General features: G+C 64.7%; 88 protein-coding genes, 3 tRNA genes and 1 pseudogene (1 of these 92 cut by a window edge). 45 read left to right on the top strand and 47 right to left on the bottom strand.

Annotated elements, in window-relative coordinates; genetic code table 11:
• Positions 1-629, bottom strand: partial view of a GH1 family beta-glucosidase gene (locus ACQR1E_RS01470; protein ID WP_315711917.1) — the 5' portion only. The gene continues 832 nt to the left of window position 1, outside the view; the window shows 629 of its 1,461 coding nt (coding positions 1-629); it begins with the start codon at positions 627-629; its stop codon lies off the left edge, out of view.
• Positions 630-907: 278 nt separating this feature from the next.
• Between ACQR1E_RS01470 and nthA the strand changes: the two genes are divergently transcribed.
• The 4 genes from nthA (at position 908) to ACQR1E_RS01450 (ending at position 3,542) form a co-directional block, all read left to right on the top strand.
• Positions 908-1,543 carry a nitrile hydratase subunit alpha gene (nthA, locus tag ACQR1E_RS01465; RefSeq protein WP_316187120.1) on the top strand — a complete coding sequence of 212 codons (636 nt, stop codon included), beginning with the start codon at positions 908-910 and terminating at the stop codon, positions 1,541-1,543.
• Positions 1,543-2,205 carry a nitrile hydratase subunit beta gene (gene nthB, locus ACQR1E_RS01460; RefSeq protein WP_316187121.1) on the top strand — a complete coding sequence of 221 codons (663 nt, stop codon included), beginning with the start codon at positions 1,543-1,545 and terminating at the stop codon, positions 2,203-2,205. Before nthA ends, nthB begins: the two co-directional genes overlap by 1 nt.
• A complete protein-coding gene (locus tag ACQR1E_RS01455) occupies positions 2,202-2,588 on the top strand; it encodes a nitrile hydratase accessory protein (RefSeq protein WP_434896568.1) in 387 nt (128 codons plus the stop codon). The genes nthB and ACQR1E_RS01455 overlap by 4 nt, the downstream gene beginning before the upstream one ends.
• A gap of 183 nt (positions 2,589-2,771) precedes the next feature.
• Positions 2,772-3,542 (top strand): hypothetical protein, encoded by a 771-nt coding sequence (locus ACQR1E_RS01450; protein WP_316172032.1) that lies wholly within the window; start codon positions 2,772-2,774, stop codon positions 3,540-3,542.
• Between the two features lie 52 nt (positions 3,543-3,594).
• On the opposite strand, the gene queC is transcribed toward ACQR1E_RS01450, so the two are convergent.
• A complete protein-coding gene (gene queC, locus ACQR1E_RS01445; protein WP_434896567.1) occupies positions 3,595-4,311 on the bottom strand; it encodes a 7-cyano-7-deazaguanine synthase QueC in 717 nt (238 codons plus the stop codon).
• Positions 4,312-4,445: 134 nt separating this feature from the next.
• On the opposite strand from queC, the gene mazG reads away from it, so the two are divergent.
• Complete coding sequence (gene mazG / locus ACQR1E_RS01440; RefSeq protein WP_315751542.1) at positions 4,446-5,264, top strand: nucleoside triphosphate pyrophosphohydrolase; 819 nt, start codon at positions 4,446-4,448, stop codon at positions 5,262-5,264.
• 23 nt (positions 5,265-5,287) lie between these two features.
• Here mazG and ACQR1E_RS01435 read toward each other — a convergent pair whose 3' ends face one another.
• Positions 5,288-6,190, bottom strand: coding sequence for a LysR family transcriptional regulator (locus tag ACQR1E_RS01435; RefSeq protein ID WP_315711905.1), 903 nt, complete (start codon positions 6,188-6,190; stop codon positions 5,288-5,290).
• Positions 6,191-6,319: 129 nt separating this feature from the next.
• On the opposite strand from ACQR1E_RS01435, the gene ACQR1E_RS01430 reads away from it, so the two are divergent.
• The 3 genes from ACQR1E_RS01430 to ACQR1E_RS01420 are packed head-to-tail and all read left to right on the top strand — an operon-like array spanning position 6,320 to position 11,152.
• Positions 6,320-7,693, top strand: a complete 1,374-nt coding sequence (locus ACQR1E_RS01430; protein ID WP_434896566.1) for an MFS transporter — start codon at positions 6,320-6,322, stop codon at positions 7,691-7,693.
• A gap of 23 nt (positions 7,694-7,716) precedes the next feature.
• Positions 7,717-9,402: an FAD-dependent oxidoreductase gene (locus ACQR1E_RS01425; RefSeq protein ID WP_434896565.1), complete on the top strand. Its 1,686-nt coding sequence runs from the start codon at positions 7,717-7,719 to the stop codon at positions 9,400-9,402.
• Between the two features lie 16 nt (positions 9,403-9,418).
• On the top strand, positions 9,419-11,152 hold the full coding sequence (locus ACQR1E_RS01420) for a thiamine pyrophosphate-requiring protein (RefSeq protein WP_316235154.1): 1,734 nt from the start codon (positions 9,419-9,421) through the stop codon (positions 11,150-11,152).
• A 370-nt stretch (positions 11,153-11,522) separates the two neighbouring features.
• Here ACQR1E_RS01420 and ACQR1E_RS01415 read toward each other — a convergent pair whose 3' ends face one another.
• From ACQR1E_RS01415 to dusB, 8 genes are all read right to left on the bottom strand, one after another.
• Positions 11,523-13,190 carry an HNH endonuclease signature motif containing protein gene (locus tag ACQR1E_RS01415; RefSeq protein ID WP_434896564.1) on the bottom strand — a complete coding sequence of 556 codons (1,668 nt, stop codon included), beginning with the start codon at positions 13,188-13,190 and terminating at the stop codon, positions 11,523-11,525.
• 473 nt (positions 13,191-13,663) lie between these two features.
• Positions 13,664-15,043, bottom strand: a complete 1,380-nt coding sequence (gene hflX, locus ACQR1E_RS01410; protein WP_315711897.1) for a GTPase HflX — start codon at positions 15,041-15,043, stop codon at positions 13,664-13,666.
• 27 nt (positions 15,044-15,070) lie between these two features.
• Positions 15,071-15,319, bottom strand: a complete 249-nt coding sequence (gene hfq, locus ACQR1E_RS01405; RefSeq protein WP_006613906.1) for an RNA chaperone Hfq — start codon at positions 15,317-15,319, stop codon at positions 15,071-15,073.
• 269 nt (positions 15,320-15,588) lie between these two features.
• Positions 15,589-16,959, bottom strand: coding sequence for a sigma-54-dependent transcriptional regulator (locus tag ACQR1E_RS01400; RefSeq protein WP_315711893.1), 1,371 nt, complete (start codon positions 16,957-16,959; stop codon positions 15,589-15,591).
• Between the two features lie 17 nt (positions 16,960-16,976).
• On the bottom strand, positions 16,977-19,322 hold the full coding sequence (locus ACQR1E_RS01395; RefSeq protein WP_315711891.1) for a sensor histidine kinase NtrY-like: 2,346 nt from the start codon (positions 19,320-19,322) through the stop codon (positions 16,977-16,979).
• A gap of 175 nt (positions 19,323-19,497) precedes the next feature.
• Positions 19,498-20,940, bottom strand: coding sequence for a nitrogen regulation protein NR(I) (gene ntrC, locus ACQR1E_RS01390; RefSeq protein ID WP_315711890.1), 1,443 nt, complete (start codon positions 20,938-20,940; stop codon positions 19,498-19,500).
• 9 nt (positions 20,941-20,949) lie between these two features.
• Positions 20,950-22,137 carry a two-component system sensor histidine kinase NtrB gene (locus ACQR1E_RS01385; protein ID WP_315751120.1) on the bottom strand — a complete coding sequence of 396 codons (1,188 nt, stop codon included), beginning with the start codon at positions 22,135-22,137 and terminating at the stop codon, positions 20,950-20,952.
• Entirely contained in the window at positions 22,134-23,087 is a 954-nt protein-coding gene (dusB, locus tag ACQR1E_RS01380) for a tRNA dihydrouridine synthase DusB (RefSeq protein ID WP_316175428.1), read from the bottom strand. The genes ACQR1E_RS01385 and dusB overlap by 4 nt, the downstream gene beginning before the upstream one ends.
• A gap of 450 nt (positions 23,088-23,537) precedes the next feature.
• On the opposite strand from dusB, the gene ACQR1E_RS01375 reads away from it, so the two are divergent.
• The 4 genes from ACQR1E_RS01375 (at position 23,538) to ACQR1E_RS01360 (ending at position 26,941) form a co-directional block, all read left to right on the top strand.
• Positions 23,538-24,719, top strand: coding sequence for a bifunctional 2-C-methyl-D-erythritol 4-phosphate cytidylyltransferase/2-C-methyl-D-erythritol 2,4-cyclodiphosphate synthase (locus tag ACQR1E_RS01375; RefSeq protein ID WP_315827594.1), 1,182 nt, complete (start codon positions 23,538-23,540; stop codon positions 24,717-24,719).
• Between the two features lie 66 nt (positions 24,720-24,785).
• Positions 24,786-25,397 carry a CinA family protein gene (locus ACQR1E_RS01370; RefSeq protein ID WP_315711887.1) on the top strand — a complete coding sequence of 204 codons (612 nt, stop codon included), beginning with the start codon at positions 24,786-24,788 and terminating at the stop codon, positions 25,395-25,397.
• The gene (locus ACQR1E_RS01365) at positions 25,398-25,730 is read left to right on the top strand and encodes a hypothetical protein (protein WP_316175395.1); all 333 of its coding nucleotides are present in this window, start codon (positions 25,398-25,400) and stop codon (positions 25,728-25,730) included.
• 479 nt (positions 25,731-26,209) lie between these two features.
• Complete coding sequence (locus ACQR1E_RS01360) at positions 26,210-26,941, top strand: alpha/beta hydrolase family protein (protein WP_410052696.1); 732 nt, start codon at positions 26,210-26,212, stop codon at positions 26,939-26,941.
• Positions 26,942-26,977: 36 nt separating this feature from the next.
• Here the strand turns inward: ACQR1E_RS01360 and ACQR1E_RS01355 are convergent, their stop codons facing one another.
• Both ACQR1E_RS01355 and ACQR1E_RS01350 read right to left on the bottom strand, forming a co-directional pair.
• Positions 26,978-27,325 (bottom strand): DUF1127 domain-containing protein, encoded by a 348-nt coding sequence (locus ACQR1E_RS01355; RefSeq protein WP_316194192.1) that lies wholly within the window; start codon positions 27,323-27,325, stop codon positions 26,978-26,980.
• 248 nt (positions 27,326-27,573) lie between these two features.
• The gene (locus tag ACQR1E_RS01350) at positions 27,574-28,131 is read right to left on the bottom strand and encodes an HD domain-containing protein (RefSeq protein ID WP_316194193.1); all 558 of its coding nucleotides are present in this window, start codon (positions 28,129-28,131) and stop codon (positions 27,574-27,576) included.
• A gap of 860 nt (positions 28,132-28,991) precedes the next feature.
• On the opposite strand from ACQR1E_RS01350, the gene ACQR1E_RS01345 reads away from it, so the two are divergent.
• Positions 28,992-30,254: a methyl-accepting chemotaxis protein gene (locus ACQR1E_RS01345; protein ID WP_315711879.1), complete on the top strand. Its 1,263-nt coding sequence runs from the start codon at positions 28,992-28,994 to the stop codon at positions 30,252-30,254.
• Between the two features lie 374 nt (positions 30,255-30,628).
• On the opposite strand, the gene ACQR1E_RS01340 is transcribed toward ACQR1E_RS01345, so the two are convergent.
• A complete protein-coding gene (locus ACQR1E_RS01340) occupies positions 30,629-31,102 on the bottom strand; it encodes a type II toxin-antitoxin system RatA family toxin (protein WP_316175387.1) in 474 nt (157 codons plus the stop codon).
• Positions 31,103-31,112: 10 nt separating this feature from the next.
• A complete protein-coding gene (gene lipA, locus ACQR1E_RS01335) occupies positions 31,113-32,072 on the bottom strand; it encodes a lipoyl synthase (protein ID WP_315751113.1) in 960 nt (319 codons plus the stop codon).
• A gap of 135 nt (positions 32,073-32,207) precedes the next feature.
• Between lipA and ACQR1E_RS01330 the strand changes: the two genes are divergently transcribed.
• Positions 32,208-32,831 carry a DNA-3-methyladenine glycosylase gene (locus ACQR1E_RS01330; RefSeq protein ID WP_434841057.1) on the top strand — a complete coding sequence of 208 codons (624 nt, stop codon included), beginning with the start codon at positions 32,208-32,210 and terminating at the stop codon, positions 32,829-32,831.
• 108 nt (positions 32,832-32,939) lie between these two features.
• Here the strand turns inward: ACQR1E_RS01330 and ACQR1E_RS01325 are convergent, their stop codons facing one another.
• The 5 genes from ACQR1E_RS01325 to ACQR1E_RS01305 all read right to left on the bottom strand — a co-directional run bounded on the left by ACQR1E_RS01325 (position 32,940) and on the right by ACQR1E_RS01305 (position 39,887).
• Positions 32,940-35,804, bottom strand: a complete 2,865-nt coding sequence (locus ACQR1E_RS01325; RefSeq protein WP_434841058.1) for a valine--tRNA ligase — start codon at positions 35,802-35,804, stop codon at positions 32,940-32,942.
• A 307-nt stretch (positions 35,805-36,111) separates the two neighbouring features.
• The gene (locus tag ACQR1E_RS01320; RefSeq protein WP_315711874.1) at positions 36,112-36,855 is read right to left on the bottom strand and encodes a PopZ family protein; all 744 of its coding nucleotides are present in this window, start codon (positions 36,853-36,855) and stop codon (positions 36,112-36,114) included.
• Positions 36,856-37,234: 379 nt separating this feature from the next.
• Positions 37,235-38,620 carry a TolC family outer membrane protein gene (locus ACQR1E_RS01315; protein WP_315711873.1) on the bottom strand — a complete coding sequence of 462 codons (1,386 nt, stop codon included), beginning with the start codon at positions 38,618-38,620 and terminating at the stop codon, positions 37,235-37,237.
• 282 nt (positions 38,621-38,902) lie between these two features.
• The gene (locus ACQR1E_RS01310) at positions 38,903-39,568 is read right to left on the bottom strand and encodes a protein-L-isoaspartate O-methyltransferase family protein (protein WP_316170217.1); all 666 of its coding nucleotides are present in this window, start codon (positions 39,566-39,568) and stop codon (positions 38,903-38,905) included.
• A gap of 133 nt (positions 39,569-39,701) precedes the next feature.
• Complete coding sequence (locus tag ACQR1E_RS01305; protein WP_316168012.1) at positions 39,702-39,887, bottom strand: hypothetical protein; 186 nt, start codon at positions 39,885-39,887, stop codon at positions 39,702-39,704.
• Positions 39,888-40,144: 257 nt separating this feature from the next.
• On the opposite strand from ACQR1E_RS01305, the gene ACQR1E_RS01300 reads away from it, so the two are divergent.
• The 6 genes from ACQR1E_RS01300 (at position 40,145) to ACQR1E_RS01275 (ending at position 43,377) form a co-directional block, all read left to right on the top strand.
• Positions 40,145-40,219: transfer RNA gene (locus ACQR1E_RS01300), tRNA-Asn, on the top strand.
• A 166-nt stretch (positions 40,220-40,385) separates the two neighbouring features.
• The gene (locus ACQR1E_RS01295; protein WP_316203372.1) at positions 40,386-40,889 is read left to right on the top strand and encodes an NUDIX domain-containing protein; all 504 of its coding nucleotides are present in this window, start codon (positions 40,386-40,388) and stop codon (positions 40,887-40,889) included.
• A 15-nt stretch (positions 40,890-40,904) separates the two neighbouring features.
• Positions 40,905-41,750, top strand: a complete 846-nt coding sequence (locus ACQR1E_RS01290; protein WP_434896563.1) for an EamA family transporter — start codon at positions 40,905-40,907, stop codon at positions 41,748-41,750.
• A gap of 229 nt (positions 41,751-41,979) precedes the next feature.
• Positions 41,980-42,444 (top strand): response regulator, encoded by a 465-nt coding sequence (locus ACQR1E_RS01285; RefSeq protein WP_434896562.1) that lies wholly within the window; start codon positions 41,980-41,982, stop codon positions 42,442-42,444.
• Positions 42,422-42,826, top strand: a complete 405-nt coding sequence (locus ACQR1E_RS01280; protein WP_316203370.1) for a response regulator — start codon at positions 42,422-42,424, stop codon at positions 42,824-42,826. The genes ACQR1E_RS01285 and ACQR1E_RS01280 overlap by 23 nt, the downstream gene beginning before the upstream one ends.
• Positions 42,827-43,197: 371 nt before the next feature.
• Positions 43,198-43,377: a hypothetical protein gene (locus ACQR1E_RS01275; RefSeq protein WP_315711867.1), complete on the top strand. Its 180-nt coding sequence runs from the start codon at positions 43,198-43,200 to the stop codon at positions 43,375-43,377.
• Positions 43,378-43,497: 120 nt separating this feature from the next.
• On the opposite strand, the gene ACQR1E_RS01270 is transcribed toward ACQR1E_RS01275, so the two are convergent.
• On the bottom strand, positions 43,498-45,240 hold the full coding sequence (locus ACQR1E_RS01270) for a methanol/ethanol family PQQ-dependent dehydrogenase (protein WP_434896561.1): 1,743 nt from the start codon (positions 45,238-45,240) through the stop codon (positions 43,498-43,500).
• A 91-nt stretch (positions 45,241-45,331) separates the two neighbouring features.
• Positions 45,332-45,907: a ubiquinol-cytochrome c reductase iron-sulfur subunit gene (locus ACQR1E_RS01265; RefSeq protein WP_434896560.1), complete on the bottom strand. Its 576-nt coding sequence runs from the start codon at positions 45,905-45,907 to the stop codon at positions 45,332-45,334.
• A 453-nt stretch (positions 45,908-46,360) separates the two neighbouring features.
• Between ACQR1E_RS01265 and ACQR1E_RS01260 the strand changes: the two genes are divergently transcribed.
• Positions 46,361-46,434, top strand: a tRNA-Cys gene (locus tag ACQR1E_RS01260).
• Positions 46,435-46,484: 50 nt separating this feature from the next.
• On the opposite strand, the gene ACQR1E_RS01255 is transcribed toward ACQR1E_RS01260, so the two are convergent.
• The 6 genes from ACQR1E_RS01255 to ACQR1E_RS01230 are packed head-to-tail and all read right to left on the bottom strand — an operon-like array spanning position 46,485 to position 56,595.
• On the bottom strand, positions 46,485-46,658 hold the full coding sequence (locus ACQR1E_RS01255) for a hypothetical protein (RefSeq protein WP_315797447.1): 174 nt from the start codon (positions 46,656-46,658) through the stop codon (positions 46,485-46,487).
• A 50-nt stretch (positions 46,659-46,708) separates the two neighbouring features.
• Complete coding sequence (locus tag ACQR1E_RS01250; RefSeq protein ID WP_434896559.1) at positions 46,709-47,446, bottom strand: tRNA-uridine aminocarboxypropyltransferase; 738 nt, start codon at positions 47,444-47,446, stop codon at positions 46,709-46,711.
• 39 nt (positions 47,447-47,485) lie between these two features.
• The gene (locus ACQR1E_RS01245) at positions 47,486-50,590 is read right to left on the bottom strand and encodes an efflux RND transporter permease subunit (protein ID WP_434896558.1); all 3,105 of its coding nucleotides are present in this window, start codon (positions 50,588-50,590) and stop codon (positions 47,486-47,488) included.
• The gene (locus tag ACQR1E_RS01240; RefSeq protein ID WP_316202359.1) at positions 50,590-53,718 is read right to left on the bottom strand and encodes an efflux RND transporter permease subunit; all 3,129 of its coding nucleotides are present in this window, start codon (positions 53,716-53,718) and stop codon (positions 50,590-50,592) included. The genes ACQR1E_RS01245 and ACQR1E_RS01240 overlap by 1 nt, the downstream gene beginning before the upstream one ends.
• 29 nt (positions 53,719-53,747) lie before the next feature.
• Complete coding sequence (locus ACQR1E_RS01235; RefSeq protein ID WP_434896557.1) at positions 53,748-55,151, bottom strand: efflux RND transporter periplasmic adaptor subunit; 1,404 nt, start codon at positions 55,149-55,151, stop codon at positions 53,748-53,750.
• Positions 55,141-56,595, bottom strand: coding sequence for an efflux transporter outer membrane subunit (locus ACQR1E_RS01230; RefSeq protein WP_315712618.1), 1,455 nt, complete (start codon positions 56,593-56,595; stop codon positions 55,141-55,143). The genes ACQR1E_RS01235 and ACQR1E_RS01230 overlap by 11 nt, the downstream gene beginning before the upstream one ends.
• A 367-nt stretch (positions 56,596-56,962) precedes the next feature.
• Between ACQR1E_RS01230 and ACQR1E_RS01225 the strand changes: the two genes are divergently transcribed.
• The 4 genes from ACQR1E_RS01225 (at position 56,963) to ACQR1E_RS01210 (ending at position 61,586) form a co-directional block, all read left to right on the top strand.
• Positions 56,963-58,276, top strand: a complete 1,314-nt coding sequence (locus tag ACQR1E_RS01225) for an NAD(P)/FAD-dependent oxidoreductase (protein WP_315711856.1) — start codon at positions 56,963-56,965, stop codon at positions 58,274-58,276.
• Positions 58,277-58,283: 7 nt separating this feature from the next.
• The gene (locus ACQR1E_RS01220; protein ID WP_316170209.1) at positions 58,284-59,129 is read left to right on the top strand and encodes a DUF1365 domain-containing protein; all 846 of its coding nucleotides are present in this window, start codon (positions 58,284-58,286) and stop codon (positions 59,127-59,129) included.
• 108 nt (positions 59,130-59,237) lie between these two features.
• Entirely contained in the window at positions 59,238-60,470 is a 1,233-nt protein-coding gene (locus tag ACQR1E_RS01215; RefSeq protein WP_316170331.1) for a cyclopropane-fatty-acyl-phospholipid synthase family protein, read from the top strand.
• 81 nt (positions 60,471-60,551) lie between these two features.
• Positions 60,552-61,586, top strand: coding sequence for a cysteine synthase A (locus tag ACQR1E_RS01210; protein WP_315751100.1), 1,035 nt, complete (start codon positions 60,552-60,554; stop codon positions 61,584-61,586).
• A 71-nt stretch (positions 61,587-61,657) separates the two neighbouring features.
• Here ACQR1E_RS01210 and ACQR1E_RS01205 read toward each other — a convergent pair whose 3' ends face one another.
• From ACQR1E_RS01205 to ACQR1E_RS01190, 4 genes are read right to left on the bottom strand one after another with little or no spacing between them, the layout of a single operon-like run.
• Positions 61,658-62,401, bottom strand: coding sequence for an amino acid ABC transporter ATP-binding protein (locus ACQR1E_RS01205; protein ID WP_315711850.1), 744 nt, complete (start codon positions 62,399-62,401; stop codon positions 61,658-61,660).
• Positions 62,402-62,423: 22 nt separating this feature from the next.
• Positions 62,424-63,944 (bottom strand): amino acid ABC transporter permease, encoded by a 1,521-nt coding sequence (locus ACQR1E_RS01200; protein WP_315711848.1) that lies wholly within the window; start codon positions 63,942-63,944, stop codon positions 62,424-62,426.
• The gene (locus ACQR1E_RS01195) at positions 63,941-65,146 is read right to left on the bottom strand and encodes an amino acid ABC transporter permease (protein WP_315751097.1); all 1,206 of its coding nucleotides are present in this window, start codon (positions 65,144-65,146) and stop codon (positions 63,941-63,943) included. The genes ACQR1E_RS01200 and ACQR1E_RS01195 overlap by 4 nt, the downstream gene beginning before the upstream one ends.
• Positions 65,147-65,174: 28 nt before the next feature.
• Positions 65,175-66,191, bottom strand: coding sequence for an amino acid ABC transporter substrate-binding protein (locus tag ACQR1E_RS01190; protein WP_315711846.1), 1,017 nt, complete (start codon positions 66,189-66,191; stop codon positions 65,175-65,177).
• 316 nt (positions 66,192-66,507) lie between these two features.
• On the opposite strand from ACQR1E_RS01190, the gene metC reads away from it, so the two are divergent.
• Complete coding sequence (gene metC / locus ACQR1E_RS01185) at positions 66,508-67,701, top strand: cystathionine beta-lyase (protein ID WP_434896556.1); 1,194 nt, start codon at positions 66,508-66,510, stop codon at positions 67,699-67,701.
• 119 nt (positions 67,702-67,820) lie between these two features.
• Complete coding sequence (locus ACQR1E_RS01180) at positions 67,821-69,518, top strand: Na/Pi cotransporter family protein (RefSeq protein WP_316170207.1); 1,698 nt, start codon at positions 67,821-67,823, stop codon at positions 69,516-69,518.
• Positions 69,519-69,582: 64 nt separating this feature from the next.
• Here ACQR1E_RS01180 and ACQR1E_RS01175 read toward each other — a convergent pair whose 3' ends face one another.
• The 6 genes from ACQR1E_RS01175 to ACQR1E_RS01150 all read right to left on the bottom strand — a co-directional run bounded on the left by ACQR1E_RS01175 (position 69,583) and on the right by ACQR1E_RS01150 (position 80,779).
• Positions 69,583-69,921 (bottom strand): lipid-A-disaccharide synthase N-terminal domain-containing protein, encoded by a 339-nt coding sequence (locus ACQR1E_RS01175; RefSeq protein WP_172109779.1) that lies wholly within the window; start codon positions 69,919-69,921, stop codon positions 69,583-69,585.
• Entirely contained in the window at positions 69,921-70,658 is a 738-nt protein-coding gene (locus ACQR1E_RS01170) for a glycosyltransferase family 2 protein (protein WP_315711843.1), read from the bottom strand. Before ACQR1E_RS01170 ends, ACQR1E_RS01175 begins: the two co-directional genes overlap by 1 nt.
• Positions 70,659-70,751: 93 nt before the next feature.
• Positions 70,752-71,543 (bottom strand): phosphatase PAP2 family protein, encoded by a 792-nt coding sequence (locus tag ACQR1E_RS01165; RefSeq protein ID WP_315751095.1) that lies wholly within the window; start codon positions 71,541-71,543, stop codon positions 70,752-70,754.
• A complete protein-coding gene (locus ACQR1E_RS01160) occupies positions 71,544-73,286 on the bottom strand; it encodes an ArnT family glycosyltransferase (protein ID WP_316202364.1) in 1,743 nt (580 codons plus the stop codon). It abuts the gene before it with no gap.
• Positions 73,287-73,337: 51 nt separating this feature from the next.
• A complete protein-coding gene (gene pbpC / locus ACQR1E_RS01155) occupies positions 73,338-75,566 on the bottom strand; it encodes a penicillin-binding protein 1C (RefSeq protein ID WP_434896555.1) in 2,229 nt (742 codons plus the stop codon).
• Complete coding sequence (locus ACQR1E_RS01150; protein WP_434896554.1) at positions 75,563-80,779, bottom strand: alpha-2-macroglobulin family protein; 5,217 nt, start codon at positions 80,777-80,779, stop codon at positions 75,563-75,565. Before ACQR1E_RS01150 ends, pbpC begins: the two co-directional genes overlap by 4 nt.
• Before the next feature lie 474 nt (positions 80,780-81,253).
• Here ACQR1E_RS01150 and ACQR1E_RS01145 point away from each other — a divergent pair.
• The 3 genes and pseudogenes from ACQR1E_RS01145 (at position 81,254) to ACQR1E_RS01135 (ending at position 82,760) form a co-directional block, all read left to right on the top strand.
• Positions 81,254-81,330: transfer RNA gene (locus tag ACQR1E_RS01145), tRNA-Arg, on the top strand.
• 131 nt (positions 81,331-81,461) lie between these two features.
• Positions 81,462-82,196, top strand: a pseudogene (locus ACQR1E_RS01140) (FkbM family methyltransferase); the annotation flags it as partial.
• Positions 82,197-82,598: 402 nt separating this feature from the next.
• The gene (locus ACQR1E_RS01135; protein ID WP_316172794.1) at positions 82,599-82,760 is read left to right on the top strand and encodes a hypothetical protein; all 162 of its coding nucleotides are present in this window, start codon (positions 82,599-82,601) and stop codon (positions 82,758-82,760) included.
• A gap of 83 nt (positions 82,761-82,843) precedes the next feature.
• Here ACQR1E_RS01135 and ACQR1E_RS01130 read toward each other — a convergent pair whose 3' ends face one another.
• The 3 genes from ACQR1E_RS01130 to ACQR1E_RS01120 all read right to left on the bottom strand — a co-directional run bounded on the left by ACQR1E_RS01130 (position 82,844) and on the right by ACQR1E_RS01120 (position 85,835).
• Entirely contained in the window at positions 82,844-83,056 is a 213-nt protein-coding gene (locus ACQR1E_RS01130) for a hypothetical protein (RefSeq protein ID WP_315711835.1), read from the bottom strand.
• Positions 83,057-83,176: 120 nt separating this feature from the next.
• A complete protein-coding gene (locus ACQR1E_RS01125; RefSeq protein ID WP_315827573.1) occupies positions 83,177-83,650 on the bottom strand; it encodes a hypothetical protein in 474 nt (157 codons plus the stop codon).
• A 148-nt stretch (positions 83,651-83,798) separates the two neighbouring features.
• Complete coding sequence (locus ACQR1E_RS01120) at positions 83,799-85,835, bottom strand: acyltransferase family protein (protein WP_434896553.1); 2,037 nt, start codon at positions 85,833-85,835, stop codon at positions 83,799-83,801.
• 1,138 nt (positions 85,836-86,973) lie between these two features.
• Here ACQR1E_RS01120 and ACQR1E_RS01115 point away from each other — a divergent pair.
• Both ACQR1E_RS01115 and ACQR1E_RS01110 read left to right on the top strand, forming a co-directional pair.
• On the top strand, positions 86,974-87,129 hold the full coding sequence (locus tag ACQR1E_RS01115; protein ID WP_315738062.1) for a hypothetical protein: 156 nt from the start codon (positions 86,974-86,976) through the stop codon (positions 87,127-87,129).
• Between the two features lie 265 nt (positions 87,130-87,394).
• Positions 87,395-87,670 (top strand): hypothetical protein, encoded by a 276-nt coding sequence (locus ACQR1E_RS01110; protein WP_315751081.1) that lies wholly within the window; start codon positions 87,395-87,397, stop codon positions 87,668-87,670.
• Between the two features lie 84 nt (positions 87,671-87,754).
• Here ACQR1E_RS01110 and ACQR1E_RS01105 read toward each other — a convergent pair whose 3' ends face one another.
• The gene (locus tag ACQR1E_RS01105; RefSeq protein ID WP_315711829.1) at positions 87,755-88,123 is read right to left on the bottom strand and encodes a PRC-barrel domain-containing protein; all 369 of its coding nucleotides are present in this window, start codon (positions 88,121-88,123) and stop codon (positions 87,755-87,757) included.
• Between the two features lie 467 nt (positions 88,124-88,590).
• On the opposite strand from ACQR1E_RS01105, the gene ACQR1E_RS01100 reads away from it, so the two are divergent.
• Complete coding sequence (locus tag ACQR1E_RS01100) at positions 88,591-89,604, top strand: SDR family oxidoreductase (RefSeq protein ID WP_316203342.1); 1,014 nt, start codon at positions 88,591-88,593, stop codon at positions 89,602-89,604.
• A gap of 171 nt (positions 89,605-89,775) precedes the next feature.
• Here the strand turns inward: ACQR1E_RS01100 and ACQR1E_RS01095 are convergent, their stop codons facing one another.
• A complete protein-coding gene (locus ACQR1E_RS01095; protein WP_315711826.1) occupies positions 89,776-89,967 on the bottom strand; it encodes a hypothetical protein in 192 nt (63 codons plus the stop codon).
• Positions 89,968-90,642: 675 nt separating this feature from the next.
• On the opposite strand from ACQR1E_RS01095, the gene ACQR1E_RS01090 reads away from it, so the two are divergent.
• Both ACQR1E_RS01090 and ACQR1E_RS01085 read left to right on the top strand, forming a co-directional pair.
• Positions 90,643-96,903, top strand: coding sequence for a HAMP domain-containing protein (locus ACQR1E_RS01090; protein WP_316165453.1), 6,261 nt, complete (start codon positions 90,643-90,645; stop codon positions 96,901-96,903).
• A 13-nt stretch (positions 96,904-96,916) separates the two neighbouring features.
• Entirely contained in the window at positions 96,917-98,410 is a 1,494-nt protein-coding gene (locus ACQR1E_RS01085) for an HWE histidine kinase domain-containing protein (protein WP_315712612.1), read from the top strand.
• Between the two features lie 14 nt (positions 98,411-98,424).
• On the opposite strand, the gene ACQR1E_RS01080 is transcribed toward ACQR1E_RS01085, so the two are convergent.
• Positions 98,425-100,707, bottom strand: coding sequence for an FdhF/YdeP family oxidoreductase (locus ACQR1E_RS01080; RefSeq protein ID WP_315711825.1), 2,283 nt, complete (start codon positions 100,705-100,707; stop codon positions 98,425-98,427).
• A gap of 285 nt (positions 100,708-100,992) precedes the next feature.
• Positions 100,993-101,553 (bottom strand): type 1 glutamine amidotransferase domain-containing protein, encoded by a 561-nt coding sequence (locus tag ACQR1E_RS01075; protein ID WP_315711823.1) that lies wholly within the window; start codon positions 101,551-101,553, stop codon positions 100,993-100,995.
• Here ACQR1E_RS01075 and ACQR1E_RS01070 point away from each other — a divergent pair.
• From ACQR1E_RS01070 to ACQR1E_RS01060, 3 genes are all read left to right on the top strand, one after another.
• Positions 101,543-102,076, top strand: coding sequence for a hypothetical protein (locus tag ACQR1E_RS01070; RefSeq protein WP_434841144.1), 534 nt, complete (start codon positions 101,543-101,545; stop codon positions 102,074-102,076). The genes ACQR1E_RS01075 and ACQR1E_RS01070 overlap by 11 nt on opposite strands.
• A gap of 440 nt (positions 102,077-102,516) precedes the next feature.
• Positions 102,517-102,708: a DUF3072 domain-containing protein gene (locus ACQR1E_RS01065; protein WP_315751073.1), complete on the top strand. Its 192-nt coding sequence runs from the start codon at positions 102,517-102,519 to the stop codon at positions 102,706-102,708.
• Between the two features lie 130 nt (positions 102,709-102,838).
• Positions 102,839-103,126, top strand: a complete 288-nt coding sequence (locus ACQR1E_RS01060; protein ID WP_315711818.1) for a hypothetical protein — start codon at positions 102,839-102,841, stop codon at positions 103,124-103,126.
• Positions 103,127-103,140: 14 nt separating this feature from the next.
• On the opposite strand, the gene ACQR1E_RS01055 is transcribed toward ACQR1E_RS01060, so the two are convergent.
• A complete protein-coding gene (locus tag ACQR1E_RS01055; protein WP_434896552.1) occupies positions 103,141-104,508 on the bottom strand; it encodes a glycoside hydrolase family 3 N-terminal domain-containing protein in 1,368 nt (455 codons plus the stop codon).
• 214 nt (positions 104,509-104,722) lie between these two features.
• Between ACQR1E_RS01055 and ACQR1E_RS01050 the strand changes: the two genes are divergently transcribed.
• From ACQR1E_RS01050 to ACQR1E_RS01020, 7 genes are all read left to right on the top strand, one after another.
• A complete protein-coding gene (locus ACQR1E_RS01050) occupies positions 104,723-106,201 on the top strand; it encodes a DUF4153 domain-containing protein (RefSeq protein WP_434896551.1) in 1,479 nt (492 codons plus the stop codon).
• 23 nt (positions 106,202-106,224) lie between these two features.
• Entirely contained in the window at positions 106,225-106,926 is a 702-nt protein-coding gene (locus ACQR1E_RS01045) for a response regulator transcription factor (protein ID WP_315711815.1), read from the top strand.
• On the top strand, positions 106,923-108,524 hold the full coding sequence (locus ACQR1E_RS01040; protein ID WP_434896550.1) for a HAMP domain-containing sensor histidine kinase: 1,602 nt from the start codon (positions 106,923-106,925) through the stop codon (positions 108,522-108,524). The genes ACQR1E_RS01045 and ACQR1E_RS01040 overlap by 4 nt, the downstream gene beginning before the upstream one ends.
• A 285-nt stretch (positions 108,525-108,809) precedes the next feature.
• Positions 108,810-110,426 carry an ABC transporter substrate-binding protein gene (locus tag ACQR1E_RS01035; RefSeq protein WP_434896549.1) on the top strand — a complete coding sequence of 539 codons (1,617 nt, stop codon included), beginning with the start codon at positions 108,810-108,812 and terminating at the stop codon, positions 110,424-110,426.
• Positions 110,427-110,450: 24 nt separating this feature from the next.
• On the top strand, positions 110,451-111,428 hold the full coding sequence (locus ACQR1E_RS01030) for an ABC transporter permease (RefSeq protein WP_315711812.1): 978 nt from the start codon (positions 110,451-110,453) through the stop codon (positions 111,426-111,428).
• A 2-nt stretch (positions 111,429-111,430) separates the two neighbouring features.
• Positions 111,431-112,261: an ABC transporter permease gene (locus ACQR1E_RS01025; protein ID WP_315711810.1), complete on the top strand. Its 831-nt coding sequence runs from the start codon at positions 111,431-111,433 to the stop codon at positions 112,259-112,261.
• The gene (locus ACQR1E_RS01020; RefSeq protein ID WP_315711809.1) at positions 112,258-113,886 is read left to right on the top strand and encodes an ABC transporter ATP-binding protein; all 1,629 of its coding nucleotides are present in this window, start codon (positions 112,258-112,260) and stop codon (positions 113,884-113,886) included. The genes ACQR1E_RS01025 and ACQR1E_RS01020 overlap by 4 nt, the downstream gene beginning before the upstream one ends.
• On the opposite strand, the gene ACQR1E_RS01015 is transcribed toward ACQR1E_RS01020, so the two are convergent.
• A complete protein-coding gene (locus ACQR1E_RS01015) occupies positions 113,883-115,193 on the bottom strand; it encodes an NAD(P)/FAD-dependent oxidoreductase (protein ID WP_434896548.1) in 1,311 nt (436 codons plus the stop codon). The two genes, ACQR1E_RS01020 and ACQR1E_RS01015, sit on opposite strands and share 4 nt — an antisense overlap.
• Positions 115,194-115,343: the final 150 nt, after the last annotated feature.

The following is a 115,343-nucleotide window of genomic DNA, read 5'->3' as shown; positions in this document are numbered from 1 at the left end:
CCGAACGGAACGAAGCGGCCGCATTCGTTGATGGTGAAGATGGTCTTCACACGGTCGCCGAGATGCTCGGCGACGTAGCCCGCATAGTGCGCAAAGGCCCTGGCCGTGTCGACCGAGAGCCAGCCGCCGACCCGGTCCTGCAGCGCCTGCGGCAGATCCCAATGATACAGCGTTGCGTACGGCGTGATGCCGTTGGCCAGGAGCTCGTCGACGAGGCGGTTGTAGAAGTCGAGGCCCTTCGGATTGGGAGTCAGCCCCCCGTCGGGAAACAGCCGGGGCCAGGCGATCGAGAACCGATAGGCCCGGCAGCCGAGCTCCTTGATCAGCCGCACGTCGTCCTTGTAGCGGTTGTAGTGATCGCAGGCGACGTCGCCGGTGCTGCCGTCCTCGATGTTGCCCTGCAAATGCGTGAACACGTCCCAGATCGACGGCCCACGGCCATCGGCCGTGGCCCCGCCCTCGATCTGGTACGACGACGTCGCCGTCCCCCACACGAAATCGGCGGGAAACCGCCGCCCGGCATCCTCCTTCACCGCGCCCTCCTCCGCTTGCGCCGGGCCATTGGCCGCCCCGAGGGCGGCCAGCCCGGCCAGCTTTGCAAGATCACGGCGGGAGACGTCGTTCGGCATTGATGAACCTCAAACCTCTGTTGCTATCGTGCCCGATCGGGACGGCGAAAGCATTACGAACCATATCTGCGCTCCGATTTGAACAGCCCGAGGTGGCGGCAAGGGAGCGGCCTCGATCACATCTGCGTCCGGAATCGGCGCGTCAAAGACCGACGGCGCCGCGCTCGGCATTGTGACCGCCGCACGGCTGCGGCGGCGTTGAAACGCGACTGCTCGCACCGTCGGTTTGTAACGTCCTCGGCTCGACAGCGGTGCCGGATTACGCCTATGGTTGTGCCATGACGGATCACGACCACCATCACGACCATCCGCACGATCACTCGGACCTGTCCGAGACCGATCTGCGGGTCCGCGCGCTCGAAAGCATCTTGACCGAGAAGGGATATATCGATCCCGCTGCGCTCGACGTGCTCATCGAGACCTATGAGAGCAAGGTCGGTCCCCGCAACGGCGCCCAGGTCGTGGCGCGTGCCTGGACCGACCCGGCCTATCGGGCACGCCTTCTTGCCGACGCCACGCCGGCGATCGGCGAGCTCGGCTATGCCGGCCGCCAGGGCGAGCACATCGTGGCGGTCGAGAACACGCCGGATCTGCACAACATGGTCGTGTGCACGCTGTGCTCCTGTTATCCGTGGCCCGTGCTCGGCCTGCCGCCGGTCTGGTACAAGGCGGCGCCCTATCGCGCCAAGGCGGTGAAGGATCCGCGCGGCGTCCTAAAGGATTTCGGCTTCGACTTGCCGCCGACGACGAAGATCCGGGTGTGGGATTCGACGGCCGAGGTCCGCTATTTCGTGCTGCCGATGCGTCCCGCGGGGACCGACGGCTGGAGCGCGGAGCGGCTCGCCGAGCTCGTCACGCGCGACAGTATGATCGGCACCGGCCTGCCGAAGCAACCGAACGAGGTAGGCCGCTGATGGATGGTGCGCATGACATGGGCGGCGTCGCCGGCTTCGGTCCGGTCCGCCCCGAGCCGAACGAGCCGGTGTTTCACGCCGAATGGGAGCGCCGCGCGTTCGCCATGACGCTGGCGATGGCGCCCCCCGGCGGCTGGAACATCGACATGTCGCGGTTCGCGCGCGAGAACCGTCCGCCGGACGACTACCTCGGCATGAGCTACTACCAGATCTGGCTCGCGGGCCTGGAACGGCTGATGCAGGAGCGGCATCTGGTCGACGCCGATGAGATCGCCGCCGGCAAGGTGCTGCATCCGGCCAAGCCCGTCGCCAAGATCCTCACTGCAGATGCCGTCGCGCCGACACTGCGTCGCGGTGGCCCGACCGAACGCGTGGCGACGCAGCCGGCGCTGTTCGCCGTCGGCGACAGTGTACGGGCCAAGGACATCCATCCGTCGACGCACACGCGGCTGCCGCGCTACGTGCGGGGCCATCTCGGCCGCGTCGCGGCGGTCAGAGGCATGCACGTGTTTCCGGACAGCAACGCCCATGGCGGCGGCGAAGATCCGCAATGGCTCTACACGGTGGCGTTCAGCGGTGCCGAGCTGTGGGCCGATGCGCCCGATCCGCTGCTGGAGGTTACGGTCGACGCTTTCGAGCCCTATCTGGAGCCAGCCCGATGACACCCGACCGTGAGGCGGCGGTCGCGGCGACGCGCGCCCTGCCCGGCATTCCCGTCGATGACAGCGGGCCCGTATTTCGCGAGCCGTGGGAAGCGCACGCCTTCGCGATGGCCGTCACGCTGCACGCCCGCGGGCTGTTCACCTGGCCCGAATGGGCCGCCGCGCTCGCCCAGGAGATTTCACGCGCGCAAGCGGCCGGCGACGCCGATTGCGGCGATACGTATTATCGACACTGGCTGGCGACGCTCGAACGTCTGGTCGCCGAGAAGGGCGTCACCTCCGCCGATGCGCTCGTGCGCTACCGCGACGCCTGGGATCACGCGGCCGATCGCACCCCACATGGCAAGCCCATCGAGCTCCGGCCCGAGGATTTTGCCGGCTGAGCGTTTCGCAAGGGTCGCGAGGATGCTTAATGCCCGGTGAGCGGGCGATCCTGCTTTTGATGGTGCGGTCTTAACGGCCGGCTATTCATGCCGCGAACAGCCGTATTCGTTCGAAATTGAACATTCATCAGTGCGTCCGTAGCGTCCCGCATCTTCTTTGCCGAAGTTGAGGGGACGTTGAAAATGCCCGCGCCAGAGTTCGCCACCATCGTCGACACGCTCGCCGGCGTGCGTCAGGACTATCACGAGAAGCTCAAATCGATTCCGCAATACGAGGCCTTCCTGCTGATCGAGAGCTCGACCGAGAAGGCCGCCGGAGCCCTGCACGGCACCGAAGCGTCGGGCTCCTCCATCGCCACCGACGTGATCGACTCGCTGCAATATGCGCGCAACCGGTTCGAGCAGCACATGGCCTCGATCCCGGAATATCGCGTGCTGGTGGCGATCGACCGCGTGATCAAGGAGATCTCGCAGCATCTCGGCCTCGCGCCGCATGATGATGCGCCGGCCACAGAGAGCCTTGCCGCGGCCGCCGAACAGCCTGCCGAAGCCGCCGAGGCGGTGGCCAGCGCTGCGAGCGCCGACACGGATGCTCCCGCCGAAGAGGCCGTCGACCCGGCGCCGGAGCAGGCAGAAATGGCCGAGGACGAACCGGCCGCAGCGGAGCCGGTCGAGGCCGAGGCCCCGACCCTGCGTATCGTCGACAAGCCGGTGAAGTCGCCGTCGATCGTGCCCGCCGATCACGACGGTGCCGCCCACGACGACGACATCGTGGTGCTGAACGCGCCTGCCTGGGAGAAGAGCGGCAAGGACGCCAATCACGACATCACCGCGCGCCTCGTCGCGCAGGCGGCCTCCGCCGCAGCCAGTGAGGCCGATGACGGCCACGACCTCGCCGATGCGGATCTCGTCATCGTCAGCCAGCGTGAGCCGTCGGACAACGAAGCCGCCTGAGCGCTCGCCTGTCGCGCAACTCTCCGCGGGGCCCGAAGGCCCCGCTTCCGATTCAGGATGGCCCGCCCGCCGCGATGTATTCGCGCCATCCTTTGGCGCGCAGCTCGCAGGCGGGACACTGTCCGCAGCCGTGCCCCCAATCGTGCCGCGCGCCGCGCTCGCCGAGATAACAGGTGTGCGACCGGTCGCGGATCAGGTCCACGAGCCCGGTGCCGCCGAGATCATGCGCCAACTGCCAGGTCGCGGCCTTCGACAGCCACATCAGCGGCGTGTGCAGCTCGAACGCGCGCGCCATGCCCAGGCTCAGCGCGCTCTGCAGCGCCTTGATGGTCTCGTCGCGGCAGTCCGGATAGCCCGAATAGTCCGTCTCGCACATGCCGCCGACGATGTGGCGGATGCCGCGGCGATAGGCGAGCGCCGCCGCAAAGGTCAGGAACACCAGATTGCGGCCCGGCACGAAGGTGTTGGGCAGGCCGTCAGCGCCCATCTCGATCGCGACGTCGCGCGTCAGCGCCGTCTCGGAGATCGCAGCCAGCGTTGGAATGTCCAGCGTGTGGCTGTCACCGAGCTTGGCCGCCCAGTCGGGACGCAGGCGCGCGATGCCCTCGACCAGCCGGTCGCGGCAGGCGAGCTCGATCGCATGGCGCTGGCCGTAGGCGAATCCGATCGTCTCGACGCGCGCGAAGCGGTCGAGCGCCCAGGCCAGGCACGTCGTGGAATCCTGCCCGCCCGAGAACAGCACCAGGGCTGTCATGTCCTGCTCACTCATGGCCCCCCGCTTAGCATCATCGACGGGTCGGGCCAACCCGCGGAGCGATCCCGCGTAATCGCCCTTTTTGCTGGGAGCCGCGCGCGGCTTGGGGCATACAGGACACGATCGAACGATGCTGTCAGGACCTGCCCATGATCCCCTCCCGCGACATCTCACGCCTGATCGAGATCATGGCGGCGCTGCGCACGCCGGTCACCGGCTGCCCGTGGGATATCGAGCAGACGTTCCGGACCATCGCGCCCTACACCATCGAGGAAGCCTATGAGGTGGCCGATGCGATCACGCGCGACGATCTCGACGATCTGCGCGAGGAGCTCGGCGATCTCCTGCTGCAGGTGGTCTATCACGCCCGCATCGCCGAAGAACAAGGCGCGTTTGCATTCGGCGACGTCGTCGAGGGCATCACGAAGAAGATGATCCGCCGCCATCCGCATGTGTTCCCGGACAAGGACGGCAACGTCACCCAGCCCACCAAAGGCACATGGGACCGCATCAAGGCCGAGGAGAAGGCCGAGCGCGCCGCGCGGCGGCCGCCCGAGGCGCAGACGGGCAAGTCCTCGCTGCTGTCAGGCATCAAGGCCGGACAGCCTGCGCTGGTCCGCGCGATGGAGCTGCAGCGCAAGGCCGCGACCGTCGGTTTCGACTGGAACGATCCGCGCGCGGTGTTGCAGAAGATCCGCGAGGAAGCCGACGAGATCGAGGCCGCGCTCGACAACAAGGATGCGACCGAGCTGACCGAGGAGACCGGCGATCTCCTGTTCGCGCTGGTCAATCTTGCCCGCCATGCCGAGGTGGATCCGGAGACCGCGTTGCGGGGCACCAACGCCAAGTTCGAGCGCCGTTTTGCGCACATCGAACAGGCGCTGACGGCCAAGGGCCGTACACTCGAACAAGCGTCGCTCGACGAGATGGACGAATTGTGGAACGAGGCGAAGCGACTGGAGAAGTAGCGTCCCCGTCTTCGAAGCCGTGATCAGCCGCCCTTCCGCGACAGCACGGCCTTTGCGATCTCGACGAAGCGCTGCGCGGCCGGCGACAATCCAAAGTCGGCGCGGCTCAGCAGCGAGACATGCCGATGGATCGTCGGCTGCGACAGCGGGATCGCGGCAAGCGTCGGAAATTGTGCCTTCGGCAGCATGTGCGCGGGCAGGATGCTGATGCCGGCGCCCTCCGCCGTGAGCGCCAGCGCGGTCGTGATCAGCGACACCTCCCACGCCGGCTTCAGCGCCCGCCCCGTCTGCGCCAGCGCTTCGTCGATCTGACGGCGGATGCGCGTGCCGTGACGCATCGTGATCAGATCGGAGCTCATGATGCCGTCCCAGGTCAGACGGCGGTGCTTCTCGAACCGGCCGTCCTTGATGCCGATCGCCGAGAGCGGACTTTGCATCAGTGTATCGATCCTGACCTCCGGCACGCCGTCGTCCTCGACGCTGCCGAGGCCGAACTCCGCGTGCCCGGCCATCACGATCGCGAGGAGTTCGTCGGGCGCGACATCACGCAGATCGATCCTCACCTCGGGATGGCGCGATCGAAACGTCGCAAACACGCGTGGAAGCAGCGCCGACGCGACGCCCGCTGAGACCGCGATGGAAATTCGGCCGGCCTTGATCTCGGCAAGGTCGCGCATCCGCTGCGACAGCCCCTGCGTCCCCGCCAGGATGCGTTCCGCGGCGGTGATCGCCTCACGGCAGGCCGCCGTCGGGTGCAGCGCCCGCGTCGTGCGATCGAACAGCTTGAGCTGAAAGTTCTCCTCGATCTGCCGGATCAGCAGGCTGATCGCCGACTGCGTGACGCGCAGCTCGGCGGCCGCCCTGGTGATGCTGCCGAGCCGATACACCAGGACCAGGGCCTCCAATTGCCGCAAGGTCGGGGGCATTAGCTTTCCTCATGAATGAATGAGAATTTTGTGGCTAATCGAAAGAGTTTGATCATGCAACATATTTGCAAACAGCCGGCGGCTGCTGCGAAGCGCGCCAGGCAACAACAAGCACATGGGGAGGGACATTTGACGCAAGCGATCAATCTCACGCGCTACGTCGACGAGCGGCCGCTGTCGGGCTTCCAGATCAGGGTGATCTGCCTGTGCGCGCTGGTCGTCGGGCTCGACGGCTTCGATGCCCAGGCGCTCGGCTTCGTCGCCCCTGCCCTCAGCAAGGACCTGCATCTGGCGCCGGGCGCGTTGGGGCCCGTGTTCGGTGCGTCCCTGTTCGGCGTGATGATCGGCTCGCTGGTGTTCGGCGCGCTGGCCGACTATCTCGGGCGCAAATGGCTCGTCGTCGCCGGGGTTCTCGTGTTCGCGCTTGGATCGCTGGCGACCACCCAGGCCACCAGCGTATCCGACCTCGTCATCATTCGGTTCCTCACCGGCCTCGGGCTCGGCGGCGTCCTGCCCAACACGATCGCTCTGACCGGCGAATATTCGCCGCAGCGTCGCAGGACCCTGTTGATCATGCTGATGTTCATGACGGTGTCGCTCGGATCGGCGATCGGCGGAGCGGTCGCGGCGAAGCTCATCACCGCCTATGGCTGGCAGATCATCTTTCTCATCGGCGGCATTCTGCCGCTCATCCTCTGTCCGGTTCTCATTATCTGGCTGCCGGAATCGCTCTCGCTGCTGGCTCTCGACCACAACAAGAATGTTCGCGTGCGCGCGCTGCTGAGCCGGATCGATCCGTCGGACCGCCTCCCCGCCGACGCGCGCTTTACGATCATCGAGGAGAGCGGCAAGGGCTTCCTGCTGCCGCAGTTGTTCACCAAGCGGCGCCTGCTCCCGACCCTGCTGCTGTGGGTGATGTTCTTCATGAACATGATGGACATCTATTTCCTCAACAGCTGGCTGCCGACGCTCACACATGGTGTCGGGCTTGACGTCCAGGCGGCGATCGCCGTCGGCATCGCCTTCCAGCTCGGCGGCATGCTTGGCACCGTCGGGCTCGGCCTGCTGATCGAAAAGTTCGGCTTCGATCGCGTCCTGTTCGCGACCTACGTTGCCGGCTTCCTCTCGATCATCACCATCGGTATCGCGGGAGCCTCGTTGCCGATTCTCGTGCCGGCCGTCTTCATTGCCGGCGTCGCGGTGATCGGCGGACAGATCGGCTGCAACGCCTACGCGGCGCGCATCTATCCGACCTACATCCGCGGCACCGGCATCGGCTGGGCACTGGGCATCGGCCGCTTCGGCTCGATCCTCGGCGTCACGATCGGCGGGTTGATGCTCGCAGCGAAATGGGACGTGTCCTCGCTGTTTCAGGCCAGCGCGGTGCCGCAACTGTTCTCGGCACTGGTGATCCTTGGCCTTGCCGTCCTCGGCATGCGCGGCAGTCTTCCGACCGCCGACGGCACGCAGCGGGATGCGCTTTCGACAGCCGAGCGTGCCTAGGTTCAGAGCAGAAGAGAACTGACATGAAGACGATTCAAACCCAGGTGCTCATCGTGGGCGCCGGTCCGGTCGGACTGACCGCCGCCATGGATCTCGCCTCGCGCGGCATCGAGGTCGTGGTCGCGGAGATCAGGCGCGCCGGAGAGCCGCCCAACGTAAAATGCAACCACGTCTCCGCGCGCTCGATGGAGGTGTTCCGCCGCCTTGGCATCGTCCAACAAGTGCGCGAAGGCGGCCTGCCGGCCGACTTTCCCAACGACTGCGCCTATCGCACCACGGTCGTCGGCCGCGAGCTGACGCGCATCCCGATTCCGTCCCGCAAGGACCGCTATACGGCGACCGGTGGGCCCGACACCGATTGGCCGACGCCCGAGCCGCCCCATCGCATCAACCAGATCTATCTCGAGCCCATCCTGTTCGCTTGCGCCGAGGCGCAACGCGGCATCACGATCCTGAACCGCGTCGAGGTCGATCGGTTCGACCAGGATGAAAACGGCGTGATCGCGCGGGCACGCGATCTCGACGCCGGCCGAGACATCACCATTTCGGCCGATTATCTGATTGGCTGCGACGGTGGCCGCTCCGCGGTGCGCAAGCTGATCGGCGCGCGGCTCAGCGGCACCGATGTCGTGCAGCGGGTGCAGTCGACCTACATCCATGCCCCTGCGCTGAAGGACCTGATCACCCAGAAGCCGGCCTGGATGACGATGTCGCTCAACCCGCGGCGCTGCGGCACCACCGTCTCCATCGACGGCCGCGACAACTGGCTGATCCACAACCACCTCGCGGCCGAGGAAGTCGAATTCGACAGTGTCGATCGCGATTGGGCGTTGCGCACCATTCTCGGTGTCGACGACCGTTTCGAGTACGAGGTCATCAGCAAGGAGGACTGGATCGGACGCCGCCTGGTGGCGGATCGCTTTCGCGATCGCCGTGCCTTCATCTGTGGCGATGCGGCGCATCTGTGGATTCCCTATGCGGGCTACGGCATGAATGCCGGGATCGCCGATGCGGTCGACCTGTGCTGGATGCTCGCCGGCGTGCTGCACGGCTGGGCTGCCCCTGCCCTGCTGGACGCCTATGAGGCGGAGCGGCAGCCGATCACCGAGCAGGTGTCGCACTTCGCGATGAACCATGCGCTCGCCGTGATGAGCCAGCGACGCAGCGTGCCTGCCGAAGTCGAAATGGACGGCCCCGTGGGCGATGAGGCGCGCCGCAAGGTGGGACAGGCGGCCTACGACCTCAACGTGCAGCAATATTGCTGCTCCGGCCTGAACTTCGGCTACTACTACGACCGGTCACCGGCCATTTCGTACGATGGCGAGACGCCGCCGCCCTACGGCATGGGCCATTTCACCGCGTCGACCGTGCCGGGCGCACGCTCCCCGCATGTGTGGCTCGCCGATGGCCGCTCGCTGCTCGACGCGCTCGGCCCGGCCTATACGCTGGTCCGGTTCGATCCAACCATCAATGCCGAGGCGCTGGTCGCGGCCGCAGCCCGCCAGGGCGCTCCCTTGACGCTCGTCGACGTCGACCGGGCCAAGGCCGGCTACGACTTCGCTGACAGCCTGCTCGTGGTGCGACCGGATTCGCACATCGCCTGGCGCGGCGCGGCCGCACCTCAGGAGCCCGACGATCTGTTGGACCGCCTGCGCGGCCTCACAATCCAGGCTGAGGCCGTGCGCCGTGACAATGCCGTCGTCGCCTGATCCTCGCCAGCGCGCCATGACACGCCACACCACCGCGCACTACTTCCTCGAGGCGCTCGTCGAGAGCGGCATCGACTACATCTTTGCCAATCTCGGCACCGATCATGTCTCGCTGATCGAGGAACTTGCACGCTGGGACAGCGAAGGTCGACGGCACCCCGAGGTGATCCTGTGCCCCCACGAGGTGGTCGCGGTGCACATGGCGATGGGCCATGCGAGCGCGACCGGCCGCGGTCAGGCCGTGTTCGTCCACGTCGATGCCGGCACGGCGAACGCGTGCATGGGCATTCAGAACGCCTTTCGCTACCGGCTGCCGGTGCTGCTGTTCGCTGGGCGGGCTCCGTTCGCGCTGCATGGCGAGCTGCCGGGAGGACGTGACACCTACGTCCACTTCGTGCAGGAGAGCTTCGATCAGGGCAGCGTCGTGCGGCCCTATGTCAAATGGGAATACACGCTGCCGTCGGGCGTCGTCGTCAAGGAGGCGGTGGCCCGCGCTGCCGCGTTCATGCACAGCGATCCGCCCGGCCCGGTCTACATGATGCTGCCGCGAGAAACCCTTGCCGAGACCTGGGACGAACAGGCGATGCCGGCCTACCCGGCCGCGCGCTATGGCAGCGTCAAAGCGGGAGGCATCGAGCCGGAACGCGCGAAGGCGATCGCGGACGCGCTGATGAAGGCGGACAATCCGATCGCACTGACCGCTTATCTCGGACGCACCGCCGAGGCCGTCTCTGTGCTGGAGCGGCTGGCGCTGGTCTGCGGAATCCGGGTCGCCGAGTTCAATCCCATCACGATGAACATCTGCCAGGACTCCCCTTGCTTTGCTGGCGCCGACCCTGCCGCGCTTATTGCTGGCGCCGATCTCGGACTGCTCATCGACATCGACGTCCCCTTCATTCCGCAGATGCTGAAGGCGGCCGATCGGCTGCGCTGGATTCAGATCGACATCGACGCCCTGAAGGCGGACATCCCGATGTGGGGATTTGCCACCGACCTCCGCATTCAGGGCGATTCGGCCGTCATTCTTCGGCAGGTCCTGGAGATCATCGTTGCCCGTGGCGACGACGCCTATCTCACGAGAGTGCGCGACCGGATCGCGAGCTGGCAGCCGGCACGCGAGGCCGCGCAGGCGAAACGGATATCTGCAGCTGCACAGAAGGGCCGGATCGGAGCGATCAACCCGGCCTATTTGTTTGCGCGGTTGCAGGCGCTGCTGTTGGAGGACGACATCGTCCTCAACGAGGCGGTCCGCAACGCGCCAATCCTGCAACAGCAGCTTCGCCGCACCAAGCCGATGACCTATGTGGGCCTGGCCGGCGGCGGCCTCGGCTTCAGCGGCGGCATGGCGCTCGGACTCAAGCTAGCCAATCCGTCACGCCGCGTCGTGCAGGTCGTCGGCGACGGCGCCTACCATTTCGCTGCGCCGGATTCCGTCTACGCCGTAGCGCAGCAGTATCAGCTGCCAATCCTGACCGTGATCCTCGACAACAACGGATGGCAGGCGGTGAAGGCATCGGTTCAGCGCGTCTATCCGGACGGCGTGGCACAGCAGACCGACTCATTTCTTTCCCGGCTCTGCACCGGCCGTCAGGACGAGCAGCGTCGTCTTGCCGACATCGCCTGCGCATTCGGCGCCCATGGCGAGCGGGTCGACGATCCCGAGGCGCTCGATGCAGCCATCGAACGCTGCATCGCAGCCGTCGATGGCGGTCGCGCCACGGTGCTGCACGTCGACATCACGCCGCTTTAGTTCGATCGAGCGCGACCAAATGGCGCGGCCTGATTCGGCGCGACGGTCAGTTGTGCAGAGATGTAGACGACCAGTGCGGCCTACCCACAGCAGCAAACAACAATCCGCTCCGCCACGACATCACGTTTGACGCTATCAGCGCGTACCGCTCCTTCTGCGCGGTACCTGTGACGATTGGCGAGAAGCCCAGCGGGATCGAGGCCACGCTTCTTGACAGTCGAGCGGTGCCAACGACGATCTACAACACCTCCTTGCCTACATCGAACTCGTCCCTGCAGACGAGGCCACTCTGGACGCTGTCTTGCCTGAAGGTGTCGACAGCTGTGGAACGACACGGAGAAAGCAACTTGGACACGAGGTACAAAATGCATCATGCCGAGCTTCGAGACAGACCAGGTGACTCTTCCAATCTGGCTAGGGATGCTTCTAGATCAGCGATTGCGCTCCCATATCGCGCGCTTGCCACGCTCCGGGCCCTAAGCAGGTGCGCCCGTGCTTCCTCCAGACGCTTCACGTGCAAGCAGGCCCGCACACGTGCAGCATGTATCGGAAACCTATGCCCTCCATAGCGACTGGCGCGTTCGAAAAACCGCATTGCGAGATCCAGATCAGATCTACAACGAGCAGTCAAAGTGCCTAGCATCGTCCAGAACTCTGCTTCATCGACACCGAAGAGCACGTCGTGGCCGAACGCGTCTTGTCCAAAAAAGCGCCGCCGCGCATCCGTCAAGATGTTCGCGAGTTGGTTCGGAGCTTCGAGATCAGCCTCAAACTTGGATAACAGATTAATATCGAACCACTTTTCATCCACAATGGACCTGCAAGCAATCCAAGCCTTGAAATTGTGGGCATGATCGAATCCCTGACGCAATGCCTCCGAAAGAAACGAGAGTGCATCATTCACAATGGTCAATCCTCTGCTTCGATCTTGCGAATATGCAGCAGTCGAAGCCTCGCCTATGACGTGTGCCACACGGCTCAACGCAGGACGAAATCCGAAATCGATGCCCGTCCAAAATGCGTCTATCGACTTGGTATATTGAAATGTTTGTCGATAGAAGATTGGACGATATTTCGCAGCCGCGCCGTACTCTAAAAGCTCGGGGCTTTCTAAGGTTTGGCCTATAGCGGCTATTCGTTCATCGTACTCCGCGATCGACCTCAGGGGGAGCAATCTTGCTTTCGAGTATTCCACGAGCAAAGACTGCAGCAACGCCGACGAGGATCTAACGAGAGAAAGGCTGCGTTTCGCGCAGCGTTCAGCTTCGCTGAACGAGCGTTCTTGATGTGATTGAAGTCGCTGCAAGCGACCTCGCCACCTGACCACGGATGACTTTACAATTAAACTATAAGCCAATGCGTCACGGTCGTCAGCTGAACTACTAACGGAATCGAGCTTGTCGTTCAGCGACTTCGCCAGCGTTAGCTTTCTCTGTGCATCGAATACACCGTATTCATCCCTTAAGAAAAGCAGCATAAGCGAAACCGCGACGGGCACTTTTCGCGGGTCTACTATCGTTTTCAGTATAGCGATGCTCGCCTGCAGCCCCTTCTCCCATCGAGACGAGGAATAGTCGTTCTCCAACAACGTAGTTTTGAGCTCAAGTCGCGCCAGCTCCACCCATTGCACGGCAGTTTCAACCAAGGGATTGAGCGCAATGTCGCCCAGGACACGCTCTGCCTGCCGGAGAAGACTGCGCCCCTCTTTTGGTCCACTCAGGGTCGCCTCATTCATCAGGTCATATATTCGACCGACCCTGACATCTTGCGCCAACTCGTGGTGGTCGAACCTAAATGGACTACTCTGAAACAAGTCGTCCACGAATCTGGCGACGTGACGAGCCTTGTTAATGACCATCTGGAAAAGAATCGCCGGCGGGTATTCGCTCGGCTTCTCTTGATCGATCAGGTGATGGTGCTTTCGGCAAAGCAGCATCAAGTTGTTCTCAGAATCGAGATCGACGTGCGGAAACGACGCCTTGAATTCGGATCGACTACCCTCATTCACCGGCAGGATGTGACAGAGCTCGCCGATCATCTCGATGTGCCCATTGGACCATCTTGCTGCGATTTCCCCACAAGCCCCGTACTCACAGCGGCCAATCGATCTCATAAAGATCGAGGTTCGGACACTCTGTCGGATTTTTTCTCTTGAGGCCATACGCGCAACCCGCATGTCGCTCGACAAAATAATCTGATTTAGACGAAAGGCGCTTCTGAACGGCGTGGTTGTTGGCAGCTCTTGATACAAGGCAATATTGAGAATTAACACGTTTTAGTTGTAAGTTTTCTATGTGTAAAGTCATCTGCGTCTATGAGCGGAGATGGCTGTGAGAGCCGTTCAATCGGCTGCATCCGTTTGATTCTGCTGCGCGATGATGCTGATGTGGCTTACTAGGCGACCGCCGGAGACGCTCAAAGAATATAGAGAATAAGCGCTCAAATCAGCTGATTTGGATGATTGCCGCTCGATCGCGGGGCAATCGATAGTGGTCGGGTACCTTTACTGTTTCACGCCACCCGCGGCACGCCGTGATAGCGCTCGACCACGATGTCGCGCTTGGTGGCGTCGACGCGCACGGTCATGTCGTAGCGGCCTTCGTTCAGCTCCTTGGCCAGCACCTCGGCGTTGCGATGCAGCCAGGAGATGCCGGCGCCGTCGGCCGCGTCGATGGTGAGATCGAGCGTGGTCCGCGCCGCCGCGAGACGGTCCTCGATCGTCTGCAGGAGCGCGTCGACGCCGTCCCCGGTCTGGGCCGAGACCAGCAGGCATGGCCGCTCCGGCGGCCGACGCCCGGCGATGTTGGCGAGGTTCTCGCGCGCTGCCTGGTCGAGACGATCGATCTTGTTCCAGACCTCGATGATGGTGTCGGTGGCCTCGGGATCGATGCCGAGCTGGCTGAGCACCAGCTCGACATCGTGCTGCTGCGCCTCGGCATCCTCGTGCGACATGTCGCGGACGTGCAGGATCACGTCGGCCTCCAGCACCTCCTCGAGCGTGGCGCGGAAGGCGGCGACGAGCTGCGTCGGCAGGTTGGAGATGAAGCCCACGGTGTCCGACAGCATCGCCTTGCCGCCATGCGGCAGCGTGATCGCGCGCAAGGTCGGGTCAAGCGTCGCGAACAGCATGTCGGCGGCCTGGACGTCGGCGCGCGTCAGGCGATTGAACAGCGTCGACTTGCCGGCATTGGTGTAGCCGACCAGCGCCACGACGCGATACGGCACGCGCTGGCGTCCGGCGCGATGCAGCCGCCGCGTCGCCTGGACCTTCTTCAACTCGTTCTCGAGCCGCGTGATGCGGTCGCCGATCAGGCGGCGGTCGGCCTCGATCTGGGTCTCGCCGGGACCGCCCATGAAGCCGAAGCCGCCGCGCTGGCGTTCGAGATGGGTCCAAGACCGCACCAGACGGCTGCGCTGATAGTTGAGATGCGCGAGCTCAACCTGCAGCGCGCCCTCCTTCGTCTTGGCGCGGCGGCCGAAGATCTCCAGGATCAAGCCGGTGCGGTCGAGCACCTTGGTGTTCCAGGCCTTCTCAAGGTTTCGCTGCTGGATCGGCGACAGCGCGCAATCCATCACCACCAGCTCGACGCCATGGCCGGCGATCACACCCGCAATCTCTTCGACCTTGCCCTTGCCGAGATAGGTCGCAGGGCGGATTTGCCCGATCGGCGCGAGAATGGCCTCGGCCACCGTCAGGTCGATGGCCCGCGCGAGGCCCGCCGCCTCGTCGATCCGTGCCTCGAAATCACGCATGTCGGATTGGCCTGCTTGCGCGCCATCGTCGCCGCGGCGCGCTCGCAAGTAGGGGCCGACCACGATGACGAGCCCGGTCCCCTTATTGTCATCCGGCCTCGACAGGCCGATGGTCCCTTCGCGATCGCGGGGTTCCAATCAGGTCACTCTCACGTCAGGTCACACTCACGCAGACGCGTCCTCGCCGCCTTCGAACAACTGGATCGGCGCGCCCGGCATGATGGTGGAGATCGCATGCTTGTAGACGAGCTGCGAGTGACCGTCGCGCCGGAGCAGCAGGCAGAAATTGTCGAACCATGTGACAATACCCTGCAGTTTCACGCCATTGACCAGGAAGATCGTGAGCGGCGTCTTGGTCTTGCGGACATGGTTGAGAAAGGTGTCTTGTAGGTTTTGTGCGCGGTCGGCCGCCATTGTTGTTATCTCGCAGTCTTGTGCTTTTTCTTATTGAACCTTCGATGACCCGATCGCAGGCCCCGGATTCATCGAGGTGACCCATGGTCCATTGAGATCCCCCTCGAGGGACCATGGGATGCCGGATTAGAAGACAGGCGAGCATATTAGGCAAGCCGCTTGCAAGGAGGCCGGTTCCAAAAGAACCGGATTCATCCGTAAAATTCCGGAAATGGACGAATTTTCCAATGTAAATTCGTCCAGTCGGCAAGTTTGGCCGAGCTGGAGCCTCAGCCGACGCCGAGCGCCTTCAGCTTGCGATGCAGGGCGGACCGCTCCATGCCCACGAACTCGGCCGTGCGCGAGATGTTGCCGGAGAAGCGGCTGATCTGGGCGATGAGATAGTCGCGCTCGAACACCTCGCGTGCCTCGCGCAACGGCAGTCCCATGATGTGCTCGCCATTGTTGCTGGTCGGCATCGCCGGCACCATCGATCCCACATCCGGCGGCAGCATGTCGGCGGTGATGATCACCTCCGGTCCGCCGGCGGCCAGAATCATGACCCGCTCGACGTTGTTGCGAAGCTGACGGACGTTGCCGGGCCACACATGCGACTGCAGCACGGCCATGGCGTCCTGGCCGATCTGCCGCTTCGGCAGGCCGGTCGTGGCCGAAATCTGCTCCATGAAATAGTCGATCAGCTCCGGAATGTCCTCGCGGCGCTCCGACAGTGGCGGAACCCGGATCGGCACCACCGACAGACGGTGATAGAGGTCCTCGCGGAAACGCCCGGCGGCAATCTCCTCCTCGAGATTCCGTGCGGTCGAGGAGATGATGCGCACGTCGACGTGCACCTTGGTGGTGCCGCCGGCGCGCTGGAACGTCTGGTCGACCAGCACGCGCAGGATCTTGTTCTGCGTCTCGCGCGGCATGTCGGCGATCTCGTCGACGAACAGCGTGCCGCCGTGGGCCTCTTCGAGCGCGCCGGTCTTGCGCGCCTGCTCGCCATTGGACTGCTCGATGCCGAACAGCTCCTCCTCCATCCGCTCCGGCGTGATCGCGGCGGCGTTGATGACGACGAACGGGCCCTCGGAGCGCGGCGACTGAGCGTGCAGCGAACGCGCGGCGAGCTCCTTGCCCGAGCCGGGAGGGCCGACGATCAGGATGCGGCTGTTGGCCTTGGCGGCGCGCTCGATGGTCTGGCGCAACTGGTTCATCGATGGCGAGCGGCCGGTCATGCTGCTCGCGGTCGGCGCCAGCTGCTTGAGCTCGCGAACCTCGCGCTTCAGCCGGGAATTCTCCAGCGCACGCGTGGCAACCAGAATCAGCCGGTCGGACTTGAACGGCTTCTCGATGAAGTCATAGGCGCCGCGCTTGATCGCGGCGACCGCCGTTTCGATGTTGCCGTGGCCGGAGATCATCACGACCGGCAGGTCGGGATGGTCCTTCTTGATCTGCTCGAGGAGCTGCAGACCGTCGAGCTTGGAGCCCTGCAGCCAGATGTCCAGGAACACCAGGTTGGGACGGCGGCTCGTGATCTCCGCGAGCGCCGAATCGCTGTCGCGCGCGGTTCGCGTCGTGAAGCCTTCGTCATCCAGGATGCCGGCGACCAGCTCCCGGATATCGGCTTCATCGTCGACAATCAGAATATCACTCGCCATGGGTCACGCCTGTCTCGTCAGCTGCCGGTTGCGGCTTGGATTTTTGGTTCATCATTGGTCGTTTGAACCGTGTCAGCGGTTTCGCCGCCAACCTCGGTCTTCTGCGCATTGTCAGACGCCGCCGCCTGCTCCTTCGCGCCCGTCTTCGCGGCCTGGCCGGAGACGGCAAAGCGCAGCCGCATCCAGGCGCCGCGCTGGCCGGGACGGAAATCGGACGCGTCCTTCAGCTCGAGCTTGCCGCCATGGTCTTCCAGCACGCGGCCGACGATCGCGAGCCCGAGGCCGGTGCCCTTGGCGCGCGTCGTGACATAGGGCTCGAGCAGCCGCTGCCGCGCCACCTTCGGCAGGCCGATGCCATTGTCGATGACGTCGATCAGCACGTCCTCGCCCTCGCGCGAGGCGACCACGTCGATACGGCCCTTGCCGAGCTCCGCCTCTGGCACCACCTCGATCGCCTCGGTGGCGTTCTTGATGATGTTGGTCAGCGCCTGCGAGATCAGGCGGCGATCGAACTGCGCGCGCAAGGGGTCCTGCTTGATCTCGGTCTCGATGTCGATCTCGGGATGCGCGACCTTCATCAGGAACACGGCCTGCCGCACGGTGTCGGCGACGTCCTCGCCTTCCATCACCGGCTTCGGCATCCGCGCGAACCGCGAGAACTCGTCGACCATTCGCCTGATGTCGTCGACCTGCCGCACGATCGTCTCGGTACATTGCTCAAATATCGCCTTGTCCTCGGTGATGACCTTGCCGAATTTGCGGCGAATTCGCTCTGCGGACAGTTGAATTGGCGTCAGCGGATTCTTGATCTCATGCGCGATGCGCCGCGCGACGTCGCCCCAGGCCGAGGTGCGCTGCGCCGACACCAGCTCGGTGATGTCGTCGAGCGTGATGATGTAGCTGTCGCGCGCCTGGTTGGTCTGCTCGGCGGTGACGCGCACCGACAGATTGCGCTCGTGGCCGTCGCGCTGGATCGTGATCTGACCCTGCACCAGCCGCTGCTTGCCCTCGCGCGCCGTCTTCATCATGTCGTCGAGCTCGGGCAGCACGTCGGAGAGCGGATGATCGAGCACCTCCTGCTCGGCATGTCCGATCAGCTTCTCGGCCGAGCGGTTGAGGATGCCGACGCTGCCAGAGGCATCGACGCCGATGATGCCGGCGGAGGCCGACGACAGTACCGCCTCGATGAAGCGGCGCCGGCTGTCGATCAATTCGCTGGCGCTGACCAGCTCGTCGCGCTGCGTGCGCAGCTCCTGCGTCATCTTGTTGAAGGTCTGGCCGAGCTGGGCGAGATCGCCCTCCGAGCGATGCACCGGGACCTGGACGTTGAGATCGCCGGTCGACACGGTGTTGGCGGCATTCATCAATTGCCGGATCGGCGCCACCAGCCAGTTGGCGAAGTTCAGCCCGATCAGCACCGAGGCCATCAGGATGGTCAGCGCGATCACCGCGAACATCAGCGCGAAGGCGATCTGGATGCCGAAGCGGCGCGCCTCGACCTGGGCGTATTCGGCGACCGACAGCTCGGTCTGCTTGAGCTGCTCGACGACCTGCGGATCGAGCGGACGCGCGACGTAGAGGAAGGTGTCGTTGAATGCGCGCAGCCGGATCACCGCGGCGACGTAGTTCGACTCCGGCAGGACCGCGATCTCGGGCTCCTCCTCCCGGACATTGTTGAGGAACTCCGGCGCCGGCGGCGAATAGGCCAGTTGCACCCCGCCGGTCTCGGCCCAGACGATCGGGTTGGTGTTCTTGTCGATGATCATCGCGCCCGGCAGGTTGCGCGACGCGGCGCTGGTGGTGAGCAGCTCGCGGAAGCTGGCGCGGTCCTGGTCGAACAGCGGCCTGGCGCGTGCGATGTCGGTGGCCATGCCGATGATGTCGCCGCGGATGAACTGCGCGTGCTCCTGCATGTAGGCGCGCGCGATGGTCAGCGAGTTCTGGATCGCGACTTTCGCTGGTCCGGAGAACAGCCGGTCGAGGCCGCGATCGATGGTGACGTTGGCCGCCACGGCGACCAGCACCGCCGGCAGGACCGCGATCACCGAGAACAGGCTGACGATCTGGACGTGCAGCCGTGCCGCCGCCCGGCCGCGCCGGCGGGCCTGCACCACCTGCCAGACCTCGCGGATGATGATCCCGACCAGGACCAGGATCGTTCCGGCGTCGATCAGGTAGAAGGTCTTGACCACGTCGGTCGTGGGCTCGACCGGGGTCAGCCCAACCAGCACGATGAAGGTGAGGAAGGCCGACAGCAGCGCCAGCGCCACCGCCACCGGCGCCAGCCAGGTGCGCCAGGTCCAGCGCCGGCCCTCGGTGGACGACGCATCGAAGGGGGTGGCCGATGTCTCTGCGCTGGTCATTCCGGCAAGGTGGGTGATGCTGAACGCGGCACGTCCGGGAATCGGACTGATGCATTCCTACCACGCTGTTGCCAAATTGCGACAAATCCGCGGCGCCGGAGCGCGTCGCGGATTTGTCTACATTAATTCTCACCTGAGGCGGGTCCGAGCCCGCTGGAGAGGTATCAAATAACCGTCAAGCGCCGCTGCGGTACACTTGAATGTCGAGGTCGCGGATCTTCTTGCGCAGCGTGTTGCGATTGAGGCCGAGCAGATCGGCGGCGCGGATCTGGTTGCCGCGCGTCGCCGCCAGCGCTGCCGTCAGCAGCGGAATCTCGATCTCCTTGAGGATGCGGTGGTACAGCCCCGGCGGCGGCACGCCGTTGGGAAATCCCTGGAAGTGCGAGGACAGATAGGCCTCCACGGCACCGCCCAGATTGTCGATCGAGGTCGGCGTGTTCGAGCCGGTGGTCACCGCCGGCGGCGCCAGCTCGCCATCGATGACTGACGCCGTGATGACGTCCTGCGGATACAGCGCGGCCAAACGCCGGGCGAGATTCTCCAGCTCGCGGACATTGCCCGGCCAGCGGTGCTGCTTGAGCCGCTCCAGCGCCGCGGCATCGAGCTTCTTCGGCGGCAGCCCGTCCTTCTCGGCCAGCGCGAAGAAATGGCGGACGAGATCCGGCAGGTCCTCGATGCGCTCGCGCAGCGGCGGCAGCCGCAGGGGCACGACGTTGAGGCGGAAGAACAGATCTTCCCGGAAAAGCCCCTGCTGGATCAGGATGCGCAGGTCCTTGTTGGAGGCGGCGACGATGCGCACATCGGTCTTGATCGGGGTGCGGCCGCCGACGGTGGTGTACTCGCCCTGCTGCAGCACGCGCAGCAGCCGCGTCTGCGCCTCCATCGGCATGTCGCCGATCTCGTCCAGGAACAGCGTGCCGCCCTCGGCCTGCTCGAAACGGCCGGAGGCGCGGGTGTTGGCACCGGTGAAGGCGCCGCGCTCGTGCCCGAACAGTTCCGATTCGATCAGGTCGCGCGGGATCGCCGCCATGTTGACCGCAACGAACGGGCCGTTGCGGCGCTTGCCGTAATCGTGCAGCGCGCGCGCCACCAGCTCCTTGCCGGTGCCGCTCTCGCCCGAGATCATCACCGTGAGATCGGTCTGCATCAGCCGCGCCAGCACGCGGTAGATGTCCTGCATCGCCGGCGAGCGGCCGACCAGCGGGATCGATTCGAACTCGCCGTCGTCGGGCTGGCTCGCCGCACGCTCCTTCGGCTCGGCCAAGGCACGGCCGACGATCGCGATCAGCTCCTTCAGGTCGAACGGCTTCGGCAGATACTCATAGGCGCCGCGCTCCGACGCCTTGATGGCGGTCATGAAGGTGTTCTGCGCGCTCATCACGATGACCGGCAGGTTCGGCCGCATCTTCTTGATCCGCGGCAGCAGGTCGAACGCGTTCTCGTCCGGCATCACCACGTCGGTGATGACGAGATCGCCCTCGCCCTGGCTCACCCAGCGCCACAGCGTCGCGGCATTGCCGGTCAGCCGCACCTCATAGCCGGCGCGTGACAGCGCCTGGTTCAGGACCGTGCGGATGGCCGTATCGTCGTCGGCAACGAGAATGCTACCTGCAGGCATAGGTGGTCCTCAATTTGATCCCTGTGAGGCATGCAACGGCGTCCCCGAAACGTCATCGCCATGGCTGTGATTTGGGCTTTGGTCTGGTTGTTTGGTTGCGCTGTACATCGGCATCAGCACCCGGAAGGTCGTCTTGCGCGGCTGCGACTCGCACTCGATGATCCCGCCATGGTCGCCGACGATCTTCGCGACCAATGCAAGTCCGAGGCCGCTTCCGGTCGGCTTCGTGGTCACGAACGGATCGAACAGATTGGGCATCAGGTCTTCCGGCACGCCGGGGCCGTTGTCCCTGACGCAGAACTCCAGCGGCAGCGACACCCGCGACTTCTTGCCGGGCACCGACAGGCGCACGCCCGGGCGGAACGCCGTGGTGAGCTGGATTTCCGCATCCGAGCCGAGATCGACGACCGCTTCCGCGGCATTCTTGACCAGGTTCAGGAACACCTGGATCAGTTGATCCTGGTTGGCGAGCACCGGCGGCAGCGACGGATCGTAGTCCTCGACGAAGCGGATGTTGCGGGCAAAGCCGGACTGCGCCAGCCGCTTCACGTGATCGAGCACGGAATGGATGTTCACGGGCCCGCGCGCCACCGGGCGGTCGTCGCCGAACACCTCCATGCGGTCGACCAACGTGACGATGCGGTCGGCCTCGTCGCAGATCAGCCGGGTCAGCATGCGGTCCTCGGAGGAGGCCTGCTGCTCCAGGAGCTGCGCGGCGCCGCGGATGCCCGACAGCGGGTTCTTGATCTCGTGCGCGAGCATCGCGGCCAGTGCGATCACCGAGCGCGCGGCGCTGCGATGGGTGAGCTGGCGGTCCATCTTGTCGGCGATGGTGCGCTCCTGCAGCATCACCACGATATGGCCGGGCCGCTCCGGCAGCGGCGCGACGTGCAGGTCGACGAGCCGATCGGCGCCGGTGCGCGGCGTCCCCAGATCGACCTTGTACTCGTTGACCGGCGCGCTGGTGGTGCGGACCTGATCGATCAGCGCCAGCAGCGGAGAGCCGAACGGCACCAGCTTCTTCAGCGACTGCCGCTGCAGAAACTGGGTGGAGGAATCGAAGAACGATTCCGCCGCCATGTTGGCGTCCATGATCATGCCGTCCGGGCCGATGACGAGGACCGGATTCGGCAGGGCGTTGAGGATGGCGTCGCCATCCGAGGGAAGTCGCTTGCGCTGTTCTGCGGCTGAGCTCATGCGGCTGCACTCCAGGCAAAATCGTCGAAGGCCTCACGCAGCGCCCGATGCACCAAGGACGGCTGCTCGGACGTCAGGATACGGTCGCGCCAGGCCTTCAGTTTTTCGGCCGGCGCTTGCGCGTGCTGGGCGGCGACGTCGAGCCCCCAACTGAGATGCTTGCGGGCGTGGCGCAGGCCGACACGCGCGCCATAGTGACGGCAGATCTCGTCATAGAGCGCGGTGAGAAGACTGAGCTGCTGCGCCAGCTCCGGCGCGCCCTCTTCCGCACCGCCCTCGAGTCGGCGGCCGATCTGGCCGGGCAGCCAGGGCTGGCCTTGCGCGCCGCGCCCGATCATCACGGCATCGGCGCCGGAGGCGTCGAGCGCCTCGCGCGCGTCCTCATAGCTGGTGATGTCGCCGTTGACGACGACCGGCAGATCGACGGCGTCCTTCACGGCGCGCACCGCGCTCCAGTCGGCTTCGCCCTTGTAGAACTGCTGCCGCGTACGGCCGTGCACGGTGATCAACTGCACGCCCGCGGCCTGCGCGCGGCGCGCCAGCTCCGGCGCATTCAGGCTGCGCTCGTCCCAGCCGAGCCGCATCTTCAGGGTCACGGGCACATCGACGGCCTCGACCGTCGCCTCGATCAAGGTCAGCGCATGATCGAGATCGCGCATCAGGGCCGAGCCGGACTGGCCGCCGGTCACGTGCCGTGCCGGGCAGCCCATGTTGATGTCGATGATCTCGGCGCCGCCATCCTCGGCGACCTTCGCGCCCTCGGCCATCCAATGCGCCTCGCAGCCGGCGAGCTGCACCACATGCGGCCCGACGCCGCTCGCCTCGCAGCGCAACCGGGATATCCACCGCCCGCGCACGAGATCGTCGCTCGCAGTCATCTCGGACACCACCAGCCCGGCGCCGAGCTCGGCCGCGAGTCGGCGGAACGGCGCGTCGGTGATCCCCGACATCGGCGCGAGAATGGCCCGGTTGGCGAGCGAAACGTCGCCTATCTTCAAGGCTTTGGCTTGTGTATTGGCCGGACCGGTCACGAACGACTCTTAAAGCTCTTTGGACGCATCATCGCGTCTGCGCTGCACTCTCAAGCACAAATCTTGTGCAGTCAAGCGTCATGCCTACACTTTAGCCAAGACGATCGGCATTTCAAGTGCAGTGCAGCAAAATATGCTTGTTCGGCAGTCATGGTAAACCCGTGAGCCGCCGGATTTTTGCATGGCTCGGCAAGGTGCTCGCAGGCGGCAGGTGCGACCGCCCCCCTCAACGCGCCAGCGGATCCCGGCGCTTGTGTCGCGATCGCAGGTGCCGTTCATGCGACGTGTGATCCTGCTCGCTTAACATCTTCTGCAGATGTAAGAAGCCGCGAACCCCATCATCCTCATCAGCATCGATACCCTGTTCCCATGACGACTTCTCAGCGGACTGCAGCCATTCTCGTCGCGGCCGGACGTGGCCTGCGCGCCGGCGCCGGCGGTCCGAAGCAATATCGCATGATCGGCGGCCGCACGGTCATCCATCGCGCGCTCGCCGCCTTCGCCGATCACCCCGAGGTGGCGGTGGTCCAGCCGGTGGTGAACCCCGACGACATCGACATCTTCAACGCAGCCGTCTTCGGCCTGCGCCACGAGGCCCCAGCGCATGGCGGTGCGACGCGACAGGCCTCGGTGCTCGCGGGCCTGGAAGCGCTGGCGCCGCACAAGCCCGACATCGTGCTGATCCACGATGCCGCGCGTCCGTTCGTCACGCCCGCCGTGATCTCGCGCGCGATTCGAGCGGCCGGCAAGACCGGCGCGGCGATTCCCGTGGTGCCGGTCACCGACACCATCAAGGAAGTCGGCACGGGCGGCGACATCACCGCGACACCGGAGCGCGCGAAGCTGCGCATCGCCCAGACGCCGCAGACCTTCAAGTTCGACACGATCCTGGAGGCACACCGCCGCGCCGCGCGCGACGGCCTCACCGAGTTCACAGATGATGCGGCGATCGCCGAATGGGCGGGATTGACCGTCGCGACCTTTGAGGGCGATGTTGCCAACATGAAGCTCACCACACCGGAAGATTTCGTGCGCGAGGAAGCGCGCCTTGCCGCGCAGCTCGGCGACATCCGGACCGGCACCGGCTACGACGTCCACGCCTTCGGCGAAGGCGACCATGTCTGGCTGTGCGGCCTGCGCGTGCCGCATAGCAAGGGGTTCCTTGCCCACTCCGACGGCGACGTCGGTCTGCACGCTCTGGTTGATGCAATTTTGGGCGCCCTGGCCGATGGCGACATCGGCTCGCACTTCCCACCCTCCGACATGAAGTGGAAAGGCGCCGCATCCGACCAGTTCTTGAAATACGCCATCGAGCGCGTGACCGCGCGCGGCGGCCGCGTTGCCAATCTCGAGGTCACGATGATCTGCGAGCGCCCGAAGATCGGCCCGCTGCGCGACCAGATGCGCGCCCGCATCGCCGAGATCACCGGCGTCGACATCTCGCGCATCGCGGTCAAGGCCACCACCAGCGAGCGGCTCGGCTTCACCGGCCGCGAGGAAGGCATCGCAGCGACGGCGAGCGCGACGATCCGTCTGCCGTGGAGCGCCTAGAGGCGCACCACCCTGTCACCGCTCATGGAGCTTTCGATCTGACGGTCGGATGAGGACAACGCAGCCATGGCCAGCGAACGTCAAATCGGCTCTACCAGCGCGCTGGCCCGCTCGCTGCTCGACCTCTGCCGGTCGCGCAAGCTGATGATCGCGACCGCCGAGTCCTGCACCGGCGGCCTGGTCGCCGCGGCCCTGACCGACATCCCCGGCTCCTCCGACGTCATCGACCGCGGCTTCGTCACCTACTCGAACGAGGCCAAGCGCGCGATGCTCGGCGTCGAGGCTTCGACGCTGCAGACCTTCGGCGCCGTCTCCAAGGAGACCGCGATCCAGATGGCGGTCGGCGCCCTGGAACGCGCCGACGTCGATCTCGCGGTGGCCATCACCGGCATCGCCGGCCCCGGCGGCGCCACCCCCGGCAAGCCGGTCGGCCTGGTCCATTTCGCCGTCGCCGCCCGCGACGGCCGCATCACCCACCGCGAACACCGCTTCGGCGCCATCGGCCGCAGCACCGTGCGCACGCGCTCGGTGCTGGAAGCCCTGCGCCTGCTGATGGAGCTGGCGCGGCCACAGGTCGCTGCCAAGCCGAAACGCGCGGCAGCGACGCGACTACGTCCGCGCGTGGCCCGCACGCCGCGGCTGCATCCGGTCAAGCGGCCGAGGCGGCCCCGGACGTAGTTGGAAGTGACGCGCGCGGCTCTCGCCGCATCGTCATCGCGGGCGCAGCGACGCGATCCAGTTTTACCGACCTGCATCGTCGAGCTGGTGCTCCTGACGGATCGATCGCGAACCGAACCGCGGCTGGAATTGCGCTTCATCGGCGCGGTCGAGGTCAGGATCGGACACCTGGACCGCATGGACGGCTTCCGTCTGGACGTCAGGGACATCGGTCATTGGCAGCGGGAGAGAATACGCTTCGAGGTGGTCGATGACGAATCGCAGTTGCTATCTCTGCAATGTGTCGATTTTGAATTCCTCCTGATCGGTTACGCTGAAGGCACGATCAATTGAGCATCGAAAGTGCGCCTCGCAATGTTGATAAACGGAGAGTTGCCGCACGATCTCGAAAGCGTGATTTAACAATGTTGTCATGAATCAAGCTTGCGCTGGCGTTGAACCGTCAAGGACATCGCGACGACGGACGCGAAGCGCTCCTGACAGCATGACAAGCTCGCTAGACCATCGCGCACCGCGAACTTGATCGACCCCCCCCCGCGAGAGCGCGCCGAGCTACATGTCAGGAGGAGATCATATTGCTAGACCGCACATTCGCTGCCCTCTCGTTCGTCCTCCTACTCCTGACCTCCTCCGCCCAAGCCGCTGGCTTGCAGCTCTTGGAGGTCGATCACGGATTCCACGGCATCATCTGGACGCCTTGCGCCGCAGACGCCGGTAGCGTGCCGGTTGGAAGCCTCGCGATCCCAGGGCTGGAGACACTGCCCGGGGTAAAGAATTGTCCAATCAATGGCACGAAGCTGCCATTGGTCGTCATGTCCCACGGTCGCGGCGGCTGGATCGGTGGAAACCACGATGTTGCGGAAGCGCTGGCGGACGCGGGATTCATCGTCGCGGCGATCAACCATCCCGGCGACAGTGTCGGTGACCTGGCGCAGCGCGACAGCCTGTCGGTCTGGCTCTCACGGCCGCAGGACATGATGCATCTGATCGATTTCATGTTGAACGATTGGACAAGCAGAGCCGCGATTGATCCGGGCCGGATCGGCTTCTTCGGCTTTTCGCGCGGTGGCTACACCGGAACCGTTCTCGCCGGCGTCGACCCGGACTTTCAAAGGGTGGCGCACTACTGCACGCAACAGAACCCGTTCTGCGAGCAGGTCCGCAATGGCGAGTTTCCCAGAAGCTGGCCGCACGACGAGAGGATCAAGGCGGCCGTGCTGGCCGACGCCGCCCACACGGTCGGATTCACGCGAGCAAATCTCGCGAGCATCAAGATTCCCCTCCAGGTCTGGCGCTCGGAACTCGGCGGCAACGGGGTCGATCCGGAAGGGACCGCCCGCGTAACCGCGAGCCTTCCCGGCACGCCCGAGGTCCACACCGTGCCCGCCGCGCATTTTGCTTTCCTCGCGCCGTGCTCCGCAGAGCTCGCGGCCGCCGTCCCGCGCATCTGTGCTGATACGCCTGCGGATTTCGACCGCGCGGCGTTTCACCGAGAGTTTGACGCCCAGGTCGTCAGGTTCTTCTCCGAGAAGCTGGGCAAGTAGGATCCGTGGCAGAACCTGCGTTCCGCCGCGTCGCTCTCAAGCGCGCCAGAACGGGCGCCGGCACAGCCGCCGCGCCTCGTCGCGTGTCAGGCCGTAGTCCTGCAGCACCTCGTCGGCGATCCGCGGCAACTCCCGGGCAAAGCGGCGGCGCTCGCGCCAGCGCTCCCACCGGAGCCGCAACCATGACGCGGGCTTGAGGTCGGCGCAGCTTTGATGGGGAGCCGGTGGCGCCAAGTAGTAGATCTTGGCGCCCGGCCTGGGCGAGATGGGATGGCGCGACAAGGGATCACGACCGAGCGCGCAGAGCCCCGGCGATCGCGAGGCGCCGCGGAGCATACGCTCCTCGATGGCGATGACCCTCGGATCGTCGGTCGTGCTCAGCATGGCGGGCTCCCCTTCAAATGAAGAACCTGCCGGCAACAAAAAAGCCGCCAGGTCCCTGGCGGCTGTTCGGATCAAATGCTGCAAATCGTCAGATTGTGCGTGATCCTCCCGCCGCCCGCGAGCTACGGTGCGTGATGCGACCAAAACGATGGGTGGCGACGGTGATCATGGCAGGCTCTATAGCCGATCCATCTGAGGTTGTCATCCATCGAATGGATGCGAGGCCGAGCGGCCTCCCCCAAATTTGCTCAGGACGGAAAAGCAGCGACGGTCCGCGCAAGTTGCCGCGCCAACGGTCCAGGCAGAGCCTCATCGAAAATCCGGCTCAGCGTGCGGTAATACCAGATCGTCCCATCCCTTCCACCGGTGAAGCGTTGCCACACGACGTCGCCCACCTCATCAAGGTCGCTCGCGATCGCTTCCGCGTTGTCAACCTTGTCAGCGAGCGAGACCAGCAGCGATGACGCCGGCTTGAGCGGCAGCCGGGCGAGATAGGCTTCCTTCCGCGGGCGCCATTCGGGCTTCGGATCGACCCAGGAATCCGTGCAGTCCGCGATGATCCCGGCGACGCCATCGCCAAAACGCCGGCGGATCTCATCCAGCGTGGCCTGCCCGCCCTGGTCCTCGGCGGCGTCATGCAACAGCCCCGCGATAGCCTGCACCTCGCTGCCGCCCGCCGACAGCACGCGGCTGGAGACGCTCAGCAGATGCGCGACGTAGGGTACGTTGCTGCCCTTTCTCAATTGGGTCCGGTGCAGCCTTGTCGCATAGACGAGCGCTTCGTCGTAGAGATGAGAGAGTGACATTGCTTGCTTTCTTCTCTGGCTGACGCAGGGTCAGACCGATGGTTCGTCGTTGGTCATTATCGGCATTGTTCCAATCATTGGGCACCACGTCGAGCATCATCCTAGCCGCCCCGTCGGGCAAATCAGCTGGCGTGCGCAACAGCGGAGAGCCCGTTTCCGGTGCCTTGCTGCGATCGAAGCGCATCGCGAGGGCGTGCGCCAAGACACTGATTTCCTCAATCCGTTCAATGTCCGACTCACTGTCCAGTCCTACCGACGAAAATATTGCCGTTTCTATTTTACAGAACTCGTGTTTCCCTCCCCTCATCCCGCCTCGACACGAGGGGCGTATCGCGATCGTCACGACACGCGAGGTGGGAAGGCGATGGCCGCCGGGGGCCGCAGCGCGTCTTGGACGTGCGGACGAACGGCTCTTGGCGGACGTGAAGTCGCAGCGTCCTGACACCCCGAAGCTGGTGTCACGCCGGTGGAGATGATGATCCGCCGGTCACGGGGGCAAGACAGCCGGTCCCCGGGGAGACTGCGTATAAGCGTGAAGACCGTCGCGCGGGGAATGCCGGGATGTCTCGGCTGCACCTGTGGTACCTGCCGCCTGCATTTTTTTCCGCAGGCGGGCCATGGGGGCGGCGAGCTCCCGGCATTCCCTGCGCCCTCGTGATCTGAGAGGGTTCGTTGACAGCCAGAGCCCGGGCGCGGTGGCGCCGCGGAGGTTGCGGCTGCTCGTCCGCTGGATGCCATCCCTCACCAGCCGGATCGCGATCGCCGACGATTATCGCTCGCGCCGCCACGGCTAAAGGTTTTGGTTAATTTTGTCCTGCTACGTCTCGCGCATTCTTCTCTGACAGTGGATTCGGGACCCCATGGCTTTCTTCTCCGGCAAGTCGGCTGATCGCACGCATAACCTCCTGATGACGGAGCTGTTCGAACGTCATCGCGACGCCATCCTGGTGATGTCGGACGGCAAGATCATCGCCTGCAACGAGACCGCGGTCCGATTCGGCGGCTTCCGCAGCAAGCAGGACCTGCTGTCGCGTTCGCCGGCGACCATGGCGCCGGAGTTCCAGCCCGATGGCAAGCGCTCCGCCGACGTGGTGCGCGAGATGGATGCCAAGGCGAGGCGCGAGGGCCACGCGACGTTCGAGTGGACCACCAAGCGCGCCGACGGCAGCCCGGCGCTGGTCCAGATCACGCTGGTGCCGACCCAGGTCGAGGGCCAGACCTACGTCATGAGCTTCCGCCGCGATCTCTCCGACCTCGTCGCCGCTCGCGAGGAGAAGAAGCGCGCGCTCGACCGGATCGCCAAGGATTTCGAGACCTCGGTCGGCGCCATCGCCAATGCGATCTCCGGCGCCTCGCGCGAGGTCGAGACCACGGCGGCCTCGCTGACGACGACCGCGGATCAGGCCGCGCAACGCGTGGCGCTGGTGGCGTCGGCGTCGAACTCCGCCTCGTCCAACGTGCAGTCGGTGGCCGGCGCCACCGAGGAGCTGTCGACCTCGGTCAGCGAGATCAACCGTCAGGTTGCGACCTCCTCGACCATCGCCGCCGAGGCGGTCGAGGCGTCCTCGCGCACCAACGATCTCGTCAACAGCCTGGCGGACGCCGCGGCCAAGATCGGCGCGGTCACCGACATGATCAACGCGATCGCGAGCCAGACTAACCTGCTGGCGCTGAACGCGACGATCGAGGCGGCACGCGCCGGCGATGCCGGCCGCGGCTTCGCCGTCGTGGCCTCGGAGGTGAAGAGCCTGTCGAGCCAGACCGCCAAGGCGACCGACGAGATCAGCGCGCACATCAGCGCGATGCAGCGCGCCACCAGCGACACCGTGGCTGCGATCCAGGGCATCGGCGGCACCATCGGCCAGATCAGCGAGATCGCCAAGACCATTGCGACCGCGGTCGACCAGCAGGGCCACGCGACGCAGGAGATCGCCCGCTCGGTCAGCCAGGCCGCCAGCGGCACCCGCGAGGTCGCCACCAACATCGGCTCGGTCAGCCAGACGGTGGAATCGGCCGGCGGCGCAGCGCGGCAGATGCTGGGTGCAGCTGGCCAGCTCGCCAAGCACGCCGACGAGCTGCGCGGCAAGGTGAAGGACTTTTTGACCGCCGTGCAGGCGGCGTAGGTTTCGGTCGCGGCTCGACGTGTCCGCGATCAGAACGGCTCCGCGGCGATGTCGCGGAGCAGCTGTTTGAAGCGTGGATAGGATTTTGAAGCCAAGTTGCGCTGGCCACGGCTTCGTGGGTGCAACTTGCTGTGAGTTGGCAGGCCGCCAGCCTCACCCTCCGCTGTCATCCCGGGCAAGCCGCAGCGGCGCAACGCGCCGCGGAGGCGCCGACCCGGGATCCATACGCCGCAGCAGATGTGGTGAGACGAGCTCGGAGTTACCTGCCTGCCGCCACAAGCAGTCCTGTGGTTATGGATCCCCGCTTTCGCGGGGATGACGACGGAGGGTGAGGCGCCCTCTATCGTCTACCACTGGAAGACATGGAGAAAGACTTACGTCGACGACACCGCTGGCTTGCGGCCGTAGATCGCATCGGCGCGCTTTTCGAACGCCGCCGACATGCGCGCGAAGATGGTGTCGAACATCGAGCCCATCAGCATCGCCAGCATACGGCTCTTGAACTCATAGGCGATGAAGAACGTCACCTCGCAGGCGCCCTGCTCGCGCGGCTCGAAGCTCCAGCGGTTTTCCAGGCTGGAGAACGGCCCGCTGACATACTCGACCAGGATGTTGCGCTTGGCCCGATCCAGCGTAACCCGGCTGGTGAAGGTCTCCTTCACGAGCTTGAACGACACCGTCATGTCGGCGACGACGACCTCGATACCGTCAGGCTTCTGGCTGTGCTGGCGCACCACCAGCTTCTCGCACAGCGGCACGAACTCCGGATAGCGCTCGACATCGGCGACGAGGTCGAACATCTGCTCGGCCGTGTGCGGCACGCGCCGCTTGTTGGAAAATCTCGGCATCTCGTCTCGATCAGCGCGCCATGGCTTCGCGCGCGGCCTTCAGCTTGGCGAAATCCTCGCCGGCGTGGTGCGAGGAGCGCGTGAGCGGGCTCGCCGACACCATCAGGAAACCCTTGGTGTAGGCGACGGTCTCATAGCCGGAGAACTCCTCCGGCGTGACGAAGCGCATCACGGCGTGGTGCTTCCTCGTCGGCTGCAGATACTGCCCGATGGTGAGGAAATCGACCTCGGCCGAGCGGAGGTCGTCCATCACCTGCAGCACCTCGTGGCGCTCCTCGCCGAGGCCAACCATGATGCCGGACTTGGTGAAGATGGTGGGGTCGATCTCCTTGACCCGCTGCAGCAGCCGGATCGAGTGGAAGTAGCGCGCGCCGGGCCGAACCGAGAGGTAGCGCGATGGCACGGTCTCGAGATTGTGGTTGAAGACGTCGGGCTTGGCGGCGACGACCTGCTCCAGCGCGCCGTCCTTGCGCAGGAAGTCGGGCGTCAGCACCTCGATCGTGGTGGTCGGACATTTCGCGCGGATGGCGCGGATGGTCGCGGCGATATGGCCGGCTCCGCCGTCGGCGAGATCGTCGCGGTCGACCGAGGTGACGACGACATGGGCGAGGCCGAGCTTGAAGGTCGCCTCCGCGACGTGCTCCGGCTCGCCGGCGTCGAGCGCCTCGGGCAGGCCGGTCTTGACGTTGCAGAAGGCGCAGGCCCGCGTGCAGGTGTCGCCCATGATCATGAAGGTGGCGTGCTTCTTGTCCCAGCACTCGCCGATATTCGGGCAGCCGGCCTCCTCGCATACGGTGACGAGGCCGTTCTCGCGCACGATGTTGCGGGTATCGGCGTAGCCGCGGGTGGTCGGCGCCTTGACGCGGATCCAGGCAGGCTTCGCCGGCGAGATCGAGTCCGGCCGGTTCGCCTTCTCGGGGTGGCGGGGGCGCAGCGGCGTGTTCGCGTTGATGTCGACGATGGTGACCATGGGATTCGCACAAACCTCTGTTGCGCCCTAGCTATTCCGTGCCGCGGCGCGCCGCAACCGGCTGGCCGAGGATACCAGGGCATGGCAGATATGGGCAGCGCGGAACAGCGCTCAGCACGGCGGATTTCCTTGAGAATGGCGCAAAAACCGGCAAAAGCCCCCGGGGTTTCACGGCCCCGGCGCAATGCTGCGGCCAAGCGGCTGACGCGGGCGTTCTTCGCCCGCGAGGTGCTCGCGGTGGCGCCGGAGCTGATCGGGGCGACCTTTCTGGTCGACGGCATCGGCGGGACCATCGTCGAGGTCGAGGCCTATCACCACACCGACCCGGCGGCGCATTCGTTCCGGGGCCCGACGCCGCGCAACCAGGTGATGTTCGGCCCGCCCGGTTTCGCCTACGTCTACCGCTCCTACGGCATCCACTGGTGCATGAACTTCGTCTGCGAGGTGGAGGGCTCGGCGAGCGCGGTCCTGATCCGGGCGATCGAGCCGACCTTCGGGATCGACGAGATGCGGCGGCGGCGCGGGCTGGAGGATGTCAGGGCACTATGCTCGGGGCCGGGCAAGCTGACCGAGGCGATGGGGATCACGATCGCCCATAATGGCCTGGCGCTGGATGCTGCACCGATCGAGCTGTTCGCCCGAGCGGGCGATGTCGATATCGTCACCGGCGTCCGCATCGGCATCACCAAGGCGGTCGAGCTGCCGTGGCGCTTCGGGCTCAAGGGCTCCCGGTTCGTGAGCAAGCGGTTTCCGCGCTAAGCCGCTGGCCGTCATTCCGGGATGGTCCGAAGCACCAGACCCGGAATCTCGAGATTCCAGGTTCGATGCTTCGCATCGCCCCGGAATGACGAAGGAGAGAGGACGACGTCACGCGCCCTGCAGCCGCGACAACGCGTCCTGGAGCTTGGCCTTGCGGGCCAGCGCCGCCTCGCGCTTCTCCTTCTCCTCCTCGACCAGTTCCTCGGGCGCGTTGGCGACGAACTTCTCGTTGCCGAGCTTCTTGTCGACGCGCTCGATATCGGCCTCGGCCTTGGCGATTTCCTTTCCAAGGCGGGTGCGCTCGGCGGCGAGATCGACGACGCCCTTGAGCGGCAGCGCGGCGACCTCGCCGCGCACGACGAGCTGGGCGGAGCCTTCGGGCGCCGTATCGGCGAAGGAGATGTCGGAGAGACGCGCAAGGCGCTTGATGACCTCGCTCCAGCGCGGTGCGCGCTCCCTCGTCTCGGCGGAGGCACCGACGAGCGCGAGCGGCATCAGAGTCGCCGGCGGGATGTTCATCTCGGCGCGGACCGAGCGGATGGACGTGACGAGATCGACCACCCAGCCGATCTCGGCCTCGGCCGCCTCGTCCTTGAAGCTGGCGGCGTCGAACGAGACCAGCAGCGGCGGCACCAGAGGGTCGCCGAAGCTGGCGGCCGACAGCGCGGCGATCTCGGCGACCGTCGGCCTGTCGGTGCGGTGCGGCCAGGGTGACAGGGTCAGCAGACCGTCGCGCTTGGCGGTCGACTCCCACAGCGCCTCGGTGATGAAAGGCATGAAGGGATGCAGGAGCTTGAGGATCTCGTCGCGCGCCCAGGCCACCATCGCGCGGGTCTCGGCCTTGGCAGGGCCGTCCTCGCCGAGCAGGGTCGGCTTGGAGAGCTCGACATACCAGTCGCAATAGACGTCCCAGACGAAGCGGTAGATCGCATTGGCCGCGTCGTTGAAGCGATACGCCTCCAGCGCCTCGGTGACCTCCCGCGTGGCGGCGGCCGCCTCATGGGCGATCCAGCGGTTCAGCGTCTCCTTGGCGGAGCCCGGATCGAAGCCGTCCGGCACGGTGCAACCGTTCATCTCGGCGAAGCGGCTGGCGTTCCAGAGCTTGTTGGCGAACTTGCGGTAGCCGTCGACGCGCTGGGTCGACAGCTTGATGTCGCGACCTTGCGCGGCCATCGCGGCCAGCGTGAAGCGCAGCGCGTCGGCGCCGTGCTCGTCGATCAGCGCCAGGGGATCGATGACGTTGCCTTTCGACTTCGACATCTTGGCGCCCTTCTCGTCGCGGACGAGCGCATGGATGTAGACCGTCGAGAACGGCACTTCCTTCATGAAGTGCAGGCCCATCATCATCATGCGGGCGACCCAGAAGAAGATGATGTCGAAGCCGGTGACCAGCACGTTGGTCGGATAGTAGCGCTTCACCTCGGGCGTGGCGTCCGGCCAGCCGAGCGTCGAGAACGGCCACAGCGCCGAGGAGAACCAGGTGTCGAGCACGTCCTCGTCACGCGTGATGAAGCCTTCGCGCTTGTTGCGGTCGAGCGCCATCTCGCGGCCCTGCTCGGCCGTGATGACCTCCTGCTCGACGTAGTAGCCGATCGCGTGGCCGACGGCCTCCTCCTCGGTCTCGGCGACGAACACCTTGCCGTCAGGGCCGTACCACGCGGGAATCTGGTGACCCCACCACAGCTGGCGAGAGATGCACCAGGGCTGGATGTTCTCCATCCAGTCGAAATAGGTCTTCTCCCAATTGCGTGGCACGAACGTCGTCGCGCCCGACCTGACGGCCGCGATCGCCGGCTGCGCCAGGGTCTTGGCGTCGACATACCACTGGTCGGTCAGATATGGCTCGATCACGACACCGGAGCGGTCGCCATGCGGCACCATGTGCGTGTTCGGCTCGACGCGCTCGAGGAAGCCGAAGGACTCCAGCCGCTCCAGGATCTTCTTGCGCGCAGCGAAGCGCTCGATGCCGTGGAACTCCCTGGCAAACTCCTCGGAGCCCTCGGGAAGGCCGCGCAGATAGTCCTCGTTGTCGACCAGGGCGATGCAGCCTTCGCGATCGAGGATGCTGATCTGCGGCAGGCCATGGCGGCGGCCGACCTCGAAGTCGTTGAAGTCGTGCGCCGGCGTGATCTTGACCGCGCCGGTGCCCTTCTCCGGATCGGAATAGGTGTCGGCAACGATCGGGATCTCACGCCCGACCAGCGGCAGGATCACGCGCTTGCCGACGAGGTGCTGATAGCGCTCGTCGTCCGGATGCACCGCGACCGCGCTGTCGCCGAGCATGGTCTCGGGACGCGTGGTCGCGACCACGATGAAACTCGTGGGATCCTCGGGGCTGAACGTCGTCCCCTCGATCGGATAGCGCAGGTACCAGAGATTGCCCTTGACCTCGATCTGCTGGACTTCGAGATCGGAGATCGCGGTCAGCAGCTTCGGGTCCCAGTTGACCAGCCGCTTGTCCTTGTAGATCAGGCCCGCACGGTGCAACTCGACGAACACCTTCACGACGGCCTTGGACAGACCCTCGTCCATGGTGAAGCGCTCGCGACCCCAGTCGCAGGAGGCGCCGAGGCGTTTGAGCTGGTTGATGATGGTGCCGCCGCTCTCGTCCTTCCACTGCCAGACGCGCGCGAGGAACTTTTCGCGGCCCATCTCGCGGCGGCCGGGCTGCTGGCGCTCCATCAGCTGACGCTCGACCACCATCTGGGTCGCGATGCCGGCATGGTCGGTGCCCGGCTGCCACAGCACGTCGCGGCCCCGCATGCGCTCGAACCGGCACAGGATGTCCTGCAGCGTGTTGTTGAGCGCGTGCCCCATGTGCAGCGAGCCGGTGACGTTCGGCGGCGGGATCACGATGGTGAAGGGATCCGCATTGCGCCGGTCGGGGCGACCGGCGGAGAACGCGCGGGCATCCTCCCAGACCAGGGACATGCGACCTTCGAGATCGGTGGGCTGATAATTCTTATCGATCATGGCATTTCCAGCGGCGCGGGGCCGGCTGTCCAATTCGGGATGTCGCGGAACTCGTCCGGGCCTTTTGTGACATGACCTGAAAAAGCTCGCGCAAGCTGTTGGTGCTTGGGCTGTTTTCGGACTGATGTCCGACCGCGGACCGCGCTCCTCGAAGAGCCCTCTCGATCCGTCCGGCAGGGATCAGCTTGACAGGGCTAGAAAGCCGCCGCGGCGCGCCAAGTCAACAGCAGCGGCGAACATTGACGGAAAGGGCCTACCGCGCCGCGGCTCACTCCAGAATGGGACGCGAGATCGTGCCGTCTCGGCGTCAGCGGCCGCGTGAGACGCGCTCGATCTCGGCCTTGACGATGCGCTCCACCAGGGCCGGAAGATTGTCATCCAGCCACGATTTCAGCATCGGACGCAGCATTTCCTTGACGAGGTCCTCGAGCGTCCGGGCGTTGTTGCTCAGCACCGTGTTGGCCAGCGCGTTGAACGCCGATTCGACGGCGTTCACCGTCGATGGGGCCAGGATCGGCTGCTTCGGCGTGACCTGCTCGAACGCGGACTCGAAGCTGGCAGCCTTCTGATTGAGCCGCCCGGCCTCGATGAACTCGATATCGTCCCGTGGATCCACCTTTCGGAAGGATGCCGCCGCGGGGGCTGGCGCTGGAGCGGGAGTCGGTGGGGCCACTGCCATGTCGTCCGTCAACTCGAGTACTTCAGGTTCGGGCTCGGGCTCTGCCGGCCGGACCTCTGCGACCGGAGTCGTTTCATCCAAACCCGCCAGCAATGCGTCAATGTCATCCTGGTTGTTGCTTGCGGAAGCCGCCGGCGGCGCGGGAGGCGGAGGTGCGGGCTTGGCGGGAGCCGCAGCAGCGATCTTCGAAGGTGGGATGTCGTTCATTACCGGCTTCGCAGCCGGGGCCGCCGGCTTCTCGGCCTTGACCGGCTCCGGCGCGGCGGCCTTGTCTGCCGCCGGCGGCTTACCCTCGTCGTCGGCAATGATACGCCGGATCGACGCCAGAATCTCCTCCATGGAGGGTTCTTGGACCTTCGCAGGCTGCGTCATTTCCGACTCCAAATCAGCAACGCTGCCGCACGAACCGGCTCAGCGCAAAAGTCCCGGGCGCCGGATCCAAGTGGCTTGGAGTTCTCAACGGGCATGCCAACTCGTCTCCGGACAAGGCCTGATCGATGCAAAACAACAGAACGATACTGCCCATGTCGGAGTCTATTCTTGGAAGAACTTCCGACGCAGTCCGAATCGTTCGGCGGCCATTTTGAGGCTATGTCATGGCAACAAATGAATGCAAGCAACGCCGGCCGCGAACCCGGTGGAGCACGGAGGTCGCCTGTCAAGCGTCGCCCATTCGTCACAACCACAGCATGTGCCACAAAAAAATCCCCCGGCCAAGGACCGAGGGATCAGGGGCGATATTAAGAATGTACTAATGACCATCCGGCGTCCGCACACCCGCCCAGTTATCCCGGACCTGCTGGTAGTGCACGCTGGGATCGTAGGTGGTGGTCGGCAGGTTCAGCACCTGCGGTGACAGCCGCCCCACGGTCTGAAGCACCGTATAGGAGGCCACCACGCGGTCATGCTGGGCGTTCACCAGCGAATTCCGCGCGTTGACCAGCGCCTGCTGAGCGTTGAGGACATCCAGCGTGGTCCGCTGGCCCGCCTTGGCTTCCTCGCGCACGCCGTTCAAGGCGATCTCGGAGGCCGCCACCTGGGCCTGCGCCGACTGCACCTGAGCCTTGCCCGCGAGCAGCTTGCCCCAGGCAGATACCACGTCGGAGCGAGCCTGATCACGCGTCTGCTCCAGGACCAGACGCTGCTGCGCCAGCGACTCCTTGGACTGCCGGATCAGCGCGTATTCCGCCCCTCCATTGTAGATCGGGACGTTCACCGAGGCGACAGCCGACGCGCTGAACCCACGATAGGATTGCAGGCTCGACTCATAGCCCTGCTGCGCCTGAGCCTGGACGTTTACGGTCGGCAGCAGAGCACCCTCGTTGATCCTGACCTGCAGATACTGGACGTCGATGCCGTACATCGCCGAGGTTACGTTCGGGTTTTCCGTCAGAGCCGTTTCGACCGACTGCTGGAGGGTCGCCGGCAAGTAACGGTCGACAGGAGAGCCCGGCGCCAAGTTCTGGGGATCGTTGCCGATGATTCGGCGGAAGTTCGAGCGGGTCGCCGTTAGTTGGGCCTCTGCTGTGAGCTGCTGCGTGCGGCCGGCGGCGAGCTGAGCCTCGGATTGCGCGACGTCGGTGCGGGTGACCTCGCCGACGTTGAACCGATCGCGGGTCTGCTTGAGCGTCTGCTCCAGCACCCGCGTGTTGCTGCGCTGGACCTCGACGATCGCCGCATCGCGCAGATAGTCCATATAGATCGTGGCCGCCGCTAGCAGCACCTGCTGCTCAAGAATGCGGAGAGCCTCGCGTTGCGCCGAGACGTTCGCCTCGGCCTTGCGCACGCCGTTTGCCGTCTGCTGACCGTTATACAGATTCTGGTTGACCGTCAGGCCGACGCTTCGCGGCCTCTGCACGCCGTTCACGGCCGGCGTCGCGGGTGCCGCTTGCAAATCCGTATACTGAATGCCCGCCGTCGCATTCAGACTGACCTTCGGCCGATACCCCGAGAGTGCCTGCGGAACGCCTTCGTCGACCGCACGAGCCTGGGCCCGCGACGCGTTCAGTTGCGGGTTGTTCTGATAGGCACGCACCAGCGCAGCCTCGATCGTGTCGGCCAGCGCAGGCGTCGGGCCTGCACAAGCCATCACGAGGACCACAGCCGCCGCTGCGGTGACGAGCTTCACCCCAAACATCCCTGTTCCATTCATTTGTTACCGGCTCGAACGCCAGAGCCGGGCCGTAACCTGTTGAAGAGACTCCCGCGCACCTCGCACCTTATTCCCCATGCAAGCGCAACGGAACCACCCAAGCCTGGAACCCGTATCGAAAACTGTCAACGTGCAGCATCCAGGCCACACTTCTGATTTAAAACAGAATTTTGCCCGCCCGCGGCCGCGAAGACGACGCACCAAGCCGTGCTGCGCGACGGGCGGCTCGGCAATTCAGAGGGGTCGCTAAGGACCTCGTCGGACGACTTAAAAAACGAACTCGGGGACCCGCTCGAGACCGGAAATGACCGGCGCCGCAGCATCGAACAGAACCCTGCTGCCGATATCACCATGCGATCGCGTAAAGATCATGGCGCGGGCGGGACGCGCGGTGGCGAAGACGCCGACCAGGCGGCCGCCCTCCTTCAATTGACGGCAAAGACCGTCCACAGCGACCTCGGTCGCTCCATTGAGGAGAATCACGTCGAAGCGGCCGTCCGCCGGATCACCCTCCGCGGCCGGCGCGACTCGAATCGTAACCGGGCAGCCATCGACGGCGGCAAGCAGCTGCTTGGCGCGCCCTTCAATGGCAGAATCGACTTCAGTCGCCGTCACGCTGCCCGCCAGTCGGGCCGCGAGCGCGGCGAGATAGCCCGTCGCGCATCCAACCACCAGCACGCTGTCGGTCGGCTTGATCTCGGCAGCCTGCAGCAGTTTTCCCGTCAACATCGGCTTGATCAGATACCGCTTGGCCGAGGCGGATTCGGAGACGTCGAGATCCAAGTCGAGATAGGCCAGCGCCTGCCGATCTGTGGGAACGTAGGCTTCCCGCGGCACGGTCAACAACGCATCCAGCACGCGGTGATCGGTGACGTCGTTGGTCCGGACCTGACCATCGACCATTTTCTGGCGCGCCGTCGCGAATGAAGACATGAGCAGACCTGCAAGCAAAGCGGATGGACCGCGGACGATCTGCGCAATCTTTTGGTACAAGGCCCTGGAAAAGGCAACATGCGGGTTTCAACGGAGCCGCAGGGACGCCGCCTGTGAGTGAGCCGACCGCCGGCTACTCGATCACCACGGCCAGTCGCCCGAGCAACTGCACGATCTCGTCAATATGTTCGGAATCACCGCGCGTCATCATGTCGGCCAACCGCGTGAGACATTCGTCATCGCTGAGACGCTCGACCTGATCGGGAATCAACGAGGGCGCGGAGACTGCTTCAGCGAATGGGACGACGGTGTTTGGCATCTACGACACTCCATGACCGCGGGCACTGGCCGGTTCCACCAAACTATCGGGGCCGGTTTGCTCCCTTCCAAGTGAATTTCCTGTCATCGAACTGTGGGCGACCGCTGCCCAGCAAGCGTTCAAAATCAATCTAACCATCTGAAATTTCGGTATTTTATTCCTGAGCCCGCAATCGTCGCAAAGATGCGATTTCGTTCTATGCAAGGCGAAACGGCTTTGTTATACGCAGCCGCATTCGCGAACATTGCTTCGCCTGTTCCTCGGTAGCTCAGCGGTAGAGCATTCGACTGTTAATCGAATGGTCGCTGGTTCGAATCCAGCCCGGGGAGCCATTCTGGCCATGCCGAATGGTTCTATGTATCCTTCCAATCCCTCTCTCTTGTGACGCGGGACATCCGCCGATTGGCCGCGAACGTTCGCCGATCTTCGCTGTCTTGCCTTGACCGCGCATGGAGCGTCGGGCAAGCGGGGCGCATCTCTTGCAAGTGACGACCAGCGATGCCGATTTCCGATCATCTGAGAGCCGTCCGCAGCAAGATCGGCCATGATCTTTTGGCGACCACGGCGGTTTCCATCTCCGTGTTCGACGACCAGGGCCGCATTCTGCTCGGGCGCGACGCGGAGACGGGCCTCTGGACGTTGCCCGGCGGCGCCATCGATCCGAATGAGCACCCGGCCGACGCGGCCACCCGCGAATGCTTCGAGGAGACCGGGCTCGTGGTCCGGCCGAATCGCCTGCTCGGGGTGTTCGGCGGCCCGGAGTTCCTCATCCGCTATCCCAACGGTGATCTGACCTACTATACGGTCATCGCCTTCGAGGCCGTCATCGAAGGCGGCGTGCTTGCGCCCGATGGCGAGGAGATCGCGAGTCTCCGATTCGTCGATCGTGGGGAATGGGACCAGCTCCCGGTGTCGCCATCGAGCCGGATCATCTCGCGGCAGGCGCTCCAGCACGACCCCACCCCCTACTTCGCTGCCGCGAGCTGGCGGCCCGAAAGCTGAACCGGACTCGAGTCGTTGGATCCTGTCGCCGCAATTCTCATGCTGATGGCCGGTCTGCTTCACGCGAGCTGGCACGCCATCGTCAAGACCGGCAGCGGCCTCTCCCTCCTGGCTGGCATGGGTCTGGTAAGCAGCGCCCTGATCCTACCCTTCCTGTTTCTCGTTCCCGTTCCGGCGGTCTCGACCTGGCCGCTCATCGTGGCCTCGCTGGTCTTGCACGCGGGCTACAAGGCGAGCCTCGCAATGGCCTACCGTTCGGCCGAGCTTGGACGCGGCTACCCGATCGCGCGTGGCACCGTTCCGCTGTTCGCAACGCTATTTGCCTCGCTGGGTCTGCAGCAACTGCCACGGAGCGGGCAGTTGATCGGAATTGCCATAATCGTCCTCGGCATCACCGGCCTGGCGCGCGACCGCATCCACGGTCCGATCGACCGCCGCGCGTTCTGGGCCGCCGTCTGCGCCGCCGCACTGGTCGCCGGCTATTCGGTGGTCGATGCGGCAGGCACCCGGCAGACCGAAGGCTGGGCTTCGTTCACGGTCTGGATGATCGTGCTCGACAGTGTCGTGTTCTTTCTCGTCGCGATGATGCTGCGAGGACCTGCGCTGGTGTTGGAGATCCGAGACGCCTGGATTCCGGTGCTGATAGCAGGCCCCCTGGGACTGACGTCATTTGTGGTATTCCTTTGGGCCTTGAGCCGCAATCCGATCGCCAATGTGGTCGCGTTTCGCGAATGCAGCGTCCTGTTTGCGACGCTGATCGGCGTGCTGTTCCTGAAGGAGCGTGCAACGCCGCGACGGCTCTGCTGCGCAGCGCTGATCGCAGTGGGGCTGGTCACGGTCGCCCTGCTCAAGCCGGACTGAGATTCTTCAAACAACCGGAGCCATCACCCCCGGAAATCATAGTTCCATCTTCATCGCATGATGCACAACAGAAGGCCGGCCTGCGGCCCGGACAGGGAAGTTCCGTAAAACCGCTGGTTGCAGAATCGCGATAACTAATTCAGTGTTAACTACTTTGCCATTTTCGAGCCTCAGCCTATTGTCCTTGTAGCGTGAGCGTCCTTCAGTCCTGCTGATACTGAGGTGGCCCATGCCTACTGTCCTCATTATTGACGATGATTGTGCCACGCGCGCTGCGCTGGAAACATTATTGAAGAAGAAGCGGTTCTGCGTGTTTCTCGCGCCGGACGGTCCGACCGGCATTCGATTGATCGGCAGCGTGTCCTTCGATGCCGTCGTGATCGACATGTTCATGCCGGGCATGGACGGCATCGCAACCATTCGCGAGCTCATCAAGCTCGATCCCACGGTCCCGTTCATCGCGATCTCCGGTTACGCGTTCACCGACAAGAAACTGGGTGCTCCAGACTTCCTCGGTATGGCAATCAAGCTCGGAGCGACGGCAGCATTGCAGAAGCCGTTCGACATCCTCGATCTGCTCGAAGCGGTCGATCGTGCGATCGAGGTGCGCCAACGACTTCTGAGCGAGGCGCGGCACGGCGCTCCTCATCCACGTCTGTCAGGAAGGGCTCATAATGAACATCCTGGTCGTTGATGACGAAGTCGGCGTTTGCTGTGTCATCCAGCACCTTCTGGTTCGCGAGGGCTACACGGTCACTGCCGTCACCGACGGTCGGCTGGCCATGGATGCCCTGTCCCGCGATGATTTCGCCGCGGCTCTGATCGATCTCAACTTGGCCGACATGGACGGCAACGACGTCATCCGGGCTGCACGGGCGGCCCGGCCCATGATGCCCATCGTGATGATGTCGGGCATGGTGCTGGAATCAGGACGCGGGACGCCTGATTTGCTCGGCCCCTCGCCCAGAGTGGTCGGCCTTCATCGTTTGGCGAAACCGTTCAAGCCGAAAGACCTGTCGCAGCTGATGCGCGACATTCTGGCGCAGGACACCGAGCTTCTCGCCGTCGCGGTTTGACCGCCAGCGATTCTGCCGCTTGCGTCGAGCCGGACGTTTGAGCGGGTCGTCTCTTCGGCCTTTGCCAGCGAGGCAGCCTGCGACTCGGGGCAGGCGTTGTGGATCTCTTGCTCCCGGTCGGCTACGGGCCGCCGGATCGTGATCGCTGCACGGCATCACCTGCCGCGCGGGCAGACGGGTCACGGACGACGCGAAGCCTTGGGATGTGAGCCCGTTCACATTGGAACAACGCGGACCGCGGTATCTTTTGGAACGAAGGCACCGCTAACCAATTGGGTCCGTCGTGCCCGATCGTTAGAATTTGAACGATCCGCTCAATTTGAACAAAGTGGAATTTTGCCATCGTGGCTCGCAGTTTGTGCGAGGGCGAGATGAGCGAAGCCGAATACGAGTTGTTGATGGACGTTGTGAGAACCGCTATTGCGCCCGAGACCGAGACCGATTCCATGGCCCGCTTGTTCTCAATTCTGCATTTCCCCACGGCGGCCAACGACAACCAGGGCGCCTGGCCGCTGATCCCGTTTCCGGACGGCTGGTTCGCGGCCTGCTGACGCGCGATCTTCTGTCGTCATGCAAGCCAAGGGATCGGCACGCCGTTGCCGGAACGCCGCCGCGGTCTTCATTTTCTGCGATGGCGACGGCCGAGGCCGCCGCCCTTCAGATCACCGGCGCTACTTCTTGACTGCGAATACCCAGACGACGCCGCCTTGCGGGACGTTGTCCTCCAGACCGATGTTGCCTTTCGAGAGCGCATCCTGGATGCGCTGCGCATCGACGCCCCAGCCGGACTGCACGGCGATGTACTGCGTGCCATCCACCTCATAGGCGACGGGCATGCCCATGATGCCCGAGTTCGTCTTCTGCTCCCACAGCAGCTCGCCGGTCTTGGCATGGAACGCCCGGAACATCCGGTCGTTGGTGCCGCCGACCAGAACGAGATCGCCCGCCGTCGCGGTCACCGACCCGAACAGCTGGGATTTCGGGAAATTGTGCGACCACACCTTCTTGCCAGTCGCCGGATCCCACGCCTGCAGCTCGCCGAAATGATCGGCGCCGGGCCGCACCGACAGCCCGATGTCCTCCGCCTTCGTGCCGAGCCATAGCTGACCGGGAACGAGCGGCAGCTTCTCGCCGGTGAAGCCGCCGCAGAAGTTCTCGTTGGCCGGCACATAGACGAAGCGCGTCTTCTGGCTGTAGGCGGCCGACGGCCAGTCCTTGCCACCCCATAGAGACGGACAGAAATCGACGCGCTTGCCGAGCGTCGGCTTGTGCGCGGGATCGACGATCGGCCGTCCCGTCTCGGGCTCGATTCCCTTCCAGACATCGGTGTGGACGAAGTTCCAGCCGTTGACGTAGTTGATTCGCTCCGGCGTGCGCTCGAGCACCCAGAAGATGGCGTCGCGTCCGGGATGGATCAGGCTCTTGAAGCTGCGGCCGTCCCGCTGCAGGTCGACCAGCATCGGTGCATCGACCTCGTCCCAGTCCCACGAGTCGTTCTGGTGATACTGGAAATGCGTCTTGATCTTTCCGGTCGCAGGATCCAGGGCGATCACCGAGCTGGTGTAGAGATTGTCGCCGGGGTGCAGGCCCCCCGGCCACGGCGCGGCGTTGCCGACGCCCCAATACACCGTCTTGGTGTCCTTGTCGTAGGTGCCGGTCATCCAGGCAGACCCGCCGCCATTCTTCCAGTCGTCGCCGCTCCACGTGTCATGCCCGGGCTCGCCTTCGGCAGGAATAGTGAAGGTGCGCCAAAGCTCCTTGCCGTCCTCGGCGTCATAAGCGGCAACATAGCCGCGGACGCCGAACTCGCCGCCGGATCCGCCGACCATCACCTTGCCGTCGACGATGAGCGGCATCAGCGTGAGATATTGTCCCTTCCTGTAGTCCTGGACCTTCTTGTCCCACAGCACCTTGCCGGTCTTGGCGTCGAGCGCGACCAGATGATCGTCCGTCGTGGCGAGGTAGAGCTTGTCCTGCCACAGGCCGACGCCGCGATTGGTCGGATGCAGCTGGAACAAATCCTCGGGGAGCTCGCGCTTGTAGCGCCAGTACTGGTCGCCGGTCTTGGCATTCAGCGCGATCACCTGCCCCATCGGCGTCGTGATGAACATGACGCCGTTGTTGACCAGCGGCGGCGCCTCGTGCCCCTCGACCACGCCGGTGGCAAAGGTCCAGACCGGCACCATGTCCTTGACGTTCGTGGTGTTGATCTGGTCGAGCGGACTATACCCCTGGCCATCATAGGTCCGGCGATAGAGCATCCAGTTGCCTGGCTCGGGATCTTCGAGCCGCGTGGGCGTGACAGGACTGTAGTTGTCGATCGGGCCGGCCACGGCTGCCGGTGCGGCGAGACACGTGAACGCCACGGTGCTCGATAGCAGCCATTGCTTGATCGCGGTGGACGTGATGGACATGGACAAACCTCCCCTGCTTCGTTTTTCGATTCACTTGTTGTCGTGACGGGTGTCGAGACGATGCGAGTTCCGATAGGCACATGGGATCTCATCAGCCCTGTTGGCCACCTACCTTTCCAATGAAGGGCGCAGCGATCATGAGCGCGCCGTCCTTGATCACGAGGGGAAGCGCGGCGAGCCGCCGGGGCGCGGGGCCGAACACGACCTGCGCCCCGCGCCTCGGGTCGTACTCGGAATTGTGGCACATGCATTTGAAGACATCGTCGTTGCCCTCGGTCGCCTTGATCCAGGCCGTGACCGGGCATCCCGCATGCGAACAGATGGCCGAATAGGCGACGATGCCTTCGGCCGCACGCTGACGCGTGTCTTCGTCGAGTTCGTTTGGATCGAGCCTGACGAGCAGCACCTCGTTCAATCGCGACCCGTCACGCACGATCGCATTCGCTGGATCCTTCGGCCACCCATGAACCGGTGGCTCGCCAATCTTCAAGTCATCAGGCGTGATCGTCTGCCCTTCGCGTTCCCCTTCCGAGAACACGATCAGGTCGCCTTTTTGCGGCCGCTTCTCCTTGCGCGGATCGTCGTCATCGGCCGCCGCGCGGGCAACCGTTGTGCATGCGGCAAGCGTGCCGAAAACCACCGAGCGGCGTGTCGGGTGATCATCCATGACAGATCTTTGCGTGTGAAGTTGTGTGCGAGTCGCGGGCGTGCTGTTCTAGAGAGCTCGGCTCCCCGCAACGCACCCTGACATAGAACAATTAGAACTACACAACCTGACGAAATCAAGGCGCGTTGCGCGATTTCGCCGCGATGTCTTCAACTATCGTCGCTGCTGCGCGCCATTGCCGGTGCAGCAGTTCGGCGAAAGCTCCTAGCGATCGGGAGCGACGGTGTCGCCAGCTCCGTCTGGAATTGCGACCACGCGAGTTGTGGACCAGGGTTCGCGATGAGGGCGGCGCGACAATCCCTCTCTGCGCTGCCGTGCCCGATGCGACCAGTTCGAAACGCGGCTGGGCGGATCGAAATTCCAGCTGGCCGAAGGCCCGGATCGACGGCGTCGGCCTTCGCGACGAGAGTGGTTGCCTAACCGAGAGATTGGCTATATTGCTCCGCCCACAGGGGCCACGTGGCGGAGTGGTTACGCAGCGGTCTGCAAAACCGTTTACACCAGTTCAATTCTGGTCGTGGCCTCCACTCAATCAAAATCAAGCGGTTGGACTACCCATTGGGACCGCGAACCGGCGCTAGATGGGCAGATCGTCGATGCCGCCGGGATAGCTGACCTGCGCGCGCGGCCAAGTCAGAATTGCCCCTCGTTCACCGGCCGAGACGCCCGTCCGATCCGAGCCGGATCTGCCGGCCAGCCGGGGCGCGTAGTCCCGGAACTGCACCACATTGGACTTTTCTGCTTCCTGCATGGCTCTCATCCTCGTTCCATGCTGCAATGCAAGAAGCGTACCCCCGGTTCCTAAACCCGCCGTTTACGGTTGCGCCAATCCGGCTTGCGGGCCTTTGGGCGGGGCGTGAGCTCCGGCTGCGCTTTTTCCACCTCCCGATACCGCGTCAGCATGCGCTCGAAGCTCGCGTCGAGGGTCGTGGCGATCTCCGGACGCCGTTCCAGCGCGGCCATCAGCATCCCGGCAGCCTCGATGGTCGACAGCCCGTCGCGGCGCGGTTCGCGGCGCAGCCGGCCGTAGCGCGACGGCTGTCGCGGCCCGAGGATCACGCGCTGGCATTTCAGCATCCACGGATTGCGCCACCACAGCGCTTTGGCCTGGCTCCAGGTGCCGTCGAGCAGGATCACGCCCTCGATCGACTTGAGGATGGCGCGCTGGTTGTCGGCCACCTCACCCTTGCGGGTCACCGCGACCACCTCGCTCTCGGGGTCTAGCTCGGCCGCCTTCGCCGAGCCGAGATAGAGAATGGCCCAGCGCGCGGGATCGGCTACCGGCCGTCCCAGTGCCTTGGCGAGGCTCGGCCAGGATAGCCCGACCTTGACCACCGCGTTCTTGAAATGCAGGGCGGCGAGCCGCGCGGTGCCGAGCGCGCGATCCTGCTCCTGCGGATGCTGCAGGATCAGGAGCCCCAGCCGGCTCTCCAGCGGTGTGACGCTGTCGCAGATGCACAGCGGCAGCGGCTTCTGGCAACGCGGGCAATCGGACGGCGCCTCGGTGGCGAGCGGCGGATGGTCGTGTGGTTCTGGCATGCGGCGGCTATACGCGCCCGCGGACAGCGCCACAACGGCTCATTCAGCGGGCGCGGCGAGCGGCTCCGGCGACGAGCGGCGGCGCAGCCGGTCGATCAGCAGGTAGATCACCGGCGTGGTGTAGAGGGTTAGGATCTGCGACACCAGCAGCCCACCGATGATGGTGATGCCGAGCGGGCGGCGCAGCTCGGTACCCGGACCGGTCGCGATCACCAGCGGCAGGCCGGCGAACAGCGCGGCGAGGGTCGTCATCAGGATCGGGCGAAAGCGCACCCGGCAGGCCTCGAAGATCGCATCGGCCGATGACATGCCGCGCTGGCGCTCGGCCTCGAGCGCGAAATCGACGAGCATGATGCCGTTCTTCTTGACAATGCCGATCAACAGGATGATGCCGACGAAGGCGATCACGGTCAGCGGTGTATTGGTGACCTGCAAAGCGAGCAGCGCGCCGAGCCCGGCCGACGGCAGGGTCGAAATGATGGTCAGCGGATGCGCCAGGCTCTCATAGAGCACGCCGAGCACGATATACATCGCGGCCAGGGCGAACAGGATCAAGAGCGGCTGGCGGCCGCTGCTCTTGTTGAAGTCCCCGGCATTGCCGTCGAAACTGCCGCGGATGCCCTCCGGCATGTGCAGCTCGTCGACGGCGCGCTGGATGTTGGCGGTCGCGGTCTGCAAGGGCACGTCCGGCAGCAGGTTGAACGACACGGTGGTCGAAGGGAACGATTGTGAATGATACACCGCCAGCGGTGACAGGCCGCGCTCGGCCTTGACCAGCGCCGACAACGGCACCTGCGCGTCCCCTGCCCCGGCCACATAGATGCGGTCGAGATGGGAGGGATCGGTCTGGAATTTCGGGTCGATCTCCAGCACGACCATGTACTGGTTGCGCTGGCTGTAGACGATCGAGATCTGGCGTTGCGCGAAGGCGTTGTTGAGCGCGTTGTCGATGTCCTGGACGCGGACGCCGAGGCTCGCCGCCTTTTGTCGGTCGATCCGCAGCGCGAGCTGCAGGCCACCGGGATCGCGGTCGCTGGAAATGTCGGTGATGCCGTCGACCGTCTCCAGGCGCTTGGCGACGATCGGCGCCCATTTCTGCAGAAGGTCGAGATCGGGGCTGCTCAACGTGTACTGGTAGTCGGAATCGCTCTGACGGCCGCCGGTGCGCACGTCCTGCGCGGCGAACATGAAGAGCCGAATGCCGGGGACCGTCGCGAGGCTCCGCCTGAGGCGGTTGATCACGAGCTCAGTGGAGACGCCCTCGCGCTCCGCCGGGGGCTTGAGATTGATGAACATGGTACCGCGGTTGGACGTCGCGCCACCCGGCCCGCCGCCGCCCCCGATCGTCGAGCCGATCCCGGCCACGGCGGGATCGGCCATCACGATGTCGGCGAGCCGCTGCTGCAGGCCCAGCATGGACTGGAACGAAATGTCGGCCGAGGCGCGCGTCGCACCGATGACGAAGCCGGAATCGTCGGTCGGGAAATAGCCCTTGGGCACCTTGATGTAGAGCGTCACCGTGAGCGCGATGGTGGCGAAGAACACGATCAGGGTGAGAAACGGATAAACCAGCACGCCGCGCAGCGTCCAGGCATAGAAGCGGACCATGCCGGACAGCGCGCCTTCGACGATACGGTCGAACCAGGTGGCACGATCGGACAGCGTCTCCTTGATGTAATGCGCGCAGATCATCGGCGTCACCGTCAGCGACACCAACGTCGACACGACGATTGCGAAGGTCAGCGTCAGCGAGAACTCACGCAGGAGACGGCCAACGACGCCGTCCATGAAGATCAAGGGCACGAAGGCTGCAATCAAGGAAAGGCTGATCGACAACACGGTAAAGCCGATCTGGCGGGCGCCATCGAGCGCGGCGCGCATCGGCGACAGGCCATGCTCGAGATTGCGGTACATGTTCTCGATCATGACGATGGCGTCGTCGACGACGAAGCCGACGGAGATCGCGAGCGCCATCAGTGACAGATTGTCGATCGAGAAGCCTGCGAGCCACATCGCCGCGCAGGTACCGGCGAGCGCCAGCGGCACCGAGACGCCGGCCGCGACCGTCGGCACCAGGCGGCGAAGGAACAGGAATACGACGACCATCACCAGCACGGCGGTCGCGAGCAAGGTCCACTGCATGTCGTCGACCGAGGCGCGAATGGTCCCGGTGCGGTCGACCAGAGTGGAGATCTCGATGCCCGCCGGCAGCCATTGCTTGAGCTCCGGGATCAGCGCCTTCACACGGTCGACCGTCTCGATCACGTTGGCATCGCCCTGCTTGGCGATCTGGATCAGCACCGCTGGCTGCTTGTTGAACCAGGCGATCGAACGCACGTTGCGTACGGAATCCTCGACGTCGGCGACATCCGACAGCCGCACGAAGCTGCCATTGCTGCTCTTGATCAGGATGTCGCGGAATTCGGCCGCGCTGCGCATCTGCCGGTTGATGGCGATGGTCTCGCTCTGGCGGCCGCCCTCGAAGATGCCGACAGGCCCGATCGGATTGGCATTGATGATCGCCGTCCGGACATCGTCGGTCGAAATGCCGGCATTGGCGAGCGAGACCGGATTGAGCGCGATGCGCACGGCGGGTTGATCGGCGCCGCTGACAGTGACGTTACCGACGCCGGGCACCTGGAACAGCCGCTGCGCCAGCACGGTGTCGGCGACGTCGTACATCGCGCTCGTCGTCATCGTCTTCGAGGTCAGGGCGAGAACGAATACGGGAGCCGCGGCCGTGTTCGCCTTGCGGAACCGCGGCAGCGCCGGAAGGTCGCTCGGAAGGTCCGACAGCGAGGCATTGATGGCTGCCTGCACGTCGCGCGCGGCCTTGTCGATGTCGCGGCCGATCGAGAACTGGATCTGGATGTTGGTGGTGCCGAGCGAGCTCGTCGAGGTGATCTGGTTGACGCCCGCGATCTCGCCGAGTCGTCGCTCCAGCGGCGCCGCGACCGTCCCCGCCATGACGGACGGGTCCGCACCCGGGCGCGACGCGCTGACGAAGATCGCCGGGAAGTCGACGTTCGGCACCGGTGCGACGGGAAGGAAGATATAGGCGACGATCCCGACCAGGAACAGGCCGATCGAGAGCAGCGTGGTGCCGACCGGCCGGCGGATGAACGGCTCGGAGATCGAGGCCATCACTGGATGCCTTCGGTCGCACCTGCGATCGGCGGCGACGGCAGGTCCGGCGCCGACGGCAGCGCGCGCTCGAAGCGACGATTGATGCGGTCGAGCGCGAGATAGATGACCGGCGTCGTGTACAACGTCAGCAATTGGCTGAGCAGCAGGCCGCCGATGATGGAGATGCCGAGCGGAAAGCGCAGCTCCGAGCCGGTGCCGCTCTCGATCGCCAGCGGGAGCGCGCCGAACAGAGCGGCCAGGGTCGTCATCATGATCGGGCGGAAGCGCAGGAGACACGCCTGCACGATGGCGTCGTAGGGGGTGCGGTTCTCGTGACGCTCCGCCTCGAGCGCGAAGTCGATCATCATGATCGCGTTCTTCTTGACGATGCCCATCAAGAGGATGATGCCGATCAGGCCGATCACCGAGAGATCCTGGCCGAACAGCATCAGGGCCAGGATGGCGCCGACGCCGGCGGATGGCAGCGTCGAGAGGATCGTGATCGGATGGATGTAGCTCTCATAGAGCACGCCGAGCACGATGTAGATCGTAACCACAGCCGCGAGCAGCAACCAGGGCTGGCCGGCCAGCGACTTGGCGAACTCGGCGGCATCGCCCGAATAGACGCCGATGATGCTGCCGGGCATGCCGATGCGGTTCTCGGTCGCATGAAGCGCGTCGACCGCCTCGCTGAGCGCCGCGCCGGGCGCGAGGTTGAAGCTCAGCGACACCGCCGGAAACTGCGCCTGATGCGAGATCGCCAGCGGCGCCGTGGTGCGCTTGAGGCTTGCCACCGCCGAGAGCGGCACTTGGCCGCCAGCGCCGGGCAGATAGAGCTTCGACAGGACCGACGGGTCGCGCTGATACATCGGCAGCGCCTCCAGCACCACGCGGTACTGGTTGGCCTGGCCGTAGATCGTCGAGATCTGCCGCTGCGCGAAGGCGTCATTGAGCGTGTCGGTGACGCCCTGCAGGCTGACGCCGAGCTGGCCGGCGCGCTGGCGGTCGATGGTCAGCTCCGCGCGCAGGCCGCCCTCCTGGGCTTCGGAGGAGACGTCGCGGAATAGAGGGTCGCGGCGCATTTCTCCGACAAGCTGCCTCGCCCATTTCGACACCTCGGCGGCATCGGCACCGGTCAGCGTGTACTGGTACTGCGAGCGGCTCGCCTGGGTCGAGATCTGCACGTCCTGGACCGGCTGGAAGTACACGGTCATGCCGGGCACGCCCGAGGTCTTCTGCTTCAGCCGGTCGATCACCTCGGCGACCCCGTCCTGCCGCTCGCCAAGTGGCTTCAAGGTCATGACGAGACGGCCGACATTGGTGGTCGGATTGACCGATCCGGCGCCGATCACCGAGACGACGCCGACGACGTCGGGGTCAGCCTGGATCGCGGCGGCGACGTCCGCCTGGCGCTTCTTCATTTCGGCGAACGACACGTCAGGGCCGGCTTCGGTCACCGCCGTGATCGAGCCGGTATCCTGCAGCGGCAGGAAGCCCTTGGGCGCGACGACGTAGAGCGCCAAGGTCGCCGCCAAGGTCGCGAAGGTCACGACGAGCGTCTCGGTCTGGCGGTCGAGCACCCAGAGCAGGCTGCGGTGATAGACCGCCACCGTGCGGTCGATGAAGCGGCTGATGGCGTTCAGCCCCGGCAGCACCCATTCCTCGCTGGCATGCTTCAACAGCCGCGAGCACATCATCGGCGTCAGGGTCAGCGAGACCACCGCCGACGTCACGACTGCGATCGTCAAGGTCAACGCGAACTCGCGGAACATGCGACCGACAAGCCCGGACATGAACAGCAGCGGAATGAACACCGCGATCAGCGACACGGTCAGCGAGATCACGGTGAAGCCGATCTCGCGCGCGCCGCGCAGCGAGGCGTTCATCGCGCTCTCGCCATTTTCCATGTGGCGCACGATGTTCTCGATCATCACGATGGCGTCGTCGACGACGAAGCCGGTGCCGATGGTGAGTGCCATCAGCGAGAGATTGTCGAGACTGAAACCGGCGAAGTACATCACGCCGAAGCTCGTGATCAGCGACAGCGGCAGCGCGACGCCGGCGATGATCGTGGCACGCAGCGAGCGCAGAAACAGCAGCACAACCAGCGTCACCAGCACCACGCTGAGCACCAGCGTGAACTGCACGTCGTGCACGGAGGCGCGGATTGTCACGGTGCGATCGCTGACGATGGCGAGCTTCACGCCGGCGGGAAGCGTGCGCTGCAGCTTCGGGATCTCGGCACGGATCTGCTTGACGACCTCGATGACGTTGGCACCCGGCTGGCGCTGGATGTCGAGGATGACCGCAGGGACACCCTGGTACCAGCCGCCGGTCCGATCGTTCTCCAGACCATCGATAATCGTTGCGACATCGCCGATCGTGACCGGCGAGCCGTTGCGGTAGGCGATGATGATCGGCTTGTAGGCGTCGGCGGCTCCGATCTGGTCGTTGGCCGTGATCAGATAGGCCTGCTGGGCACCGTCGAGCGATCCCTTGGGACCGGAGACGTTGGCGCCTGCGATGGCGGCGCGCAGGTCCTCCATCGAGATGCCATAGGCGGCGAGCCGCGCCAGGTCGGCCTGCACGCGCACCGCGGGCTTGAGTCCGCCGAGCACGGAGACGCGGCCGACGCCGGAGACCTGGCTCAGCCGCTGCGCCAGGATCGTGTCGGCCATGTCGCTCATCGCGCGCAAAGAGATCGTGTCCGAGGTCAGCGCGAGCGTCATGACCGGTGCGTCGGCCGGATTGACCTTGGCGTAGGTCGGCGGATAGGGCAGCGACTTCGGCAAGACGCCGGCGGCGGCATTGATCGCCGCCTGGACGTCCTGCGTGGCGCCATCGATGTCGCGTCCGAGATCGAACTGCAGCGAGATCTGGCTGACGCCGAACGAGCTCGTCGAGTTCATCGCCGAGAGCGACGGGATCTGGCCAAGCTGGCGCTCCAGCGGCGCCGTGATCAGCGAGGCGATCACATCGGGGCTGGCGCCCGGCAGTTGCGTCGTCACCTGGACGGTCGGGAAGTCGACCTGCGGCAGCGCCGAGACCGGCAGCGCGAGATAGCCGAGCAGGCCGCCGATCAGCAGCGCGACGCCGAGCAGCGAGGTCGCGATAGGACGGCGGATGAAGGGTTCGGAGACGCTCATCGCGACTGCTCGTCACTCTTGCGGTCGCGTCATGGCTGCGCCTTCGCGCCGCGACCTGCTTCACTCCCTCCCTGGGGCGCTGCACCGGCATCGGTCTGGCCCGCGGCCTGAGGCCTGCGACGCGGCTCGCCGTCCTTCGGCGCGCCGTCAGGCGGAGCTCCGCCCTCCTTGGCCTGGTCCTTGCCTTGATCCTTTGCTTGCGGATTGCGGCCGCGTTTGCGTGGCGCCAGATCGGCCTGCGGCGTCTGCTCGGCGCGCCCGACCACCACTTTGACGCCCTCGGCGAGGTTGGCAAAGCCTGTCGTCACCACACGGTCCGAGGGGCTCAAGCCGCTCGCGATCACGGCCTCGCTCTCATTCTGCTGCACGACCGCCACCGGATGCGCAGAGACGATGTCGCCCTCGCCGATCACGTAGCTGAACGTACCTGCCGGCCCGCGCTGCACGGCCGACGTCGGCACCGTGATCGCCTGCGACAGGGTCTCGACCTTGAGGCGGACATTGACGAACTGTCCCGGCCAGAGCTGAAATCTGCCGTTGGGGAATTCTGCTTTCAGCTTCAGCGTGCCCGTCGTCTGATCGACCTGGTTGTCGATGCCCCGCAACGTGCCGGTGTCAATGACGGTGACGCCGTCATTGCCGAACACGTCGACGGCGAGCGGTCCCTTGGCGGCGGCCGCATTGACGCGCATGATCTGCTGCTGGGGCAGGCTGAACTGAACCGCAATCGGCTGCAGCTGCGTGATGACGACGAGGCCGGTCGCGTCAGAGGCATGAACGATGTTGCCCTGGTCGACCTGGCGCAGGCCGGCGCGGCCGGAGAGCGGCGCCACGATCTTGGTGTAGCTCAAGGTCGTCGCCGCATTGTCGATCGCGGCCTGATCCGCCTTGATCAGCGCCTGCTGCTGCGCCACCACCGCGCGCTGCGTGTCGGCCTGCTGCTTGGAGCCGGCATTGCTGGCGGCGAGCTGCTCGTAGCGGGCGAGGTCGAGCTTCTGGTTGGCGAGTTGCGCCTCGTCCTGCGCCTTCTTGGCAACGGCCTGATCGTACTGCGCCTGATAGATCGCCGGATCGATCTCCGCGAGCACGTCGCCCTTCTTGACGTCCTGCCCTTCGACGAAATTGACCGCGATCAGCTTGCCGTCGACCTGCGAGCGCACCGTGACCGTGTTCAGCGCGCGCACCGCGCCGACGCCGTCGAGATAGACCGGCACGTCCTTGATGGCAGGCGAGGCAGCCAGGACCGGAACGGGAAGGTCGGGCCGCGCGAAGCGGTTATTGGCCTGCTGCTTCTGCTGCATCGCCGACCAGCCGATATAGCCGAGGCCGCCGAGGATCAGCAGCGTGATCGCGATCGACACCAGTCGCCGTGCCACGCTGGACCGCGCGCGCTTCACTGCCGCTGCTCCCTTCTCGTCCGGTTTAAAGAGCATCGGCCGACTTCTCCATGCGCGGCTCCCAGCCGCCGCCGAGCGCCTGGTAGAGGCTCACAAACGCCTGCAGGCGCGCCAGTTGCGCCTGCGATAGCGCGTCCTCGGCCTGGAACAGCGTCAATTGCGTATTCAAGACGGTCACGATGTCGGCAGTTCCCGCGCGCAACTGCTGCTCTGACAATTCGAACGCACGCCGCGAGGCGGCGACGACCTGGCGCTGCAATTGCAGTCGGATCGTGGTCTGCTTGATCGAGAACAGCGCATTGTCGACGTCGGTGAAGGCCTGGATCACGGTCTTGCGGTAGGTCTGCAGCAGTTCATCCTGCCGCGCCTTGGCGTTCTCGAAGTTGCCCAGAATCCGGCCGCCGTCGAAGATCGGCTGGGTCAGGCTGCCGGCGAGGCTGAAGAACGCCGCATGCGGCTGAAACAGCGACACCAGTGCCGCGCTCTGGTAGCCGCCGTTGCCCGTGAGCTGGATGCTCGGAAAGAACTGCGCCCGCGCGCTGCCGACATTGGCCGTTGCCGATGCCAATTGGGCCTCCTGCCGGCGGATGTCCGGACGCTGCGTCAGGATCTCCGACGGCAGACCAGGCGTGACCCGCGGAGTCCTGATCTGATCGAGCGAGCCGCCAATGACCCGAATGCCTTCGGGCGATCGCGCGACCAGCACGGCCAGGGCATTGACGTTCTGATCGAGCGTCTGGCGCAGCGGCGGCACCGCCGCCTTCTGATTGGCGAGCACGCTCTCCTGCTGCGCGACGTCGAGATCATTGCCGGTGCCAGCCTTCTGCCGCTCGCGGATGGCATCGAGCACACGCGTGGCGCTGGCGATGTTGCGCTCAGCCGTCCGAATCCGATCCTGCGCGGCCAGCACCTGGAAATAGGCATTGGCGACGGTGGCGAGCGTCGTCAACTGCGTGACGTCGCGGTCGAAGCGGTTGGCTACCGCGGTTTCCTCGGCCGCCTGCAGCGCGTCGCGATTCTGGCCGAAGAAGTCGAGCTGGTAGCTCGCAGAGAGCGAGGCTTGGTAATTGACGACCTCGCGGCCGCCATTGGTGAGCCCGCTGGAGCTCGACCCGGACGTGCGCGAATAGGTCTCCTGCCCCGTGCTCGACAGGCTTGGCAGCAGCGCCGCGCCGGCCTGCCGCGCCAGCGCATCGGCCTGCCGGAACCTTGCCACAGCAGCGGCAATGTCGAGGTTGACGCTCTGCGCCTCCTCCATCAGCTGGGTTAGCTCGCGTGATCCGAAGCCGCGCCACCAATCCAGCGGCGGCGGCGCCGCCATATCGGAACCGGACGCCGCCTTGTAGCGCTGGGGCAAGTCGAGGGCCGGATCGGGAATATCCTGGGTCAGCAGGCAGCCGGCCGAGTTCGCCGCCAATCCGATCGCCGCCAGCCAGTGGACAAATCGCCGCAGGGTAGCCGGCACACGGCGCTCCCGCATCCCGGCGACGATCCGCGGGTCAGCGGACGCGCGGCAAGGCTCGTCGACGGCGATCGGCACGATGGACACTGGCGTGATGCTTCCCTGTAGTCTTGGGAATCATTCTAGCCGCAGCCCACGGCGGCGGACAGCCCTGCAGCCCCCCCGTCGCCCCAGCAGCGATGGTGCCGATAAAGTCCACCGAATCGACGAATCTCCCGTAAATCAGCGGAGTTTCGTGAAGGCAGAGCCACGGGCCCCCGGCTGCCGCCTTACCAAGATTTCATCTGTCGAATGCCGTTTTGGCCGGGGTGTGACGCGGCGAGCGCGCCCGTGAAACCCTTTGGCTGGGACTCCGTAACTTGCACGTGAACTTCAGGGGGCATTCATGCGAGTTGCGGTGGTCGGAACGGGTATTGCGGGTAACGCCGCGGCCTGGTCCTTGGCGAAACGTTATCCGATCACCGTCTACGAGCGCGATCTCCGTCCGGGCGGCCACAGCCATACCGTGACGATCGACTATGACGGCGCTCCGGTCTCGGTCGACATCGGCTTCATCGTCTACAACGAGCTGAACTATCCTGAGCTCACCGCCTTGTTCGACCATCTGGGGGTCGAGACGGTCGACAGCAGCATGAGCTTTGCCGTCACCGCGGATGCCGGCCGCTTCGAATGGAAAGGTGGCGGAAACACCTGGCTCGACACCGCCAAGGGGCTGTTCGCGCAGCCGAGCAATCTGCTGTCGACATCCTATCTCTGGATGCTCAGGGACATCCTGACCTTCAACGAGCAGAGTACAGCCGACTTCAAGGCCGGCCGCCTGCATGGCCTTACGCTCGGGGATTATTTCCGGCGCAACCATTTCGCTCCGCGACTGCTCACCGACTATCTGGCGCCGATGGGGGCCGCGATCTGGTCAGCCCCGGCGTCCGAGATGCTGGACTTTCCGGCCGAGAACTTCGTTGCGTTCTTCAGCAACCACAGGTTGCTGCAATATGACCGTCCCGTCTGGCGCACCGTCAAGGGCGGCAGCCGGCGCTATGTGGAGAAACTGACGTCGAGCTTCCGCAACCAGATCAGGCTCGGCAGCGCCGTGACCAGCATCGAACGCACCGCCCACGGCGTCGTCGTTCAAGACAGCAGCGGGCGTCGGGACACCTACGATCATGTGGTGATTGCCGCACACAGCGACCAGGCCTTGTCGATGCTCACCGACGCGGACGAGCGGGAGCGCGGCATCCTCGGTGCGATCAAATATTCGCCCAACACGATCTATCTGCACCGTGACAGCAGGCTGATGCCGAAGCGCCGCCGCGCCTGGGCCTCGTGGAATTTCCTGCGCTGGCAGCGTGAGGGCGTTCCCATGAACGACGTCGCCGTCACCTATTGGATGAACAACCTGCAGGACATCGACGACGCCAAGCCGCTGTTCGTCAGCCTCAACCCACCCTTCGCTCCGGCCCCGGAGCTGACCTTTGGCAAATATATCTGTGAGCATCCACAATATACGGCTGCGGCCTTTGCGGCGCAGAAGCGCCTGGCAGCGATTCAGGGGCAGCGCCATACTTGGTTCTGCGGGGCCTGGACCGGCTACGGCTTCCATGAGGACGGGCTGCGCTCGGGTCTCGCCGTGGCGGAGGCGCTCGGCGCGAGCGTGCCATGGCGCGGGTTTCCCACCGAGCTCGCCGAGGCTGCGGAATAGGCGCGATATGGACATGGATCACTCGGGACAGGATGACCGAACGGAAGCGGCCGCGCTCTATGTCGGAGAGGTCATGCATGCCCGCATGCGGCCCACCACGCACCGCTTCCGGTATCGCGTGATGAGCCTGCTGATCGATCTCGGCCGGCTCGACCAGGCGGACCGGCAGGCCTCGCTGTTCGGGGTCAATCGGCGAGCGCTCTACAGCTTCCACGAGGCCGACCACGGTCCGCGCGACGGCTCGTCGCTGCTGGCCTATGCGCAGACCTGCGCGGCGGATCAGGGGATCGATCTCGGCGGCGGACGCGTGCTGTTGCTGTGCTATCCGCGGCTGCTCGGCTACGTGTTCAATCCGCTGTCGGTCTATTTCTGCTATCGCAGCGACGGCACCCTGGCGCTGATGATCTACGAGGTCCGCAACACCTTCGGCGAGATCAAGCCCTATGTGCTGCCGGTCAGATCCAATGAGCTGTCCGCGGCAGGACTGCGCCAGACGCAGGACAAGACCTTCTACGTCTCGCCGTTCATCGACATGGCGATGCGCTACCATTTCCGGGTCATGCCGCCGGGCGACAAGGTCAAGTTGCGGATTCTGGAAACTGGCCCCGACGGGCCCCTGCTCGCTGCAACCTTCTCTGGCCGCCGTCGCGGGCTGACGTCTGGCTCCCTGCTCGCAGCCTTCGTCTCGCTCCCGCTGGTGACTGTCAAAATCTTCGCCGCGATCCATTGGGAGGCACTGCGGCTGTGGGCCAAAGGCGTCCGCCTCGTCCCGCGTGGCGAAATCAGTGCAAGCCCTGGAACCAATACCGGCTTGGCGGGGAACGGCAGCCACGCTTATATGTCACGACGCTGACCGGAAACGGCCGGCTCGCTCTGCGTCCGTGATCCCTGCCCGCACAGGTGCCGCACCGGCCAGCCGACGGGGACGTGGGCTGGAGCCGTTTGCGTGAGTGGACCTGCCATGCCGGACGTCATCCCAGTCACCCCTGATACCATCGACAAGGTGCTTGCCGATCTTCCCCGCCTGCCCCGCCTTGCCCTCGGCTTCGGCTCGCGGTTGCGAAAAGGCACGCTCGACGTGACCCTGCCGGACGGACGGGTGATCCGGCTCGGCGGCGTTGAGCCCGGGCCGGCCGCCGCAATGATCCTGGCCAATTACGGCTTCGCATCGCGTCTTCTCAATGGCGGCGACATCGGCATCGCCGAGGCCTATCTGAACGGCGACTGGGATACGCCGGACCTGACGCAGTTTCTCTATCTGTTCTGCGTCAACCAGCACCTGCTGCAGTCGATGCTGGAAGACAAGCCGCTGATCCGGTTTGCCCAGCTGGTCCGGCACTGGTTCAACCGCAACACCAAGCGTCAGGCGAAGCGCAACATCTATGCCCATTACGACATCGGGAATTCGTTTTACTCGGCCTGGCTGGATCCGAGCATGACCTATTCCTCGGCCTTGTTCGAGGAGCACACCACCGACCTCAGTGCCGCGCAGACCAACAAGTACAAGCGGCTGGCCGAGGCGATCGATCTCAAGCCCGGGCAGAAGCTGCTCGAGATCGGCTGCGGCTGGGGCGGCTTTGCCGAATATGCCGCCAAGACGTTCGGCGCCAAGGTCGTTGGGTTGACGATCAGTCAACAGCAGCGCGACTTCGCGCAGCGCCGCATCCAGGAGGCCGGGCTCGCCGAGAAGGTCGAAATCCGCCTGCAGGATTACCGGGACGAGCGTGACCACTACGATCGCATCGCCTCGATCGAGATGATCGAGGCGGTCGGCGAACAATTCTGGCCAAAATATTTCTCGCAACTGCGAGACCGCCTGCTGCCGGGCGGACTGGCCGGTGTCCAGGCAATCACCATCCAGGACAGCCTGTTCCAGCACTACCGCCGCGAGGTCGACTTCATCCAGCGCTACGTCTTTCCCGGCGGCATGTTGCCGACACCGCAGATTCTGAAGTCGCTCGGCGACCGCTTTGGCATACCCGTCATCCGCGAGCGGATCTTCGGGGAAGATTATGCCAGGACGCTTGCGATCTGGCGAAATAACTTCCGAGAGGCTTGGCCGGACCTCACGCCCTCCGGATTCGACGAGCGCTTCAGGCGGCTCTGGGAATATTATCTGTCCTACTGCGAAGCAGGTTTCCTCTCCGGGAATATCGATGTTCGCCAGGTCGTCTTTGCGAAATCGGGGGGCTGATCCAGCCGGCTTACGCTCCCCTGGATATCAGGCTAGGGTCCTCTTAAGTGTGCTCGAGGAAACTCCTACGGTATCTGCAAAATGACCATTCATAACGACGTCGTCGCGGCGATCGGCAACACACCGCTGATCAAGCTCAAGCGCGCCTCGGAGGCGACGGGCTGCACCATTCTCGGCAAGGCCGAGTTCATGAACCCGGGCCAGTCGGTCAAGGACCGCGCCGGCAAGTGGATGATCCTGGAGGCCGAGAGGCGTGGCGATCTCAAGCCCGGCGGCCTCGTGGTGGAGGCCACGGCCGGCAACACCGGCATCGGTCTGGCCGTGGTCGCCAGCGCGCGTGGCTATCGCACGCTGATCGTGATTCCGGAGACGCAGAGCCAGGAAAAGAAGGACATGCTGCGGCTGTGCGGCGCGGAGCTGGTCGAGGTGCCGGCGTTGCCGTTCAGCAATCCCAACAACTATCAGCACGTCGGCCGCAGGCTCGCCGACGAACTGCGCATGACCGAGCCCAACGGCGTGCTGTTCGCCGACCAGTGGAACAACCTCGACAACGCCAAGGCGCATTATGAGTCCACGGGACCCGAGATCTGGGAGCAGACCGACGGCAAGGTCGACGGCTTCATCTGCGCGGTCGGCACCGGCGGCACGATCGCCGGCACGAGCCGCTATTTGAAGGACAGGAACAAGGACATTGTCACCGCCTGTGCCGACCCGCACGGCTTCGCGATGTACGAATGGTTCAAGAACGGGGTCGTCAAATCGACGCCCGGCGATTCCATCACCGAAGGCATCGGCATCGGTCGTGTGACGCCCGTGATCGAGACCGCCAAGGTCGACGACGCGTTCCTGGTGTCCGACGAGGACGCCGTCAACACGATCTACGACCTCGTGCAGCATGAAGGCCTGTGCCTGGGCGGCTCGACCGGCGTCAACGTCGCTGGCGCGGTGCAACTCGCCAGGAAGCTCGGCCCCGGCCACACCATCGTGACCATCCTGTGCGACTCCGGTGCGCGCTATCAGTCGAAGCTGTACAATCCGGAGTTCATGCGTTCGAAGAACCTGCCGGTGCCGGCCTGGCTGGAGCGGCGCAGCGGGATCAAGCCGCCTTTCGTTTGAGGGCGAGTAGCGAGTAGCGAGTAGAATTTCTCGCCCTATTCGCTATTCGCAAGTCCCGATTCGCTTCCTCATCAATGCCGCAGGATCTGGCTCAGGAACAGCTTGCTGCGCGCATGCTGCGGGTTGGCGAAGAATTCCTGCGGCGTGTTCGATTCGATGATCTGGCCGGCGTCCATGAACACGACGCGGTTGGCGACCTCGCGTGCAAAGCCCATCTCGTGGGTCACGACCAGCATGGTCATGCCCTCCTTGGCGAGATCGACCATGGTGTCGAGCACCTCCTTCACCATCTCGGGATCGAGCGCCGAGGTCGGCTCGTCGAACAGCATGACCTTCGGGTTCATCGCCAACGCGCGCGCGATGGCAACGCGCTGCTGCTGACCGCCCGACATCTGGCCCGGATATTTCTGCGCCTGATGCGGGATCTTGACCCGCTCCAGGAACTTCATCGCAGTCGCCTCGGCTTCCTTCTGCGGGATGTTGCGCACCCAGATCGGAGCCAGGGTGCAGTTCTCCAGCACGGTCAGATGCGGAAACAGGTTGAAGCTCTGGAACACCATGCCGACCTCACGGCGGACTTCGTCCACCCGCTTGAGATTCGGACCCAGATCGATGCCGTCGACATTGATCTCGCCCTCCTGGAATTCCTCCAGCGCGTTGATGCAGCGGATCAAGGTCGACTTGCCCGAGCCCGAGGGCCCGCAGATCACGATGCGCTCACCCTTTCCGACGGAGAGGTTGATGTCGCGCAGGACGTGGAATTCGCCGTACCATTTGTTGAGGGCGGAAATGCTGACGATCGAATTTGCAGTCATGGATCTCTCGACGATATCTGGGTCAATGGCGCCGGTGCGCGTTGAGGCGGCGCTCGACCAGCATGGAGTAGCGTGACATGCCGAAACAGAAGGCGAAGTAGATCATTCCTGTGAAGGCAAAGCCGGTGAAAGCCGTGGTCGGTGTCGCCCAGACCGGATCGGCCAACGAAGCCTTGAGGCTGCCGAGCAAGTCGAACAGCGCCACGATCGAGACCAGCGAGGTATCCTTGAACAGCGAGATGAAGCTGTTGACGATACCGGGGATGACGTGGCGCAGCGCCTGCGGCAGCACGATGAAGCTCGTCGTCTTCCACCAGGACAGGCCGAGCGCGCTCGACGCCTCCGCCTGGCCGCGCGGAATGGCCTGCAGGCCGCCGCGGATCACCTCGGCCATGTAGGCGCCGGAGAACAGCGCAACGCCGATCAGCGCCCGTACCAGGCCGTCGACCCTGACATTGCCAGGCAGGAACAGCGGCAGCATGTAGGTGGCGAAGAACAGCACGGTGATCAGCGGCACGCCGCGCACCAGCTCGATGAAGGCGATCGAAAAGACGCGGATCAGTGGAATGGTCGAGCGGCGGCCGAGTGCAAGCGCAATGCCGATCGGCATCGACGCGACGATGCCGATCACCGAGACGACCAGCGTCACCAGCATGCCGCCCCACAGCCTTGTGTCGACGATGGGAAGGCCGCCGCGATCGAGGCCCATGATCGCAATGACGATGGCGATGCCGGCGAAGGTCGCGGCCGTGGCGATGACGCTGCGCAGCGCCCTGCTCCCGCCGCCGATGATGAACACCAGCGCGGTGACAATGATCGCGGAGAGCGCGAGATCATTCCACACGGGCTGGTGAGATTGCTGCAGTTCATTGCGGATCCAGACCAGCGGCCAGATCACGAGCGATGCGAGCGTTCCGATCAGCACGACCAGCTTGCCGAGCAGCCACAGCAGCATGCCGACCACCGGCACGTTATCGCCGGCGCGCACCAGCGCGTTGCCGGCCGTATCGATGCTCTCGACGAACAGCTGGAGGGTGCCTGTGGCCCAGCTCACGCCGAAGCCCTCCAGCCCACCGCCATAGAGCAGGAAGAACGCGACCATCGGCAGCGCGAAGAAGAACAGACCCGCATTAAGGCCTTTGGCCGGCAGGCGCGGAATCAGCAGCGGCACGAGCAGCACCACCGCCAGCACATAGGTCAGATTGACGCGCCAGCGGTCGGCCTCCGGGTAGAAGCCGTACATGAACTGGCTGAACTTCGCCGAAATGTAGGGCCAACAGGCGCCGACCGGATGGCCGGCGTTCTGCGCCAGGCATGCATCGCGGTCCTTGCCGACCCACACCGCGTCGACCAGCAGGAACTTGACCGCCGGAATCACGGTGAACCAGATCAACAGTGCGCTCACCAGGGTGAGCAGGATATTGGTCGGCGAGTTCAACAGCCTCGTGCGGACGAAGCCGACGAAACCGGTCGTCTTGATGGGCGCCGGGCGTTCTCCAGCCATGTCCTGACGGATGAAGGTTGAGGCCGTGATGTCGGTCATGCGCCAAGTCTCTTCCCAAGCCGCCAGCTATAGAAGCTCATCATCGCGCTCGTAATCAGCGACAGCGCCAGATAGACGCCCATCGTGATTCCGATGATCTCGATGGCCTGCCCCGTCTGGCTCATCGTCGTGCCCGCGAACACCGACACGAGATCGGGATAACCGATAGCGACCGCGAGCGAGGAATTCTTGGTCAGGTTCAAATACTGGTTCGTCAGCGGCGGCAGGATGACGCGGAGCGCCTGTGGCACGACGATCAGGCGCAGCACGGTGCCGCGGCTCAGTCCAAGCGAGAGCCCCGCTTCCATCTGTCCCTTGTGGACCGAGAGGATTCCCGCCCGTACCACCTCGGCGATGAACGACGCCGTGTACATGGTGAGCGCCAGGGTCAGCGCAACGAGCTCTGGAATGATGCGGGAGCCGCCGGCGAAGTTGAATCCCTTGAGCGCCGGCACCTCGAACGAAATCGGCACGCCGAACACGAGCATTGCAATTAGCGGCAGGCCGATCAGCAGCCCCAGCACGTAGGGCCAAATCCGGATCACATGGCCGCGCAGGAACAGCTCACGCCGCGCGTAATAGTGCAGACCGATCGAGACCACGATCGCCACACCGAGCACGATCGCGAACGGCGTGAAGCCGGGCTCCTCGATCGGGCGCGGAACGATGAAGCCGCGGTTGTTGAGAAAGAAGGTCGAGAAAAGAGAGATGCTCTGCCGCGGTCCGGGCAGAGCCGCCAACACCGCGAGATACCAGAACAGGATCTGGAACAGGAGCGGCAGGTTCCGGATCAGCTCGACATAGGCGCCGGAGACCCGCGAGAGCAATACGTTGGGTGACAAGCGGCCAAGCGCAACCAGAAAGCCAAGGATGGTCGCCAGCACGATACCGATGACGGAGACCAGCAGCGTGTTTAGCACGCCGACGATCAGCACGCGGCTGTAGCTGTCGGAGCCGGAGTAGCTGATCAGGGTCTGGTTGACGTCGAAGCCGGCCGTATTGTTGAGGAAGCCGAAGCCCGACGTGATCCGCTGGGTGGCGAGGTTGCTGCGTGCGTTGGCCACGATCTCGTAGCCAACCCACACCAGCACTGCGACGAACAGGATCTGGAGGATGATGCCGTTCCATCCTGCCTTGCCACCCAGCATGCGCTTCAGCCGAAGCCCATATTGCGTAGGCGGTAACCTTGCTTCGATGCTCATTCGCCGCAGCCCCGCTATCGTGCAGTGATCAGCGGATCGGCGGCGCGTATTGCAGGCCGCCCTTGTTCCAGAGCTGGTTCAGACCGCGCGCGATCTGCAGCTTGGAGCCGGCGCCGACGTTGCGATCATACATCTCGCCGTAGTTTCCGACCGCTTTCACGATCCGGTAGAACCAGTCCTTGGTGAGGCCGAGCTGCTCGCCGAGATTGCCGTCGGTGCCGAAGGCGCGCTTGAACTCCGGCTTGTCCGACTTGGCCATTTCATCGACGTTCGCCTGCGTCACGCCGAGCTCCTCGGCCGTCACCAGCCCGAACAAGGTCCACTTGACGATGTCGAACCACTGGTCGTCGCCATGGCGGACCATCGGGCCCAACGGCTCCTTCGAGATCACTTCCGGCAGCACCACGTGATCGGCCGGATTGGCGAGCTTCAGCCGCTCGGCGTAGAGGCCGGAAACGTCGGTCGTGAAGACGTCGCAACGGCCAGATTCGTACGCCTTGATGGTCTCGTCTTGGCCGGCGAATGCGATCACCTCGTACTTCATCTTGTTGGCCTTGAAGTAGTCGGCGAGGTTCTGCTCAGTCGTCGTGCCGGTCTGCACGCAGATCGAGGCGCTGTTGAGCTCGAGCGCCGAATTGACCTTCAGGGCCTTCTTCACCATGAAGCCCTGGCCGTCGTAATAGGTCACGCCGGCGAAATTGGCGCCCAGCGAGGTGTCACGCGACAGGGTCCAGGTGGTGTTGCGCGACAGCACGTCGATCTCGCCCGACTGCAGTGCAGTAAAGCGATCCTTGGCGGACAGTGGAACGAACTTGACCTTGGTCGGATCGTTGAAGATCGCGGCGGCAATGGCGCGGCAAACGTCGACGTCGAGCCCGGTCCAGTTGCCCTTGTCGTCGGGCGCCGAGAAGCCAGGAAGGCCCTGGCTGACGCCGCAGGCGAGCATGCCGCGATCCTTGACGGTCTTGAGCGTTTCGGCCTGGGCGCCGACGCTCGCCAGCACCGGGGCGAGAGCAAGAGTAAGAGCCAGAGTGACGCGTTTCATAAATACAGCCTTTCGCGGGTCGTCCTTGGGGAGCGATGAATCTCAGCGCGTAGGAGGGGCCGACCTGAATCCGCCTCTGCAAACGCCATACCAAGAATATGGCGCGCGCCATGCACGACGGAGCCGTGCATGCGAGATGAAGCGGAAATCGCGGCAAGCCCCTCAACGTGCAGCGATCGAATTGCGCCGGCATCACAGAACGACTGGCGGTCCGGGTCAAGGGGTTGACGGGCCTGTTCTGCATTCTGTTATTAACGACCGCAGTGCGGCCTGATTTCCAGCTATCCCGGCAGGTTCAAAGAGAAAAGACACGCGAATGGCATCATCGAACGACCCCGCTGCGGCGGTGCGACAAAACGTCGAGACACGGCTGGTCACGGCGGGGCGGGACACGAAAGCGCAGCACGGATTCGTGAATCCTCCTGTCGTTCATGGTTCAACGGTCCTGTATCCAACGGCTGAAGATCTGCATGCACACCGCGGCGAGTTCCAGTACGGCCGCCACGGCACGCCGACCACGAAGGCGCTGCAGCAAGTGCTGATGGCGCTCGAGGGGCCGCAATGCGCCGGCGTCGGCATCACGCCGTCAGGCCTCGGCGCCATCTCGACCACCCTGCTGTCGGTGCTCAAGGCCGGCGACCACGTTCTGGTGTGCGATAGCATCTATCGTCCAACCCGCAATTTCTGCAACGGCATGCTGGCACGCTATGGCGTCGAGACGACCTATTTCGACCCCTTGATCGGCGCAGGAATTGAGCAACTGCTCAAACCGAATACACGCGCGGTGGTTGTCGAGGCGCCGGGCTCGCAGTCCTTCGAAATGCCGGACATCCCCGTCATTGCCGCGGTTGCGCATGCGCACGGCGCGCTGGTCATCGACGACAACACCTGGGCGACGCCGCTCTACCATCGCTCCCTCGATCAGGGCGTCGACATCAGCATGCAGGCGGCCACCAAATATATCGGCGGCCACTCCGACATCATGTTCGGGACGATTTCGGCCAATGCGAAGGCGTGGCCGCTGATCTCCGAGGGCATCCGCCTGCTCGGCGTCTGCGCCGGACCGGACGACGTGTTCCTGGCCTTGCGCGGCGTACGGACGCTTGGCGTGCGCCTGGCGCAGCATCACCGGTCAGGCCTGGAGATGGCGCGCTGGCTCGCCGCGCGTCCTGAGGTGATCGAGGTGCTGCATCCCGCGCTGGAAAGCCATCCGGGGCACGCGATCTGGAAGCGCGATTTCACCGGCGCCTCCGGCCTGTTCAGCATCGTGCTGCAACCAAAGGCGCAGGCCGCCGTCGACGCCATGCTCGACACGCTCACGCTGTTCGGCATGGGCTATTCCTGGGGCGGCTTCGAGAGCCTGGCGATCCCGTTCGACTGCGCAAGCTACCGTACGGCGACCACATGGGCACCCGGCGGTCCGACATTGCGGCTGCACATCGGTCTCGAGAATACCGAGGATCTCAAGGCCGATCTCGATCGCGGCTTTGCCGCGTTCAACGCCGCTTGACCACGCCTGCAGGGGCGGAGCGCCGCGCGATCGGGCAACCGGGGCCGCCAAATTGGCGTTGATCCCCGGCCGATTGGGCGTAGCCTTGGTCTGAAGACAAGCGGGAACGAACGGGAATCATGGTTCTGCTCGATCTGATGGGTGGCGTGGCGCTGCTGCTGTGGGGCCTTCACATGGTCCACAGCGGCATCCTGCGCGCCTTCGGCCCGGATCTCAGGCTGCTGCTGTCGCGAGCGCTGCGGAACCGTTTCAGCGCCCTCGCGGCCGGACTCGGCCTCACCGCGCTTCTCCAGAGCAGCACGGCAACGGCGCTCATCACCACCTCCTTTGCTGCGGAAGGCCTCGTCGGCCTGATCCCCGCGATGGCGATCATGCTGGGCGCCAATATCGGCACCACGCTGATCGTCCAGGTGCTGTCGTTCAACGTCGCGGCCGTCGCGCCGATCCTGTTCGTGCTCGGCCTGGTGGCGTTCCGCAGCGGGCCGCGATCGCGCATCAAGGATCTCGGCCGGGTGTCGATCGGCCTCGGCCTGATGCTGCTGTCGCTCCATATCCTGATCGACACGCTCGCGCCGGCCGAGGAGGCGCCGGCGATGCGCGTGTTCATGCAGGCGATCACCGCCGACGTCACGCTGTGCATCATCTTCGGCGCCGCCGTCACCTGGATCGTGCATTCCAGCGTCGCGAGCGTGCTGCTGGTGATGTCGCTGGCCTATGCGCATTTCATCACGGCCGATGCGGCCATGGCACTGGTGCTCGGGGCCAATCTCGGCAGCGCCGTCAACCCGGTGTTCGAGGGCGCCCGGCGCGACAATCCCGCGAGCTATCGCCTGCCCGTCGGCAATCTCCTCAACCGCATCATCGGCGTCGCGCTGATCGCACCCTTCCTGCATCCGCTCGCGGCTCAGCTGCAGCAATGGCAGCCGGATCTGTCGAAGCTGACCGCGCAGTTTCACATGGCATTCAACCTCGGCACGGCGCTGGTCTTCATCGGTCTGCTCGGCAGCATCGAGAAGCTGCTCGTCAGACTGTTCCCCGACCGCCCGGCCGAAGTCGATCCCGCCAAGCCGCGCTACCTCGACGAGACCGCGCTGGAGACACCGTCGCTGGCGCTTGCGGACGCGGCGCGCGAGGCGCTGCGCATGGGCGATCTGGTCGAGACCATGTTGCGCAATGTCATGACCGCGATGATGACCAACGACCGTGGCCTCGTGGATCAGGTGTCACGCGCGGACAATGTCGTCGACCGGCTCGACGAAGCCATCAAGCTTTACATCACCAAGCTGACGCGGGGCAGCCTGGACGATCGCGAGGGCAAGCGGGCGATGGAGATCATCTCCTTCGCGATCAACCTCGAACACATCGGCGACATCATCGACAAGAACCTGAGCGAGCTCGCGACCAAGAAGATCAAGCGCAGGTTCCAGTTCTCCGCGGAGGGCGCCGACGAGTTGCAGGCCTTTCACCGCCAGATCATGGAGGCGCTCCGCGTCGCGTTCGGCATCTTCATGTCCGGCGATGCGCAGCAGGCGCACCAATTGCTCGATCAGAAAGCCGAGCTCCGCAACGCCGAGCTCGGCGCGACCGAGCGGCACCTCGAACGTCTGCGCGACGGCCGCTCGGAGACGCTCGAAACCACCTCACTGCATCTCGACGTGCTGCGTGACCTCAGGCGGATCCACTCGCACATCTGCTCGGTCGCCTATCCCGTGCTCGATGCCGCCGGCGAGATTGCGACGCGCCGCGGCGAGGCGGCTGACAGCGTGGCGACGACCGTGACCCTGCCCCCATCCTCGGCCCAGCCGCTGCCGCGCTGAGCGCAGGACGGCCCCACGAACGGGCGACGGCACATCCGCCCTGTGAACCTGAAGCCCGCTCCGGTCAATTGCTCAGCGTCTGCGACTCGCGCTGACGGTTCTTGAAGATCAGCATCACGTTGCGGACGTAGATGATGTTCGACAGCAACTGGCCGAAGATGATGACCGGCTCGCGTTTGACGAGACCATAGATCAGCGTCATGAGGCCGCCGCCGATCGAGAAGAACCAGAAGGCAAGGGGCACCACGCTCTTGCCCGCGCGCTCGCTGGCGATCCACTGCACAAGGAAGCGCGCGGCGAAGGCCAGTTGGGCGGCGAGGCCGAACACCAGCCAGAAATCAAATTTGGCGATGAAGATGTCGTAGAGATAGTTGCTGAACGCCTGCCCGAATTGAATCAGCATTACTTTACCTCGATCACAACCGGCGTCGGCTTCTTGCGGCGGATCAGCCACCACACGCCGGCGAGATCCATGATCCCGATCCAGAGCCGGTCGAAGAACCCGTAGTTCGAGACACCGGAGTGCCGGGGTCGATCTGTCACGTCGATGTAGGCGATGTCGTAGCCCTCACGCCGCACCAGGGCGGGAAGGAAGCGGTGCAGACCATCGAAATACGGCATCATCAGGAAGACGTCGCGGCGGACCGCCTTGAGGCCGCAGCCGGTATCGCGGGTGCCGTCATGCAGCACCGCATTGCGGATCTTGTTGGCAAGCCGCGATTGCAGTTTCTTGAAGCCGGTGTCCTTGCGACCGACGCGCTGGCCTGCGACGAGGCCGACACCCGCCCCGCCCTTTTCGAGCGCAGCGATGAGGTCGGGCAGGAAAGCGGGATTGTTCTGCCCGTCGCCGTCCAGCGTCGCAACCATCGCGCCGTGGGCCGCGCGGATGCCGCTTCTCACGGCCGCCGATTGCCCGGACGACTTCTCATGGCGCAGCACGCGCAGGTTCGGCCGCCGCGCCATCTCCTCGGCGAGCCGTTGCGCGGTGTCATCGGTCGAGCCGTCGTTGACGTAGATGATCTCATAGGCCCAGAGACCGTCGAGCGCGGCCGCGATCTCGGTGATCAGGGGCGTGATGTTGCCGGCCTCGTTGCGCACGGGAACGACGATGGAGACGGCAACGGGGGTTTCGGTCGACAAGATGAGACTCGCGATGGCGTGACTGGACCGGTTCCTGCCCCGGGCGATGCGGCGGAGGCTTATTATGGGGCTTGGGGCCGCCTATCAACCCCTTTAGCGCGGTACGATTTGGCCGTCCTTGCCCAGGCGGAAGCCCAGCCGTCGTGCTGCGAACCAGTAGCGGACCAGCATGGCGCAGGCCAATCCGACCACGGCGCCGGCGACCACATCGCTTGGATGATGCGCCAGCAGCACCAGCCGACTCAGGGCAATCACGACGGCATAGATGAACATCGGTATCCGCAGCCGCGACCAGACGGCAGCAATGGCGAATGCGAGCGCGAAGGCGGTCACCGCATGCGCCGACGGCATGCTGAAATAGGCCGGCGTGCCGTTGAAGGGTTCGAAATTGAACGCATTGGCCTTGCCGCCGACGAAGGGACGGCCGCGCCCGATGATGTATTTCAACACCTGGGCCGATAGCACGGAGAGCAGAACCGCGAAGAAGAAAAACTGAACATGCGTCGCAAAGTTCAGAAGCCGGCTGCGCGAAGCCTCAGGCCACAACGGCGCGATCAGGATCGTCGCGACGACCCCCACTGCCAGCAGTCCCAGCACGTATTCGTCCTGGCCGAATTCGGTGATGATGCGCACCGGCCACAGGCTCGGTGTTCCACGCGCTGGCATCAGCCCGATTTCGTAGGCATCGAAGGTGAACATCAGCATCAAGACCACACTCAGGCCGATGGCACCGAGCAGGAGAAGCTCGCGTCGCAGGCGTTGCCGGCCCGCAGCGTCCGGCGCGGTCTGCGGCCGCCGAACCAGCCGGCCGAACGAGAATTTGCCGACCAGCGCGAGCTGGGCGAGATAGCCTGACGACAGCGAGGGCGTGTCTGGCGCCGACATCTACTCGGTGCCTTCCGAACGATAGATCGCAATCGAGACCGGGCGGCCTTGCGAGATGTTGTAGCCGTCGATGCGCTTGGCGACGTTGTAGCGCAGCCCGATGGCCTCGGCGCGCTGCACGAACGCCCGTTCGGTGCGCTGCTCGACAAGCGCGAAGCGGCACGTGCCATGGTTGAGGAAGTCGGCCGCCCCCGAGCCGTCGGTGAGCTGTGTCGAGGTTCCTGTCATGAACACGAGGCTAGGTTCGTGGAAACCTGCCGCTGCCGCCTTCGGCCCGACGCAGACCACGTTGCGCAGCGCGCGCGCAATCTCCGCGCTGGGAAACAGCGGTGTCAGCGCCGGCAGCACGGCGCCATACACCACGAACGCCAGGAACATCGCCGCCACGCCGGCATTCAAGAGCGAGCGCTCGGCACGGCCGTCGTCATAGAGCCACCAGGCGAACAGGCCGAAAATCAGCGACGCCGCCACGAACGGCCAGGCCAGGAACACCGGCTGGTGCGTGACGATGATGGCGCCGATCACGGCCACCACCGACGTGATGGCGGGAATCGCGAACCACCAGGCGGCGCCGCGCCGCAGCCAGTTGCGCGCCAGCACCCGCCGCTCCAGCGCGCCCACGGTGAGGATGGCGATTGCCGGATAGAGCGGCAGCACATAATGCGGCAGCTTGGTCAGGACGGCCTCGAACACGACCCAGGACGGCAGCAGCCAGGCCAGCAGGAACTGCGCCCCCGGCTCGCGCCGCGCGCGCCAGACGGCGGGGGCTGCCATGGCGGCCAGCGGCGCGCCGGGCCAGAAGGTGATGAACAACAGCAGCAGATAGAGGCCCGGCGGTGCGCCGTGCGACTCCTGGGCGCCGATCTTGCTCAGCATGTCGCCGCCGACGGAATCGGCGAAGAAGGTGTCGCCGGCGCGCAGGAAAATCAGCACGAACCAGGGCAGCACCAGCACCAGCATCCACATCAGTCCCCATAGAGGGCGCAGACGCGATAGCCAGCCAGCACCGCGATCCATGATCGCCAGCGCCGCGATCGTCAGTCCCGCGAACATCAGGATCAGCGGGCCCTTGATCAGGATGCCGCCGGCGAGCGCCGTCCAGAAGATCGCAGGCGGTCCCCACGGTGGATGCACCGGATCCTCGCCGCGCTGCCACGACAGATAGACGCGGGCCAGCGCACCCATCGCAGCCACCACGGTGAATAGCAGCATCGCGTCGGTCTTGGCGAGCCGGGCTTCCGCCCCGAGCAGCACCGAGCAGCACATCAGCAGGGCGGCGAACACGGCGCCGCGCCGTGTCACGAAGGAGAGCGCGGTCCAATAGGTCAGCAGCACCGCGCCGATCGCACCGATCAGCGAGGGAATGCGGTAGACCCAGATGCGCAGCTGCGCACGCGGCAGACCGATCGCCGACGCCGTCTCGACCGCAGCCGATTGCAACCAGTAGATGCCGACCGGCTTCTTGTAGCGCACGTCGTCCTGGAAGCGGATATCGACGTAATCGCCGCTCTCGACCATCTGTTTGGTCGCCTGGGCGAAGCGCGCCTCGTCGCGATCGATCGGCGGGATGGTGAAGAAGCCCGGCAGGAACAACAGCAGCCCGCAGACGAGCAGGAACGTCACCGCCCTGGTGTGGCTCACGGTGACGACATCGATCATCCGCACCAGCCGATTGCCTGGATTGACCAGGTTCTTCGGCTCGCGCGGCTCTCCAAAACGGGGGCGGGCAAAGGTCTCGACCATGGGGTTCCGAATACGCTGAAACCGCTATGTCGACAACCGCTTAGCGAACCCTCACTGGATTCTGACCACAACTGTGTCCGCAGCGCCCGTGGCATCGATCACGGTGAGGCGGGCAAAGCCCGGCCCGGGCGGATCGATCAGGCGCTGGCGCCGGCTGTCGATCTCGCCGACGGCTAGTCCATTGACCAGCATGGTCAGCGGCAGCACGCCCCCGGACACTTTCACCGGCATCACCGACGCCTCGGGACCGGCGGACCGGTCGACATCGATGCGGGAGCCGTTCAGCGGGAACTGGATGTGCGGCGCCTGCTCTGCGCCGGTCCGCACCAGTTCTCCGACCGGCCGGAACCGGCGCAGGGGCAGCGGCAACTTTGAATTGCTGGCGACAAGCGCACCCTTGGGCGGCTTTGGCAGTGTCGCCGGCAGCTTGCCGCTGCGGGCAAAAGCGTCGAACAGGATCGGCGCCGCGGCGACGCGGCCGATCAGGCCGGGCACCGGCGCGCCGTCGGGCCTGCCGACCCAGACGCCGATCGTCACGCGGCCGTCGAAACCGACCGACCAGGCGTCGCGATAGCCGTAGCTGGTACCGGTCTTGAAGGCGATCCGGTTGCGGGCTGCGTTTTCCGGAGGCGGGGTCCCCAGCAGCACGTTGCCGACCTGCCAGGCGGCCGCCGAATCCATCAGCCGCAACGGCTCGCGGGCATCGTCGGTGCCCTCGCCGGTCATGATCTCGCGCAGCGGCCTGGTGGTGCCCAGGCGCGGGAATCCGGCATAGAGCTGGGCGAGGTCCTGCAGGGTCACGCCGACGCCGCCGAGGCCCATGGCGAGGCCTGGGGCTTCGTCCTTCGGCAGCACCAAATTGCCGCCGGCCTGTTTCAGTCGCGACGACAGCCGGCTGGCGCCGACACGATCGAGCAGCACGATGGCGGGAACGTTCAGGGACAGTTGCAGCGCCTTGCGCACCGGCACCGTGCCCTGGAACGTCATGTCGAAATTTTCCGGCGCGTAGGAGCCGAAGCGCACCGGGCGGTCCTCGATGAGGCTCTCCGGATGCACGAAGCCGTCCTCGAAGGCGAGCCCATAGATGAACGGCTTCAGGGTCGAGCCTGGCGAACGCACCGCGCGGGTCATGTCGACCTGCCCTGCCCGCCTCTCGTCGAAATAGTCGGCCGATCCGACATGGGCGAGCACTTCACCGCTGTCATTGTCGACCACGATGATGCCGACCGAGACGTTCGGTCCCAATGCGATGGCGCGATCGCGCGCCAGCGGCTCCAGCACCTTCTGCAGCGAGGCGTCCAGCGTAAGGCGGATGATCGGCTGATCCTTGACGGTCGCCGAGGCCTGGTCGGCAGCATGCGGCGCCAGGATCGGCATCGGCTGGCGGAAGGCCGGCACGGCTTGCGCCTTCGCCTGCGCCGCGTCCTCGGCGGAGATCACGTTCTCCGACACCATGCGGTCGAGAACGCGGTCGCGGCCGCGTCGAGCGGCCTCGGGATGCCGGTCGAGCCGCCGCGTCTCCGGTGACTGCGGCAGCGCCACCAAGAGTGCCGCTTCCGCCAGTGACAGCCGCTTCGGCTCCTTGCCGAAATACGCGATCGAGGCGGCGCGGATGCCTTCGAGATTGCCGCCATAGGGCGCGAGCGTCAGGTAGAGATCGAGGATCTCGTCCTTGCTCAGCTCATGCTCGAGCTCGAGCGCGCGCACGATCTGCCTGAGCTTGGCGTGCAGCGAGCGCTGCCGCCTGGGCTCGAGCAGCCGCGCCAGCTGCATCGTGATGGTCGAGCCGCCCGACACGATGTGGCCGTGCGCGCCGAGCTGGATCGTGGCGCGCGCCAGCGCGCGGGGGTCGACGCCGTGATGGTCGTAGAAGCGCTGGTCCTCATAGGCGAACAGCAGTCTCAAATAGGTCGGATCGACGTCCTTCTTCGCGCTGACCGGCAGCCGCCAGCGCCCATCCGCCATCGCATAGGCGCGCAGCAGCTTGCCGTGGCGGTCGACGACGGTGGTGGACACGGCTCTGGCCTCGCGCAGCGGCAGCGGGCCGAGAGAGATGGTGTAGGCGGTGAAGGCAAGGACGACTGCGACGAACAAGAACAGCGCGCCCGCGAGCAGCCGTTTGACGCTCCGCCCTCTCCTCGGGTCATGGCCGGGCTTGTCCCGGCCGTCCGCGCCTTCGTCGCCGCGAGCGATGGATGCCCGGGTCAAGCCTGGGCATGACGGAGTGTGCGGCTCCGTCCGGCCACCCAACTCACGATCGCTCGTTCCACCCTCGCTCATTTCGCCGCGCGGACCTCCACGGAGCCCGTACTGGTCCGACCATAGCGTGAGGGATTGTACATGTCTTCGACATAGGCCTGTGGCAGCACGTATTTGCCCGGCGACACCGCCCGCACCACGTAGGCGACCGTGAACACGGACTTGGAATCCGCGGCGCGGTCAAGCGCGGCGGTGAAGCGGTCGTCGCGGAACTCGGTATTGACCGGCTCCTGGCCGTCCTCGATCCAGTCGAGCGTGCCGCTGTCGCCCGACGACACCAGATGCGGATTGTCGATCTCCAGCCCCGCCGGTAGATAGTCGGACACCATGATGTGCCCGTATTCCGGCTTGGCCTCGGTGACCTTCAGCACGACAGCGAAACGGTCGTTCTGCTTCGCGGTTCTGATATCGGCCGGCTTGCCGTCGAGCGTGTAGTAGCCACGCTCGATCTTGAAGCCGTTCGATGCCGCCGGCTCCGGCGTCAGCGGCGAGCCGGAGACGGAGACCACCGCCTGCACCGGCGCATCACCGGTGTTGGTGATCTTCAGCGGCTGGCCCGAGAGCTCAGCCGCCTTGTAGCTGCGGTACAGCGCCTGCTTCACCGCCTGCCCGTTGACATCGAGCGTCAGCGTCTCCTTGGCGAGCGCACGCGCCGCCAGCACCATCCACGCATTCTCCTGCGTCGAGGTGTACGGCGTCAGGCCACGCGCTGCCTCGACGCGGGTCACCGCCTGCGTCAGCGTCGCGCGCGGCGCATTGCCTTCGCCGGCCAGTGACACCAATGCCGCCGCATCACGCAGGTCGGAGCCGTAATCGGTGCGGCCGAACACCAGCACCGGCTTCGGCGCGAGGCTGTCGGCGGCTGCCGCATAGACCCGCTCGGCGCGGGCGCGGTCGCCGACCAGCGCGAGCGCCGCGGCGAGCTGCGCCTTGGCAATTGGAGTTGCGAGATTGCCGAGCTTGGTGTCGGCGAGATAGCGCAGGTCGCCGATCGGCGCCGCGCCGTTGCGCGCGAGCACGTAGAGGCCGTAGGCGAGATCGCGGCCGCCGCTCTTCTCCGGCTCCTCGGCATTGACCACCGAGTTCCTGACGCGGTCGAGCGCGCTCTTGAACAGCACGTCCGGCACGGCAAAGCCCTTTTCGCGGGCGCGGGTCAGGAAATCCGTCACGTAGGCATCGAGCCAGGGATCGTCGCCGCCGGCCGACCACAGACCGAACGAGCCGTTGGAGCCCTGACGCGCCAGCAAGCGGTCGATCGAGTCGCGGATGCGCTGGTCGACCTCGGTGTCCATCGCGAGATGCGCGCCGGCTGCGAGCTCGTTGACATAGAGCAGCGGCATCGCGCGGCTGGTGATCTGCTCCGAACAGCCATGCGGATAGCGGTCGAGCGCCTTGAGGATGGTTGCCGCATCGAGCGCGGTCGACAGTCCCGCCGACAGCGACACCGTACCGGTGCCCGCCACGAGATCATTGAACATGTCCGATGTCAGCGTCAGGCTCTCGCCCTTCGCGAGCGTGCGGATCGAGCGCCGCGCCAGCACCTGGGTCGCCGGCTTGACGTCGAGCTGATAGTGCCGCGCCAGCGCCAGCCCGTTGGGGCCCTTGATATCGACGTCGAGCTGCGCCGTACCGGTGCCGCTGGCATCCAGCGGCAGCGTCGACGACGCCCGCTGCTTGGCAGCGAGCTTCAGCGTGACGTTGGCATTGCCGGAGACCTTGACCGGGCCGCTGGCCTTGACGCCGACGACATAGTCGCCCGGCGCACCCTCGACGTTATCGAGGTCGAACGACAGCGTGCCGCGGTCGCCGCTCAACAAAAAGCGCGGCAGGGTCGCGGTCAGCACCACCGGATCGCGCACGGTGACGTCGACATTGGCCCGGCCGACTTTCGTGGCGCTCCATGCGACCGCCATCACCCGCGCAGTTCCTGCGAACTCCGGAATATCGAAGCTGACCTCGGCGGTGCCATCGGGCCCGACGGTCACGATGCCCGAATACAGCGCCAGCGGCTTCTGCGTCGGCGGCGAGCCCTGCAGCTCGGCTCCGCCACTGTCGCCGCCCGAGCGGATCTGGCCGCGCGTGCCCTGCATGCCGTCGATCAGCTGGCCATAGAGGTCGCGGATCTCGGCGGAGAGCTGGCGCTGGCCGAGATAGTAATCGTCGGGCGCCGGCGGCTTGTAGTTGGTAAGGTTGAGAATGCCGACATCGACCGCCGCGATCACGATCTTGGCGTCCTCGCCGGGATTGAGCCCGCCGACCTTGACCGGAATCTTCAACGCCGAGCCCGGACGTACCAGCGCAGGCGGCGTCAGAGCCACGTTGAGCGTGCGCGCTGATTTGTCGATGCCGAACCAGGCGACGCCGAGCGCGCGGCCCGGCATGCGCTGCGCGGCCGCATCGAGCGGACGGCGCAGCGTCGTGACGACATAGGCGCCGGTGCCCCAATCCTTGCCGACCGCAAGCTTGACTTGGTTGGTACCTTCCTTGACCTCGGTGGTCTGCGTCGTCAGCAGCCGGTCGCCGAGCACGTTGACCGTCAGCTTGCCGGCAGTGCGCGCATTGACCGTCACGACCATGCTCTCGCCGGACTGGTATTGCGGCTTGTCGAGCGAGGTCTCCAAGAGATCCGGCGTGTCGGCGCTGCCGTCGGTGTACCAGCCGACATCGAACTGCAGCGACGTCACCGGGCCGTCGGCATCCGCCGACTTGACGTCGAGGCGATAGCGCCCGGCCTCCGGCTGGAAGCTCAGCCGCGCCGGCTTGTTGGCTGATATCGTGACGTCGCCGTCGCCGACGCGCTTCGTCGACTTCACCGGCTCGTACTCCCAATAGGAGTTCTGCCGGTACCACTGGTAGCGCGACTCGATCTTCAGCAGCTCATAGCGCAGCCCGCTTCGCGCCAGCGTCTTGCCCTCCGGCGAGACGAACACGACGTCGAACTCGGCCTTGTCGCCCTCGCCGACGCTCTTGCCGGAGAACGACGGCTTGATGCCGATCTGCGCCGCCTTGGGCGCCACGGGGAGCACCAGCTTGCGCTCGACGGCGCGGCCGCCGGTCTCAGCCAGGCGCACATAGATCTGCGCCTCCTGCGGCCGGCTGGAGGACGGCGGCTTGGGCAGGCTCACCGGGAACGTCGCCGCCCCCTTCTCGTCCGTTTCCGGCATGCCTTCGATCGGGGTGCGCTCGTTGGAGGCGCTCTCCTCGTCGGCGACGCCGAACTGGTAGCCCGGGAACCCCGGCCGCTCGGGCGCGGTCGTCACCAGCAGGTCGCCCTCGAGCTGCAGGCCGGAGGCCGGCGCACCGTAGAGGAAATGGCCGTCGACCTTCACCTCCACCGGAGTCTCAGCCTTGATCTGCTTGTCCTTGGAGCTCAAATCGAATTCCAGCCGCTCGGGGACGTAATCCTCGACCATGAAGGTGGTCTCGCCGACCGCCGTCCCCTTTGGGTCGGTGAAGGCGCGCACGCGGTAGGTGCCGGTCGGCACCGCCGAGTTCAGCGCCACGCTGAACGAACGGCCGCCGGCGCCCTGGTCCGGCAGCACCGCGCGGCGAAACTCGACGCCGTCGGGACGCTCGACGACCAGCGTCAGCGGCGTGCCGGTCATGGCATTGCCCTTGCCGTCGCGCAGCAGCGCGGTGAGGTAGACCGTCTCGTTGGAGCGGTAGACGCCGCGCTCGGAATAAACGAAAGCGTCCGGCCCCGTGGGCGCTTCGCGCCCGGCGACGCCGCGATCGGACAGGTCGAAGGCTGACGTCTTCAGGCTGAGGAAGGCATAGTCGGTCTTCTCGCCCGACACGGTCAGCATCGCCGGCGACAGCCCGCCCTCGCCACGCGCCAGGCCCGTCTCGAACAGCACGTGGCCGGCGTCGTCGGTCTTGCGCGTCGCGAGGATCTCGTTGTTGCGCGCCACCAGCCGCACCTCGGCGCGCGCGACCGGATCAGTCGAGGCCAGCGAATTGACGAACACGTGAATGCCGTCATTGCCGGAGAACGCGGCGACTCCGAGATCGGAGACGATGAACCATTGCGTCGCGAGTTGGCCGCCGTCCTCGTCATTGCCGCTCGTCGGCCCCTTCGGCGCCGCCGTCATCACATACACGCCGGGCTGCATGTCGCTCAGCGCCTGATCGACCGGGAAGGCCGTGGTGACGTCCTGGTTCAGGGTCATCGCGGTCGACAGCTCGCCGCTCCACACCTTCATGCCGCGCTCATTGCCGAGATCGGTGAGCTGATAGCTCGACAGCGGCCGCTGGAAGTCGCTGTCGATGACGGTGTTGATCAAATTGCGGTCGCCGATCCGGAACACGTTGACGGTGACCGCCGGCGTGTTGACGCTGACCAGCGGAATGCCCTTCTGCCCGGTGCGCGGCAGCACATAGGCCTTGCCGGTGAAGCGCACGAACGGCTTGCGGTCGCGAACATAGATGTTGAACTCGGCCGATTTCGGCAGGCTCTCCTTGACGCCCGACGGCAGCCCGGCGCGCAGATTGATGTTGTAGCGCTCGCCGTGCTTGAGACCCTCGACGCAGAGCTGCTTGTCCTCCGAGGTCAGCGCCGGCTTGTCATTGCCGGCCTGGGCCACGAACGGCGAGAAGTCGGTGCGCTTGGCGAGATCCTCGGAGAACTGGAAGCAGGCGCGCGGGCTCGCCGAGTCCGAATCCACGGTGTAGTCGAGCAGCTTGAAGCCGTGCTCGTCGCGCATCCGCTCATACTGCCCACGGACATCGGCCACCTCACGCAGCTCGAGCGACATCCTGAGCGTATCCAGCGCTGGCCGCCACAGCTTGCGCTCGGCCATGGTCTTGCCGAGCACGGCCAGCGCATCCGCCTCCTCGCCGGCATTTCCGGCGCGCTGATAGGCGATGTAGGCCGCCGTCGAGGCCCGCTCCAGGAGGAAGGTCTGCTCCGACGGATTGATCGGCTTGATCTGGTTGAGCACGGTGCGCGCCAGCCGCAGCCAGTTACCGGAATCATCCGGCGCAGCGGTCGCGATCTGCCCGAGGATCTGCAGGCCGGTCCGTAGGTCGTTCCGCCGCAGCGCCGCGTCGGCATCGGTGCGAAGCGTCGCCAGCGGCTTGTTCACCGCCCCCGCCTCGCTCTTGATCTGCGCCTCCAGCTTGATCGCGGCATCGGCGAGGTCGTCGCGCTTGAACGCCTTGTCGGCGGCGTGGGCAGAAGCAAGACCGAGCGCCATGATGGCGCAGAGGACGGCGGCGCGAACCAGACCGATCATGGGGCAGCTCCTTGGACGGCGATTGGGGCGGCTGTTCCGGACACGCGGAGAGATGTCCGTGTTTGGCCGATTCGTGGCGAGAATGGACGCGAAATGGTGACGGACTGATGGCAAAGGTTGCAGCGGACCGGCGAGCGGCCCGTCCCAGGCGCGACCATCGGCACGCACATGCGACAGGAAAATCTGTTCATCAACGGGCAATTCACAGGACATGGCATACAGACAAGCCGCGGCGGCCGTCGATCCGGCGCCGCTGACGCGCAAATGGGGCGATAGACCCACCTCCGCCTCCGCTTGGTCTCGCCGGGCCTCCGTCGGGTTCGGCCGCTCTTGGCGAAACGGAAGATTTTTCATATGACCCGTGCTATGGAAAGCGCGCCGGCCGGGCTTTGCCCCCGGCACCTATCCCATGACGCTCATCCTCCGGACGTTCATCTTGGGATGGTCACCGGGCGATATTCGTCTCGCGACGCCGGTCCCATAGCTCAACTGGATAGAGTAGCGGATTTCTACTCCGCGGGTTGCAGGTTCGAGTCCTGCTGGGATCGCCAATCGCCACGCCAGCGCCATCCTGGCGCCCCGCCACTCGTCCATTTTGAAGCATTGCCGTAAACGACAGGGCGTGCGCACCCGAGCCCGCCCTCGTTTGGCGGGCGCGTAGCCATGGCGTTGGGGGGCTCGGTTGGCGAAACATGAGGCATCCCGGTTTCTGGTCAGAATCCTGCGGTCCCGATTCCGCGACCACAAGACGGAGCTGTCCGAGTTGCAGCGTCACATCCGGCGCGGCGACATCGTCTGCGACATCGGCGCCAACAAGGGCAGTTTTCTCTACTGGCTGGCACGGTGGTCGGCGCCGGGGCGGGTCATCGCCTTCGAGCCCCAGCCGGATCTTGCCGAACGATTGGCGCGGCTCTGCTCCCGGTTCTCGCTCGACAATGTCGTCGTCGAACCGCGCGCCGTCTATTCGTGCTCCAGCAGGAAAACCCTGTTCGTTCCCGAAGGGCATCAGCCCGGAGCTTCGCTGCTCCGGCCCGCCGAGACCTCGAAGGCGATCCAGGTGCAGACGACGTCGCTGGACGACTATCTCCCCGACACCGCAAACGTCTCTGCGATCAAGATCGACGTCGAGGGTGCCGAACTCGACGTACTGCGCGGCGCCGAGCGCACCTTGCGCCGATGCCGGCCGTTGATCGTGGTCGAGTGCGACCGCCGCCTGGCGACGCTCGACAGGGTGAAGGAGACATTCTTGCTCCTGCGGAGTCTCGGCTATCGGGGCCAATTCCTGAGCCGCGGGAGATTGCTTCCGTTGTCTGCCTTCGACCCGGAAATCCATCAGCGCGCCGATGGCGAATGGTTCTGGAAGCGGAAGGACTATTGCAACAACTTCATCTTCAGGAGCGTGCGCGCGCCGACGTCCTGTGACCACGAAGCTTTCCTGGCACCGATCGAAACCACTTCGCCGGGCGCACGAAGTCGTCCTGAAACAGTCCCCCGGCACGTTGCCCAGCATCACATCGACTGATGGGGGTTACCGATGTCCACGTTGCTGAGCTTTATTTTCGAATCCTATTGCCTGAGCTGCCGGGCGATGTTTCCGGAGCTTGATACCGGTCAGCCGACCGTCGCTGAGTAGCGCGCGCCGAGCGGCCGGACTCTCGACCCGAGGTTCAGCCGCGCGGACCCAGCGGTTCTGCTTTGGCTGTTCGCCTGCAACGCAGGATGCCTCGCGTGCATTAAGCTTTCCTCTTCAGCTTAACGCCGGCTTCAATTTGACGCCGACGCCCTTCATCCGCCACGTGCTGGGCGATGGAGTTGAACCATGTTCGAACTAGCCATTTTGACTGCAATCTGTTTCATCGCCACCGTCGCCCTCACGATCATTTACCAGCGGCGCCAGGATGTCCTGTACGGCCCCTACATTACCGATGTCTCGTGGCCGACGGCGCTCCCCGACGACCGCGTCGAAGCGTCGTCATCCTGAGCCTGGACGCACTCCCGGAATGCTCCCGCACAAGCCGTCGCGATCACGCCAGGGAAGAGTGGCGGTGCGGCCGACGCCCGATTTCAGAAGCCGATGCGCCCGCCAGAATCGTTGAGCAGCGCATCGAGCCGGTCCGGGCTCATGCTTTGTCCGCCGGGCATCTCGATGCTGACGCAGGCGGCGCCGAGGCGCAGATAGGCATTGGCCGTCAGCAGCGCGTCCTGCGCGCTGCGGCACCTGATGGTAGCGATCGCGCTGGCGCTTTCGGCCCGTACGGTGAAGGACGCTGCGGCCACGAAGGACTGGCTCATCTGTAAGCGGCGGCTGAAATGAAGCCGAAGCTTATTCAGAGGAGCCCGACGGTATCATTGAGGTGGATCAAAGCCGCCAGCCGAAGACTTCGCTAAGCGCCCCCCTCAGCTTCGGTTCAGCGACAGGCTGATGCGGGTGACGATGCCGTCCCAAGCGCGCTCCCAGACCCGGGGGTAGTTGATCAGCACGCAGTGCACGTAGCCGCCAACGAAGTTGCAGCGATTGTACCAGACGTAGTCGCCCTTGTAGCTCGACACCGCGAAGAATCGCGAGGTGACGCGCTTGTATTGAATATTCGGCGGCGGGTTCTTCCTGGCAAGGAACCGCGCAGGTGACTCCCGCGCGTTATTCGATACCGACTGCACGGTCAGATTGGCGCGGCCGTCGGCAGTCTGGAAGCGTTGGCCGTAGCCCTCGGGTTGGCCCGCCGTGTCGCTGAAGATCGAGACCGGAATGTCGACCGATGTGCCGGTCTCCGGGATCCTATAGGTGTTCCAGCGAACCGATTGGGCCGTCGCGGCGGTGCTCCAGCAGGCGGCGCACGCAAGCACTGCCATCGCCTTGATGATCGGATTCATGTGTGTCGTCCCGAACGGCTTGAGAACGCGATGACGTTGGATCACTTTCGCGGCCGCGCGAAGGCAATGTCCGACATCAACGGCAGGCGAACGCACGACACCCGCCGAAGTTCATGGCTCGCGCAGGTCCCGTGCTCGGTCGCTTCCATCATTGAACGCGGGAGGGGGCAAGGTTCCGGGTTGCCGCCGGACCGTCACCAGCCATGAGCTCGTTCGTTCCGGTCTCGGAGGGCTGCTCCAGCCTTCGCAAGAAGGCATCCAGTTGCGGCGCGAGTTGCGAGACGACGAACCTCGAGCCTTCCGGGGTGAAATGGATGGTATCCCAGACGATCGGCGTTTCCGCGTCAATCGTCAGCGGACAACGCCTCTTGCTGCAAATCGTGTCGAGAATGGAAACGTATTGAACGAGCGGATACGCGCGGGCGATCTCTCTCAGACGATCGTCCGCCTCGAACGACGCGTCTTTCGGCATCAGCGAATTGCCGATCGGGACGTGCGTCTGCTCATGGTTGAACAACGTCGAAGCCAAGGGAACTGGAAACTCGATCGAGGGACCGAGCAGCAGAACGGGAACGCCCGTTTCCTGAGCCACCGCCAGCAGCGCGTTCAAATAACCGTCGACGCGCCGTGCGGGAGGCCGGCCATAGGTTTCGAGATAGGCGCGCCAATTGCCGGAAAGAATGATGGCGTCAAAGCGGTGCGCCTTGATCTGATCGCGCAGCAGCTGATTGACGTCGTTACAGTTTCGCGAGCTGCTCAGCTTGAGCTCGACGAACGGCGGGCAGCCCCCTGACGCGAGCTGCAGAAGATGGTAGGCATCGGGCGACAGGTAGCTGCGCAACGCCCAGGCATAATGCGCGGCAAGGCTGTCGCCGGCGAGCAGAATGTTGCGCTTGTTTGCAGCCGGTTTCAGGCACGCCTCGAAATCGTAGGCCGATGCCGGCTCATCGGGCTGCAAGAAGCAGCTGTGCGCACGATAGAACGGCTCCATCGTCCGGGAATCGTACCGGAGCATTCGTGCCTGTGATTGCGGGAAGCGATCGGCGTAGCCGTCATGCGCGACGCCGTGAACTCCGACCGCGACCATGACGGCGGCAATGCCCGCGATCACCGGGGAGCCACGCACGCCACCCCATACCGTTCGTGCGCGCGCAGGCCGCTCGACGATGACGTAGGACAGATAGGCCAGCAGCAGCGAGCACAGCAGGAGTCCAACCGTAGCTGCCGCCGAGGTCGCCACATCCAGCGGCAGCGCGGCCCTGCCGAGGACGAAAACCGGCCAGTGCCAAAGATAGAGCGAGTAGGACAAACGGCCGAGGAATGCTCCGAGCTCACTGAATGGCAGCCCGGGTCTGCCCTTCTCCTGATTGAACGCGACGATGTAGACCGCAGCACCGACACAGGGGACCAGCGCGTGCAATCCCGGGAAGCGGGTCTCTTCGCGGAAGATGACCACGGCAAGCAGCATGGAGACCATGCCCGCGGCCGCGAAGGCCAGGCGCGTCACGCTTCCAACCGGCGACCATCGATGCAGGAAAAACGCAATGCTTCCGATCAGGAACTCCCAGGCCCGCAGCGGGGCGATGTAGAAGGCGGTCGAGGGCGATTGCTTGATCCAAAGCTCGTCGAGCACACACAGCGCGATCGTTCCGAGGATGACCAGCCCGAGCGACGGCTTCGACGTTGGATCGGGAAACAGCCGGCTCCAGAGCCAAGTCACGACCGGAAACAGGAAGTAGAACTGCTCCTCCACCGACAATGACCAGGTGTGGATGAGAACCTTCCCGATCGTTGGTAGATCGAAATAGCCGGTCTGCGACCAGAAGAAGACGTTCGACGAAAACAGCACCGTGGAGATCGCGCTTCCGAAGAACATTCGGTAGTCGCCTGGAGGCGCCAAGAACCACGCGACCATCGCGGTGACGACGATCATCAAATAGAGCGCCGGAAGCAGCCGCCTCGCCCTCCGTTCGTAGAACTCAATGAAGGAAAACGAATCGGATTGAATGCCCGTCCAAATGAGCCGGGAGATCACATAACCGGAGATGACGAAGAAGATGTCGACGCCGACAAACCCACCGCCAAAGCCCGGCAGCTCGTAATGAAATCCAATGACCGAAACCACGGCGACGGCGCGCAGCCAATCTATGTCCGGCCGGTACTCCAAAACCTTTGTGCGCGTCATGCTGGTAGCCTGGGCGGGCCGTTTGCCCTAACAGATTACCTGCTGACATGTTCCAAAATGAATTGCAACGTTCAGAAACACACGGAAATACCGTTGTTGGTTGGTGTATCCGAATTGCCGCACCGCCTCAGGAGCCCATCACGCGGGGATGCTGGAGGATAGCGGGCACGGCCGGCGCCCATTCCGCCTGCGGCGTCATCCGCTTCGCATCAGGAGGATTGGCGATCGGTCGCGACATCCCGGTACTGACATGGGGACGGTGATCGAAAGCTCGACAGAGCAGCGAGAACGCGCAGCATCCGTCCAGGCCCACCTTGCGAGCAAGCCAGATCCATGCGCCGCGCTCGCGCGCGCTGCCCAACGCAGCCTTCGACCCGACGGCCGCTCGGGTGTCGGTAACTGCTCAACCTTGGGCCTTCTCTTCTTGCTCAAGCCTAGCAACGCGCCTTCATCACCGAGGGCGGGCATGCCACGCGCGCTTCCTCCATCATGATTCATGAACTGCCCATCATGCTTGCGCCTCAACTGGGCTCGACACGAGACGCCCGTGCGATCCCCGCTCGATGATGGTGGGGCTGTTGTATGATCAGCACACCCGCCAGCGAGATTTCAGCGACCCGCTTCCGTCGTCACCACCCACATGATACCAGTCATGCCAAAGAACCCGGCGAGCGAGTGGCGACATCGCCATAGCCGTTAACACCTCGCCACAAATTGGCCGAGGTCGAGGTGAGCTGCCTCTATACTTAGAGTTGCTTTTGCAACCGCATTGGCGCCGTGGCGCGCACGGTGCTCATCGGCACCGGGCCGCACCGGATGAGCACGCTCAAACAGCCTCCCTGAAGAAATTAAGCTTAAAAACGTGCGGCGCCGCGTCTCCGCAACCTGGCAACTTCTTTCAACAGCCAAGACGTGCAACAATACTGCACGCAACTAATATCAACCTCAGATTTAATTTACTGATCATTTACTTTCCGCAACTTTGCCCCAAAAACTGCACGATGCTGGGTTCCTCTTTCACAATTAGAACTCTTCTGGGACTCTACAAAAACCACCTCCCAGAAACGGGATCTAACAACCTCGGATATACTTTTCATAACTCACTCTCCGTCTTCGTTTCGCGTACAGAGGTCCCACAATGACAACACTCATCAAGGCTCTCCCGACCCATCTCGAAGAGACCCGTATCGACTCCGAGAAGCTGCGCACGATCCTGATGCTCTGCGGCGCCACGGCGTTTGGCTTCATCCTCCACGCCACCTACGGTCTCGATCTCAGCTACGCCTTCTTCTGATTTGATCAGTCCACCGGTCGTGGGCTGCGACTCTTCATTGCCCGACGCAATCGGCGTCGGTCCCGGCTCGCGGGGTTATTGAACGGCCCCGCGCGTCGCCTTTTCGAAGCGATACGCGCCACGCGAAGAATATGGCAGATGCCGTCAATCACAGGCTTGATCGTGCTTTTGCACAGCCTGGCCGCGCCGCTCCCACAATTCCGCCGCGACGACGCGACACGCTGAGGGTGTTGAGAATTGCGGTTGCTTGAGGACGAGTAGCGTCATGCGTTCACCAGTATATGATCTCTATCAGATGAAGCAGGATCGCCTGCCGAAGGGAGCCCGTTCGGCATGGCTGAGGACAAGGCCGAATGAGCCGCCCCCCACCGCCGATGACTGGGTCTTCGTCGGCAAGGAACGGCATCCGAGCCGGTGGACGGTCGCAGAGATGAATGAAAAAGGCACCTGCTACCGCGAGATTCCGATCTGGCTATCGAGCCGCCGCAGCATGATGGCTGGATCGGCGGCCGAAAACGGCGCTCAGCCGCCGGCCGCCTGAGATTTCATCGGGGGTCGCGGACAAGGCCGCGATACGCGACGTTCGTCGGCATCCTCGCAAGCGCAATGAACGAGGGCGACGGTCCTAAGCGAGTTGGACGCCGTAATAGTCGTCGACCTTGCGCCCCGCCCCGGCATCCCCCCAGTCCCACTCGCGCTCGTCGGAATATTTCGGCGCGCCCCGCAGCTGGTTCTCGGTCACGCCGGTAACGTAGCCGCCGAGTCGCGTGTCGTACTTCAGGGATTGCCAGGGCAACGGGTAGTGATCATTGCCAAGCCCGAGGAAACCGCCGAAGCCCAGGACGGCATACGAGACCCGCCCGCTCGGCTTGTCGATCATCACGCGTTCGATGGTGCCGATCTTGGTGTCGTCGGCGCCATAGACGGCCGTGCCTTCGACCTTGTCGCTTCCAATCAGGTTGCCATATTCGCGTTCATCGAGCATCGATGTCATGTGATCCTCCCGGTGCTAATGGATCGATAACGTTCGGCCGTCACCGGCCGTTCCCAAGGGCCTGAAGGGCTCTCAGTCACCCGCCGACGGGTTACTGTCCTGCTCGGGATGACGTGTCGCCTCGCGGGACGGAGCATCGGGAGATGTGGTCCTATGAACCTGCTGCGCACGCTCCTTGTCGGCGGGCTGATCCTCCCCGCGTCCTGTCCTGACGATGCCTTGGCCTTGCTGCGCCATCGGATGGCTCTCCTTGGTTGGTGATCCACGAAGGGCGTCGGATTGGATAGTGCCGACGCCACTCCGATTCGATCGAAAACGACGCGGTCCGCGCCTGTTCGTTCCTCCCTGAGCCAACCGGCCGCAGAGCCGACCAGTGCATCTGGCGCGCGACACGGTGCTTTCAGAGATCCAAATGAAACGTTGGTGGTCTCAGGCCGTTGACCACGTCCCTCGAGAGGAGACACCGTATGGCAGGCGATCGCACAACGTCGATGTCCCGCCGCGAGATGGTCGGAGGCACCGCAACACTTGCGGCCGCATCGCTGACCTCGGCAACAGCGAAAGGACGCGAGACGATGGCCGCAAATTCAACCCCGCCCGAACCGCTCGTGGACCCCAAGGACAAATATCCGAAGCCGCCGTTCGAACACCAGTCGCAGCCCTGGCCGGGTCTTGCGAGCAAGATGTCGCCGCGGCCGGATCACGGTGAAACCAGCTACAAGGGTTCCGGGCGTCTCGCCGGGCGCAAGGCGCTGATCACTGGAGGCGATTCCGGCATGGGACGCGCGGCCGCCATCGCCTATGCGCGGGAAGGGGCCGACGTCGCGATCAACTACTACCCGACCGAGGAGCCGGATGCGCAGGAGGTCATCGCATTGATCGAGGCCGAGGGGCGAAAGGCCGTCGCCATCCCCGGCGATCTGCGCGACGAGGAGTTCTGCCGGCGGCTGGTGCAACAGGCCGTCGAAGCGCTGGGCGGACTCGACATCGTCGTCAACAACGCCGCGCGGCAGCAGGCACGCCAGTCGATCCTGGATGTCTCGTCCGAAGATTTCGACGCGACGATGAAAACCAATATCTATGCCCCGTTCTGGATCATCAAGGCCGCCCTGCCCCATCTGAAGCCGGGATCGGTCATCATCGGCACTTCGTCCGAGCAGGCCTACGATCCCTCTCCCGACCTCTATGACTACGCGCAGACCAAGGCGGCGACCATGAACTACGTGAAGTCCCTGGCCAAACAGCTCGGGCCGAAGGGCATTCGCGTGAACGCCGTCGCTCCCGGGCCGATCTGGACGCCCCTTCAGGTCTCAGGCGGGGCCACTATGGAGAAACTCGAAAAATTTGGTGGTCAGACTCCACTCGGTCGTCCTGGCCAGCCGGTGGAGCTTGGATCGATCTACGTCCAGTTGGCCGCTGCGGACGCGAGCTACGCCAACGGGCAGGTCTATGGATCTTCGGGAGGGTCCGGGCAGCCCTGAAGCCGCCCGCCTCGCTCAAATGCGGGTGACAGGCTGCGGAAGCGAATACGCTTCCGTATGCACCTGACGGATCGTTGTGAACGCAGCGACAGCCGACGCCAAGCTGAACGCAGTCAGTAGCGCAATGAGAATCGTTCGTGGGGTCATCGGACGCTCCTGCATTCTGATTGGTTACTCGTGCCGCGCAGCCTTCGGCTCGCCGAGCGGCGCAATCTCGCCGTCGAGCCAGTCCTGCTGGAGGGCGAGCGCATTCCAGCCCTGGGCCATGCGCCGATAGCGCCGGAAGGCCGGCTCTTCCTGCGTGCGCTCCGCAAGCTGGAGGCAGTTGTCCGCGTTCTCTCTGAAAAGATCTGATTGTTTCATACAAATTTAGCTGGTGGGCGCCGCGCGCCGATGCAATCGTGTTACACGATATTAATGATCATGGAACTGTCGGCAGTTCTCTATCGAAAGCGGAGAGCAGTACGTTCTGTTCCAAGTTGCAGGATGCTCGTGAGACCGAGCATCACAACGCTCTGCCGTGGTTTGCTGACTCTCTGACCTCTTCCCCTTCGGGATCGCGTCGCAGCCCTGGACTGCATTGTCATCCCGCGCTCCGAACAACGAGGTCCCCGCTGCTTGCTGCGCTGCGGTCGGAGCGTTGCGGAACTGGCGGGCGCATCGCCCGTCGCTCCCGGGCCGCGGGACTTGGCGGTGGACGACCATGAAGGCGGCCACGACACTGAGTTGAGAATCGTGCTTCTCGTAACCCCTCGGCACGACCAGCGAAGGCTAATCTCTGGCTTGGTTCCGGAAAGGGATGGCTCATACTCGCAAGAGAGAAAAAGAATTCTGGAACGTTCCGCCTGGAGTGGAGTTGAGCCATTTGTGCCGGCAAATGCCGGTTCCATCAGTCGGAGAAATCGGCCTCCCGGCTTGATTTGATTAGTTGCCGCGGCTTCTATGCCGCCCGTCATAAGTGTCTCAGATTCTTGATGGTAGACGATTCTGACTTGGGGGAACTTGATGAGCGATGATGCTGCTGCCGGTGCGATGCCCATGCGCCAGGGGTTCGGTCGCCACGGCAACGGAGCCGAGGCGGCCGATGCCAGCCAGGATCTGCTCCGCGTCCTCCAGGCCATGCGTTCCGGAGATTTCTCCGTGCGCATGAGCGGCGACTATCTCGGCATCGACGGCAAGATCGCTGACACGTTCAACGAGATCATTGCAGCCAACGAGCGGATGGCGCAGCAGCTCGAGCGCGTCGGCCAGGTCGTGGGACGCGAGGGAAAGACGCGCCAGCGCGTGCGGTTCGGCATCGCCAGCGGTTCCTGGGCGGATATGGAGAGCTCGATCAACACGTTGATCGACGATCTTCTATGGCCCACTCGCGAGGTGACTCGCGCGGTCGCCGCCGTGGCCCAAGGCGACCTCCTGCAGACCGTGAAGCTGGATGTCGATGGCCGGCCTCTGGGCGGCGAGTTCCTGCAGTCGGCGACGATCGTCAATACGATGATCAAGCAGCTCAGCGTCTTCACGTCCGAAGTGACCCGCGTGGCGCGCGAGGTCGGCACCGAGGGCAAGCTCGGCGGCCAGGCCCAGGTTCCCGAAGTCACGGGCGTCTGGAAGGACCTGACCGAGAGCGTCAACTCGATGGCCAACAACCTCACCGGCCAGGTCCGCAATATCGCGGAGGTGACGATCGCGGTTGCCAATGGCGACCTGTCGAAGAAGATCACGGTCGACGTGCGTGGTGAAATTCTGCAGTTGAAGGAGGCGATCAACACGATGGTCGACCAACTGCGCTCGTTCGCGTCGGAGGTGACGCGCGTGGCCCGCGAGGTCGGCACCGACGGCAAGCTCGGCGGCCAGGCCATCGTTCCAGGCGTTGCCGGCACCTGGAAGGACCTCACCGACTCCGTCAACGCGATGTGCGGCAACCTCACCGCTCAGGTGCGCAACATCGCCAACGTCACCACTGCGGTCGCCCGCGGTGACCTGTCACGCAAGATCACGGTCGATGTGCGCGGTGAGATCCTGGAGCTGAAGGACACCATCAACACGATGGTCGACCAGCTCAACGCCTTCGCATCCGAGGTGACGCGCGTGGCGCGCGAGGTCGGCACCGAGGGTAAGCTCGGCGGCCAGGCGCAGGTGCCGGGCGTTGCCGGCACCTGGAAGGATCTCACCGACAACGTGAACTTCATGGCGTCGAACCTGACGGCACAGGTCCGCAACATCGCCGACGTCGCGACCGCCATCGCCAGCGGCGATCTATCAAAGAAGATCACGGTCAACGTCTCCGGCGAGATCCTTCAGTTGAAGGAGACGCTGAACACGATGGTCGACCAGCTCAATGCGTTCGCCGGCGAGGTCACGCGCGTGGCGCGCGAGGTGGGCACCGACGGTCGGCTCGGCGGCCAGGCCAACGTGCTCGGCGTTGCCGGCACCTGGAAGGATCTCACCGAGAGCGTCAACTCGATGGCGTCGAACCTGACGGCGCAGGTCCGCAACATCGCCGAGGTGACGACCGCCGTCGCCAACGGCGACCTGTCGAAGAAGATCACCGTCGACGTGCGCGGCGAGATCCTGGAGCTGAAGGACACCATCAACACGATGGTCGACCAGCTCAACGCGTTCGCCGGCGAGGTGACCCGCGTCGCCCGCGAGGTCGGCACCGAGGGCAAGCTCGGCGGCCAGGCCATGGTGCGCGGCGTCGCGGGCACCTGGAAGGACCTGACCGACAGCGTCAACTCGATGGCCTCGAACCTGACCGGCCAGGTCCGCAACATCGCGGAGGTCGCCACCGCCGTCGCCAAGGGCGACCTGTCGAAGAAGATCACGGTCAACGTCTCCGGCGAGATCCTTCAGCTGAAGGAAACGCTGAACACGATGGTCGACCAGCTCAACGCCTTCGCCGGTGAGGTGACGCGCGTGGCGCGCGAGGTCGGCACCGACGGCAAGCTCGGCGGCCAGGCCGAGGTGCCCGGTGTGGCCGGCACATGGAAGGACCTCACCGACAGCGTCAACTCGATGGCCGGCAATCTGACGGCGCAGGTGCGCAACATCGCCGAGGTGGCGACGGCCATCGCCGGCGGCGACCTGTCGCGCAAGATCACGGTCGACGTGCGCGGCGAGATCCTGAGTCTCAAAGAGACGCTGAACACGATGGTCGATCAGCTCAACCGCTTTGCGGGCGAGGTGACGCGCGTCGCGCGCGAGGTCGGCACCGAGGGCCGGCTCGGCGGCCAGGCCAACGTGCCCGGCGTCGCCGGCACCTGGAAGGATCTCACCGACAGCGTCAACTCGATGGCCGGCAATCTGACGGCGCAGGTCCGCAACATCGCCGAGGTGACCACGGCGGTGGCGCGCGGCGACCTGTCGCGCAAGATCACCGTCGATGTGAAGGGCGAGATCCTGGAGCTGAAGAACACCATCAACACCATGGTCGATCAGCTCAACGCCTTCGCATCGGAGGTGACGCGCGTGGCGCGCGAGGTCGGCACCGAAGGCAAGCTGGGCGGCCAGGCCGAGGTGCCCGAAGTCGCAGGTACCTGGAAGGACCTCACCGACAGCGTCAACTTCATGGCCTCGAACCTGACCGCGCAGGTCCGCAACATCGCCGAGGTCGCGACCGCGATCGCCGGGGGCGACCTGTCGAAGAAGATCACGGTCGACGTGCGCGGCGAGATCCTGCTGCTCAAGGACACCCTGAACACGATGGTGGAGCAGTTGCGCTCGTTCGCGGCCGAAGTGACGCGGGTCGCGCGCGAGGTCGGCACCGAGGGCCGGTTGGGCGGCCAGGCCGTTGTGCCCGGCGTCGGCGGCACCTGGAAGGATTTGACCGACAACGTCAACCTGCTCGCGGCCAATCTGACCACGCAGGTCCGCAACATCGCCGAGGTGACCACGGCAGTGGCGCGCGGCGACCTGTCGCGCAAGATCACCGTCGACGTGAAGGGCGAGATCCTGGAGCTGAAGAACACCATCAACACCATGGTCGATCAGCTCAACGCCTTCGCCGGCGAGGTGACGCGCGTGGCACGCGAGGTCGGCACCGAAGGCAAGCTCGGCGGACAGGCGCAGGTGCCGGGCGTTGCCGGCACCTGGAAAGACCTCACCGATACCGTCAACTTCATGGCCGCGAACCTGACCGAGCAGGTCCGCGGCATCGTCAAGGTCGTGACCGCCGTCGCCAACGGCGATCTCAAGCAGAATCTCACGGTCAAATCGAAGGGCGAGGTCGCAGCGCTCGCCGATACCATCAACAACATGACGGAGACGCTGGCGACCTTCGCCGACCAGGTGACGAGCGTGGCCCGCGAGGTCGGCGTCGAGGGCCGGCTCGGCGGCCAGGCCAACGTGCCCGGCGCGGCCGGCACGTGGAAGGACCTGACCGGCAACGTCAACCTGCTCGCGGCCAACCTGACGTCCCAGGTGCGCGCCATCGCCGAGGTCGCTACGGCCGTGACCAAGGGCGATCTCACCCGCTCCATCCAGGTCGATGCCCGCGGCGAGGTGGCCGAGCTCAAAGACAACATCAATACGATGATCACCAATCTGAGGCTCACCACCGACCTCAACACCGAGCAGGACTGGCTCAAGACGAACCTCGCCAAGTTCACCAACATGCTGCAGGGCCAGCGCGACCTGACCACCGTCGGCCGCCTGCTGCTGACCGAGCTGACGCCACTGGTGAACGCTCACCGCGGTGTGATCTACCAGGTCGAGACCGAGTCCGCGCCACAGCTGCGCCTGCTCGCCTCATACGCCGATGACGGCATCTATCCTCACCGGACGCACGTCCAGTTCGGTGAGGGGCTGATCGGGCAATGCGCGATCGACAAACGCCAGCGGCTGGTCTCGGAGATACCATCCGACGTCATCCCCGTGGGCTCCGCCCTGCTCCGCGCCGTCCCTAAGAACCTCGTGGTGCTGCCGGTGTTGTTCGAGAACCAGGTCAAGGCGGTGATTGAGCTGGCGTCGCTCAGTCCGTTCACGACGTCGCAGATGACGTTCCTCGAGCAGCTCACCGACTCCATCGGCATCGTGCTCAATTCGATCGAAGCCACGATGCAGACCGAGGGACTGCTGAAGCAGTCGCAGCAGCTCGCCGCGGAGCTTCAGACCCAGCAGCGCGAGCTGCAACAGACCAACGAGCAGCTCGAGCAGAAGGCGCAACAGCTCGCCGAGCGCAACGTCGAGGTCGAGCGCAAGAACCAGGAGATCGAGCAGGCCCGCCGCGCGCTCGAGGAAAAGGCGACCGAGCTCGCGCTGACGTCCAAGTACAAGTCCGAGTTTCTCGCCAACATGTCGCACGAGCTGCGCACGCCGCTCAACAGCATCCTGATCCTCGGCCAGCAGCTGACCGAGAATCCGGACGGCAATCTCACCCTCAAGCAGGTCGAGTTCGCCCGCACCATCCATGGCGCCGGCACCGATCTGCTCAATCTGATCAGCGACATCCTCGATCTCTCGAAGATCGAGTCCGGCACCGTGACGGTCGATGCCGAGGAGATCCTCACCACCAACCTCCTGGAGACCGTGGGGCGTCCGTTCCGCCACGAGGCGGAAAATCGCCTGCTCGCCTTCAACATCGACGTCGACCCGAACCTTGCGCGTAGCATCGTCACGGATTCCAAGCGCTTGCAGCAGGTGCTGAAGAATCTGCTCTCGAACGCCTTCAAGTTCACCGCCGAAGGAGGGGTGCGCTTGAAGGTGTCTGCGGCGCTCGGCGGATGGAGCGCAGAACATCCGGTGCTCAACACGGCACCGGCCGTGATCGCGTTCGAAGTCTCGGACACCGGCATCGGCATTCCGCAAGACAAGCAGAAGCTGATCTTCGAGGCGTTCCAGCAGGCGGATGCCGGCACGAGCCGCAAATATGGTGGCACTGGTCTCGGGCTCGCGATCAGCCGCGAGCTCGCCAACCTCCTGGGCGGCGAGATCCACCTCAAGAGCGCCCCCGGCAAGGGCAGCACCTTCACGCTGTATCTGCCGCTCAAATATTCAGGTCCCGCAACGGCGCCGCGCGTCAGTCCGGCATCGCCCGTTCCCTACGTTCAACCTCCAGCCCTACAGCAAGCGGCCGCGCCAGAGCGCGGTATCGAGCCCCCGCCGGACGATCGTCTCGATCTCGAACCCGGCGATACGATCCTGCTCGTGGTCGAGGACGATCCACACTACGCGCGCGTCCTGATCGACCTCGCGCGCGACAGGGGCTTCAAGGTCCTGACCGCCAGCCGCGGCGCCGAGGCGCTGGATCTCGCCAAACAGTATCAACCGGCCGCGATCTCTCTCGACGTCTTCCTGCCGGACATGCTCGGCTGGACCGTTCTGAGCCAGCTCAAGCATAATCCGCTGACGCGGCACATCCCGGTGCAGATCATCACGCTCGACGAAGACCGCCAGCACGCTTTGGCGCGTGGGGCCTTCTCCTTCGTCAGCAAGCCCACGACAACGGAAGGCGTCAGCGCGGCCCTGTCGCAGATCAAGGAATACGCGAAGCCGCGACGCAAGCGGCTGCTGATCGTGGAGGACAACGCGGCCGAGCAGCTCAGCATCCGCCAGCTGTTGGATCACGACGACATCGAGATCATCGCGGCGGATACGGGAGCTGCGGCGCTCGAAACGCTGCGCAGCGCACCGTGCGACTGCGTGGTTCTCGATCTGCGGCTGCCCGACATGAGCGGGTTCGACGTGCTCGATCAATTGCGCTCCGACGAGTTCTTGTCGAGCGTTCCGGTGGTCGTCTTCACCGGGCGGGAATTGTCGGCCGAAGAGGATGCGGAACTGCATACGATGGCGCGGAGCATCGTCGTCAAGGGCGTGGAATCGCCGGAGCGGCTGCTCGACGAGACGTCGTTGTTCCTTCACCGCGTGATTACGGAACTGCCGCTCGAGAAGCAGCGCATGCTCGAGAAGCTGAACAGTTCCGACGAGGATCTGATCGGCAAGACGGTGCTGCTGGTCGACGACGACGCCCGCAACATCTTTGCTCTTTCCAGCGTGCTGGAACGCCGCGGCATGAAAGTGCTGACGGCCACCACCGGCAGCGAAGCGATCGACCTGGTGCAGAGCAATCCCGCGATCGCGATCGTCCTCATGGACATCATGATGCCGCAGATGGATGGTTATCAGACGATCGGCGTCATTAGGCAAAACCCCGCCTTCGTCCGGCTCCCCATCATCGCGTTGACCGCGAAAGCCATGAAGGGAGACCGCGAAAAGTGTCTCGAAGCTGGCGCCTCCGATTATCTGGCAAAACCCGTCAACACCGAGCAGCTGCTTCTTGCGATCCGCATGTGGCTGCACCGCTGAACGGCTCATCATGATGGAACATGCGAAGGTCAACATCCTCTTGGTCGACGATCAGCCGGCGAAGCTGCTGGCCTACGAGGTCATCCTGAAGGAACTCGGCGAAAACCTCGTAGTCGCCACGTCTGGTCGCGAGGCGCTCGAAATTCTGCTGAAGAACGAGATCGCGGTGATTCTCGTCGACGTCTGCATGCCTGAGCTCGACGGCTTCGAGCTGGCGCAAATGATCCGTGAGCATCCGAGGTTCCAGAAGATTGCGATCATCTTTATCTCCGCCATCCAGGTGAGCGACTTCGATCGCCTTCGTGGCTATGAGATGGGCGCCGTCGACTACGTGCCGGTTCCTGTCGTGCCGGAGGTGCTGCGCGCCAAAATCAAGGTTTTTGCCGAGCTCTATCGCAAGACACGCGAGCTGGAACATCTGAACCTTGAGCTGGAGGACCGGGTACGGGCCCGCACCGCCGAGCTTGAGCGATCGACAGCAAAGCTCGTCGAGAGCGAGCAGCGTCGGAGCATGGCGATCGCGGCCGGCAGGATGGGCTCGTGGGACTGGGACGGTGTCAATGGCGACTGGATGTGGGACGAGGGGCAGTACCGCATCTTCGGCGTCACGCCGCAGAACTTCGAGCTGAACACCGTGAACATCATGGCGCTGCTGCACCGGGAGGATGCCGAGCGCGCCCGCCAGGTGGTCGCGGAATTCAGCCGTGGCGCGACGTCGTATGAGGCTGAGTTCCGGATCCACCGGCCCGATGGCGAAGAGCGGTGGTGCGTGGGAACGGCCGCGGCGACCACCGACAGGACCGGCCGCGTGGTCCGCGTCAGCGGGGTCACGATCGACATCACCGAGCGCAAGCGCGCCGAGGAACGCCAGAACCTGCTGACCCGCGAGGTCGATCATCGTGCCAAGAATGCGCTGACCTTGGCTCAGTCGATCGTTCGCCTGACCAAAGCCGACAGCGTGAAGACCTATGTCAACGCGGTAGAGGGGCGCATCAGCGCACTGGCCCGCGTTCACACCATCCTCTCGCTATCAAGCTGGGAAGGTGCGAAAATAGGTAGGTTGGTGGCCGAAGAGCTCGCGCCCTATGCAACCGGCGGCCAAGTCGCCTTTGACGGCGTCGATCTGCAGCTTGAGCCTGCGACCGCGCAGACGCTGGCGCTGGCGCTGCACGAGCTGGTGACAAACTCGGCCAAATACGGCGCGCTGTCGGTCCGCTCCGGGCATCTCTCGGTCAAATGGAGCATCGAGGATGAGCGCCTGGATCTGATCTGGATTGAAACCGGCGGTCCCTTGGTGCGCGCGCCGACCTCGCGCGGCTTCGGCACGCGCAGCCTGATGGCCAGTGTGGAAAGCCAGCTCGGTGGGCGCGCCTCGTTCGACTGGCGTCCCGAGGGATTGGTGTGCCGGCTGGTCGTCCCGCTCCGCCCCGGCGCGACCCCGCCGGAGATCACGAGCCCTTGCGCAACGGCGGCGCCGGGCGACGCACGACAACGGGCTGCTGGCTGACCGCTCCGGATAGCTCAGGCCATGTCGCGCGAGATCCGGACCGGGATCGACTTGGCGGCGGGCACCTTGCTCCCTTCCGCGTAGTGCCATAGCGGAATCAATCCGTTGCATTCGGGGTAGTAGGCCGCAACGCTGTAGCGCGGAATGTCGAACGCCACTGCCTGGAGCCCGCCCAGCGAGCGCTCCACGCCGTCATCGGCCTCGGTCGAGAGCCGAACCGGCTCGCCCTGCTTGATGCCCAGATCAGCCATGTCGCTCGCGTTCATGAAGACGATCTGACGGCCACCGGTGACGCCGCGAAACCGGTCGTCCTCGTTGTAGATGGTGGTGTTGAACTGGCCGTCGGCGCGCAAGGTCATCAGCTGGTAAACGCCATTGCCTTCCTCCGGCGGATTGAGCGCCGCCTTGGGCACGGTGAAGTTCGCCTTGCCGGTCGGCGTCTTCCATTTGCGTTCGCGGGCACCAAGCGGCCGCGGAAAGCCGCCGGGCTCAAACAGGCGCTTGTTGAAGTCTTTGAACTGCTCGGGATAGGTCCGCTCGATCGCGTCTCTGACGCGCGCGTAGTCGCCCACCCAGGCATCCCAATCGACGCGCGGATTTGGCTTCAGGGTGGCCTTGGCGAGACCGGCGACAATGGCTGGTTCCGACAACAGGGTCTCTGCGACGGGTTGGCGCTGCCCGCGCGAGCCGTGAATGCAGGTGGTGGAGTCCTCCATCGAGACCGCCTGATCTCCGCCTGCCTGCCGGTCGATTTCGATGCGGCCGAGGCACGGCAGCAGATAGGTCACCTCGCCTGGGACGATGTGGCTGCGATTGAGCTTGGTTGCGATCTGCACCGACAGCCGCAGCTTCGACCACGCCGGCTCCATCAGCGAGCGTTCAGGGACGGCGCGCAGGAAGTTACCGCCGAGACTGACGAAGCCCTTGACGTCCCCCTTGATGATGCCTTGGCAGGCATCGACCGTGCTGAGACCGTCCCAACGCGGCGGCTCGAACGAATAGAGCTCGGCAAGCTTGTCGAGCGGCACCAACTTGGTCTTCTCGGAGATGCCGACGGTGCGTTGCCCCTGAACGTTGGAATGGCCACGAACCGGCGAGATGCCGGCCCCCGGCTTTCCGATGTTGCCGCGTAACAGCAGCAGGTTGACAATCATCTTCGCGGTTTCGACGCCATGCCGATGCTGGGTTATTCCCATCCCATAATTGGCGATCACGGCGTGCGAGCCTGCGTAGACCTTGGCAGCCTCCAGAATGGCGCCGCGCGTGAGGCCGGAGGAGCGTTCGATATCGCTCCACGACGCCTGCCGGCAGCAGGTTGCGAAAGCTTCGAAGCCGGACGTGTGCCGCTCGATGAAGGCGACATCGAGCACGGGCGGGCTCTTGGTCGCGACCGCGGCATCATCCGCCTCGATCACGGCCTTGCACAATCCGAGTAGTGCCGCACCATCGCCGCCAATGCGCAGCTGATGATACTGCGTGCTGATCCGCGTTCCCCCCGTCAGCACCATTTGAATGGGATTTTGCGGATTGGTGAAGCGCTCCAGCCCACGCTCCCGCAGCGGATTGAACGTGATGATGGGCACGCCGCGTTGTGCCGCCTTCTGCAACGGATGCAGCATGCGCGGCGAGTTGGTGGTCGTGTTCTGGCCGAAGAAGAAGAAGCAATCCGCCTTGTCGAAATCCTCAAGGAGCACCGTACCGACGGGGACGCCAATCACCTCCGGCAGAGCAACTGATGTGGATTCGTGGCACATGTTGGAGCTGTCGGGAAAATTGTTGGTGCCGTACATGCGGCCGAAAAGCTGATACATGTAGCTCGTCTCGAGCGAGGCCCGGCCCGACGTGTACATGACGACCGAGCGTGGATCGAGCCTGTTCAACTCCGCCCCGATGTCGCGAAGGGCCTCGTCCCAGCTCACGGCAACATAGCGATCCGCCGCAGCGTCATAGCGCATCGGATGAGCAAGACGCCCCTGCTCTTCGAGCTGATGATCCGACCAGGATCGCAATTCTGTCAGACTGTGCCGAGCAAAGAACTCCGGTCCGACTGTCTTGCCGGTGATTTCCCACGCGGTCGCCTTGGCGCCATTCTCGCAGAATTCGAACGGGTGCGGCTTTGCCGGCTTGGCCCAGGAGCAGCTGACGCACATGAAGCCGCCTGGCTTGTTCTGTTTCAACAGGATCTCGCTGCCAAGCAGGGTCACCTCCTCCTGCGTCAGGATGCTGGCGACCGCGTGCACCGAACCCCATCCGCCGGCCGGAGCCCTGTAGTCCTGGATTTTTGCTTTCTCGCTCACGACGCTCTCCGCGGCCTGTTCAAAAGCGGCAAACCCGGGATGAGCAGCGAAGTTCCGATTCCTCACTGAACGTTGCGAGGCTATCGTCGAAGTCCCGCGGGCGAAGGTCCGCGCTAGGAATTGGGAACGACCCGGCCTGCCGCGAGTCATTTCCATGCCTCTGGCGGCGTTCCCCCATCTCGCTGGAGGCACTCCGTGTGGACTGCGGCCCAGCGTTCGACCCCTCGGGCGCTGGGCCCGTCCCACTGAGGTAGCCGGGTTTTCTCCCGGCTTCCGATCTCAGCATCAAGCCGCGCTGCGCTTGAGATGGCGGCCTTCCTTGACCTCTTCGATGATCTTGGCGCTGAAGGCTTCCAGATCTCCGGGATTGCGCGAAGTGATCACGCCCTGATCGACCACGACCTCCGCGTCCTGCCAATGCGCGCCGGCATTGGCAACGTCCGTCTTGATCGATTTGTAGGACGTCATCTTTCGCCCCTTGGCAATTCCGGTCTCGATCAGGAGCCACGGCGCATGACAGACCGCCGCAACGATCTTCTTGGCTTCAAAGATCTCCTTGATGAACCGCAGCGCCTTCGGCTCGAGCCGCAGCAGATCCGGATTGATCTGACCGCCCGGCAGCACGACGGCGTCGTAGTCCGAAGCAGACGCCTGGTCCAACGTCTTGTCGACCTTGACGGTCCGTCCCCAGTCCTTCTCATCCCAGCCCTTGATCTCGCCCGGCGCGAGCGAGATGATCTCGACGGTCGCGCCCGCCTGCTTGAGCCGATCGCGCGGCACTTCGAGCTCGGATTGCTCGAACCCGTTGGTTGCGAGGATCGCGATCTTCTTTCCCTTGATATCCATTGGACTCTCCTGGCCATTCGACACCGCCGGCAACCTCGCGCTGGTCTCCATGTTCCGCCTGGCAGGCCGGGCGGATCGTCACAACTGGTCGATCGAGTCAGCGCTCGCCTGGGTGGAACCAGCCTGCCTATGGCGCCGTTTGTTTGGACGTCCCTGCCTTGAATGGATGGGCGGCGTCGAGCGGCACGGCATCGCTGCATCGGCGGATCGCAATCTGGAGGCGCTCGTGCCCTACGCATTGTTTGAGAATGACGAACAGATGACCCGCCCGTTTCGCACCGAGCGCGAGGTCTGGGAGGCCGCGGAACAGGCCGATCTCATCACGCTCGGCACGCATGGCGAGAAAATCCTCGACAACAATTTCGAGATCAAATCATGCGAGGCCACACCGGAAGAGCTTACCGCCGCGCCGCCGGACATCGTATTGCCCGAAGCTCACACGCCCGATGCTGATCGAGGGAGCCGGACTACCGACCAATCTTTCTCCTCACCGGCCAAATTGAAGATGCGGACGTCCTCATGACCCGGCGCAGGTTGGCCTTTGCGGCTCAGATGTTCGTCGGCCATGTCGGTTCCTGGCCTGATCATCGGACTACGGACGAGCGGCGGATCGCTCGGCCTTACCGCCAGCGTCTCATGCGCGCCGGGCGCCGCGCTGCTTGCGAGGCAGTCGGCTCGCTTCCTCCAGCTTGAGCCGCTCTCGCTGTTGCCGCAGCCGGTCAAGCGTCTCCAACATGTGGTGCAAAAGCACTTCGGCGGCCGCCGTCGAGGCCCGAGCTCGCCGTAGCTGCACGATTTCACGGCGCTGCCGCCCGACCCGGAGACGCATACGGTCGATTTCGGCTCGAACCACACATAGATCGCGCATGAAGCACCCGAGCAAGAGTAGGATCGCACAATAGAACAAAATAGGAACACTTTGCAAGCTTTCCCGTTGAAGCCGGGCAACAACGGGAGATCCCCATGGCCGAACAGCTGCAGAAAGATCCCGAGGACTGGGTTTCCGGAGCCGATCCGATGACGGATGCCCAAGCTTCCTACTTGAGAACGCTCAGCGAGCAGGCTGGCCGATCCGATCCCACGCGAGCGGAGATGACGAAGGCTGAAGCGTCCGAACTGATTGATGAGATGAGACGCGCCGCAGGGTTGGATTGAACCGGCATATTCGACTCACCAGGACGATGGGTCGGCAGATCGGTATTCCAATGTTGGCGATGCCGGTCCGAAGCTATCGCGAATCAGAAATCGGTCGTTTAGTCTCCGCGGCATTTCGCGGGAGTCCACCATGGTTGCGGACAGTGACAGCAAGGTTGCCTGGCATCGCGCCCAGCTCAAAAAGAATCGCGCGACCTTGAAACAGATCGAGACGGCGCGGTTCACGGTGGGCGAGAGCGCCGATGCGAAGGCGCTTGAACAGACCAAGCGGCAGGTTGCGGAACTCCAGGTCAAGATCCGCGAATCCGAGCACCTCATCGCTCAGCACGACAAGCAGACGCGACGCCCGCTGGCGACCGACCTGCGAAGCCTCTCGAATGTCGCTTGGCGCAACTGGACCGGCAATGGCCCGCGCTGAGGGCTCGCTGCCATTCAGTCCACGATCTTCTGATGCACGCCTCCAGGCTGTTGCATAACCGTAGACACATTCGACGGCTGTGATTTGTCAACCGTCGGCGCCCAGCGCTTCAGCCGTTCATCGCTCCTGCTGATTGCATCGAGGTCGATGCGTCCTTCCGCCAGAGCCTCCTTGGCGCAGGCGAGCGCGCGGTGGAACTGGGTGCCGTCATAGGCCACCAGCAACAGATCGGCGCCGCCGTTGAGAGCTTCCACGACAGCTTTGCAGAGATCGCGGCCGTAGATCGCCCCCATCACGAGATCATCCGTCACGATCACGCCCTGATAGTTCCAGCGGCCGCGAATGAGTCCCTCGAGCACGGCTTTGGAATGTGAGGCAGGCCGCTCCGGATCGATCGCATCGACCGTCACGTGACCGACCATCATTGCCGCGTGCGAGCCCTGCAGCACCTGTCGGAACGGCCGCCAATCCGACCGTTCCAAGACATCTGCCGGCGTGCCGAGCTGCGCCGAGAAATGATGCGTATCGGCTGCGACGCGCCCCAGACCAGGGAAATGCTTGACGGCCGCGCGGACACCGCTTGCTTCCAGGCCACGGACGTAACCGAGCGCAATGTCGCCAACCACCGCGGGATCGTTGGAGATCGCGCGGCGGCCGATCAAGGTGTGAAAGTCCAGTCGGTTGCGTGTCCAGCTCGGGCGAAGGTCGACGACCGGAGCCAAATTGAAGGTGATGCCGGCAGCCGCGAGAGCCTCACCCTGGGCGCGCCCCATCGCGAACGCATCCTGCGCGCGCCGCGAGGCCGGCAGATCGGCCAGCGTTGCGAGGCCGGGCATGTTCGGCAGGGTCGGAGACAGGTGTGCGACGGCGCCTCCCTCCTGATCCGCCGCAACCAGCAGAGGCGGCAGCCCGGCACTCCGGCGCGCGTCCTGCAATCGCGCCATCTCGGCGCGCAGCTGAGGCTCGGTCCGGCCGCGGATGTTGTGGTGTGTCACATAGACGCCCGCGATCAACCCCTGTCGGGCCAACGCGGCTGCGTCATCGACGGCCGTGTAACCGACGATGAAATGCCGGCCGAGCAGATGCGCCACGTCGGGGGGCGTCCGGAACGTCTCGTACTTGCGCCAGGCAAACATGAACTGCGTCGACGTCAGCATGATCAGCGGAACGCACCATGCTACGACCAGAGCGCGTCCGGCGGGCCCCCGCCGCCACCGACCGCCGAGCATCAGCAGCAGCGGAACGGCAAGCCCGATGAGGAGCAGGGCTGCGTGGCCGCTGCCCCGCAGCCGAACCAGATAGGGCTCGTTGCTGTTCAGCGTGACGAAAATGAAGAGCAGAGCAAGGATCCAGAGAACCGCGGTCCTGATACGTCCGAGCATGTATGCAGCCGATCATCCGAGGGGAAAGACGGCCATTGCCGTAACAATCACGTTTTCCCTGCGCCAGATGTGGAATCGCGTCTGCACGAAATCTGCAAACAAATCCTGAAATGCTGCAGATCCCCTCGTGAGCTGCTGCATGGGCAGGCGTCATGCTTGGCTCATCGGCTTGTGCCTCCCGGCCCGAACGATGACCCAAACCAAGGATTCCTCCATGACGACTCTCGCCGAGCCGACGGCTGCGCCCGTCGCGCCCGATTCCATGTGGCTCAAATTCGCCATCACTGCCGGTCTCGTCGGCCTCGCCGACACGCTGCTCTACAACGGCCGGCCGATCGGCCTGGCATTCCCGCTGTTTTTCGCCGCGCTCGCCGCAGCGAGCATTCTCGCCAATCTTGCCAAGACCGATCGAAACCGTCTGGTCGGAGCTGCAGTTCTCTTCGTTGCCGGCCTGGCTCCCGCCATCGAGGAGCTGAACCTGCTTTCTTTTCCTGTCCTGCTGCTCACGACGCTGTCGGCTATCACGCTGGCGACCAACCGATCCGCGCGCGGCTTCCGGCTTCCGCTGACCGCCGCGCGGCAGTTGCTCCTGATCGGGCCGTTTCGACTGATACCTGATGCGATCGTGACGCTGCGCACGAACATGATCACGCGAACTCTCGTTGTCTGGAGCATCCCGCTGGCACTCGGCTGCGTGTTCTTGGCTCTGTTCGCAGCAGCCAATCCGGTCATTGAGCGGTGGTTCGCCGTCCTCAGTCCCGAGCGCGTCGCCTCCCAACTCACGATGGGGCACGCGATCTTCTGGCTCGTGACGTTGTCCATGGTCTGGCCATTCGTCAACCTTCGCTGGCGCGAGCGGACCAAGACCTCGAGCCCGCCGATCGAAAGCGAGCCCGATCAGCCGTCAATCCTGACGACCGTGCTCGGCCCTGAAACCGTGATCCGGGCGCTGATCCTGTTCAACATCCTGTTTGCCCTCCAGACGGCGCTCGACGGCGCATATCTGTGGGGACGTGCTGCGCTTCCGGACGGCATGACCTATGCGACCTATGCGCACCGAGGGGCCTACCCCTTGATCGTCACGGCGCTGCTCGCGGCTGCCTTCGTCATCGTCGCCGTCCGCTCCGAGACCACGGCAAACGAGTCGCGACTGGTCCGGCCGCTGGTCTATCTCTGGGTGGCTCAGAACGTGATGCTGGTCGTGTCCTCGATTCAACGGCTTCACATGTATATCGAGACTTATGCTCTGACCTATTGGCGAATCGCGGCCCTGATATGGATGATCCTGGTCGCGATCGGCCTGATCCTCATCGTGCTCAGGATCGCTCTCGACAAGTCCAACGCATGGCTCATCCGCATGAACCTGCTGGTGCTCTCGGCGACCATCTACGGCTGTGCGCTGATCAATTTCGACCGGCCGATCGCAGACTTCAATGTCTCCCATAGTCGTGAGGCGGGACAGAGCGGCCCTCTCATCGACGGCTCCTATCTCGTCTGGCTCGGGCCCGAGGCACTGCCGGCCATCGAGCGGGCGATGCTGTTGCGACCGACGGACAGAGGGCTGGCCAGCGACCGTGATCGGCTCCTTGAGCAACAGGAAAGCAGCATGGCGTCCTGGCGATCCTGGAGTTTTCGCGGCTGGCGCCTGCAGCGCTATCTCGATACACATCCTGTGTCGCAGAAACCAAGCTGATGCCTCGCCGCGGAGTAGAGCTCGTGTCTCCCCGAATCCTCATCGTCGACGATGACCCACATATCCGCGAGGTCCTGCGCGTGGCCTTGAGCAAGGCCGGCATGGCGGTGAAGGAAGCCGCCGACGGCCGCGCCGCGCTGGCCAGCGTCACCGAAGACCGTCCGAACCTGATCGTGCTCGACGTCGGCATGCCGGAGTTCGACGGCCTCGAGGTCTGCCGGCGCATTCGCCGGACCTCGCAAGTGCCGATCCTGTTCCTGTCGGCCCGCGACGAGGAGATCGACCGCATTCTCGGGCTCGAGATCGGCGGCGACGACTACGTGACAAAGCCGTTCAGTCCGCGCGAGCTGGTTGCCCGCGTCAACGTCATTCTCCGCCGGGTCGCGAACGGCGGAGGTGATCGCTCGGCCGAGCCGGAGAAGCTCGTCCATGGCCGGCTCCGGCTCGACCCGCAGCAGCACCTGGCCCGTTTCGATGACATGCCGCTGACGCTCACCGCGCTGGAGTTCAGCATCCTGCGCACGCTGATGACGCGTCCTGCGGTCGTGTTCAGCCGCGAGCAGATCATGGCCGCCGCCTATCAGCTCAACATTCAGGTCTCCGACCGAACGATCGACAGCCACATCCGCAACATCAGAGCGAAGCTCGCAGCCGCGCATTGCGAGGACGCGATCGAGACGGTCCATGGCGTGGGCTTCCGGCTCGGCCGCTGCGGCACCCCATGATCGCGCCCAAGCCCAAGGCAAAATGGCGGCCGTCGCTGGGACAGATCGTCTTTGGCGTGCTGGCGCTGGTTGGCACCTTGCCGCTCGTCGGGCTGTTCTTCTTTCGCATCTATGACAACCAGCTGATCCGTCAGACACAGGCGGAACTGATCGCGCAGAGCCGTGTCCTCGCGGCGGTCTTCGCCGAGGAGGTTTCCGCGCGCCTTGCCACCGGCGTTCCGCTCGGCGCCGAGATCCCGCCCGAGTCACGTCCGGATTCGTCCGACGAGGTGACGCCCATTCGCCCCCTGCTCGATCTTCTGGCCAACGATCTTTTCGTCCGCCGCCCGGACGCCCGCGACGCGGTCCATCCTGCCGATCCGGCCTACGTCGCGATCGGCACGCGGCTGCTGCCGATCGTCAGGGAGACGCAGAAGGTCACCTTGGCCGGGTATCGCGTGCTCGACCCCCAGGGGGTCGTGATCGCCGGCCGCGATGAGATGGGCAAATCACTCGCTCATATCGACGAGGTGGCTGCCGCCCTGAAGGGACGCTACAGCGCCGCGCTCCGCATTCGCATTCCGGACAAGGCCCCGCCACCGATCTATTCGATCAGCCGCGGCGTCGGCGTCCATGTGTTCTCGGCCATGCCCGTGATCGTCGACGATCACGTTGCCGGGGTCATCTATACCTCGCGCACGCCCCGCAACATCTTCGAGCATCTCTATCAGGAGCGCGGCAAGTTCATCGCTGCCGGCTCCACCATTGTCCTCACGACGCTGCTGGTCGGCCTCGTCGTGGCACGCACGATCACACGGCCGATGCGCGAGCTGGTCGATCGCGCCGGCAGGATCGGACGCAACGATCCCGCGGGTTTCCGTCCGCTTGCCCATTACGGCACCCGCGACTTCGCGGAGCTCGCCGAGCACTTCTTCGCCATGGCCGAGCAACTGGCGCAACGCTCCAACTACATCAGGAGCTTTTCCGCGCATCTGACGCACGAGCTCAAATCGCCGCTGACCTCGATCAAGGGCGCAGCCGAGCTGCTGCTCGACTCCCTGGCCAGCCCTTCCGAGACCCTGACCCGCGCCGAGCAGGAGAAATTCCTCACCAACATCCTTGGCGACGCCGACCGGCTCGCGGCGCTGGCCCAACGCTTGCGCGAGCTGGCACGGGCGGAGACGGTGTCGACGGTCGAGGCTGGTAGCATAGCCGAGGCCGTCGGCACGCTGCGAGTGCGTTTCCCCTCGACTGTCATCGAGACGTCCGGCCCGGTCGAGCGCAGCACTAGGCTCCCGAACGAGACCGTGCTGATCGTGCTCACGCATCTCGTCGACAACGCCGTCCGGCATGGCGCCCGGCGCATCCGCCTCGAGGCCGAGGAGAGCAAAGGGATGCTGATCGTCATCGCCAGCAATGACGGCGATCCGATCTCGCCGGAGAACCGCGACCGCATCTTCGATGCCTTCTTCACGACCCGGCGCGACAGCGGCGGTACCGGCATGGGGCTGGCGATCGTGCGCGCCATCATGGCAAGCCATGGCGGCGAGATCTCGCTGGGGCCGGGCGAAAAAGGTGTCGCGTTCGAGCTGCGGCTGCCGATCGAAGGCGCCCCATGACGTCGATCTGAGATAGCGCAGTCTATTGGCGCCGCGTCAGAGTTGCCTCCGGTTGTTCGTGGCAGCCGGCAATCCCCACCTCAGTCAAGTCCCTGTCGGCGAATATCTTCTCCCAATCGTTCGTATACGAGCAATGTATGCCACGGTGCCGCCGGCTGCATGGGCCGGCCGAGAATGCCGCAGAACTGCATGGCAATTCGCAAATGACTTGGACCCGCGATCCGCGTAATCTTCGCGCCGATTGCGCCATCGGCCAGCGTCCCGCTTGGCCTTCGGGAGACCTTGATGAATTCGAGCCGTTTCGAGATCAGCCGCCGGACCGCCCTCCTGACCTCCGCTGCCATCGCGGCGAACGTGGTCAATCCATTCCGCGCCTTCGCCGAGGAGACGCCGCGCAAGGGTGGCGTGTTCAACGTTCACTACGGCGCCGAGCAGCGCCAGCTCAACCCAAGCCTCCAGGCTTCGACCGGCGTCTACATCATCGGCGGCAAGATCCAGGAGAACCTCGTCGACCTCGATGCCAACGGCCAGCCGGTCGGCGTACTTGCCGAGAGCTGGGAGGCGACGCCGGACGGCAAGACCGTCACTTTCAAGCTGCGCAAGGGCATCACCTGGCATGACGGCAAGCCGTTCACGTCGGAGGACGTTGCCTTCACCGCGATGAACATGTGGAAGAAGATCCTGAACTACGGATCGACCCTGCAGCTGTTCCTGACTGCGGTCGACACGCCAGATCCGCAAACCGCGATCTTCCGCTACGAGCGGCCGATGCCGCTCAACCTGCTGCTGCGCGCCCTGCCCGATCTCGGCTACGTCTCGGCCAAGCACATCTACGAGAGCGGCGACATCAGGCAGAACCCCGCGAACCTCGCCCCCATTGGCACTGGTCCGTTCAAATTCGTGAAGTACGAACGCGGCCAGTATATCATCGCCGAGCGCAATGCCGACTACTGGCGGCCGAACGCGCCCTATCTCGACCGCATCGTGTGGAAGGTGATCACTGACCGTGCGGCGGCGGCGGCGCAAATGGAGGCAGGCGAGCTGCACTACAGTCCGTTCTCGGGCCTGACCATCTCCGACATGGCGCGGCTCGGCATGGATAAGCGCTTCATCGTCTCGACCAAAGGCAATGAGGGCAACGCGCGCACCAATACGCTCGAGTTCAACGTCCGCCGCAAGGAGCTGGCGGACGTGAAGGTCCGCCGCGCCATCGCGCACGCGATCAACGTTCCCTTCTTCATCGAGAACTTCCTCGGCGATTTCGCCAAGCTGGGCACCGGTCCGATCCCGTCGACCTCGACCGACTTCTATCCCGGCGCCAATACGCCGCAATATCCCTACGACAAGGCCAAGGCGGCGGCGCTCCTGGACGAGGCCGGCTACAAGCCCGGCGCCGGCGGCACCCGCTTCTCGCTGCGGCTGCTGCCCGCGCCATGGGGGGAGGACATCTCGCTGTGGGCGACCTTCCTCCAGCAGTCGCTGGGCGAGGTCGGCATCGCGATCGAGATCGTGCGCAACGATGGCGGCGGCTTCCTCAAGCAGGTCTATGACGAGCACGCCTTCGATCTCGCGACCGGCTGGCACCAGTACCGCAACGACCCCGCGGTTTCGACCACGGTCTGGTATCGCTCCGGCCAGCCCAAGGGCGCGCCGTGGACCAATCAGTGGGGTTGGGACGATGCCAAGATCGACAAGATCATCGATGACGCGGCGACCGAGGTCGATCCGGCCAAGCGCAAGGCGCTCTACGCAGATTTCGTGCGCGAGGCCAATACCGAGCTGCCGGTGTGGATGCCGATCGAGCAGATCTTCGTCACCGTGATCACGGCCAAGGCGCGCAACCACTCGAACACGCCGCGCTGGGGATCGTCGAGCTGGCACGATCTGTGGCTTTCCGCCTGAGCCGGAATCCGTCAGGATAGGGCCATGCGCATCTTGAGCCTTGCGGGGCGGCGGCTCGCCGCCTCGATCCCCACCCTGTTCCTGATCCTGATCGGCGTCTTCCTCCTGCTGCAGCTCGCGCCGGGCGATACGGTCGACGCGATGATGGCTCAGATGGGCGGCGGCGATGCGGCGACCGCCCGTGAGCTGCGCCGCTTCTACGGGCTGGATCTGTCGGTCCCGATGCAGCTCGCCAACTACCTGTGGCGGCTGGTGCGTCTCGATCTCGGCTTCTCCGCGATCTACGGCAAGCCGGTCGCCGCCGTGATCCTGGAGCGGCTGCCGCCGACCCTGCTGCTGATGACCTCCGCTCTCTCCTTTGCGTTCTTCTTCGGCCTCGTGTTCGGCGTGATCGCGGCGCGCGGCGTCAATCGCTGGCCGGATACGCTGATCTCGACGGTCGGCCTGATCTTCTACGCCACGCCCTCGTTCTGGTTCGGCCTGATGGCCATCGTGGTGTTCTCGATCTATCTGCAATGGCTGCCCGCGGGCGGCTTCGAGGACATCGGCGCCGTCAGCACCGGGATCTGGCGCGTGCTCGACATTGCGAGCCATCTGGTGCTGCCGTCGCTGACGCTCGGCCTGATCTTCCTGGCCATCTATCTGCGCATCATGCGCGCATCCATGCTCGAGGTCCTGAACCTCGATTTCGTCCGCACCGCGCGTGCCAAGGGCCTCGACGAAACCCGCATCATCACCCGCCACGTGTTGCGCAACGCGCTGCTGCCAATGGTGACGCTGATCGGACTCCAGGCCGGAACGATGCTCGGCGGCTCGGTCGTGGTGGAGACCGTATTCTCGCTGCCCGGCCTTGGGCGCCTCGCCTATGAATCGGTGGTCCAGCGCGATCTCAACACGCTGCTCGGAATCGTCTTCGTCTCCGCGCTGCTGGTGATCCTGGTCAACTTCGTCACCGACCTGCTCTACGCGCGGCTCGATCCGCGCATCACGGCGGAGGGCTGAACATGGACGCCGCGAAGCGCTACTTTCGCAGTCCGGCTGCGGTGCTGGGCCTGATCCTGCTACTGATCGTCGTAGGCATGGCGATCAGCGCCGGCTATCTGTATCCGCGCGATCCGCTCGCCCTCGCCGGCCGGCCGCTGATCTGGCCGTTCGCCAATCCACGCTTCCTGCTCGGCACCGACAATTCCGGCCGCGATATCGCCGCCCAGATCTTTCACGGCGCCCGCATCTCGCTCCTGATCGGCGGCGTCGCCACGTTCATTGCCGTGGCGATCGGAATCATGGTCGGCGCGCTCGCCGGCTACTACGGCGGGTGGGTCGACAACATCCTGATGCGCATCACCGAGGCCTTCCAGACACTGCCGAATTTCGTGCTGCTGCTGGTGCTGGTCGCGGTGTTCGGCTCGACCTTGACGACGGTCACGATCGCCGTCGGCATCGTCTCATGGCCGGCGCCGGCGCGGTTGACGCGGGCTGAGTTCCTCTCGCTGCGCAGCCGCGAATTCGTCCAGGCAGGCCGCACCCTCGGCATGCGCGACACCCAGCTGATGCTGGGCGAGATCCTGCCCAACGCGCTGCCGCCGGTGATCGTCTATGCCGGCGTCGTGATGGCGGTTGCGATCCTTCTGGAGAGTGCACTCGCCTTCCTGCGGCTGTCCGACGCCAACGTCGCCTCCTGGGGCAATCTGATCGGCCTGGGACGCGATGTGCTGCGCGTGCAGTGGTACGTATCGGCGATCCCCGGTGTTGCCATCCTCATCACCGTGCTTGCGGTGTCGCTGGTCGGCCAGGGCCTCAACGATGCACTGAACCCCCGGCTGAAGCAGCGATGAGTCCAGCCAAGCCCGTTCTGACCGTCGACCGCCTCAGCGTACGTCTGCCGAAAGGCGCCGACCGCATGCATGCGATCTCGGAGGTCTCGCTTTCGATCGCCGAAAACGAGATCGTCTGCATCGTCGGCGAGTCCGGCTCCGGCAAGTCGATGATGGCCAACACGATCATGCGGCTGCTGCCGGACGGCGTGACCACCGACGGCGGCCGCATCCTGTTTGCCGGCCACGACCTCTGCACCGCCACGGCGGCCGAGATGCGCCGCATCCGCGGCGCCGAAATCGCGATGGTGTTCCAGGAGCCGATGACCGCGCTCAATCCATTGCGCACGATCGGCGACCAGATCGGCGAGGTTCTGGACATCCATACCGATCTGTCGAAAGTCGAGATCAAATCACGCGTGCTGTCGCTGCTGTCGGACGTCAACATTCCCGATCCGCCGCGCGCGGCGAAGGCCTATCCGCACGAGTTGTCCGGCGGACAACGCCAGCGCGCAATGATCGCCATGGCCTTGGCGCTCGATCCGAAGCTGCTGATCGCCGACGAGCCGACGACGGCGCTCGACGTCACGACGCAGGCCCAGATCCTCAAGCTCATCCGCGAGCTGCAGCAGAGGCGCAAGACTGCGGTGCTGTTCATCACGCATGATTTCGGGGTCGTCGCCGAGATCGCCGACCGCGTCGTCGTGATGCAACATGGCAGCGTCGTCGAACAGGGCGCGGCGGCGGATGTCCTGCAACGGCCGCAGCATGACTACACCAGGCAACTGATCGCCGCGGTGCCGCCGGTAGCGGCGCCCCCGGCACGCAAGCTGTCGGACCGGATGATCCTCACCATCTCCGCTGTCTCGAAGACATATCGCACCGGCGGCTTCCTCGGCCGCGGCGAGCGCGTCACCCATGCGGTCAGGGACGTCTCGCTCGCGCTGCCAAAGGGCGCGACGCTCGGCATCGTCGGCGAGTCGGGCTCCGGCAAATCCACCCTCGCCCGCTGCATCATTCGCCTGATCGATCCCGACGCAGGAACGATCCTGCTCGACGGTGAGGACTGGGCGCCCCTCTCCCGCAGCGAGGTCAGAAACCGGACCCAGCAGATGCAGATGGTGTTTCAGGACCCGTTCGCCTCGCTGAACCCGCGGCGCAAGGCGGTCGATCTGGTGGCGCAGGGACCTATCGTGCACGGCACCTCGCGAGAGCAGGCGCTGACGGAGGCGCGCGAGCTGTTCAGCCTGGTGGGGCTCGACCCGTCGGCCGCCGATCGCTTCCCGCATGAGTTCTCCGGAGGTCAGCGTCAGCGCATCGGGCTGGCGCGCGCGCTGGCACTGAAGCCCAAGGTGCTGGTCGCGGACGAACCGGTGTCCGCGCTCGACGTCTCCGTTCAGGCGCAGGTGTTGAAGCTGCTGACCAGCCTGCGCGAGCGCCTCGACCTGTCGATCATCTTCATCACGCACGACCTGCGCGTCGCAGCCCAGATCTGCGATCTGGTCGCGGTCATGAAGGACGGCGTCGTCGTCGAGCATGGACCCACGCACGACGTGTTCGGCAACCCGCAGCATCCGTATACGCAGGCTCTGCTCGAGGCCATTCCGGGCGGCGACTTCGCCCGGACCGAACATCCCACGTCTTAGCCGATCTCACGCGCGTCGCGATATCGGTACAACAGCAGCATCAGCGGCGCGAACGGACGCAGCAGGGCGTGCGCCGGAATGGTGACCGGCTCCGTGAACGGCAGCGCCAGCTCGTTGGCCGGCACGCCCCGCACCGCTTTCGCAAGCTCCGCACCGAGGGGGATCGTGAGCGCGACCGCGCGGCCGTTGCAGCCGGTCCAGCCATAGGCATCAGGACCGAGGCGATGAATCCGCGGCATGTAGTCCGTGGTCATGCCTACATAGCCGTTCCAGACATAGTCGAACCTGACCTCGCCGATCTGCGGCCACAGGCGCTGCAGGCGTTCGGCGACCCGCGCCTTCAGCCGCTCGGCCTTATTGCCGGGGCCGATCACGGCGCCGCCGGTGACCAGTCGGTTGCGGGCGTCGTAGCGCGCAAAATAGAGTTCGCCATGGGTATCGGACATCGCCTGCCGCGCCGGGATGACGGTCTTGCGGACATTGTCCGACAGCGGCTGCGTCGCCATCTGCCACGACAGCACGGGCATCACCTCGTGCGCGATATCCGGTGCGAGCGCCTTGGAGAACTCGCCGCTATAGGCATTGCTCGCCAGCACCAGCGCGCGCGCCGACAGCTCCCCCCGTGCGGTGCGCACGATCCAGCGATCCCCCCGCCGGGCGAAGTCGATGACCGGTGAGCGCGCATAGATCCGGCCGCCCAGGCTCAGCACCGTCCGCGCCAAGCCACGCGCCAGCGCGAGCGGATTGATGTGGCCGCCGGTCTTGTTCCAGAAGCCGCCATGCCAGGCGTCCGAGCCGAGCATGTCTCGCGCCTGATCGCGCGACAGCAGCTCGACCGGCGCGCCGAACTTCGACCACTGCTTGAACCTGCGCTCGGCGATCTTGATGCGGCCAGGCGTATGCACCGGCTGGACCCAGCCGGCCTGTTCATGCTCGGCGTCGATGTTGTACCGTCTCACGGTATCGAACAGATTGGACGCGCTGTCGCGCAACATCGCCACGAAGCGCTCGCCCGCGGCGCCATGACGCGCGACGAGGTCATCCGGATCGGGACGTGACAGCGTCGGAATGACCTGACCGTTGTTCCGGCCGGATGCGCCCCAGCCGGGCTCCATCGCCTCGACGATGGCGACGTCCGTCCCAGCTTCGCGCAGATGCAGCGCCGTCGACAGCCCGGTGAAGCCGCCGCCGATGATGACCACGTCGGCCTGCACACTGTCCTGAAGCTCGGACAGGTCGGGTCCAGGCGGAGTCTGCGCCGCCCAAAGGGATGGCGGCCATTGAACGGAATCTGTGGTGGTGCTCATCGCGGACAGCTCATCCTTGCTGGTCGACCGCCCTGCCGGAGATCGATCTTGCCTTGCGCCCAGCGCCCCGCAGCGCCGGTTGCGGCGCATGGGTCGATTGGGCATAGTTCGGCCGCCAATATGCCAAGTTCGCTGCAAGGAGACAAACGC

Origin of the sequence: Bradyrhizobium sp. HKCCYLRH1030 (assembly GCF_051168395.1) — a bacterium.
GTDB lineage: Bacteria > Pseudomonadota > Alphaproteobacteria > Rhizobiales > Xanthobacteraceae > Bradyrhizobium.
The sequence above is the reverse complement of the archived record's forward strand: the minus strand, read 5'-3'. Positions and strand labels throughout refer to the sequence as shown.

What these genes read in the sequence shown, in the direction of transcription:
- ACQR1E_RS01035 (WP_434896549.1), top strand. Translation starts at nt 108,810, where the DNA reads ATGAATTCGAGCCGTTTCGAGATCAGCCGCCGGACCGCCCTCCTGACC.
- metC (WP_434896556.1), top strand. Translation starts at nt 66,508, where the DNA reads ATGGCATCATCGAACGACCCCGCTGCGGCGGTGCGACAAAACGTCGAG.
- hfq (WP_006613906.1), bottom strand. Translation starts at nt 15,319, where the DNA reads ATGGCGGCCGACCGCGCACAAAACCTACAAGACACCTTTCTCAACCAT.
- ACQR1E_RS01295 (WP_316203372.1), top strand. Translation starts at nt 40,386, where the DNA reads ATGCCGATTTCCGATCATCTGAGAGCCGTCCGCAGCAAGATCGGCCAT.
- ACQR1E_RS01225 (WP_315711856.1), top strand. Translation starts at nt 56,963, where the DNA reads ATGCGAGTTGCGGTGGTCGGAACGGGTATTGCGGGTAACGCCGCGGCC.
- ACQR1E_RS01115 (WP_315738062.1), top strand. Translation starts at nt 86,974, where the DNA reads ATGACAACACTCATCAAGGCTCTCCCGACCCATCTCGAAGAGACCCGT.
- dusB (WP_316175428.1), bottom strand. Translation starts at nt 23,087, where the DNA reads ATGTCGGGGATCACCGACGCGCCGTTCCGCCGACTCGCGGCCGAGCTC.
- ACQR1E_RS01435 (WP_315711905.1), bottom strand. Translation starts at nt 6,190, where the DNA reads ATGCCCCCGACCTTGCGGCAATTGGAGGCCCTGGTCCTGGTGTATCGG.
- ACQR1E_RS01415 (WP_434896564.1), bottom strand. Translation starts at nt 13,190, where the DNA reads ATGATCGGCGAGCTCTGTCACATCCTGCCGGTGAATGAGGGTAGTCGA.
- ACQR1E_RS01275 (WP_315711867.1), top strand. Translation starts at nt 43,198, where the DNA reads ATGAGCGAAGCCGAATACGAGTTGTTGATGGACGTTGTGAGAACCGCT.
- ACQR1E_RS01265 (WP_434896560.1), bottom strand. Translation starts at nt 45,907, where the DNA reads ATGGATGATCACCCGACACGCCGCTCGGTGGTTTTCGGCACGCTTGCC.
- nthB (WP_316187121.1), top strand. Translation starts at nt 1,543, where the DNA reads ATGGATGGTGCGCATGACATGGGCGGCGTCGCCGGCTTCGGTCCGGTC.
- ACQR1E_RS01195 (WP_315751097.1), bottom strand. Translation starts at nt 65,146, where the DNA reads ATGAGCATCGAAGCAAGGTTACCGCCTACGCAATATGGGCTTCGGCTG.
- ACQR1E_RS01200 (WP_315711848.1), bottom strand. Translation starts at nt 63,944, where the DNA reads ATGACCGACATCACGGCCTCAACCTTCATCCGTCAGGACATGGCTGGA.
- pbpC (WP_434896555.1), bottom strand. Translation starts at nt 75,566, where the DNA reads ATGAGCGAGGGTGGAACGAGCGATCGTGAGTTGGGTGGCCGGACGGAG.
- ntrC (WP_315711890.1), bottom strand. Translation starts at nt 20,940, where the DNA reads ATGCCTGCAGGTAGCATTCTCGTTGCCGACGACGATACGGCCATCCGC.
- ACQR1E_RS01425 (WP_434896565.1), top strand. Translation starts at nt 7,717, where the DNA reads ATGAAGACGATTCAAACCCAGGTGCTCATCGTGGGCGCCGGTCCGGTC.
- ACQR1E_RS01165 (WP_315751095.1), bottom strand. Translation starts at nt 71,543, where the DNA reads ATGTCGGCGCCAGACACGCCCTCGCTGTCGTCAGGCTATCTCGCCCAG.
- mazG (WP_315751542.1), top strand. Translation starts at nt 4,446, where the DNA reads ATGATCCCCTCCCGCGACATCTCACGCCTGATCGAGATCATGGCGGCG.
- ACQR1E_RS01355 (WP_316194192.1), bottom strand. Translation starts at nt 27,325, where the DNA reads ATGCTGAGCACGACCGACGATCCGAGGGTCATCGCCATCGAGGAGCGT.
- ACQR1E_RS01055 (WP_434896552.1), bottom strand. Translation starts at nt 104,508, where the DNA reads ATGCTCGGACGTATCAGGACCGCGGTTCTCTGGATCCTTGCTCTGCTC.
- ACQR1E_RS01105 (WP_315711829.1), bottom strand. Translation starts at nt 88,123, where the DNA reads ATGACATCGATGCTCGATGAACGCGAATATGGCAACCTGATTGGAAGC.
- ACQR1E_RS01360 (WP_410052696.1), top strand. Translation starts at nt 26,210, where the DNA reads ATGTCCCACGGTCGCGGCGGCTGGATCGGTGGAAACCACGATGTTGCG.
- ACQR1E_RS01420 (WP_316235154.1), top strand. Translation starts at nt 9,419, where the DNA reads ATGACACGCCACACCACCGCGCACTACTTCCTCGAGGCGCTCGTCGAG.
- ACQR1E_RS01135 (WP_316172794.1), top strand. Translation starts at nt 82,599, where the DNA reads ATGTTCGAACTAGCCATTTTGACTGCAATCTGTTTCATCGCCACCGTC.
- ACQR1E_RS01160 (WP_316202364.1), bottom strand. Translation starts at nt 73,286, where the DNA reads ATGGTCGAGACCTTTGCCCGCCCCCGTTTTGGAGAGCCGCGCGAGCCG.
- ACQR1E_RS01015 (WP_434896548.1), bottom strand. Translation starts at nt 115,193, where the DNA reads ATGAGCACCACCACAGATTCCGTTCAATGGCCGCCATCCCTTTGGGCG.
- ACQR1E_RS01030 (WP_315711812.1), top strand. Translation starts at nt 110,451, where the DNA reads ATGCGCATCTTGAGCCTTGCGGGGCGGCGGCTCGCCGCCTCGATCCCC.
- ACQR1E_RS01150 (WP_434896554.1), bottom strand. Translation starts at nt 80,779, where the DNA reads ATGATCGGTCTGGTTCGCGCCGCCGTCCTCTGCGCCATCATGGCGCTC.
- ACQR1E_RS01215 (WP_316170331.1), top strand. Translation starts at nt 59,238, where the DNA reads ATGCCGGACGTCATCCCAGTCACCCCTGATACCATCGACAAGGTGCTT.
- ACQR1E_RS01075 (WP_315711823.1), bottom strand. Translation starts at nt 101,553, where the DNA reads ATGGATATCAAGGGAAAGAAGATCGCGATCCTCGCAACCAACGGGTTC.
- ACQR1E_RS01320 (WP_315711874.1), bottom strand. Translation starts at nt 36,855, where the DNA reads ATGACGCAGCCTGCGAAGGTCCAAGAACCCTCCATGGAGGAGATTCTG.
- ACQR1E_RS01025 (WP_315711810.1), top strand. Translation starts at nt 111,431, where the DNA reads ATGGACGCCGCGAAGCGCTACTTTCGCAGTCCGGCTGCGGTGCTGGGC.
- ACQR1E_RS01220 (WP_316170209.1), top strand. Translation starts at nt 58,284, where the DNA reads ATGGACATGGATCACTCGGGACAGGATGACCGAACGGAAGCGGCCGCG.
- ACQR1E_RS01230 (WP_315712618.1), bottom strand. Translation starts at nt 56,595, where the DNA reads ATGCGGGAGCGCCGTGTGCCGGCTACCCTGCGGCGATTTGTCCACTGG.
- ACQR1E_RS01330 (WP_434841057.1), top strand. Translation starts at nt 32,208, where the DNA reads ATGGCGCAAAAACCGGCAAAAGCCCCCGGGGTTTCACGGCCCCGGCGC.
- ACQR1E_RS01020 (WP_315711809.1), top strand. Translation starts at nt 112,258, where the DNA reads ATGAGTCCAGCCAAGCCCGTTCTGACCGTCGACCGCCTCAGCGTACGT.
- ACQR1E_RS01095 (WP_315711826.1), bottom strand. Translation starts at nt 89,967, where the DNA reads ATGAAACAATCAGATCTTTTCAGAGAGAACGCGGACAACTGCCTCCAG.
- lipA (WP_315751113.1), bottom strand. Translation starts at nt 32,072, where the DNA reads ATGGTCACCATCGTCGACATCAACGCGAACACGCCGCTGCGCCCCCGC.
- ACQR1E_RS01255 (WP_315797447.1), bottom strand. Translation starts at nt 46,658, where the DNA reads ATGCAGGAAGCAGAAAAGTCCAATGTGGTGCAGTTCCGGGACTACGCG.
- ACQR1E_RS01385 (WP_315751120.1), bottom strand. Translation starts at nt 22,137, where the DNA reads ATGAGCTCAGCCGCAGAACAGCGCAAGCGACTTCCCTCGGATGGCGAC.
- ACQR1E_RS01085 (WP_315712612.1), top strand. Translation starts at nt 96,917, where the DNA reads ATGGAACATGCGAAGGTCAACATCCTCTTGGTCGACGATCAGCCGGCG.
- ACQR1E_RS01100 (WP_316203342.1), top strand. Translation starts at nt 88,591, where the DNA reads ATGGCAGGCGATCGCACAACGTCGATGTCCCGCCGCGAGATGGTCGGA.
- queC (WP_434896567.1), bottom strand. Translation starts at nt 4,311, where the DNA reads ATGAGTGAGCAGGACATGACAGCCCTGGTGCTGTTCTCGGGCGGGCAG.
- ACQR1E_RS01345 (WP_315711879.1), top strand. Translation starts at nt 28,992, where the DNA reads ATGGCTTTCTTCTCCGGCAAGTCGGCTGATCGCACGCATAACCTCCTG.
- ACQR1E_RS01400 (WP_315711893.1), bottom strand. Translation starts at nt 16,959, where the DNA reads ATGGCGAGTGATATTCTGATTGTCGACGATGAAGCCGATATCCGGGAG.
- ACQR1E_RS01285 (WP_434896562.1), top strand. Translation starts at nt 41,980, where the DNA reads ATGCCTACTGTCCTCATTATTGACGATGATTGTGCCACGCGCGCTGCG.
- ACQR1E_RS01120 (WP_434896553.1), bottom strand. Translation starts at nt 85,835, where the DNA reads ATGACGCGCACAAAGGTTTTGGAGTACCGGCCGGACATAGATTGGCTG.
- ACQR1E_RS01060 (WP_315711818.1), top strand. Translation starts at nt 102,839, where the DNA reads ATGGTTGCGGACAGTGACAGCAAGGTTGCCTGGCATCGCGCCCAGCTC.
- ACQR1E_RS01175 (WP_172109779.1), bottom strand. Translation starts at nt 69,921, where the DNA reads ATGCTGATTCAATTCGGGCAGGCGTTCAGCAACTATCTCTACGACATC.
- ACQR1E_RS01325 (WP_434841058.1), bottom strand. Translation starts at nt 35,804, where the DNA reads ATGATCGATAAGAATTATCAGCCCACCGATCTCGAAGGTCGCATGTCC.
- ACQR1E_RS01395 (WP_315711891.1), bottom strand. Translation starts at nt 19,322, where the DNA reads ATGACCAGCGCAGAGACATCGGCCACCCCCTTCGATGCGTCGTCCACC.
- ACQR1E_RS01245 (WP_434896558.1), bottom strand. Translation starts at nt 50,590, where the DNA reads ATGGCCTCGATCTCCGAGCCGTTCATCCGCCGGCCGGTCGGCACCACG.
- ACQR1E_RS01210 (WP_315751100.1), top strand. Translation starts at nt 60,552, where the DNA reads ATGACCATTCATAACGACGTCGTCGCGGCGATCGGCAACACACCGCTG.
- ACQR1E_RS01205 (WP_315711850.1), bottom strand. Translation starts at nt 62,401, where the DNA reads ATGACTGCAAATTCGATCGTCAGCATTTCCGCCCTCAACAAATGGTAC.
- nthA (WP_316187120.1), top strand. Translation starts at nt 908, where the DNA reads ATGACGGATCACGACCACCATCACGACCATCCGCACGATCACTCGGAC.
- ACQR1E_RS01180 (WP_316170207.1), top strand. Translation starts at nt 67,821, where the DNA reads ATGGTTCTGCTCGATCTGATGGGTGGCGTGGCGCTGCTGCTGTGGGGC.
- ACQR1E_RS01040 (WP_434896550.1), top strand. Translation starts at nt 106,923, where the DNA reads ATGATCGCGCCCAAGCCCAAGGCAAAATGGCGGCCGTCGCTGGGACAG.
- ACQR1E_RS01350 (WP_316194193.1), bottom strand. Translation starts at nt 28,131, where the DNA reads ATGTCACTCTCTCATCTCTACGACGAAGCGCTCGTCTATGCGACAAGG.
- ACQR1E_RS01340 (WP_316175387.1), bottom strand. Translation starts at nt 31,102, where the DNA reads ATGCCGAGATTTTCCAACAAGCGGCGCGTGCCGCACACGGCCGAGCAG.
- ACQR1E_RS01125 (WP_315827573.1), bottom strand. Translation starts at nt 83,650, where the DNA reads ATGAATCCGATCATCAAGGCGATGGCAGTGCTTGCGTGCGCCGCCTGC.
- ACQR1E_RS01250 (WP_434896559.1), bottom strand. Translation starts at nt 47,446, where the DNA reads ATGCCAGAACCACACGACCATCCGCCGCTCGCCACCGAGGCGCCGTCC.
- ACQR1E_RS01315 (WP_315711873.1), bottom strand. Translation starts at nt 38,620, where the DNA reads ATGTTTGGGGTGAAGCTCGTCACCGCAGCGGCGGCTGTGGTCCTCGTG.
- ACQR1E_RS01455 (WP_434896568.1), top strand. Translation starts at nt 2,202, where the DNA reads ATGACACCCGACCGTGAGGCGGCGGTCGCGGCGACGCGCGCCCTGCCC.
- ACQR1E_RS01310 (WP_316170217.1), bottom strand. Translation starts at nt 39,568, where the DNA reads ATGTCTTCATTCGCGACGGCGCGCCAGAAAATGGTCGATGGTCAGGTC.
- ACQR1E_RS01375 (WP_315827594.1), top strand. Translation starts at nt 23,538, where the DNA reads ATGACGACTTCTCAGCGGACTGCAGCCATTCTCGTCGCGGCCGGACGT.
- ACQR1E_RS01305 (WP_316168012.1), bottom strand. Translation starts at nt 39,887, where the DNA reads ATGCCAAACACCGTCGTCCCATTCGCTGAAGCAGTCTCCGCGCCCTCG.
- ACQR1E_RS01110 (WP_315751081.1), top strand. Translation starts at nt 87,395, where the DNA reads ATGCGTTCACCAGTATATGATCTCTATCAGATGAAGCAGGATCGCCTG.
- ACQR1E_RS01370 (WP_315711887.1), top strand. Translation starts at nt 24,786, where the DNA reads ATGGCCAGCGAACGTCAAATCGGCTCTACCAGCGCGCTGGCCCGCTCG.
- ACQR1E_RS01235 (WP_434896557.1), bottom strand. Translation starts at nt 55,151, where the DNA reads ATGCTCTTTAAACCGGACGAGAAGGGAGCAGCGGCAGTGAAGCGCGCG.
- ACQR1E_RS01450 (WP_316172032.1), top strand. Translation starts at nt 2,772, where the DNA reads ATGCCCGCGCCAGAGTTCGCCACCATCGTCGACACGCTCGCCGGCGTG.
- ACQR1E_RS01050 (WP_434896551.1), top strand. Translation starts at nt 104,723, where the DNA reads ATGACGACTCTCGCCGAGCCGACGGCTGCGCCCGTCGCGCCCGATTCC.
- ACQR1E_RS01240 (WP_316202359.1), bottom strand. Translation starts at nt 53,718, where the DNA reads ATGAGCGTCTCCGAACCCTTCATCCGCCGTCCTATCGCGACCTCGCTG.
- ACQR1E_RS01190 (WP_315711846.1), bottom strand. Translation starts at nt 66,191, where the DNA reads ATGAAACGCGTCACTCTGGCTCTTACTCTTGCTCTCGCCCCGGTGCTG.
- ACQR1E_RS01065 (WP_315751073.1), top strand. Translation starts at nt 102,517, where the DNA reads ATGGCCGAACAGCTGCAGAAAGATCCCGAGGACTGGGTTTCCGGAGCC.
- ACQR1E_RS01090 (WP_316165453.1), top strand. Translation starts at nt 90,643, where the DNA reads ATGCGCCAGGGGTTCGGTCGCCACGGCAACGGAGCCGAGGCGGCCGAT.
- ACQR1E_RS01270 (WP_434896561.1), bottom strand. Translation starts at nt 45,240, where the DNA reads ATGTCCATCACGTCCACCGCGATCAAGCAATGGCTGCTATCGAGCACC.